This window comes from Streptosporangium sp. NPDC001559, from assembly GCF_042893955.1.
Classification (GTDB): domain Bacteria; phylum Actinomycetota; class Actinomycetes; order Streptosporangiales; family Streptosporangiaceae; genus Streptosporangium.
Map to the genome: position 1 here is coordinate 1 of NZ_JBIAVG010000021.1, position 113530 is coordinate 113530.

The following is a 113530-nucleotide window of genomic DNA, read 5'->3' on the forward strand; positions in this document are numbered from 1 at the left end:
CATTCCGAACCCGGAAGTTAAGCTCTTCAGCGCCGATGGTACTGCACCGGGGACGGTGTGGGAGAGTAGGTCGCCGCCGGACAATCTTTGGGGGGGTCACCTTTGGGTGGCCCCCCCTTTTTTTGTTTGGTAGGGGTGTGTGGGGGTGGCTGGGGGCTGCCCCCTTTTTTGTTTCAGGAGCGAGGAGGGAGGGCGTGTAGCTCGCCGGATAGGACGGTTACCGCTCGTCTGGCCGGCTCGGCCTGGTCTTCCGGGGGTGTTTGGGTGGGTGGGGTTGTGTTCCACGGGGTGTCTGGGGTGTGGGGTGGCGAGGGCCGCCCCCTTTTTTGTTTGTGCCTGGCCCCGGAAGGTGTCGACGACGGGTGAAAACTGACCCTGTGGCGACGGCCGAAAACTGACCCCCCTTCAGTCACTCTGGAGGGTGATCAAGGTGGAGGACTGGGCGGAGATCCGCCGGTTGCACCGAGCCGAAGCGATGCCAATCAAGGCCATCGCCCGGCGCATGGGCATCTCGAAGAACACCGTGAAAAGCGCACTGGCGGCCGATACACCGCCGAAGTACCGGCGGCCCGGCAAGGGCTCGATCGCAGACGCAGCCGAGCCGCAGATCCGAAAACTGCTGGCCGAGTTCCCGGACATGCCCGCGACAGTGATCGCTGAACGGATCGGCTGGCAGCGGTCGCTGACCGTGCTCAAAGACCGGGTGCGGCTGCTGCGACCGCACTACAAGCCCGTCGACCCGTCGTCCCGGACGACCTACCAGGCCGGGGAACTGGCCCAATGCGATCTATGGTTCCCGCCGGTGAAGATCCCCCTCGGCGCCGGGCACCGGGCCAGCCCACCGGTACTGGTCATGGTGTCGGGCTATTCACGCTGGCTGATGGCCCGGATGCTGCCCTCTCGCACGGCCGGGGACCTGTTCGCCGGGCACTGGGCGCTGCTGTCACAGCTGGGGGCGGTCCCCAAGACCCTCATCTGGGACAACGAGTCAGCGATCGGCCAGTGGAAGCAGGGCAAACCCCAGCTGAGTGCTGACGCCAACGCCTTCCGCGGCGCCCTGGGCATCCGGATCGCCCAGTGCAGACCCGGCGACCCTGAGGCCAAAGGGCTGGTGGAAAGAGCCAACGGCTATCTGGAGACCTCGTTTCTGCCCGGCCGCGGCTTCGTCTCCCCCCACGACTTCAACACCCAGCTCGCCGACTGGCTGGCCAAGGCCAACACCCGTCATCATCGGCGCATCGAGTGCCGGCCGGCCGACCGGCTGGGCGCGGACCTGGCGGCGATGGTGGCGCTGCCGCCCGTCGCTCCGGCAGTCGGGTGGCGCGCCTCGGTCCGGCTGCCGCGCGATCACTACGTCCGCATCGCCTCGTGTGACTACTCGGTGCATCCTTCGGTGATCGGCCGGCTGGTCGAGGTCGTCGCCGATCTGGGCCAGGTCGGCGTGACCTGCGCCGGGCAGACGGTCGCCCGGCACGAGCGATGCTGGGCGCCGCATCAGACCGTCACCGACCCGGTGCATGAACACGCCGCCGCCCTGTTGCGCGGCACACGTCTGCGCACGGCGGCCACCATGGCCACCGGCCCAGCCGATACCGACGACGTTGAGCAGCGTCGGCTCAGCGACTACGACACGGCGCTGGGCATCGAGGGGATCGAGGGAGTGGCGTGATGGCCGAGTCGGCGGCTTCGAGGCCGGGCGGCAAAGCGGCGGCGGGCAGTTCCCGCAGGTCCCGCGATATCGGTGCTGAGCTGGCCTATCTCACCCGGGTGCTCAAGGCGCCGTCGCTGGCGGCCGCGGTTGACCGGCTGGCTGAGCGGGCCCGGGCCGAATCCTGGAGTCATGAGGAGTTCCTGGCCGCCTGCCTGCAACGAGAGGTGTCGGCCCGTGAGTCCCACGGGGGTGAGGCACGGATCCGGTTCGCCCGGTTCCCGGCCCGCAAAGCGCTGGAGGACTTCGATTACGATCATCAGCGGTCCCTCAAGCGCGACCTCATCGCTCATCTGGGGACGTTGGACTTCGTCGCCGCCCGGGAGAACGTGGTCTTCCTGGGTCCGCCCGGCACCGGCAAAACCCACCTGTCCATCGGTTTGGGTATTCGTGCCTGCCAGGCCGGGCACCGGGTCGCGTTCGCCACCGCCGCTCAGTGGGTCGATCGCCTGGCCGAGGCTCATGCCGCCGGGAAGCTCCAAGACGAGCTGACGAAACTGTCGCGCGTCCCGGTCCTGGTCGTTGACGAGGTCGGCTACATCCCGTTCGAGCCCGAGGCGGCCAATCTGTTCTTCCAGCTGGTTTCCAGCCGCTACGAACGAGCGAGTTTGATCGTTACGAGCAACAAGCCGTTCGGCCGTTGGGGAGAGGTCTTCGGCGATGATGTGGTGGCCGCCGCGATGATCGATCGCCTTGTTCATCATGCCGAGGTCATCAGCCTCAAGGGAGACAGCTACCGTCTCAAGAATCGTGATCTCGGTCGTGTTCCTGCGGCGGGTCACAGCAGCGATCAGTAACGATCAAGCACATCAGGGGGTCAGAATTCAGGCGACGTCAGAGGGTCAAGATTCAGCCGTCGTTGACAGAAGGTGCGTGGGTGTTTGAGGGGCGGCGGGAGTCGTCCCTTTTTCTGTTTCGGGGTGGGTGTTGGGAGGGTTGGGTTGGTGCTGTGCGGGGTGTGTTCCGTTGCTTGAAGAACGGTGCCCGGCGAGAGCCGCCTTTTTTGTTTGTGGCATGAATAAGCCCGCCCCGTAGAGGAGGAGTCGGCCAACACCTTCCATGTCCAACCAGCTGGTCAACCGGATCAGCGAGGACCTGCCGAGTGGCACGACGCATCGTCAGCTGGCCGGGTGATCAAGGTGAGCATGCCGTTGAGGACGGCATAGGCCAGGTAAGAGGCCTTCAGCGAGGCGGTGTACGCGTGGCGCGGCCGGCTTTCATGTCTGTGTTGGTCGGTGCCGTCAGGTTGTGAAGTTTTCAAGGCCGCCGGTTTCCTCCGGGTGCGGGCCAGGTGCCTTCCGCGACCCATGTCCCCCACCGACGCACGTAGCGCCGAGCCCGGTCTCTGTCCGCGGCATGTCCAGCCACTCCTGGACCGCGAGTCTGAACCCGAGCATGGCCAGGGCATCGATGCCGGTCCCGTAAGCCGACGGGCCAGCCATCGAGGATGTCGTCGATCCCCATCCAGGCGCTGTAGTGCTCGCCTACTCCCGGCAAGTGCTCGAAGGTACGGCCTCTCCGTACAGTTCCACGCCGCTTCGAGGACGAAGACCACTCATCCGCTCCGCACCCCCTTGACGAGGACGCTCCGCATGAGCGGATCGATCTTCGCGGTGAATCCAGTGAGCAACTCCAGATCCACAGGCTCAAGATCGGTCATGACTTCAGCATCGCAAGAGCGCGAACTGCTTGCCGTAGGCACGGCCAGGGCCCCGATGGACGCTAGGCCGACCGGCTATGAGCTGCGATTTCGGGATAAAAAGGACACTGGAGAACGGTATGAGGGTACGGGCAGGTAGGGGCTGGGTAGTCCGTATCCCTGATCGCCCTTGATGCGACGGCATAGGCCTCCGGACTTTGAGTGGCTTGCTAGGCTGGAGGAGCCGGGCCGCCCCACCGAGGGTGGCCTTCGTTGCGCCAGACCACGATAGGACAGGGCAGCGATAGCGAACGGGATGTGTCCTGCGGCCGGAGATCGCCCGCACAGCGAATCGTCCCATTCATCTGAAGATCGGGACGCGCTCGCCGAGTGAGCAAACGAAATGGAACCAGAAGTGAACAGTGACAACGGGCGTGACGGCGCGGGCCGGCGCGAAGAAGGCGAAAACCGCGGATTCGGCGGTCAGGGGGGCTACCGCGACAACCGCGGAGCCGGTGGCAGGGGACGTCCAGGGGACGGTCCTCGATATGGCGAGCGTCGAGAAGGGCGTTCAGAAGGTTCGTACGGCTCCCGTGACCGGGGGGACCGTCCTTCGTATGGTCGTGACGACCGTCCCAGTGGTGAGCGTCGCTCCTACGGTGACCGTGACAACCGTGGCGGTGAGCGCCGCTCCTATGGCGACCGTGACCAGGCTCGTGGTCCCCGTCCTGGTGGTGAGCGTCGTCCCTACGGTGACCGTGATCAGTCGCGTGGTTCGTACGGTTCCCGTGATCAGGGTGATCGTCCCGGCGGTGGTTACCGCGACAATCGTGGTGGCGGTGAGCGCCGTCCCTACGGTGACCGTGACAACCGTGGCGGTGAGCGTCGCTCCTACGGTGATCGTGACCAGGCTCGTGGTCCGCGTCCTGGTGGGGATCGTCGTCCGTTCAACCGTGATGACCGTCCCGGCGGTGGTTACCGCGACGACCGTGGTGGTGAGCGTCGTCCCTACGGTGACCGTGATCAGTCGCGTGGTTCGTACGGTTCCCGTGATCAGGGTGATCGTCCCGGCGGTGGTTACCGCGACAATCGTGGTGGCGGTGAGCGCCGTCCCTACGGTGACCGTGACAACCGTGGCGGTGAGCGTCGCTCCTACGGTGATCGTGACCAGGCTCGTGGTCCGCGTCCTGGTGGGGATCGTCGTCCGTTCAACCGTGATGACCGTCCCGGCGGTGGTTACCGCGACGACCGTGGTGGTGAGCGTCGTCCCTACGGTGACCGTGATCAGTCGCGTGGTTCGTACGGTTCCCGTGATCAGGGTGATCGTCCCGGCGGTGGCTACCGCGACAACCGCGGCGGCGGAGAGCGCCGTCCCTACAGTGACCGTGACCAGTCGCGTGGTTCGTACGGCTCCCGTGACCGGGGAGACCGTCCTTCGTATGGTCGTGACGACCGTCCCGGCGGTGGTTACCGCGACAATCGTGGTGGCGGCGAGCGTCGTTCCTACGGTGACCGTGACCAGTCCCGTGGTTCGTACGGTGACCGTGACAACCGTGGCGGTGAGCGTCGCTCCTACGGTGATCGTGACCAGGCTCGTGGTCCGCGTCCTGGTGGGGAGCGTCGTCCGTTCAACCGTGACGACCGTCCCGGCGGTGGCTACCGCGACGACCGCGGCGGGGAGCGTCGTCCCTACGGCGACCGCGACCAGTCCCGTGGTTCGTACGATCGCGGCGGCGAGCGCCGTCCCTATGGTGACCGCGACCGTGACAGGCCTTCCTACGACCGAGGCGACCGGGGCGACCGGGGTGGCGCGTTCCGCGGCGAAGGTGAGGGTTCCCGTACGCGCTACAGCAGGAACCAAGAGTCCGGCGAGGCCCCGGCCAACGCGCGCGAGGAACTGCCTCCGATGGCTCCCGACATCACCGCCGAGGAGCTCGACAAGGAGGTCAGGGGAGAGCTGAGTTCCCTCCCGCTCGACCTTGCTGACCTGGTCTCCCGCCACCTCGTGGCGGCGGAGCGGGCCCTCGGGGAGGACGAGGCCGAGCAGGCCTACGAGCACACGAAGGTGGCTCGTCGTTTCGCGGCCCGTATCGGCGTGGTCCGCGAGGCCGTCGGCATCGCCGCCTACCGGGCGGGGCACTTCGCGGAGGCGCTCAGCGACCTGCGCGCCGCCCGCCGCATGACGGGTTCCGACTCCTTCCTGCCGGTCATGGCGGACTGCGAGCGGGGGCTCGGTCGTCCTGAGCGGGCGCTGGACCTGGCCCGCTCGAAGGAGGCGGAGCGTCTCGACAGGGTCGGCAAGATCGAGCTCGCCATCGTGGAGTCCGGTGCCCGTCGTGACCTTCACCAGAAGGACGCCGCGGTCATCACCCTCCAGCGCCTGCCCGAGCTGCGTGACACGCGTCCGCACCCCTGGTCGGCGAGGCTCGCCTTCGCCTACGCCGACGCGCTCGCCGACGCGGGGCACGAGGAGGCCGCCACCGAGTGGTTCGGCCGTGCCATGGCCTTCGACGAGGACGGCGAGACCGACGCGGCCGAGCGGTACGCGGAGCTGACCGGAACGATCATCGATGACATCGAGGACCTTGAGGACGACGAGGACTTCGACCTCGACGGGCTGGACGCCGACGAGGTGGCCGACCTTCCCGACGCGGAGGACGAGGGAATCGTCGTGGAGACCGTCATGATCGATGACGCCGCCGTCCTCGACGCGGAGATCGAGGCTGAGGACGACCTTCAGGATCTTGAGCCCGTGGGCGACCTCTCCGCTGGAGAGCCGCTCATCGGCGAGGCCGAGCTCAAGCCCGAGGGCGAGGAGGGCGAGACGGAGGACAAGCCTGAGGACAAGGCGACGGAGCGGATCGAGCCCGGCGTCGGTCCCGCCTTCATCGAGCCCGACTTCGGTGACACGCTCGGTGACTCTCCGGCCGACGACGATGATGACGACGTCGCCAAGGACGAGAAGAAGAAGTGACCCGTACCCGTCCCGGGCGAGGCGCCTGCCCGCCCGGGACGGGACGTCGTCTCACGGCTGGGCGCGGTCCAGCCAGTGGATGATCCCCGCCACGTTGGACGGGGCGCCGCTGAGCAGTTCGAACTGTTCGGCTGTCGCGTCGTCGGCCTGCAGCGCCGCGTATCTCTCCCGGGTACGGTCCCTGACCATCGCCACGGCGTGGTCCAGGTCCATACCGGCGGAGTGCGCCTGGCGGGTCAGATCCACCCAGACACGTAGTTCCTCGGCTGAACGCTCCAGGGTCTCCTGGACGTCGTCAACGGGCCCGTAGTGGCTGAACAGCAGCCGCTGCGGGCCCAACGCCTCGAACAGGGCGATCGAGTCCAGCGCGGTCCGCAGGTCGAAGTCCGGCGGGGGAGTGGCCGGCCGCAGGTCTCCGGTCTGCGGTAGGTAGACCCCGGCGGCGTCACCGACATACAGGTCGCCGGTCCCCGAGTCGATCAGTCCCACATGGTGTTTGGCGTGGCCCGGCGAGTAGTGGCTGCTGAGCGTACGGCCGTTGCCGAGGTCGACGCTTCCCGTGTCGCCGAGCGCACGGATTCTCGCAGCCTCGGTCGGGGACATCTCGCCGAACAGAACGTCCAGTTTGTCACCCCACACCATTCTCGCGCTGGCCATCAGCCGGGAGGGGTCGGCGAGGTGCCTGGCGCCTTTCTCATGAACCACGATCTCCGCCTCGGGATAGAACCCCGCCAGGTCCCCGACCCCACCGGCGTGGTCCAGATGGATGTGCGTCACCACGATTGTCGCGAGATCGCCGGGGCCGACGCCGAGGGAGGCGAGGGCGTCGCGGACCACGGGAGCGGAGGTCGCGGTTCCTGTCTCCACCAGACAGGGACGATCTCCCAGAATCAGGTATCCAGCCGTGATACCTGAGTATCCCGCCATCCTTGTGTCGATCTCATAGACCTCTCCGCCGAGGGCGGTGATGTTGTCCACAGGCCACCTCAGAACTGGAACGGTTATCCCCAGAACGGCGTTCTAGTCGTTCCGGCACAGCTCACATCGTAAAGAGTGGTCCTCGGTCGGCAGAGATCGAAGGAGGACTCGATGGACCGCAACGAGGTCACGCTTGTGGGTCGACTGCCCGAGGCGGTGCGCATCCGGTCGCTGCAGAGCGGCGGCACGCTCGGCACCTGGCGGATGATCGTCAGACGGCAGCGGCGTGGCAGAGGAAGCCAGGTGGACACCATTCCGTGCGCGTCGTTCGAGCCCGAGGTCACCGTGACCGTGGCCGAGTGGCTCGCCGACGACATGGTGGAGGTGGAGGGGGCGCTGCGCCGCCGTTGGTGGGGAAGTGAGGGTTCGAAGTCGTCGGGTTACGAGGTCGAGGTCCGCTCGGCCAGACGTCTCGGGCACCCGGGCGAGCCCGCCGGAAACGAGGGTGAGGCTCCCGGTCCGGAGCAGCCCACGCCGGTGATCCCGTCGCCGGCGGCTTCGGAGAAGGCATCCGAACGCGGGGCCGCTTTCACGAAGGGTGCTCACGAACCGGCCTCGCCTGGGCACCAACCGGAGGGCGAAGATCCGGTGTCCTTTCCCGGGGCCAGGAGAGCGGGGCGGGTCCGCCGACCGGTCACAGGCATGAGCCGATCGGACGGTGGCTGACCGGGAGTCTTCTTTCGTACGGCGCACTCAGCCGAGGGACAGCACGCGCAACACCAGTCCCGTGCGGGGTTTGGGGCCGAAGGAAGTGGACTTGCGCGGCACCCGCTCCGCCTGGGCCGCGACCGTGAGCACGTCGTCGACCGTCAAAGGGTTGAGCAGCACGGCCGTTCCCCCGCTCACCCGTGCGAGCCGTACGGCTGCCGCGGGGTCGTGGTGCACGATGCGTACCGACTGTTCGTCGTCCCGCAGTCCCCAGAGTCCGGGCAGGACGAACTCCGCGAGGACGGCGGTGTTCAGCGCGCGCCACCGAGCGGAGCGATGCCCGGGCATGGCGTTTTCGAGCCGTACGGGGTCGGGGTCGGTGAGCAGATACGTACTGTCCCCGTCCGACAGGAGAAAGGAGGGCTCCTCCGCTTGGGCCAGAGCCGCCAGCCCCTCCGTGAGGTCGGCGTGTCGGCGGACTTTCCAGGCCTGTCCGGCTCGGTCCACGGCCTCCCGAAGCGGCAGATCCGGGATGACCCGGTGGATGGCCCGCAGGTTCGGTGGATAGGAGTCGGAGTCCACCAGAAGGGCCAGGCCGAAGTCCCAGGGCCCCGGCTCGACGGGCTGGTTCTGTGTGCTCGCGCCCGGCGGGGAGCTGTTCATCGGGGAAGTGGTGCCCGCAGAAGAGGAAGGAGTAAAGCCGGAGGCGGCGTGGTGTTCGCGCTGAAGGGCGAGATAGGTGGCGTAACGGTGATGGCCGTCCGCGATGAGGGCCTGTCGGGAACGGAGGTCGGTGTTGATGCCGGAGAGCTCCTCCGGATCGGTGACGGCCCACAGCCGGTGCCTGACCCCGTCCTGGGTCCGTGCCTCGACCAGGGGCGGCCGGTCGGCGGCGATCCGGTCGACAAGACGGGTGGCGGTTCCTCCCGCGCCCTCGTAGAGAAGGAAGATCGGCTCCAGGTTCGCCTCGGTCACCCGCATGAGGGCCAGCCGGTCGGCGACCGGACCGGGCATCACGTCCTCGTGCGGCAGGACGACACCCTGTTCCGGCCCGGCCAGGCCGACGTCGCCGATGAGCCCGCGTTGCAGGACCCCGGGGCCTTCCTGCTCGTAGACGTAGACGGCCGGTGTCTCGTCGGCGGTCAGCACCCCGGAGGAGAGCCACGCGTCCAGGGTCTGCCGTGCCTCGGCGTACCGGTGGCGGTCGGCTCCGGGAAGGATGAGCCGCACCACGTTGTTGGGATGTGAGGTGAGCAGGTCCTGAACGCCGTTTTCCTCGATGAGGTCGTAGGGGGGAGAGGTCACCTCCGCGGGATTGTCGACCGCGAACCGTACGCCACGGAACGGGCGAAGCACGAGCCCGTCGTGTATCGGCAGTTCAGGATTCGCCATATAGGGCATGCTGCCATAAAGGCCTGAAACGTCCAGGGGCCGCCTCGGTGATGCGGCACCCGGGTCCGTCAGGGATCGGTCAGATCTGTCGTCTGTCGATGAAGGAGGCCTAACGCATGGTCCAAGGACGTAGCGGTCCGTCTGATTCCCCCAACCCCGAGACGGGCGCTCCGGTCGGGGACGTCTACGAATGGTTTCAACGAGGGATGAAGCTGCTGGGCGAGGGCAGCCCGGCCGCGGCCGCCGCGCTGCTGGAACGTGCCGCCGGCGCGGAGCCGGAGTCGCGAAGCATCCGTGAGGCACTCGCCCGTGCCCAGTTCAACTCCAGACAGTACGCCGACGCCGCCGACAGCTTCCGATGGATCATCGACGCGAACCCGGCCGAGGACTACGCCTATTTCGGGCTCGGGCTCGCTCTGTGGCGGACCGGTGACATGGAGGGGGCGCAGGAGCCCCTTGCCATCGCCGTCGCCATGCGTCCCGACCAGCGGCACTACGTGTCGGCCCTGAAGAGCGTCCGGGCGACGCTACGCGCCCGCCGGGCGTGATTCCCACGGGTGATGGAATGGGCGGGTGGACACGCAAACGTTGATCGACCCATATGACACGCTTCTCCTCGATCTCGATGGGGTGGTGTATCTCGGGCCCGACGCCGTGCCGGGGGCTCCCGAGGCGCTGCGTGAGGCGGTGGAACGCGGCGTACGGCTCGCGTACGTCACCAACAACGCCTCACGCACTCCTCGCGCGATCGCCCAGCACCTGAGCGCGCTCGGCGCCCCCGCCACGCCCGATGACGTGGTCACCTCGGCCCAGGCCGCCGCGAGACTGGTGGCCGAACGGGTCGAGCCGGGGGCCGCGGTGCTGGTCGTCGGCGGGATGGGTCTGCGTGACGCCGTACGCGCCCACGGACTGCGTCCGGTCAGCACCGCCCTGGAAGACCCGGCGGCGGTGTTACAGGGCATGGCCCACGGCATCTCCTACGGCCTGCTGGCCGAGGGGGCACTGGCCGTACGGCATGGAGCTCTGTTCGTGGCCGCGAACGCGGACTCGACCATGCCCACGGGACGCGGTGAGGTCCCGGGCAACGGCGCGATGATCCGGGTGATCGCCACGGCGACCGGGGTCGAGCCGATCGTCGCCGGAAAGCCGGAGCCGCCGCTGCACCGCGAGTCGATCCTGCGGACCGGTTCGAAGCGGCCCCTGGTGGTCGGCGACCGGCTCGACACCGACATCGAGGGGGCGACCAACGCCGGGGTCGACGGGCTGCTCGTGCTGACGGGCGTGACCACTCCGCTGGATCTGCTGACGGCGTCACCCGAGCACAGGCCCTCGTACGTCGCCGCGGACCTGTCGGCTCTGCACCTGCCCTACCCTCAGGTGCGGCGGGCCGGAGACGGCTGGTCCTGCCGCAGGTGGAACGCCCGCTGGCAGGAGGGCCGTCTCAGGCTGGAGGGGGAGGGGGACTCCGTCGACGGCCTCAGGGCGGCGTGCGCCGCGGCGTGGGAGGCGGCCGGTGCCGGCCGGGCGGACGAGGACGCCGTGAAGGCCGTCCTCGGCTCCCCGCTCTCCGGCCGGACGTCCTCACCCGGGTGAGACGTCCCGAGGCCGGAGGCCGTGACGGCTCACAGGAGCTTACGCAGGCGCATCAGGTCGCCGAAGCTGGCATCGATCTTGACACGGCCGCCGAACACCGCGCGTCCCATGTCGAGTTCGCCGTTGACCAGGGCGATCAGGTCGTCACTGCCTATGGTCAGTTTCACGTTCGCGGACCTGGCGTCGCCTGGAGGCAGGTCGTCGAAGGGGCCGAGCCCTCCGTGGTGGATGCGGCCGTAGAAAGTGACCCCCAGGTCGCTGATGTGACAGCTGATGCTGCGGTCGACCACGTGCCTGGCGCGGCTCTCCTGGTCGAGTTCGTCGAACTGCTCGCCGAGTTTGCGCAGTGCCACCCGGCACTCGTCGACGGTCGCCATCGGTTGGCGCTCCCTTCTGTCCGGGCGGCCCGAACTCCTTGTCGTCTCTACGGACGGTAGCGTTCCACATTGATGCGGCACGTGGTCCGGTGCGCGCGGGAAGGCTCTCGCCACGGTGTTCCTGGATGACGTGAGGGTACGCGCGGGCGGCCTTCCGTTCCATCAAGGTGACAACGAGCGAGACACGTACAGTAGTTCGCGGACCGCCCACTTCGGTCGGTGAGTGGCCGATGCGACGCGCGGCACGGCTTCCGATACGGTCAAGGCGACACGGGGCGGTGTGGATCCGTTCCCGTGCGACCACCGCGCCGGCCGCCGAGCCGGCGGAGAACGGCTTTCGATGGGGGGCGCATGACGGACCTGCCGGGGGAGACCGGAGAGGAGCGGGTCGACATGGCGCTGGGCGGGCTGGCCCGGCTGGGCACGACGCCTGTCTCCGCGCACGCGAGTGTGTTCGAAGAGGTGTTCGCCGGGCTCGAGCAGGCACTCGCCGCGGCGGACGGCACCGCGGACCAGCACCGGTGAGCCGCCGCACACGCCTCGACAGCGAACTGGTACGGCGCGGCCTGGCCAGGTCCCGTGAACAGGCGTCCCAGCTCATCGAGGCGGGCAGGGTCACCGTCGGCGGTCAGGTGGCCGCCAAACCGGCCACCCAGGTGGAGACCGCCTCCGCGATCGTGGTCGCCGAGGCCGCGGAGGGTCCCGACTACGTCTCGCGGGGAGCGCACAAGCTGCTCGGCGCCCTTGAGGCCTTCGGCCCCCGGGGGCTGACCGTCGAGGGACGCCACTGCCTGGACGCCGGGGCCTCGACCGGGGGCTTCACCGACGTGCTGCTGCGCAACGGCGCCGCGCACGTGCTGGCCGTCGACGTCGGTTACGGCCAGCTGGCCTGGTCGCTGCGGACCGACGAACGGGTCACGGTCATGGAGCGGGTCAACGTCAGGGACCTGACCCCCGAGATGGTCGGGCAGCCGCCCACGCTGATCGTCGGGGACCTGTCGTTCATCTCGCTGCGTCTGGTGCTGCCCGCCCTGGTCGCCTGCGCCGCGGAGCGGGCGGACTTCGCGATGCTGGTCAAACCCCAGTTCGAGGTCGGCAGGGAACGGGTCGGCGCCGGCGGGGTCGTCAGGGACCCGGAGCTGCGGGGCCAGGCCGTACAGGACGTCGCCGACAGCGCGCGGGCGCTCGGCCTGACCGTGCGGGGCGTCACCGCGAGCCCGCTGCCCGGCCCTTCGGGAAACGTCGAGTACGTCATCTGGCTGGGCCGGGGAGAAGGCCCGCCACAGGTAGCGGACGTCGCGGCCGAGATCGGTCGCGCGGTCGCGGAAGGTCCCCAGTAGTGCCCGCCCTCCGGGAGAGTGGAACATGACTGCCAAGCGCACCGTGCTGGTCACCGCCCACACCGGGCGGGGTGCGGCCGTTGACAGCGCCCGTCTGGTGATCGGCAGGCTGGTCAAGGCCGGACTGGCCGTCCGTGTCCTGCGAGCCGAGGCCGAGTCGATCGCGTGCGCGGGCGCCGAGGTGACGCCCGCGGGTGAGACGGCGGTGCACGGCGCCGAGATGATGATCGTTCTGGGCGGCGACGGCAGCCTGCTGCGGGCCGCCGAGCTGGCCCGCCCGGCGGGGGTGCCGCTGCTCGGCGTCAACCTCGGGCATGTCGGCTTCCTGGCCGAGGCGGAGGTCGAGAACCTCTCGGACGCGGTCGACTCCGTGGTGCGGGGCCGCTACGACGTCGAGGAGCGGATGACCGTCGAGGTCACCGCCCGCCTCAACGGGCAGCTGCTGGCCGACACGTGGGCGCTCAACGAGGCCACGGTGGAGAAACGCGAGCGGATGCTCGAAGTGGTCGCCGAGATCGACGGACGGCCGCTGTCGCGCTGGGGGTGCGACGGGGTCATCTGCGCCACGCCGACGGGTTCGACCGCCTACGCCTTCTCCGCGGGCGGCCCGGTGGTGTGGCCGGAGGTCGAGGCGATGCTGCTGGTGCCGATCAGTGCCCACGCGCTGTTCGCCAGGCCGCTGGTCGTATCGCCCCGCTCGACGCTGGCGCTGGAGGTCCAGCCCGCGACGGCCGGGGCGGTGCTGTGGTGCGACGGGCGCCGCCGGTTCGACCTGCCCGCCGGAGCGCGCGTCGAGGTCCGCAGAGCCGACCTCCCCGTACGACTGGCGCGTCTGCACGGGATCGAGGACACCGGGGCGCCTTTCACCGACAGGCTGGTCGCCAAGTTCGACCTTCCCGTCCAGGGGTGGCGCGGCCGGACGCGAGCCTAGATCGTCCGGGCGGTGGTCGTCCCGAACGCGTAGGATCGTGCCCGCGCACCGCACTGATGTTCGGTGAATTCGATGTGACGGGAGGGACCAGTGCGACCCAGGGTCGAGGAGGTCCGCATCCAAGGGCTCGGTGTGATCGACGAGGCCGTCCTGGTGCTCTCGCCGGGGTTCACCGTGCTCACGGGCGAGACGGGCGCGGGTAAGACCATGGTTGTGACCGGTCTCGGGCTGCTGTTCGGAGGCAGGGCGGACCCGGCCCGTGTCCGGCCCGGTTCGGACAGGGCGACGGTCGAGGGCACCCTCGTGGTCGATCCGGCGGGCCGGGTCGCCCAGCAGGTGCAGGACGTGGGCGGCCAGGTCGAGGACGGCGAGCTGATCATCTCCCGCACCGTCTCGGCGGAGGGCCGCAGCCGGGCCTGGCTCGGCGGGCGGAGCGTGCCCGTCGGCACCCTCACCTACCTGGCCGAGGACCTGGTCGCCGTGCACGGCCAGATGGACCAGCAGCGGCTGCTGCAGCCGGGACGCCAGCGCGCGGCCCTCGACCGCTACGTGGGCGAGGAACTGGTCAAGCCGCTGCGCTCCTACGAGCAGGCCTACAAACGGCACAGGCAGGTCGCCGAACAGCTGGCCGAGCTCACCGACAGGGCCAGGGAACGCGCCCAGGAGGCGGACCTGCTCAGGTTCGGGCTTCAGGAGGTCGAGCAGGCCGACCCCAGACGCGGGGAGGAGGCCGAGCTGCGTGAGGAGGGGGAAAGACTCGCCCACGCCGACTCCCTCAGGAGCGCGGCCGAGACCGCGCACGGCTCACTGCTCGGCGACCCCATGTCCGGCGAGGGGGAGATACAGGACGCCGTCACCCTGGTCGGACGGGCGCGAGCCGCCGTCGAGGCGGTCCGCGAATTCGACCCGGTGCTCGCCGGGATCGCCGACCGGCTCGCCGAGGCGGGTTACCTGATCTCGGACGTGGCCACCGAGCTGGCCTCCTACGCCGAGTCCGTCGAGGCGGACCCGGCGCGGCTGGCGGCCGTGCAGGAACGGCAGGCCGTGCTCAACCACCTGCTGCGCAAGTACGGCGAGGACACCGGCGTCGTGCTCACCTGGGCCGAGCAGGCCGCGGCGCGGGTCGCCGAGCTGGAGGGCGACGACGAGCGGATCGGTGAACTCGCCCGCGAACACGAGGAACTCACCGGCAGGCTGACCGAGCTGGCCGCCGAGCTGACCCGCGTCAGGACGGCCGCCGCCGAAAGGTTCGGACAGGCCGTCACCGAGGAGCTCACCGCTCTGGCCATGCCGCACGCCAGGGTGACCGTCGTCATCACCGCCGCGGCGGAGTTCGGGCCGCACGGGATCGACGAGGTGGAGCTGCGCATGGCCCCGCACCCCGCCTCACCGGCGCTGCCGCTGAACAAGGGCGCCTCCGGCGGCGAGTTGAGCCGGGTCATGCTCGCCATCGAGGTCGTCTTCGCCGGTGCCGACCCCGTCCCGACGTTCGTCTTCGACGAGGTCGACGCGGGAGTCGGCGGCAAGGCCGCGGTGGAGATCGGCCGCAGGCTGGCACGCCTGGCGCGCACCGCCCAGGTGATCGTCGTCACCCACCTGCCTCAGGTCGCGGCCTTCGCCGACCAGCACCTCGTGGTGGAGAAGGCGAGCGACGGCAGCGTGGTACGCAGCGGTGTGGTCGCCCTGGACAAGGACGGCCGGGCGCGAGAGCTCTCCAGGATGCTCGCCGGGCTTGAGAACTCCGAACTTGGCAGGGCGCACGCGGAGGAGCTCCTGTCGATCGCCGCCGCGGACAAGGCCTGAATCCGTCGCGTGAGGACCCGGCCACCGGCGGCGGCGAGGTAGGAATAACGGGAGGTCTTTCGGATAGCTCAGGGGGCAGGGGCCGCGTGGGGATCTTCAGTGACGAATCTGACACACCGTCAACCGCATGGCTCGGCCGGTCTTTCCCTCTGGCAGGATGGGCGTGATGAAGGTGCCGACGGACGAGCTTCAACGCAGGCTCAACGGTTACCTCCGCCGCAGGAAGGCCACGGACCTTCCCGGGGTGACGGCAGTGGCGAGAATCGATCGGCGGACCAAGAGGCTGACCAAGCGCCTCAAGGCCGGGGAAATCGCGATTATCGATCACGTTGACGTTGACCGGGTGAGCGCGGAGGCGCTTGTCGCGTGCGGTGCGGCGGCGGTGATCGACGTCGCGGCGGGCATCAGTGGCCGCTATCCCAACCTGGGTCCGCAGATCCTCGTCGAGGCGGGTGTGACGTTCGTCGACAACGCCACCGCCGAGATCTTCGACCGTGTCAAGGACGGCGACCTGGTCAGGGTGCACGAGGGCGTCGTCTACCTCGACGACGAGGTGGTCGCCAAGGGCGACGTGCAGTCAGCCGAGTCGATCGAGGCCGCGATGGTCGAGGCCAGGGCCGGGCTGACCGTCCAGATCGAGGCGTTCGCGGCCAACACCATGGAGTACGTCAGGCGCGAGCGCGACCTGCTCATCGACGGGGTCGGCGTCCCCGACATCGCGACCGTCATGGAGGGGCGGCACGTCCTCATCGTGGTGCGCGGCTACCACTACAAGGAGGACATCGCCGTCCTGCGCCCCTACATCCGGGAGTACCGCCCGATCATGATCGGGGTCGACGGCGGCGCGGACGCCCTCCTGGAGGCCGGTTACGTGCCGGACATCATCGTCGGCGACTTCGACTCCGTCTCCACCAAGGCCCTGACCTGCGGGGCCGAGCTGGTCGTGCACGCCTACCGGGACGGCAGGGCACCGGGCCTCGAACGGGTGCAGCAGCTCGGCTGCAGCGCCGTGGTCTTCCCCGCCATCGGCACCAGCGAGGACATCGCCATGCTGCTCGCCGACGACAAGGGCGCCGACCTGATCGTCGCGGTCGGCACCCACGCGACGCTGGTCGAGTTCCTCGACAAGGGCCGCTCCGGCATGGCCAGCACCTTCCTCACCCGGCTGCGGGTCGGGGGCAAGCTCATCGACGCAAAGGGCGTCAGCCGGCTCTACCGCAGCCGGATCTCCACTCCGTCTCTGCTCCTGCTCGTCGCCACCACGCTGATCACCATGGGGCTGGCCGTCATCGTCTCCCCGGTGGGCAAGATCTGGCTCGACAGCGTCCGCGACATCTGGAACGGCTTCATCTTCTGGTTGGTCGGACTCTTCTCGTGATCGATTTCCGCTATCACCTCGTCTCCATCGTCGCGATCTTCCTCGCGCTCTCCGTCGGCATCGTGCTGGGCACGACCCTGCTGAAGGAGCCCGCCATCGACACGGCGGAGACCCTGGCCAACCAGCTCAGGCTGAGCAACAACGAGTTGCGCGCCGAGCTGAAGACGGTGCAGGGCCAGAACGCCGCCAACGACGCGTTCGTCACGGCCGACACCCCCAGGCTCGTGCGGGACACGCTCGCCGGTGAGCGCGTCGTCATCGTCGAGGCTCCCGGCAGTTCGGTGAGCATGCGCGAGGCGGTGCAGCAGGTGGTCACCGAGTCCGGGGCGATCGTGAGCGGCCGGGTCACCCTCACCGACAAATACCTCGACGCGACCCAGTCGGACGTCGTCGACAGGCTGGCCACCGACGCCAAGCCGGTTGAGATGACATTCACCGCCGAGGACACGCCGTACGACAAGGCGGCCGCGGTGCTCGCCAACGCGATCGTGACCGGCGACCCCGCGCAGGTCGGCAAGGCGAACCCGGTCGCGGCCGGAGTCCTTGAGGCCTTCCAGCGCGGCGGTCTGATCAACGTCGCGGAGCAGCCCGCCAAACGCGCCGACCTGGCCCTGGTGGTCGGCCCGGCCGAGCCGTACGCCGGGGAGACCGCCGTCGCGCAGTCGGCCGCGGTGGTCTCGATGGCCACGGCGCTCGACGAGGCGGGCCGGGGGACGGTGCTGGCCGGTCCGCTGAACAGCAGCGCCGCAGGCGGCACCCTGGCCGCGCTGCGGGAGGACACCGTCGCCGCGGAGAAGGTCTCCACCGTGGACAACGTCGATATGCCCGCGGGCAGGGTCGTGGTGGTCTACGCTCTGCGGGAACAACTGTCAGGCTCTTCAGGCCAGTACGGCATGGGCCCCGGCGTCTCGGCCATCGAGCCCAGCGCGCCCGCCGTCCCCACGCCCACCTCCGGAGGATGAACCCCCATGGCTCGTCGCGCTCTTCTCGGCGCCCTGGCCGGCGCCCTCGCCGGAGCGGCCGCCGCCAGGCTCGCCTACGCGGCCTTCAGCCGTAGGCCACCGGTCGGTGACGCGGAGACCTGGGAGAGGACCAACCACAGAGGCGAGCCGATCACCCTGCTCGAAGGGCCCGCCTTCGCCGCCGGCGCCGCCGCGGCCGCCGCGACGCTTCCCGGGCTGCCCGTGAGGACCCGCGCGGCCGTGCTGCTCGCCGTGACGGGAAGCGGTGCTCTGGGCGCCTACGACGACCTGTACGGCGCGACCTCCTCGAAGGGCTTCAGAGGGCATCTGAACGCGCTGGCTAAGGGGGAGATCACCAGCGGCGCCGTGAAGCTGGTCGGCATCGGCGTGACGGGCCTGGCCGCCGCGGCCCTGACCACCCGCGGCCCGGTGGACGTCGTGGTCGACGGGGCGCTCGTCGCGGGCTCGGCCAATCTGGCCAACCTGTTCGACCTGAGGCCGGGACGCGCGATCAAGGTGGGCCTGCTGGCCGGACTGCCCTTGCTGGCGGCAGGACTGCGCCGTGGCGATCCGGTCTCGGCGACTCTGATCGCGCTGCCCATGGGTGCGGCGCTCGCGCTGCTGCCCGAGGACCTGGGCGAGCGGGCCATGCTGGGAGACGCGGGGGCGAACGCCCTGGGCGCGCTGGTGGGCCTGGCGGCGACCACGACTCTCCGCAGGCCTGGCCGCCTCGCCGTGCTCGGCACCGTGGTGGCGCTCACCGCGGCCTCGGAGCGGATCAGCTTCACCAGGGTCATCGCCGCCAACCCGGTGCTCAACCGCATCGACATGTTCGGCCGCCGTCCCGTGGAGCAGGCGCCCGCCGACTGATGATCAGGAAGATCGGGCAGGGGGTCGCGGGGGCGGCGCTCCTGATCGGGATCGTGACCGTCGTGGCTCGGGTGGCGGGGTTCGGCCGCTATCTCGTTCAGTCCCAGACCGTCGGCAACCTCTGCCTGAGCACCGCGTACAACACCGCCAACTACGTTCCCAACATCGTCTTCGAACTGGTCGCGGGGGGCGCGCTGGCCGGGACGGTGGTCCCGGTCCTGGCCTCGGCGGCCTCCAGGTCCGCCACCGATCCCGAGGCCAGGGCCGAGGTCGGCAGGACCACCTCGGCGCTGCTGACCTGGGTGTTGCTGGCACTGGTCCCGCTGACGTCGCTCATCGCCGCTTTCGCGGGGCCGGTCGTCACCCTGCTGGTCGGCGACGTCGGCGACTGTGACGTGAGTCAGGTCATCGGGGTGGGTACGGACATGCTCGTCGTCTTCGCTCCTCGAATGATCTTCTTCGGGCTCGCGGTCATCCTCTACGGCGTGCTCCAGGCCCACCGGCGCTTCATGGGGCCCGCCGTGGCGCCGCTGGTGTCCAGCCTGCTGATCATCGGTTCCTACCTGGTCTTCCAGCCGCTCGGCGGCGACGCCGCACACGACCTCTCCGCTCTCACCACGGCGGGGCAGCTGACACTCTCCCTCGGTGCGACCGTCGCCGCGGCGGCCATGGTGGTCACGGTGATCGGTCCGGTGGCCCGGCTGCGGTTGCGGTTGCGGCCCTCGCTGTCCTTCCCGCCCGGCGTCGCCGCCCGCGCCCGGCGGCTCGCGACCGCGGGCGTCGCGGTCCTCGTGGCGCAGCAGATCGCGTTGACCGTGGTCGTCCGCCTGGCCAACGACCTGGGCGGAGCGGGGGCGACAGGCGTCTACACATACGCCTGGGCGCTGTACCAGCTTCCCTTCGCGGTGCTCGTGGTGCCGGTCGCGACCAGCTCGTTCCCGGTGCTCGCCACGCGGGCGGGTGAGGGGGACCTGGCCGGGTTCGACGACCTCACCGCCTCGACCACCCGGGTCGTGCTGCTGGTCACGGGGCTGGCGGCCGGGGTGATGGCGGCGGTCGCCATGCCCGTGGCCCGGGTGTTCCTCCAGGGGACCCCGGGCGGTGACCCCGCGGAGATGGCACGGGCGGTCGTGCTGTTCGCGCCGGGCCTGGCGGGATACGCGCTGATGTTCCACCTCGCCCGGGTGCTGTACGCCTGTGGCCGGGGCAGGTCGGCCGCGATCGCCTCCGTCGCGGGGTGGATGGCGGCGCTGGTGGCGCAGATCCTGCTGGCCGGCGCCACGGGGGAGCGGACCGAGGTGGTCGGCGGCCTGGCGCTCGGCAGCACCGTCGGCATGACCGTGGGCGGGATCCTGCTGGTGTTCGCCGTGCTGCGGGCCAGGGGGACGGCGGCGCTGCACGGGGCCTGGCGGGGCCTGCTGGCCGCCGTGGCCGGTGGCGGGGCGGCCTGGGCGGTGGGACTGGCGGTCGTCACGGCCTTCCAGAACGTCTCCAAGTGGATGTGCGTCCCGGTCGGGCTGGGCGCCGCGGCGGCGGGTTGCGTGGCGTTCGCGGTCGTGGCCTCGGTGATCGACAGACCGGACGCCCGGATGCTGCTGGCGCGGCTCAGACGGGCGCCTTCCAGAGGCTCTCAGGACATTCAAGACTCTCAGGGCTCCCGGGACCCTCAGGAGTCACGGGAGAGGAACGGTGCCGATGAGTGAGCGGACGGCGCTGGTGCTGGGCACCAGCACGGGCGGTGTGGGGCGGCACGTGGCCATGCTGGCCGAGGGCCTGGCCCGCGAGGGACACCGGGTGGTCGTCGCCGGGCCACCGGGTACCCGGGAGATCTTCGCCTTCGAGCGGCTCGGCGCGGTCTTTCTACCCGTTCCGATCTCCGACAGGCCGCGCCCGCTGCACGACCTGCGGGCCGTACGGGTGCTGCGGGGGTTGCGGGGGGCGGACGTCGTGCACGCGCACGGGCTGCGGGCCGGGGCGCTGGCCGCGCTCGCCCTGGCCGGGACCGGGACAGGCCTGGTGGTGACCCTGCACAACGCCGCGACGGCGGGCGGGGCGGTCGGCACGGTTTACGCCCTGCTCGAACGGATCGTCGCCCGGCTGGCGGACCGGATCCTGGTGGTCTCCCCGGACCTGGGCGAGCGGATGACCGGGCTGGGCGCCCGGAACGTCGCGGCCGCCGTCGTCCCGGCGCCCGTCCTGACCCCCTCGGGGCGATCGGCCCGGGACGTCAGGGCGGAACTGGGCGTCGGTGGGCGGCCCGTCCTGCTGACGGTCGCCAGGCTCGCCCAGCAGAAGGGGCTGGAAACCCTCCTGGACGTCGCCTCGGCCTTCACCGGACGGGGGAGCGCTGAGGAACCGGTGTTCCTGGTCGCCGGGGACGGGCCGTTGCGCGGGCCGCTTGAGGAACGCGTCGCCCGGGAGGGTCTGCCCGTGAGGTTCCTCGGGAACCGGGACGACGTCGGGGACCTGCTCACCGTCGCCGGAGCCCTGGTGGTGCCCAGCCGCTGGGAGGGCCAGCCGCTCGTGGTGCAGGAGGCCCTGCGGGCGGGCACACCGGTGATCGCCACCGCGGTCGGCGGAATTCCGCCGATGGTCGGGGACGCCGGGCTGCTGGTGCCGTACGGCGACGCCGTCGCGCTGCGCGGGGCGGTCGGGAGGCTGCTCGCCGACGGAGACCTGGCCAAGGCCCTGAGAGAGGCGGCCGTACGGCGCGGCGGTGAGCTGCCGGGTGCGGTTGAGGCCCTTGAGGCGGTACAGGAGGTCTACGGCGATCTACGTGGGGATCGGGGAGGGATTACCTGAAGGATCCCATGGCAGGCGGCGATCCGCCGTGGGAACATCCTTGTGGAGCCCGCCACCGAATTGGGCACCGCCAAGCCCGGCATCTATACTGGTTTGGTTAGGGGGGGAGTATCCCTTCGTGACAGTCTCGTCATCACGGTGTTGCCTCGCTCCACGAGGCCCCCGGGGCTGTCGGTTCGTGCTTGGTTACGCACGGGCGGGAGAGACCTCCGGCTGTCAGTCATGCGCGCCGCCGGAGGTTTTGTTGTGACTATTCCCGTATGGGCTTGGATCGCCGTTATCGGTGGTTTGCTGGTTGTTCTTGCCTTTGACCTGTGGATCGTCGACCGGGGTGAGCCCCGGGAGTTCTCCCCGCGGCAGGCCGGCTTCTGGGTCGGTTTCTATGTGACGCTCGCGGTGATCTTCGGTGTGGTGTTGTGGATCTTCGCCGGGCCGACCTCGGCGGGCCAGTTCTTCGCGGGTTACCTGACCGAATACAGCTTGAGCGTCGACAACCTCTTCGTCTTCTACATCATCATGAGCCGCTTCGCGGTGCCGAAGATCTACCAGCACAAGGTGCTGCTGGTCGGCATCCTGATGGCCCTGGTCATGCGAGGCGGCTTCATCGCCGTCGGCGCGGCCGCGCTGTCCAGCTTCGGCTGGCTGTTCTACGTGTTCGGCCTGTTCCTCATCTACACCGCGGTGCAGCTGGTCCGCCAGCACGGCCAGGACGAGGAGGAAGAGGTCAAGGAGAACCTGGTGCTGCGCTGGGCCCGCAGGGCGCTGCCCCACACCGACGACTACGTCGGCTCCAAGGTCCTCGTCAAGGTGGACGGCAGGCGCATGGTCACCCCGCTGCTCATCGTGATGATCGCCATCGGCACCACCGACCTGCTCTTCGCGCTCGACTCGATTCCCGCCATCTTCGGCCTCACGACCGACGCCTTCATCGTCTTCACCGCCAACGCGTTCGCGCTGATGGGACTGCGTCAGCTCTACTTCCTGCTGGGCGATCTGCTGCAGCGTCTGGCCTACCTCAGCTACGGTCTCGCGTTCATCCTCGGCTTCATCGGGGTTAAGCTGATTGCCGAGGCGCTGCACTCCAGCGGCGTGTCCTGGGCACCCGAGGTGCCTATCTGGCTGTCATTGTCGGTCATCGGCGTCACCATGGTGATCACTACCGGAGCCAGCCTGATCAAGGCCCGCCGCGACGCACGCGAGGGCGAGCACATCACCACCGCCGCGAGCGCCGACCAGGGCTAGCGGATTGGCTTGTGACGCGCTTTGCTTGTCTCGTTACGCCGTACCAGGGCTGAGAGACAGGTAGCATCCTGCCGGAGAGCAGGCAGACAATACCGGTCTAATGCCGCAAGACATCAAAAGGTTTCCTGTGTCCCACGATTCAGCAAGCCATAAGCCGGGCCGTGTACGGCTGGCGCGTGGCGTCTCCCCGTGGTTGCTCCCAACCGTGGCCGCCACTGCAGCGACCTCGCTGCTCAGCCGCCGTGACCGGCGCTGGGCGCTGGCGGCGGCTCCGCTGGCCGTACTCACCGGTGGCATGCTCTGGTTCTTCCGGGACCCCGAGCGCACGCCGGGTACGGCGCGGATCCTGTCGCCCGCGGACGGCGTGGTGCAGAGCATCGACCCGTGGCCGGACGGCCGCACACGCGTGGCGATCTTCATGAGCCCGCTCGACGTGCACGTCAACCGTGCCCCGCTGGCCGGTACGGTGACCTCGATCGAGCACGTCACCGGAGGGTTCGTTCCCGCGTTCAACAAGGACAGCGACAAGAACGAGCGGGTGGTCTGGCACTTCGCGACCGAGGTCGGCGACGTGGAACTGGTCCAGATCGCCGGTGCCGTCGCGCGGCGCATCATCCCCTACCTGACCGTGGGAGCCAAGGTGGCCAGAGCGGAGCGCATCGGCCTCATCCGGCTCGGCTCACGGGTGGACGTCTACCTGCCCGAGGGGATCGAGCCCGCGGTCTCGGTCGGCCAACGGACTGTCGCGGGGGTGACCGGCCTTGACCACGGCTGACGCGAGCTGGCCTCTTGACGAGACGGACGAGGAGCCGAGGGGGCCGGTCGGCAAGGCCTTCCGGCTCTCCGCGGCCGACTCGCTGTCCCTCGGTAACGCGCTGTGCGGCTTCCTGTCGGTCTGCGTGCTCGCCTGGTCGGCGATCCGCGCGCTGCAGGAGCACAAGCCCTTCGCCGCAGACCCCCGATTCTTCGGCACCGCCGTGGTGCTGTTGCTGATCGGCGCGACCTGTGACCTGTTCGACGGTCTGGTCGCGCGCAAGTTCCGCGCCTCGGCGATGGGCGCCGAACTGGACAACCTGGCCGATGTGATCAGCTTCGGGTTCGCCCCGGCGTTCATGGTGGTCATCTGGGCCGGATTCACCCCCCAGGTGCCCTTCCCGCTGGTGATGACCGCCGCGGGGTCCGTGCTGCTGGCAGGGGTCATCCGGCTGGCCAGATTCGCCTGCGTGAAGACCAAGAGCGGTGACTTCATGGGGCTGCCCATCCCGATGGGCGCCATGACCGTGGTCTCGGTCGTGATGCTGTTCGCACCGTCGATCTGGACGGTGCTGCCGATCTTCGGGATCGCCTACCTCATGGTCAGCCGGATCGAGTACCCCAAGCCCAAGGGCAACCTGGCGGCCGCGGTCCTGGCCTGGATGATGATCAACGTGGCCTGCCTGACCATCTGGGCCGCGGGCCTGGCGGGCGGTGACACGCTCATCAAGGTCGGCGCGATCATGCAGATAGCGATGGTCTCGGCCATCCCGCTGCGCGTGCTCATGTTCAAGCGGGAGAAGCGCAGGGAGCAACGCAGGGAGTCCGAACTCTCCTCCCTGTGACGGCGACCGCCTGAGGGACGTTCCGTTCGCCCGGGGACCATCCGAGGTCCCCGGGCGAACGCGTTCCGGGGAGGCTCACCAGCCCCGTGCGCGCCACTCCGGCAGGGACGGGCGTTCGGCGCCCAGCGTGGTGTCCTTGCCGTGGCCCGGGTAGACCCAGGTCTCGTCGGGCAGCCGATCGAAGATCCGCTCGGAGACGTCGGTGAAGAGCCGGTCGAACCGCTCGGGGTCCTTCTCGGTGTTGCCGACACCGCCGGGGAAGAGCGAGTCACCGGTGAACACGTGGCCCGGGCGGTACAGGGCGATCGAGCCAGGCGTGTGCCCGCGCAGGTGGATCACCTCCAGAGTGACCACGCCGACGGTGACCCCGTCTCCGTGCTCGACCTTCAGGCCGACGGGAACCGGTAGCGCGGGCGCGTCGAGCGGGTGCGCCACGACGGTCGCGCCCGTCGCGGAGGCGACCTGCTCCAGGGCCTGCCAGTGGTCACCGTGCCGGTGGGTCGTGACGATCTTGCTGATCGGGCGGTCCCCGATGAGCGCCAGCAGCCGGTCGGCCTCGGCGGCGGCGTCGATGAGCACGCCGTCACCGGTCTCGTTGCACCGCAGCAGGTAGGCGTTGTTGTCGTAGGGGCCTACCGCCAGCTTCGAGATCGTCAGGTCGGGCAGCTCGCGCACGTCGGCTGGACCGCCGACCCGTACATCGCCGGTGTACGTCATGGATACTCCTCTGGCGGGTTCGAGGGAAGGCCGGTAGGAGCGGAGCGGGCGGGCCATCCGGGCGGTGCGGGCACTGCCTGCGCCTCCGCGGGCAGGTTGCCCGCCGTTCCCTCCGGCATCACCTTAAGCCCCGCACCCGACGCCCGGCCGGTCAGCCACCCGAGCAGGCTCCAGACGTCACCCTGGAGCGCCGGCCCCGTGCCGAGGTCCCGCCAGACCTGGTGGTGATTCTCCCCGTCCCTGAACTCCTCGACCACGATCTCGCTCACCACTGAGAGCTCCCGGGGCCAGCACAGCATCGCGTCGTGCAGTTCTCTGCGGGCGAACGCCTCCGGCCAGTCGGCGGGGCCGTACCCGGTGCCGAGGTCGGCGTGGTGCACCTCGACCTCGCGTGCCCGGCGCGCCAGCACGTACCAGGCGGGGTGGAGGACGGGGGCCGTGCCGATCAGTGCCGACCAGTTCGCGCCGGACAGGGCGGCGGCCGCCTCGGCGAAACGCGCCGTACTGGCCTCGAGGTCGGCGAACTGTTCCCGCGCGGGCCGTCCCGCGCCCGCCTCGATGTCAAGGTCGCGCCTGCCCGGATCGGGATACTGAGGGGTCTCCACGCCCGTCCTGGCCCATGTCAGCAGGTTGACGAGGCTGTCGGCGTTGCGGGCGAGGTGCGTCAGGACGTGCCCCCTGCTCCAGCCGGGCAGCCGTGAGCCGTCTGCCACGTCGGCGTCCGACAGTTCGGCGACACCGGCCAGCAGGCGGTCGTTCGAGGAGGAGAGCTCGGCTTGGAGAACGTCTGTGACATCCATCCCTCCACTCCACCACCGCGGCGGGTGATTGGGCCAGGGCATAAAGGGCGTGTCCCGGCGGTTGACATCGGAAGCGGCCCGAAGGGCCCCCGGGAAGGCCGTAACCTGGTGAGGGCGGGGAAGGACCACCAGGCGCATCGCCGCTTGCGGATTTTTGTCGGACCCCGTGGCTAGTCTTCCCGCGACCGCTTCTCAACCCTCTACATCGACGTCGGGATCGCAGTGGCTGACCGCCTCATCGTGCGTGGCGCACGTGAACACAACCTCAAGGACGTCTCGCTGGACCTGCCGCGGGACTCTCTGATCGTCTTCACCGGGCTGTCCGGCTCGGGCAAGTCGAGCCTGGCCTTCGACACCATCTTCGCCGAGGGCCAGCGCCGCTACGTGGAGTCACTGTCCGCATACGCCAGGCAGTTCCTCGGGCAGATGGACAAGCCGGACGTCGACTTCATCGAGGGGCTCTCGCCCGCGGTCTCGATCGACCAGAAGTCGACGAGCCGCAACCCCCGTTCGACCGTCGGCACGATCACCGAGGTCTACGACTACCTGAGGCTCCTGTGGGCCCGCATCGGCAAGCCGCACTGTCCGCAGTGCGCCCGCCCGATCGCCAGGCAGAGCCCCGAGCAGATCGTCGACCGGGTGATGGAACTGCAGGAGGGCACCCGCTTCCAGGTGCTCGCGCCGGTCATCCGCGGCCGCAAGGGGGAGTACGCCGAGCTGTTCGGCCAGCTCCAGGCCAAGGGCTTCGCCAGGGCACGTGTCGACGGCACCGTGGTCCGCCTCGATGAGCCGCCCACGCTGAAGAAGCAGGAGAAGCACGACATCGAGGTGATCGTCGACCGCCTCACGGTCAAGGAGAGCTCGCGCAGCCGCCTGACCGGGTCGGTCGAGACCGCCCTGCAGCTGTCCGGCGGCACGATCACACTGGAGTTCGTCGACCTTCCCGAGAAGGACCCGAACCGCGAGCGCTTCTACTCCGAGCACCTCTACTGCCCCTACGACGACGTGTCGTTCGAGGAGCTGGAGCCTCGCTCGTTCTCCTTCAACTCGCCCTTCGGCGCCTGTCCCGAGTGCACGGGCCTCGGGGTGCGCATGGAGGTCGACCCCGAGCTCGTCGTGCCCGACCCGGAGAAGACACTGGAGGACGGCGCGCTCTCCCCTTGGGCGGGCGGGCACACCAGCGACTACTTCGTCCGTCTCATCGAGGCGCTGGGCCTGGCCACCGGGTTCACACTGGGCACCCCGTGGGAGCGGCTGCCGAAGAAGGCCCAGAAGGCGTTGCTGTACGGCCACGACGAGCAGGTCCACGTCCGCTACAGCAACCGCTACGGCCGTCAGCGCTCCTACTACACCACCTTCGAGGGGGTCATCCCCTGGGTGCAGCGCCGTCATGCCGAGTCGGAGAGCGACGGCATGCGGGAGAAGTACGAGGGCTACATGCGGGAGATCCCCTGTCCCGCATGCCAGGGGGCCAGGCTCAAGCCCGTCTCGCTGGCCGTCACCGTCGAGGGGCGTTCGATCGCCGACGTCTCGGCGATGTCGATCGGCGACTGCGCCCGCTTCCTGGCCGGGCTCACGCTGTCGGACCGGGACATGCAGATCGCCGAGCGGGTGGTCAAGGAGATCAACGCCCGGATGGGCTTCCTGCTCGACGTGGGCCTGGACTATCTGACCATGGATCGCGCCGCGGGCACCCTCGCCGGTGGCGAGGCGCAGCGCATCCGCCTGGCCACCCAGATCGGCTCCGGCCTGGTCGGCGTCCTCTACGTGCTCGACGAGCCGTCCATCGGCCTGCACCAGCGTGACAACCAGCGGCTGCTGGAGACCCTGATCAGGCTGCGTGACATGGGCAACACGCTCATCGTGGTCGAGCACGACGAGGACACCATCGCCGCCGCGGACTGGGTGGTCGACATCGGCCCCGGCGCGGGCGAGCACGGCGGCCAGGTCGTCGTCTCCGGCACCGTGGCCGACCTGCTGTCCGCCGAGGACTCGCTGACCGGCGCCTACCTGTCGGGCCGCAGGACCATCGCCGTCCCCGCCGCCCGTCGTAAGCGGGACAGGAAGCGGCAGATCACCGTCAAGGGGGCCCGTGAGCACAACCTCAAGGGTGTCGACGTCGAGTTCCCCCTGGGCGTGTTCACCGCGGTCACCGGCGTCTCCGGGTCGGGCAAGTCCACGCTCGTCAACGACATCCTCTACAATTCCCTGGCCAAGGAGCTGAACGGCGCCCGCACCGTCCCCGGGCGTCACGCGCGGATCAACGGCATGGACCTGGTCGACAAGGTCGTGCACGTGGACCAGTCGCCGATCGGCCGCACCCCGCGCTCGAACCCGGCGACCTACACCGGGGTCTTCGACAAGGTACGCGACCTGTTCGCGCAGACCACGGAGGCCAAGGTCCGCGGATACGCCAAGGGCCGCTTCAGCTTCAACGTCAAGGGCGGTCGCTGTGAGGCCTGTTCCGGCGACGGGACCATCAAGATCGAGATGAACTTCCTGCCGGACGTCTACGTGCCGTGTGAGGTCTGTCACGGCGCGAGATACAACAGGGAGACCCTGGAGGTCCACTACAAGGGCAAGACCATCTCCGAGGTGCTCGACATGCCGATCGAGGAGGCCCTGGAGTTCTTCGACGCGATCCCGGCGATCAAGCGTTACCTCAAGACGCTCAACGACGTCGGTCTGGGCTATGTCCGTCTCGGCCAGCCCGCGACCACCCTGTCGGGAGGCGAGGCCCAGCGCGTCAAACTCGCCTCCGAACTGCAGCGCCGTTCGACGGGCCGGACCATCTACGTGCTGGACGAGCCGACCACCGGCCTGCACTTCGAGGACATCCGGCGACTGCTCGGCGTGCTGGGCAAGCTCGTCGACGGAGGCAACACCGTCATCGTCATCGAGCACAACCTCGACGTGATCAAGACCGCCGACTGGATCATCGACATGGGACCGGAGGGCGGTTCGAAGGGCGGCACCGTGCTGGCCACCGGTACGCCCGAGGACGTCGCCCTGGTCGAGGACAGTCACACGGGGCGTTTCCTGCGCAAGATCCTGGGTTCCTAGGCCTGTTCCGCGGGTGCCCGCCCGGGCGGTCGCAGAAGGTATGAAGATCTACAAAACGGGACCCAAGGGTCGATCCGGAGGGCGGCACTCCTCGCCAATATCCTTGACGAGGATGCCCGCCTCCCGGCCGGGCGACGTCGGGGGAGGTCCCAGTGAGCGGTAACGACGACTTCGCCGCGCCCACACGCAGGCATGTGATCGGCGCCACCGCCGTGGCGGTGTGCGGGGTGGCGCTCACCGGGTGCGCCGCCGCCGAGCCGGGCCCGGCCATCGTGCCCCCGGGCATCAAGGGGAAGGTCATCGTCAAGACCGCGGACGTCCCCGTGGGGGGCGGCAAGGTCGTCAGCAAGTGGAAGATCGTGATCACCCAGCCGCAGGCGGGGGTGTTCAAGGCGTTCAACGCGAGCTGCCCGCACCGGGGCTGTTCGGTCGGCCGGGTCGCGGACGGCGTCATCCACTGCCCCTGTCACGGCAGCGAGTTCGCGGCCGACTCCGGCAAATGCCTCAAGGGCCCGGCTGAGGCCCCGCTGGTGGAGTACACCCTGAGGGTCGACGGCGATGGCATCGTCATGGTCTGAGCCCCGGTGACCGTTATGGGAGAAGATTAAATCTTCCGCATGCGTAATTCTTCACAGTCTCCTGACGGCGGGTACGGCATGCTGAACCAGCGGCGATGCGCTGGTGTGCCGGCCGTACCCGCAGGAACAGGAAGACGAAAGGGACGACCATGACGGAGACGACGCGTCGCTCGGTGATGCTGGGCGCGGGAGGCATCGGGGTCGCGGCGCTGCTGACCGCGTGCGGCAGCGAGGGGGGCGGTGCAGGCGGCGGCGAGCCGGTCGCGGAGGCCCCGGCTTCGACGCCCTCGGGTTCGCCGGTTGCCGGGAAGAAGGAGGCCCTCGCGCAGACCGCCGACATCCCGGTGGGGGGTGGCACGGTCTTCAAGGACAAGAAGATCGTGGTCACCCAGCCGAAGGCGGGGGAGTTCAAGGCCTTCACCTCCGTGTGCACCCACCAGGGGTGTGACGTGGGGAGCGTTTCCGACGGTGTCATCGTGTGCCCCTGCCACGGCAGCAAGTTCGCCATCGCCGACGGCTCGGTCACCGACGGCCCGGCGAGCAGGCCCCTGGAGAAGAAGGAGATCAAGGTCGAGGGCGGCTCCATAGTCCTGGGCTGAGCGGCGGTTCGCGCGGCGCCGAGCAGGAGGGGGCGGCGCCGCGTGCCTCCGCCGTACCGGATGAGCGGGCTCGCCGGGCAGGGGTCCTGTCGGTGAGGGCCGATAGGCTTTCGGGCGTGGCGAGATCTATGGGCGGTCCGGTGAGTTTCCGGCCCGAGCCTGGCACGATTCCCGAGTCCCCCGGCGTCTACCGGTTCAGGGACGCCGGTGGCAGGGTCATCTACGTGGGCAAGGCCAAGAGCCTGCGCCAGCGACTCAACTCGTACTTCGCGGACTTCGCCGGACTGCATCCGCGCACCCAGACCATGCTCACGACGGCCGTCGGCGTCGACTGGACGGTCGTCGGCACCGAGGTCGAGGCGCTCCAGCTCGAATACTCCTGGATCAAGGAGTACGACCCCCGGTTCAACGTCAAATACCGCGACGACAAGTCCTACCCCTATCTCGCGGTCACCGTGGGGGAGGAGTTCCCCAGAGTCCAGGTGCTGCGCGGAGCCAAGCGCAAGGGCATCCGCTACTTCGGCCCCTACTCCCACGCCTGGGCCATCAGGGAGACGGTGGACCTCCTGCTGAGGGTCTTCCCGATCAGGAGCTGCTCGGCCGGGGTGTTCCGGCGCGCCGCCCAGATCGACCGCCCCTGCCTGCTGGGCTACATCGGGAAGTGCTCGGCTCCCTGCGTCGGCAGGGTCACCGCAGAGGAGCACCGGGCGCTGGCCGACGACTTCTGCGACTTCATGGCGGGCAACACGGGCCGCTTCACCAAACGCCTTGAGCGTGAGATGCGTCAGGCCGCCGCCGAGCAGGAGTACGAACGCGCGGCCAGGCTGCGCGACGACATCCAGGCGCTGCGGCAGGCGATGGAGAAGCAGGCGGTGGTGCTGGCCGACAACACCGACTGTGACGTGATCGCCCTGGTGGAGGACAATCTCGAGGCCGCGGTCCAGGTCTTCTACGTGCGCTCGGGGCGGATCAGGGGCCAGCGCGGGTGGGTGGTGGACAAGGTCGAGGACGCGGAGCCCGGCGAGCTCGTCGAGCAGTTCCTGCTCCAGATGTACGGCGAGGCCGCCCCCGAGGCGCTGCCCCGCGAGGTCCTGGTACCCGCCATGCCCCCCGACGCCGAGGCGGTCGCCGAACTGCTCGGCGAGCACCGCGGGGCCAGGGTGGAGATCCGCGTCCCGCAACGCGGCGACAAGAAGACGCTCATGGAGACCGTCGAGCGCAACGCCAAGGAGGCCCTCAAGCAGCACAAGCTCAAGAGGGCCAGCGACCTTAACACCCGCAGCAGGGCGCTGCAGGAGGTCGCCGACGCGCTCGGGCTCGACCAGGCGCCGCTGCGGATCGAGTGCTACGACGTCTCGCACACCCAGGGCACCAACGTGGTCGCCTCCATGGTGGTCTTCGAGGACGGCCTGGCTCGCAAGAGCGAGTACCGCAGGTTCGCCGTCAACTCCACCGAGGGTGACGTCGCCTCGATATACGAGGTGATCTCGCGCAGGTTCAGACGCTACCTGGAGGAACGTTCCGAGACCGGGGAGCTCGACGTCGAGACGGGTACGGCGGCGGACGCCGGTGGGAACGGCACCGGGGCGGCTCTCGACCCGGAGACCGGCAGGCCGCGCAAGTTCGCCTATCCCCCCAACCTCGTCGTCGTCGACGGCGGCCCCGCCCAGGCGGCCGCCGCCCAGCGGGCGCTGGACGAGCTGGGCGTCGACGACGTGGCGGTCTGTGGCCTGGCCAAGCGGCTGGAGGAGGTCTGGCTGCCCGGAGAGGACCTGCCGGCGATCCTCCCCCGGTCGAGTGAGGCCCTCTACCTCCTGCAGCGCGTACGCGACGAGGCCCACCGCTTCGCCATCACCTACCATCGGTCGAAGCGGTCGAAGAGCGTGAGGGAAAGCGCCCTGGACGAGGTTCCCGGCCTCGGCCCAGCCCGCAGACAGGCGCTGATCAAACACTTCGGATCCGTGAAGCGGCTGAGTGAGGCCACCGCCGAGCAGATCCGCGAGGTTCCCGGGATCGGCCCCGCCACGGCCGAGACGATTGTGTCGGCGTTGAAGGGGGAGCACCCATGAACGACAGAGAGACCGCGTTCGTCATCGTCACCGGCATGTCGGGCGCCGGACGCAGCACCGCGGCCAAGGCGCTCGAGGACCTGGGCTGGTTCGTCATCGACAACCTGCCCCCCGGCCTGCTGTTCGCCATGGCGGAGGAGGCCGGGCGGGTCAAGCTGGCCGCGGACAAGGTGGCCGCCGTGGTCGACGTGCGCAGCCTGGCCTTCACCACCGACCTCAACGCCGCGATCGAGGAACTCGACGGGCGCGGCGTCGCGGTGCGGGTGGTGTTCCTTGAGGCCAGCGACGAGGAGCTGGTCCGCAGGTTCGAGAACGTCCGCCGCCCGCACCCGCTGCAGGCGGAGGGCAGGCTGGTCGACGGCATCGCCAGGGAGCGCGGCATCCTGCGCGAGGTCCGCGCCAACGCCGACCTGGTCATCGACACCTCCAACCTCAACGTCCACGAGCTTCGCGGCAAGATCGTCGCCTTCTTCGGCGGGGAGGACCGCCCCGGGCTGCGGGTCAACGTGGTCTCCTTCGGCTACAAGTACGGCCTGCCCGTGGACGCCGACCTGGTCGTCGACTGCCGCTTCCTGCCCAACCCCCACTGGGTCCCCGAACTGCGCCCGATGAACGGTCTGGACGCCTCCGTGCGCGACTACGTCCTCAACCAGGCGGGCGCCAAGGAGCTTCTCGACGCCTACGAGGAGGTGTTCGGCATCATCGCCGCCGGTTACACCCGTGAGGGCAAGAGCTACGCCACGCTCGCCGTCGGCTGTACCGGCGGCAAACACCGCAGCGTCGCGATGGCCGAGCAGATCGGCGGCCGATTGCGAGATCGGGGAGGAATGGAGGTGCAGGTGAGCCACCGGGATGTGGGCCGCGAGTGAGCGAGGATCTCAAGGTCGTCGCGCTGGGCGGCGGACACGGACTGTACGCGTCTCTGTCGGCGCTGCGCAGGGTCACCTCCGAACTGACGGCCGTCGTCACCGTGGCCGACGACGGCGGGTCGAGCGGACGGCTTCGCCGTGAACTCGGCGTGCTGCCCCCCGGAGACCTCAGGATGGCCCTGGCCGCGCTGTGCGGCGACGACGAGTGGGGCCGCACCTGGAGCGAGGTCGTCCAGCACCGCTTCCGCAGTGAGGGCGACCTGCACGGGCACGCGGTCGGGAACCTGCTGATCGTCGCCCTGTGGGAGCGTCTCGGTGACACGGTCGCCGGGCTCGACTGGGTGGGGCGGCTGCTCGGCGCGCACGGGCGGGTCCTGCCGATGGCCTCGGTACCGCTCGACATCGCCGCCGAGGTCGAGCTGGACGGCCGGGTGAGCACCGTGTACGGCCAGGTGGCCTGTGCGCTCACCCCGGGCAGGGTCCGCGCGATCTCACTGCTGCCCACCGACCCGCCGGCCTGCCCCGAGGCGGTCCAGGCGGTGCTCGAAGCCGACTGGGTGGTCTTCGGGCCGGGGTCGTGGTTCACCAGCGTGCTGCCTCACCTCAAGGTGCCCGAGCTGGCCGACGCCCTGCTGCGCACCCGGGCGCGCAGGCTGGTCGCGCTCAACCTGGCCCCGCAGCCGGGTGAGACCGACGGGTTCTCACCGCAGAAGCACCTGGAGGTGCTGCGTCAGCACGCCCCCTCCCTGACGATCGACGTGGTTCTCGCCGACACCGGTGTCGCCGAGGACGGTGAGGAGCTGGAGAAGGCCGCCGCCGAGCTGGGCGGGCGGCTCGTCATGGCCCCGGTCGCCGACGAGGACGGCTCCGCGCGGCACGATGCGCAACGTCTTGCCTCCGTCCTGGACGAGATTTTCCGTGAGAAGCGTTGATCCTGGTCAGCGCCGCTCAGGAGTGCGAGAAACTTCTGTGAGCCTGGTTTCTCGGCCGCATGAGGTCTGTATGGGGGAGGACGAACGCGCATGGCGATGACAGGTGTGGTGAAAGACGAGCTGAGCCGCTTGCCGGTCCTGAAGCCTTGCTGTCGTAAGGCCGAGGTGTCGACGCTGCTGCGGTTCGCCAGCGGGCTGCACCTGGTGGGCGGGCGGATCGTGATCGAGGCGGAGCTGGACACCAACGTCACCGCGAGGAGGCTCATCAAGGACATCGGAGAGGTGTTCGGGCACAAGGCGGAGGTGCTCGTCCTGGCACCCGCCGGGTTGCGCAAGGGGTCACGCTACGTGGTCAGGGTCTACCGCGACGGCGAGGCCCTCGCCCGCCAGACGGGGCTGATCGACAACCACGGCCGTCCGGTCCGAGGCCTGCCGCGTCAGGTGGTCGCGGGGGCGACCTGCGACGCGGAGGCCGCCTGGCGGGGCGCCTTCCTGGCGCACGGCTCGCTCACCGAACCGGGCCGTTCCATGTCGCTGGAGGTGACCTGTCCCGGCCCGGAGGCGGCGCTGGCGCTGGTCGGCTCCGCACGGCGGCTGAAGATCCACGCCAAGGCGCGCGAGGTGCGGGGCGTCGACCGCGTGGTGGTCCGTGACGGTGACGCGATCAGCGCGTTGCTGACCCGGCTCGGTGCCCATGACAGCGTGCTGGCCTGGGAGGAACGGCGGATGCGCCGCGAGGTGCGGGCCACGGCCAACCGGCTGGCCAACTTCGACGACGCCAACCTGCGGCGCTCGGCCCGTGCCGCGGTCGCGGCGGGGGCCCGGGTGCAGCGGGCACTGGAGATCCTCGGGGAGGAGGCACCGGAGCATCTGGTGATCGCGGGCCGTCTGCGGGTCGAGCACAAGCAGGCCTCCCTGGAGGAGCTGGGTCAGCTCGCCGACCCGCCGTTGACCAAGGACGCCATCGCCGGGCGCATCCGCCGTCTGCTGGCCATGGCCGACAAGCGCGCCCAGGACATCGGCATCCCCAACACCGAGGCGAATCTCACGGTGGACATGCTGGCGCCGTAGTCCGGTCTCCTCGTCTCGCGGGCGGTCCCGGTTCCGGGACCGCCCGTTCGCGTGCCCGGCCATCGTTTTGAGATGTCTTTGCTGGTCACAGCAACGTTGTACGGATTTATCGTGACAAGCCGGGCACATCACTTGAATAGTGCGATACCTACGCATGGGGTGAAGGAGAAGAGACCTGCCCCCGCAAGTGGTCTAAACCAATTTGGGTCCGATAGTGTTCGTGCTTGAGGTATCAGCCCGCCCAAGTCGCCGGTCTTCTCGGCCGGCGCATGACGTACGAGGAGACCGGAACCGTGAGCATCCGCGTAGGCGTCAACGGATTCGGCCGTATCGGCCGCAACTTCTGGCGTGCGGCCGCTGCCAGCGGCAAGGACATCGAGATCGTCGCGGTCAACGACCTGACCGACAACGCCACGCTCGCCCACCTGCTCAAGTACGACAGCATCCTCGGCCGTCTGCCGTACGAGGTGAAGAGCACCGCCGACGAGATCATCGTGGACGGCAAGACGATCAAGGCCTTCGCCGAGCGCGACCCCGCCAAGCTGCCCTGGGGCGACCTGGGTGTGGACGTCGTGGTCGAGTCCACCGGTTTCTTCACCGACGCCAACAAGGCCAGGGTGCACGCCGAGAACGGCGCGAAGAAGGTCATCATCTCGGCCCCGGCCAAGAACGAGGACGTCACCGTCGTGATGGGCGTCAACCACGACAAGTACGACCCGGCCAGTCACACCGTCATCTCCAACGCCTCCTGCACCACCAACTGCCTGGCCCCCATGGCCAAGGTCATCAACGACACCTTCGGTATCGAGAAGGGTCTGATGACCACGATCCACGCCTACACGCAGGACCAGAACCTGCAGGACGGCCCGCACAGCGACCTGCGCCGTGCCCGCGCCGCCGCGCTGAACATCGTGCCGACCTCGACCGGCGCGGCCAAGGCCATCGGCCTGGTGCTGCCCGAGCTGAAGGGCAAGCTCGACGGCTTCGCGCTGCGCGTGCCGATCCCCACCGGCTCGGCCACCGACCTGACCGTCGACGTCAGCCGCGAGACCACCGTCGAGGAGGTCAACGCCGCGCTCAAGGCCGCCGCCGAGGGCGCGCTCAAGGGCTACCTGACCTACACCGAGGACCCGATCGTCTCCGCCGACATCGTCACCGACCCGTCCTCCTGCATCTTCGACGCGGGCCTGACCAAGGTGATCGGCAACCAGGTCAAGGTCGTCGGCTGGTACGACAACGAGTGGGGTTACTCCAACCGTCTCGTGGACCTCATCGAGCTGGTCGGCGCCGACCTCTGATGAAGGACCTCTCCGAGTTCGACGTGAAGGGTCGGCGCGTCCTGGTGCGCGTCGACCTCAACGTCCCCCTGGACGGGGACGTCATCACCGACGACGGCCGCATCCGGGCCTCGGTCCCGACGATCCAGGAGCTGGCGGGCAAGGGCGCGCGTGTGATCGCCTGCGCCCACCTGGGGCGTCCCAAGGGCGAGCCCAATCCGAAGTACTCCCTGGCGCCCGTCGCCAGGCGCCTGGGCGAGCTGCTCGGCGCCGAGGTCGCCTTCGCCTCCGACGTGGTCGGGCCGTCGGCCCAGGCCGTCGTCGCGGGTCTTGAGGACGGCCAGGTGGCGCTGCTGGAGAACCTGCGCTTCGAGCCGGGCGAGGAGTCCAAGGACGACGCGGTGCGCGCCGCCTTCGCCGAGAGGCTGGCCGCCCTGGCCGAGCTCTACGTCGGCGACGGCTTCGGCGCCGTCCACCGCAAGCACGCCAGCGTCTACGACGTGCCGCTGCTGCTGCCGCACGCGGCGGGCAGGCTCGTCCTGGCCGAGGTCGAGGTGCTCAAGAGGCTGACCGAGGAGCCCGCCAGGCCGTACGCCGTGGTGCTGGGCGGGGCCAAGGTCTCCGACAAGCTCGGCGTCATCGGCAACCTGCTCACCAAGGTCGACCGGCTGATCATCGGCGGCGGCATGGCCTACACGTTCCTGGCCGCCCAGGGCCACGAGGTCGGTCAGTCGCTGCTGCAGCGTGACCAGCTCGACCAGGTGCGCGACTTCCTCAACGAGGCGATCAAGCGCGGCGTGGAGATCGTCCTGCCCGTCGACGTGCTGGCCGCCACGCACTTCGCCGAGGACGCCGACCACGAGGTCGTGGACGCCACCGCGATCCCGGCCGACCGGCAGGGGCTGGACATCGGCCCGCGCAGCCGTGAGCTGTTCGCGACGAAGCTCGCCGACGCCCGGACGGTGTTCTGGAACGGCCCGATGGGTGTCTTCGAGTTCGAGGCGTTCTCCGGGGGAACCCGAGCCGTGGCTGAGGCGTTGATCCGTTCGGAGGCCTTCACGGTCGTCGGGGGTGGTGACTCCGCCGCCGCCGTACGACAGCTGGGCCTGCCGGAGGACGGTTTCTCGCACATCTCGACCGGTGGCGGCGCCAGCCTCGAATATCTTGAGGGCAAGACCCTGCCCGGCCTCGTCGCCCTGGAGGCGTAGGGGTGGACCGACGCGACGAGCGCCGTGCCGCCCGCCGTCCCCGGCACACGGGGGCGGCGGGTCCGGGACATGACCGAGACGAAGGCGGACGAGAGACGGTGAGCCACTGATGAGCACGACGCGCAAGCCGCTCATGGCCGGCAACTGGAAGATGAACCTCAACCACCTTGAGGCCATCGCCACCACCCAGAAGCTGGCCTTCGCCCTCAACGACAAGGACTTCGACAAGGTCGACGTGGCGGTGCTGCCGCCGTTCACGGACCTGCGCAGCGTGCAGACCCTGATCGACGGCGACAGGCTGCGCATCCTGTACGGCGCCCAGGACCTCTCCCTGCACGACGCGGGCGCCTACACCGGGGAGGTCTCCGGGGCGATGCTCGCCAAGCTCGGGTGCACCTTCGTCGTGATCGGGCACTCCGAGCGGCGGCAGTACCACCGCGAGGACGACGACGTGGTCAACGGCAAGGTGCAGGCGGCCTACCGCAACTCGCTCACGCCGATCCTGTGCGTGGGAGAGGGGCTGGAGGTCCGCAGGGCGGGTGACCAGGTCTCCCACAGCGTCTCGCAGCTCGACGGGGCGCTCAGGAAGGTCCCCGCGGAGCAGGTCAGGTCGATCGTGCTGGCCTACGAGCCGGTCTGGGCGATCGGTACCGGTGAGGTGGCGACCCCGGCCGACGCGCAGGAGGTCTGCGCGGCGCTGCGTTCCCGACTCGCCGAGCTGTATGACGGCGAGGTGGCCGCCGCCGTCCGTATCCTTTACGGAGGATCGGTCAAGTCTGACAACGTCGCCGGCATCATGGCTCAGCCCGATGTGGACGGCGCCCTGGTCGGCGGCGCGAGCCTCGACCCCGGAGAGTTCGCCAAAATCTGCCGCTTTAGCGAAATGTCCGGCTGACTGGGCCATTCGGAGGGTACGACTTGACAACAGGTCGTACCCTCTTAGAGCAAGTTTGAATCGTCACGCCACAGGCGTCATCCAGGGACACACCCGGACGCGGGTCGCACACAGGGACAGGTCACGGTGACAATCGGAATCTCCATCGCCCTCATTTTGTCGAGCATGCTGATGGTGCTGCTTGTTCTGCTCCACAAGGGCAAGGGCGGCGGCCTCTCGGACATGTTCGGCGGCGGCTTCTCGTCGTCGTTTGGTGGCTCCTCCGTGGTGGAGCGCAACCTCGACCGGCTCACCGTCATCACCGGTGTGGTCTGGTTCGTGTGCATCATCGCGTTGGGCCTCATTCTCAGGCCCTGATCCGGCTACGCAAGCGTGACAGTGGTTCAGCCCCCCGCATCCAACCGAGCGCAGGGGCCATCGAGCGAGGAGTTCATCCGTGGGTAGTGGCAACGCGATCCGTGGCAGTCGTGTCGGCGCGGGCCCGATGGGGGAGGCGGAGCGTGGCGAGGCGGCTCCCCGGGTAAGGGTTCCGTTCTGGTGCGCGAACATGCATGAGACGCGCCCAAGCTTCGCCAGCGACGCCGCCGTTCCTGAGTTCTGGGACTGCCCCCGGTGCGGCCTTCCCGCCGGTCAGGACGAGGCGAACCCGCCCGCTCCGCCGCGCAACGAGCCCTACAAGACGCACCTGGCCTACGTGAAGGAGCGTCGCAGCGACAAGGACGGCGCCCAGATCCTGGCCGAAGCCCTGGAGCGGCTGCGCTCCTCCTCGCGACCCATTTACTAGTACGGCATGCCGAGAGGCCCTCGTGGAACATCCGTGCGGGGGCCTCTCGGCATGACTACGGAATGATTACGGATCTTGTCATGCGGAGATTTCTCCGCTTATATGGGGGGTGATGGCTCCGGCTGGGGCCGATCTTCGAACTCGAAGTCCGGTTGCCCGAGAGTGCGCACCAGTTCGTCCAGACCGGCTTTCACCCGTTCGACGTCCATGCCCAGTGTCCTGCGCTGGTGCAGGTAAAGAGGAGCGGCCAGCGGGGCAAGCAGGGCGTCCGCCAGGTAGTGGACGTCAGTGTCGGGACGAAGGTTCAGCAGCAGCGTCGTCAGATGCAGGTGGTAGGCGGCGTAGGAGCCGCCGGTGTACCGCGCCTCCGGCGCGCTGGCTTCTGCGAAGAGCAGCAGGTCGGCCTGTTCCTCGGTGCGGTCGACCAACGCCTCCATGAAGGCGATGATCCGTTCGGAGGCCGGCGCCCCCGGCCCGAGTGGTGGCGGCCCGTGCAGGAACGCGGACTGCAAGGTGCGTTCTCGCTCGTCGATCAGCGCGTACGCCAGACCGGCCCGATCCCCGAATCGCCGGTAGACCGTGCCGACTCCGACACCTGCGACCTGAGCCACTTCGTCCATTGACAAGCTCTCCACACCGCCGGAGGCCGTGATGCGCCGGGCGGCGGAGAGAATCTTTCTCCGGTTCTCCGCCGCGTCGGCCCGCTCTCTGGGAGCGTCTCCGACGAGTGGTAGCTCCTTCCCCGTTACTGAGGGCTCCTTCCTGGTCGGCTCAGCCATCGAAGGCGGTTCCGGATGCGGCGCCCGTTTCCCCGGCCGCGCCCATGTCCTTCTTCATATTCATGATCGTATCTGTGTGGAGGCTTCCGCGTGTCTCGGTGGCGAAGATCCTTATGTCTTCCTTTCTGGACATAGGGAGGTATGGCAGACATATCCCTGTGCTTGCTGGGCTGTGCTGGTTTATCCGTTGGCTCGCGTCCCGGCCGGGACTGTAGGTTCCTGCCGTGACCGGCACAGGGGCGACGACGAGGATCAGGTCCGCGAACACGGCGGACGCGGCGGCGATAGCGCACATCCACATGACCTCCCGGGCGGTGGCCATGCCGTACCTGCCGCCGCAGAGACGCGACCACGCCCAGGTCACCCGATGGATCGAGGAGGTCGTGCTCACGTCGTGCCGGACCTGGGTCGCGGTGCGAGACGGAGAGATCGTCGGCTACGCCGCCCTTGAGGGGGACATGCTCGAACATCTCTACCTGAGACCGGACGTCCGCCGCCAAGGCGTCGGCACGCTCCTGCTCGACGAGGTCAGACGGCACAGCCCGGACGGCCTCTCCCTGCACGTCTTCCAGAGCAACGTCGAGGCCCGCGCCTTCTACGAGCGCCACGGTTTCACCGTCTTCGACACCGACGACGGCCGACGGAACATGGAGAAACTGCCCGACATGACCCTCCGCTGGACACCGTACGGCGCACACCACTGATTCAGCCGCGAGCCGTGCGGTCACGGCATCATGGGGAAAACGGGGATAAGCCCTCGGAAGGGGGTGGAACCAAATATCGTTTCCAGTGTCTCCGGGGGCAGGAAGGCCGGTTGTCACCCGTCGAGGCGGTGGCCGTACCCGGTGAATTGGATCTTCGTCGTGACTCCGGGTAGCGTGCGCGAGGCCGCCGGACGCTCCGGCGCGGCCCAGAGCCCGGATGACCGCAACGCTGGAAGGACACGAACATGAACGCCGGAAACCCCCGTCCCCTGCGGATGCTCGTCACCGGAGGCGGAACCGGCGGTCACACCTACCCCGCGCTGACCACGGTCGCGGCCGTCCGCGAGCAGGCCGCCGCCCGCGGCCTGGGCCTCGACGTCCTCTGGGTGGGTACGGCGAGCGGCCTTGAGGCCCGTGTCGCGGCCGAGCACGGCATCCCGTTCCGCGCGATCAAGGCGGGCAAGCTCCGGCGTTCCCCCAATCCGCGTGAACTGCTCACCAATCTCGCCGACATGTTCCGCATCCCCGTCGGCGTCCTGCAGGCCTTCGGCATCGCCGCCCGCTACCGTCCCGACGTGGTGCTGTCGACCGGGGGATACGTGTGCGTGCCGCTGGGACTGGCCTCCAGGCTGCTCGGCCGGCCGCTGGTGATGCACGAGCAGATCACCGCGCTCGGCCTGGCCAACCGCATCCTGGCGCGCTTCGCCACCCGCGTCGCGCTCACCCACCCCTCGTCGGTCGAACACCTGCCCGCCTCCGCGCGGGAACGTGCCGTGGTCACCGGCAATCCCGTCCGCCCCCACCTGCTGAACGGCAACGCCCCGTCGGGCCGCTGGCACTTCCGTCTCTCACCCGAACTGCCGCTGGTCTACGTGACCGGCGGAGCACAGGGCAGCAGGCAGATCAACACCATGATCGAGGCCGTCCTGCCGTCGCTGCTCACCAGGGCGCAGGTGCTCCACCAGTGCGGCGCGGGCTGGATCGACGGGCTCAGCCGGACCGCCGCGGCCCTGCCTCCCGAACTGGCGGGGCGCTACCAGCCGGTGGCCTATGTGGGGGAGGAACTGGCCCACGTGTTCGCGGCCGCCGACGTCGTCGTCTCCCGCAGCGGCGCCGGTACGATCGCCGAGCTGACCGCGATCGGAAAGCCGTCCGTCCTGATCCCGCTGATCCCGTCGGCGGGGGACGAACAGCGGCAGAATGCCCGCTACCTGGCCGAGGCGGGGGCGGCCAGGGCGCTCCTCGACGCGGGTCCCACCCCGGAGCACCTGCTCGCCGAACTCGGCCCGTTGCTGGCCGACCCCCACGCCCGCGCCACCATGGCCAAGGCCGCCAAGTCCCTCGGCCGTCTCGACGCCGCCGACGCCCTCGCCCGCGTCGTCCTCCAGGAGGCGGCCGTCGGCTGATCCCGCGCGCACGTGATCTCGTAGGGCGACCACGCACCGCCGAACTCCCGAGAGCGGGGGACGGACAGCCGGGTCTCGGGGTGCCGGGCCGGGCCGGTACGTGCTCCGGGCACAGTGCCCGGTACGGCCGCCGTGAGGCGTTCACGGCCGCGCTCGACCGGTGGGCCTGAGACGCGGCCCGCCCCGGTCACCAGTGCGCGACCTCGAACATCATGCCCGGCCGGATGTCCTGACGTGCGAGGCGGCCTGGGCCCGTCGCCCTGTCCGGCTCGGGCACGGTCTCGCCCGAGAGCAGCGCCTGCAGGATCGTCTCCCAGGTGCCGTCCGTCGACCAGCGCCGATGGCGGTTGTAGACGGTCTTCCACCGGCCGTAGACCTCGGGGACGGCACGCCACGAGCAGTCGGCCCGGCTGCGGAAGAACACCCCGTTGATGGTCGCCCGGTGATCGGCCCAGCGATGACCCCTGCGGGGATGCGAGGGTAAAAGCGGCGCCAGCCGTACCCACTCGTCCTCGGTCAGGTCGTGACGCTTCAACCGGTTGTCCACGACCTCATGATGTACACCATTTGTGCCTACTGATCTATCCGCCGCGTCTTCGCCCTGACGGGACGGCGTGTCGCCGTGGTGTATCGGGCGCCCGTTAGGTGGGCGCGCCCACCGAGTCCTCGCCGCTACGGGGCCGGGGAAGGGACGGCGCGGTCGTTACGGGACACCTCTCGTGGGACGCGCGTCGCGCCGCCGGTCGCCCGAAAAGCGCCGGACATTGCCGTGCCGCTGGCGAATTTGTATTTTCCAGGAGAAAACGACCCGGGCGACGGGCGTTCTCCACGTGTCGATTCTGACGAGGAACCCCCCAGAAGAAGGAGCCGTCAGATGACCTCCAAGATCGTGCTGGGCGCCGTCGTGGTCGTGACGACGCTGGCGCTGGCCACACCGGCGACGGCGTCCGAGCCGGAGAGCCCGGTCCAGCAGGGCGTGGGCCACAGCTACTACAACGGCGACCCGGTGTCCCTGCGGACCGCGGGAGGCCCCGACTACTACACCATGAGCGATCCCACCTACTCGGGACTGAGCTGCAACGTCGGGGCGTTCGGTGTGCCCCTCATCAAAAGGGGCAACGACTGGGGCGACAGGAGCCCGGTCAACCAGGAGACCGCCTGCGTCGACGGCATGTTCGCCGCGGAGCGGTACATGGACATGCTGCGCGACTGGTTCGGGCGCGACGGCACCGACGGGGAGGGCCGTACTCCACCGGTGTATCTCAGGCCGGACGTGGTCGGCTCCTATCTGAGCGGATGGGTCGCCCTGGGCCGGAACCAGGCGGGCACGAAGTGGGCCACCTCACTGGACACGGTCGGGCACGAGTACGGTCTGCGGACCTTCCTGGAGTCCGGCTCGGGGTGGAGCGGCTCCTCCGGCGGCGACGGCCAGGAGCATCAGGGGCTCAACGAGTCGTCGGGTGACGTCTTCGCCACGCTGCTCGAACACTACGTCGGCCACCCGGACACACTCGACGAGCCGGACTACCTGATCGGTGAGGAGTTCGACCTGAAGGGCGACGGGCCGGTCCGCAACATGTACAACCCCTCCCGGCTGGACGGCAAGAACTGCTACACCCGCTTCACCACCGACGCCGGCCCGCAGAACCACTGGTTCTACCTGCTGGCCGAGGGGACCAACCCGGCGGGCAAGCCCTCCAGCCCCGTCTGCTCCGGGCCCTCGGTGCTGAGGGGCATCGGCATCCGTAAGGCGGGGGAGATCTTCTACCGCGGCATCCAGCTCAAGACTGCCCCCTGGAACTACGCCAAGGCACGCGCGGCCACCGTACAGGCCGCCGCGACCCTCTACCCGGGAAGCTGCACCGAGGTGAACGCCGTCAGGGCCGCCTGGAGCGCGGTCGGGGTCGCCGCCAAGACCGGGGAACCGATCTGCGACTGAGATCCCGTCGCGGAGGCAACGCGCGGCGCCCCCGGACGGGTCCGGCCCCGGGGCGTCCGCGCCTTTCCCGGCGGTGAGGGCCTCACCGCCGGGAGCGTCGATCGCGTTGTCCGGCCGGGTGGGCGGTCCGAGACCTCCCCTCTGGGCGCCTTCGCCGGGACCCCGGCCGCCCAGGCGGAACGATCGAGGTCTTCCCCCGGCGGGGGCCGCCGTTCAGCGGTGGTAGACCTCCTCGCCGCCGACGAAGGTCATGGCGACCCCGGTCCGCCAGATGTCGGCCGCCGGTTCGGCGAACGGGTCGCGGTCGAGGACGACCAGGTCCGCCCGGTTGCCGGGGGTGATGACCCCGGCCTCGTCGTCTCCGTTGATCCAGGCCGAGCCCGCGGTGTAGGCGGTCAGCACGGTGGACAGGTCCAGGCGCTGACCCGGCAGGAACGGTGTCCGGGCGGTCGGGTAGTCCACGTGGACCGAGCCGCCGGGTTCGGTGCGGTTGACCCCGACGTGCATGCCCTGGAACGGGTCGGCGGTCGAGACGGGCCAGTCACTGCCCGCGCAGAACCGGGCGCCCGAGCGCAGCAGGTCGGCGAAGGGATACTGCCAGGCGGACCGCTCCTCGCCGAGGAAGGGGATCGTCAGCTCGTCCATCTGCGCGTGGTGGGTCGCCCACAGCGGCTGCAGGTTGGCGGCCACCCCGAGGGCGGCGAAGCGCGGCACGTCCGAGGGCTCGATGATCTGCAGGTGCGCGATGTGGTGCCGGTTGGCGGGGTCCGTCCCCTCGAAGCTGTCGAGGGCCTCGCGGACCGCGCGCTCGCCGATGGCGTGGAAGTGCACCTGGAAGCCGTGCCGGTCCAGCTCGGCGACGTGGCCCTTCAGCAGCGCCGGGTCCACGTAGGAGAGGCCGGTGCCGCCGCAGCGGCAGTAGGGCTCGATCACCGCGGCGGTGAAGTTCTCGGTGATGCCGTCCTGCATGATCTTCACCGAGGTGGCGCGGAAGCGCTCCAGGCCCTCGGCCGAGGCACGGCGTTCGATCAGTTCGGGGATCTGCTCGGCGCCACGGGTACGGTCCCACCACAGCGCGCCGACGACCCTGGCCCTCAGCCGTCCCGAGGCGGCGGCCGACAGGTAGACGGGCAGCTGGTCGTCCCAGCCCGCGTAGGAGCCGACGATGGCGTCCTGCCAGCCCGTGACGCCCAGGGAGAACAGGTGGTTCTGGGCCTCGACGAGCGCGTCGGCCATGTCGCCCGGCGTCGGGCTCGGTGTGAGCAGCCCGACCAGGTCCATCGCGCCCTCGTGCAGCACGCCGCTCGGCGTGCCGTCCGGGTCGCGCTCGATACGGCCGTCCGGCGGGTCGGGCGTCTCGCGGGTGATGCCCGCACGCCGCAGGGCGAGGGTGTTGACCCAGGCCGCGTGGTGGTCGCGCTGGAGCAGGTAGGCGGGCCGGTCGAGGAAGTCGATCTGCGAGCGGTGCGGCAGGCCGCCGGGGAAGGCCGCCATGTCCCAGCCGCCGCCGTCGATCCACTCGCGGGTGGTGTTCGCCTCCGCGTAGGAGATGATCCGCCCCAGGTACTCCGGCAGGCCGTAGACCTCGGACAGGTCGCATCTGGCCCGTTCGAGGCCCGCCTGCACCGGGTGGATGTGCGCGTCGGTGACGCCGGGGATCAGCAGGCCGCCGCCCAGGTCCACGGTCTCGTGGCCGGGGGCGGCCCGCCGTACGAGGTCGGCCTCGGGGCCGACGGCGGCGATCCTGCCGTCACGGACCAGCACGGCCTCGGCGAAGGCGTCCGCGGCCAGGAACGCCCGGCCGCCGCGGAACAGGATGTCGTTCACCGCTCCTCCGCGTACACGTGGGACGGGTGGGTCATGGCTCTCCTCTGTGTGCGGTGACGGTCATGGCTCAGCGTCCGGTGATGGAGTCGGCGACCCGCGCCAGGACGGAGGTACGGCCCAGCCCGGCCCGCTCCCTGGCGTCCGCCCTGCGGTACAGGTCGTACATGGCGTGTACCCCGATCCAGCGCAGCGGCTCGACCTCCCAGCCCCGTACCCTGCGGCCGACCCAGGGCAGCGAGGTCAGCTCGGTGTCCCGGCGCAGGATCAGGTCCCGCAGTGTACGGCCCGCCAGGTTGGTCGTGGTCACCCCGTGCCCGGTGTAGCCGCCCGCCCAGCCGACGCCGGTGGCGTGGTCGACGTGCACGCTCGCGCACCAGTCGCGGGGCACGCCGAGCACGCCGGACCAGGCGTGGGCCACCCTGGAGGCGCGCACGGCGGGGAACATGCCGGTCAGCAGCTCCCACAGCGCCTCGATCGTCCAGCTGTGCGTGTGCCCCCTGTCGTCGACGCGCGAGCCGTACAGGTAGGGCTTGCCGCGCCCGCCGAAGGCGATCCTGCCGTCCGCGGTGCGCTGGGCGTACATGTAGTAGTGCGCCATGTCGCCGAGCAGCTCGCAGCCCTCCCAGCCGATCTCGTCCCACAGCTCGCCGAGCGGTTCGGTGACGATCATCGAGCTGTTCATCGGCAGCCAGGCCCGGTGGTACTGCCGGAGTTCCGCGGTGAACCCCTCGGTCGCCCTGATGACGTAGCCGGCGCGGACGGTGCCGTACGGCGTGCGGGCCCGTCCCGGCGCGATCTCGGTGACGGGGGTGCGTTCGAAGATCTCCACCCCGAGATCCCGTACGGCCCGCGCCAGGCCACGGGCGAGCTTGGCCGGCTGGATGCGGGCGCAGTGCGGGCTCCAGATCGCGCTGACCGCTCCTTCGACCCGCAGGCGGGCCTCCCGTTCGGCCGGGTCGAGCAGCCTGACGTCCTCCTCGGTCCAGCCCCAGTGCCGTTCGTGCGCGAGCAGCTCGCGCAGCCGCCGGTCCTGGGCGGCGTTGGTCGCCACCGTGGTCACGCCGCCCTTGACGATGTCGGCGTCGACGCCCTCCTCCCCGGCGACGGTCACGACCTCGTCGACAGCCTCGAACATCACGCGCTGCAGCCGTCTGGCCGCCTCGACGCCGTGTGTCCTGGCGTAGCGTTCCGGGGTTCCGGCCAGCTCGCCGACGAGCCAGCCGCCGTTGCGTCCCGAGGCGCCGTATCCGGCGAACTCCTTCTCCAGTACGACGACCCGCAGTTCCGGTCGCGCCTTCTTCAGGTAGTAAGCCGTCCACAGACCGGTGTAGCCCGCGCCGACGATCGCCACGTCGGCGTCGCGGTCGCCACCGAGGGGGGCACCCGCCTCGGGAAGGCCGAGGGAGCGGTACCAGAAGGAGACGTCTCCGTTGACGAAGTCATCGGAGAGTGGAACACGCGTGCTCATGGCCATACATACTGCTATATCCGTCAATTAGTACGAACCTTCCAACGGAAACCGTTGTATAAACGCATCATGGGTGATATTTCATGACGTAACTGGGGTCTCACTCCCGTGTAGCGCTCCCGTAACGGAGACGCGGCAGGCTGTGCCTGACAGAGGGAGTGATCCGATGGGGTTTCTGAGGATTCGTACCACGGTTGACGAGCGTCCCGGGCGGCTGTCCTCGCTGGCCGCCGCACTGGCGGACAAGGGTGGCAACATCCTGGGCCTGAGCGTCCAGTCCGACACCGGGGGCACGGTGGACGAGTTCCTCGCCGACATCCCCTCGGGACCCGAGGTGGTGCGCCGGGTGCTTGAGGAGGCGGGCGGCCGCCAGGTCCAGGTCGTCACCGCGACCGCCCACGAGCTGACCGACGAGCCGACCCGCGTCCTGCTGCTCGCCGCCGGGCTGCGCGCGGAGCCCTGGCGCCTCCCCGAACTGCTGGCCGAGCTGCTGCGCGCCGAGGACGCCCGCTGGGTCGGCGGCGCGGAGCGGGACGACCTTCCGGACCCGACGCTGTTGACCGTCCCGGTGACTCCGCGCCGCTCCGTCCGGCTGCGCAGGGCCGGGCTGCCCTTCACCCTGACGGAGGCCGCCAGGGCCGCCTCCTTCGTACGGCTGGCCCAGCCCGCCCTGCGGCAGCGGCCCGGCGCCGAACGGGTCGTCACGCTGTCCGACGGCACCCAGGCGCGGGTCCGCCCGCTCACCGAGCTCTACCGCGAGGCGGTCCGCGACCTGCACGACCGCTGCTCGCCGGAGTCCCGCCGGTTCCGCTACCTCACCCCGGCGCCCGCGCTGCCGCCCCAGGCCTTCGACCGGCTCTGCGACCGCTCCCGGGGCCGGTCGCTGGTGGCCGGGCACGACGGGCAGGTCATCGCCGTGGCCACCCTCGCGCTCACCCCCGGACCGGGGACCGCAAGGATGGCCCTGCTGGTCGAGGACCGCTGGCAGGGCATGGGACTGGGCGCCGCGCTGGCCAGGATGATCCTCACCGTCGCCCGCGACCTGGGACTCGCCGAGGTCAGGGCCGCGATGCTCACGGACAACACGCGAATGCGCGCTCTGCTGACCTCACTGGGAGCGGCGGTCGCCCCGACCGACGACCCCGGCGTGGTCGAGGCCAGGCTCGCCGTCGGCACACTGGCCGGGACGTCCCCGGAGTGAGTCTCCAGCCGGGGGCGCGACGTCTCCGCCGACCCGCCGTCATACGGCGGGGGACGGGCTCAGGGGGAGGAGATCCGGCCGAGGGAGGCGGGGATCTTGGTGGCCGCGGCCCTGTCCAGCAGGAACAGCGTCCGCTGCCTGCCACGGGCGCCCGCCGCGGGGATCTGCACCGGCCCCGTGTCGGACAGCGCCAGCCGTACGGCGGAGGCCTTCTCCGCGCCGGCGGCGACCACCCACACCTCACGCGCCGCCTGGATGACCGGCAGCGTCAGTGAGATCCGGGTGGGCGGCGGCTTCGGCGAACCGTGCACCGCGACCACGGGACGGGTCTCGTAGAGCGCGGGCATGCCGGGGAACAGCGAGGCGACATGGCCGTCCGGGCCCATGCCCAGCAGGAGGATGTCGAACGACGGCGCGGGCCCGTGATCCTCGGGGAGCGCGGCGCGGTGCAGCTTCTCGGCGTAGGCGTCGGCGGACTCCTCGGCCGTCATCCCGGAGTCGGGGCCGCGCATCACGTGGACGCGGGCGGGGTCGAGGTCGACCTGGTCGAGCAGGGCGGCACGCGCGCCGGTCTCGTTGCGCTCGGGATCGCCGGACGGCAGGAAACGCTCGTCGCCCCACCAGATGTCCAGGTGCCGCCAGTCGATCGCGTCACGGGCGGGGCTGGCCGCGATCTCGGCCAGGGTCGCGATGCCGACGGTGCCACCGGTCAGCACCAGGGAGGCCGAGCCCCGGCTCGACTGGACGTCGACGAGGCCGGTGATCACCCGGGCGGCGACCGCCTTGGCGAGCATGTCGGCGTCGCGATGAATGATCACAGTTGGAACGCTCACGGGACTTCTCTCTCAAGAACTCTCGGCGGGTGCCACGGCCGGGCCTTCGGTACGGGAGCCCCGCCGTGAGGGCGTCCCGCGGCGGACCGCGGGACGCCTCACCCGGGTTTCAGGACTTGCGGCCGCGGGCGATCCGCCGGATCGCGGCCTCGTAGATCTCGTCCGGGTCGAGCCGGCGCATCTCCTCGGCGAGCAGCTCCGCGGTCGGCCTCCTGGTCAGCGCGACCTGGCGGTCGGGCCTGCCGGGACGAGACAGCGTGGCCAGCCGCCCGTCGCCACGGGTGATGACGACGTCGCCGTCGGCGGTGGTCAGCCTGACCGCGGTCAGGCCGGGCCCCTCCGAGTCGACGACCTTGACCGGCACGCCGAGGCGCTCGCTCAGCCAGGCCGCCAGCAGCAGCGCGCTCGCGTGCCCCGGCGCGGCCTCGACGACCCCCTTCTTGACCTTGCCGACCGGCTGGTCGAACACGGCGGCCAGCAGGCTCCGCCACGTCGTCAGCCGGGTCCAGGCCAGGTCGGTGTCGCCGGGCACGTACCCCTTCGACCGGCTCGTGATCGCCTCGACCGAGTCGGCGGCCGACCTGGCGTCGACGATGCGGCGCTGCGCGAGCAGGCCGATCGGGTCCTTCGCCGGGACGGAGGGGCAGGAGCCCGGCCACCAGACGACCACCGGGGTGTCGGTCAGCAGCAGCGGGCCGACCACCGAGTCGGCGTGCTCGGTGAGCTCGCCGTACAGGCGCAGCAGGATCACCTCGCCCGGCGTCGACTCGCCGAAGCGGATCTCAGCGTCGAGACGGTTGTGCTCCTTCGGGTCACGGGGGATGACGACCAGTATCCGGGAGGGGTGCTCCCTGGCCGCCTCGGTCGCCGCCCTGACCGCGTCGTACTGGTTGCCCTCGTCGCAGACCACCACCAGCGTCAGCACCATGCCGACCGCGGGGGTGCCCATCTGGTGCCGCAGCTGGGTGAGCTGGGAGGAGATCTTCGACGCCGTCGTGCCGGTGAGCATGAAGCTCGTCATCTACAACCTCCTCCACTCGCGTCCGTCGCGGGCCATCATCTCGTCGGCCGAGGCGGGGCCCCAGGTTCCGGAGGGGTATTCCTCCGGCGGGCCCTGGGTGGCCCAGAAGTCCTCGACAGGGTCGAGGATGGACCACGAAAGCTCGACCTCGCGCTGGTGCGGGAAGAGCGGCGGATCGCCGATCAGCACGTCCAGCAGAAGCCGCTCGTAGGCCTCGGGGGAGGACTCCATGAACGACTCGCCGTAGGCGAAGTCCATCGAGACGTCCCTGACCTCCATGGCGGTCCCCGGCACCTTCGAACCGAAGCGGACCGTGATGCCCTCGTCCGGCTGGACCCGGATGACCAGGGCGTTCTGCCCCAGGATCTCGGTGTCGTCCTTGCTGAACGGCAGGTGCGGCGCACGCTGGAAGATCACCGCGACCTCGGTCACCCTGCGGCTGAGGCGCTTGCCGGTGCGCAGGTAGAACGGCACCCCGGCCCAGCGGCGGTTGGCGATCTCCAGCTTGACCGCGGCGTAGGTCTCGGTGATGGAGTCCGGCGGGATGCCGTCCTCCTGGGTGTAGCCCGCCACCGGCTCCCCGCCCTGCCAGCCGGGCCCGTAACGGCCCCTGGCGGTGGACAGCTCCAGGTCCGGCGGCAGCTGCACCGCCTTGAGGACCTTCTCCTTCTCCCTGCGCAGCGAGTCGGCCCCGAACGACGTCGGGTCCTCCATCGCCACCAGCGCGAGCAACTGCAGCAGGTGGTTCTGGATGACGTCACGGGCCGCGCCGATGCCGTCGTAGTATCCGGCCCTGCCGCCGATGCCGATGTCCTCGGCCATCGTGATCTGGACGTGGTCGACGTAACCCCGGTTCCAGATCGGCTCGAACAGGTTGTTGGCGAAGCGCAGCGCCAGGATGTTCTGGACGGTCTCCTTGCCCAGGTAGTGGTCGATGCGGAACACCGAGCTCTCCGGGAAGACGGCGCTGGTGATCGCGTTGAGCTCCTGGGCGCTCCGCAGGTCGTGCCCGAAGGGCTTCTCGATCACCACGCGGCGCCAGGAGCCCTCCGGGGCGTTGGCCAGCCCCGTGCGCTTGAGCTGCTGGACCACCACCGGGAAGAACTTCGGCGGAACCGACAGGTAGAACCCGTAGTTGCCGCCCGTCCCCCTGGTCTGGTCGATCTCCTTGAGCATCATGGCCAGCGCGTCGAACGCCCCGTCGTCGGTGAACTCCCCGGGGCAGAAGAAGATGCCCTCGGAGAGCTGCTTCCAGACCTCCTCGCGGAAGGGCGTGCGCGCGTGCTCCTTGACGGCGTCGTGGGTGAGCTGCGCGAAGTCCTGGTCCTGCCAGTCGCGGCGGGCGAAACCGACCAGGGAGAAACCGGGGGGCAACAGCCCCCGGTTCGCCAGGTCGTAGATCGCCGGCAGCAGCTTCTTACGCGCCAGGTCGCCCGTCACGCCGAACAGGACCAGCACGCACGGGCCCGCGACCCGGGGCAGCCGCTTGTCGCGGGGGTCGCGCAGCGGATTGGACTCGATCAGGGCCTCGGTGGTGCTGACGGTCGCCGCCGCGGATGTCTCCGCCGCGGACCGCTCGCCCCCCACGGGGTCGACGTGCGCGTCCTCGCCGCGCACGTCCTCCGGCTCCGCCTCTGCCGGGCGGGCTCCGGACTGCTTGTCACTCATTCAGGCCTCCCGCGCAGCCTCAAGGAGGCGTGCGACACCGGCGGTGCGGTCGGTCAGGTGAAGTCGTACGGCGGGTCGTCCCCGCCCGGCCAGCGCGTCCTGGTCTCCCAGAGCCTGCGCCAGTTGCAGCCTGCCCAGCGTGTACGGCTTGCCGGGCACCTCGACGTCCTCCTCGACGGCCCCGGTGATCTGCAGGAACACACCGTTCTGCGGGCCGCCCTTGTGGTACTGGCCGGTCGAGTGCAGGAAACGGGGGCCCCACCCGAAGGTGACCGGCCGCTCGGTGCGCACCGCGAGGCGACCGCGCAGCGTCGCCGGGTCGGCGGCGCTCCAGGCGTCGGTCATCTCCTCGAAGGAGGCGTCCTCGGCGTGCGGGGCGTCGAAGGCCGCCTCCCTGTCGAGGTAGGCCATGATCGCGAGATAGCCGTCCTCGGGAACGGCCTCCAGCAGGCGGGTGAGCACCTCGGGCAGGTCCTTGGGGACCTCGCCGCCGGGCAGCTCGCCGTACACCTCGACCGGGCCGTCGACCAGGATCGGCGTGCCGGTGGGCAGTTCCTCCCGGTCGAGCAGCCTGCCGGTGTTCTCCTTCGACTCGGCCACGTTCGGCTGGTTGAAGGGGTCGATGCCCAGCAGGCGGCCCGCGACGGCCGTGGCGTACTCCCACACCAGGAACTGGGCTCCCAGCGGGCCGCCGACCGTGACCACCCCGTCGGAGTCGATCCCGGCGACCAGCTCGTCCGGAGCCTCACCGGGGTCGGCGCCGACGACGGGCAGGATGCCCCTGCCGGACTTGCCGGTCGACTCGGCGATCAGCTGCTCGATCCAGTCGGGCAGACCGTTGATCTCGGACAGGCCGTCCTCAAGCACGAGCTTGTCGCGCCCGGCGAGCGCGGCGGCGCCGAGGGCGGCGCCCAGCTCCAGGCCGGGATTGCCCTCGGACCGCGAGAGCAGCGGCCGTACCTCGGCGGCCTCGTCGAGCAACCGCTCGACGTCGGCGCCCGCCAGCGCGCTGGGCACCAGGCCGAAGGCCGTCAGGGCACTGTAGCGGCCGCCGACGTTCGGGTCCGCCAGGACGACCGGGTAACCGGCCTCGACGGCGGTCCGCTCAAGCGGCGAGCCGGGGTCGGTGACCACGACGATCCGCTCGGCCGGGTCGATGCCCGCCTCACGGAAGGCCTTCTCGTAGATGCGCCGGTGGCTGTCGGTCTCGACGGTGCCGCCGCTCTTGCTGGCGACGACCAGGATCGTGCGGTCGAGCCTGTCGCGCAGCGCGCGCAGCACCTGGCCGGGGTCGGTCGTGTCGAGCACGGTCAGCGGCACGTCGGCGGTCGTGGTGATGACCTCGGGGGCCAGGGAGGAGCCGCCCATGCCGGCCAGGACCACGTGGTCGAGGCCCCGCTCGCGGGCCCGCTCGACCAGCTCGCCGATCTGCGGCAGCAGCTGCCTGCTGCTCAGCGGGAGGTCGAGCCAGCCGAGACGGATCGCGGCCTCGGCCGCGGCGTCCGGGCCCCACAGGGCGGGGTCTCCGTCGGAGAGGGCCTCGGGAACGCCCTCTGAGGCGAGCCGGGCGGCCGCCTCGGCGGCCTGCTCGGCGAGCTTCTCCTCGGCGAACGTCACGGAAACCGACATGTGTTTCACGCCTTCCGGAGCTCGGCGGCGACGGTGGCCAGCAGTTCGTTCCAGGAGGCCTCGAACTTCTCGACGCCCTCCTCCTCCAGGACCCGCACGACGTCGTCGTAGTCGATGCCGGCCTCCTTGAGGGCGGCCATGGTGTTCCAGGCGTCCTCGTAGTGGGGGCGGACGGTGTCACCGGTGACGCGGCCGTGGTCGGCGACGGCGTCGAGGGTCTTCTCCGGCATCGTGTTGACCGTGTTCCGGGTGACCAGCTCGTCGACGTAGAGGGTGTCGGGGTAGCTGGGGTCCTTGGTGCCGGTCGAGGCCCACAGCGGACGCTGCGGGCGGGCCCCCGCGGCGCTCAGCGCCTGCCAGCGCGGAGAGTTGACCACGTCCTCGTAGGCGGCGTGGGCCAGGCGGGCGTTGGCGACCGCGGCCTTGCCCTTGAGGGCGCCGGCCTCGGGGGTGCCGATCTTGTCCAGGCGCTTGTCGATCTCGGTGTCGACCCGGCTGACGAAGAAGGAGGCGACCGACTCGATGCCCGCCAGGTTCAGGCCGTTGGCCTTGGCCCGTTCGAGGCCGGTCAGCCAGGCGTCCAGGACCGCGCGGTAGCGCTCGAGGGAGAAGATCAGCGTGACGTTGACGCTGATGCCCTCCGAGATCGCCTGCGTGATCGCGGGCAGGCCCTCGGCCGTCGCGGGGATCTTGATGAACAGGTTGGGACGGTCCACCATCCACCACAGCGCCCGCGCCTCGGCGACGGTCTCGTCCGTCTTCCTGGCCAGGCGGGGGTCGACCTCAATGGAGACCCTGCCGTCGACCCCGCCGGTGGCGTCGTAGACGGGCCTGAGCACGTCGGCGGCCCAGCGGATGTCGTAGGTGGTGATGGCGCGCACCGCCTCCTCGACCTCCACCCTCCGCACGGCGAGGTCGTGGAGCTGGGTGTCGTAGGCGTCGCCCTTGCTCAGCGCCGAGGCGAAGATCGTCGGGTTGGAGGTGACGCCGACCACGTGCTTGTCGCGGATCAGCGCCTCCAGGTTGCCGGTGCGCAGGCGCTCCCGGCTGATGTCGTCAAGCCAGATGGAGACGCCCTGGTCGGATAGGCTCTTGAGAATCTCACTCATGATCAATTTCCCGTCGTCTCGCCCTTGTCGGCCCCGGTCCTGGCGAGGCTTGCCTTGGCTGCGGCGGCCACGCGCTCGGCGGTGAGACCGAACTGCTCGTAAAGGGTCCTGTAGGGAGCCGAGGCTCCGAAGTGCTCCAGGCTGACCACTTCCCCCTCATCTCCCACGAACTCCCGCCAGCCCAGCCCGATTCCCGCCTCTACGGCGACCCTCGCGCGGACCGCCGGAGGCAGCACCGTCTGCCGGTAGGCGGCGTCCTGGGCGTTGAACCACTCGACGCACGGCATCGAGACGACCCGGGCGGAGATGCCCTGGGCCTCAAGGAGCTCACGGGCCCCGACGGCCAGCTCGACCTCCGAGCCGGTGCCGATCAGGATGACGTCGGGCTGCCCGTCGGAGGCGTCCTGGAGCACGTAGGCGCCCTTGGCGACCTTCTCCGCGTCGGCGGTGCCCTCGTAGACCGGCAGGTTCTGCCGGGTCAGCGCCAGCGCGGCCGGGCGGTCGGTGTGCTCGATCACGGTCCGCCAGGCGGCGACGGTCTCGTTGGCGTCGGCGGGACGCACCACGTCGAGGCCGGGAATGGCGCGCAGCGACCACAGGTGCTCGATCGGCTGGTGGGTCGGGCCGTCCTCGCCGAGGCCGATGGAGTCGTGCGTCCACACGTAGGTGACCGGCAGCCGCATCAACGCCGCCAGCCGTACGGCGGGGCGCATGTAGTCGCTGAAGACCAGGAACGTGCCACCGTAGGGCCGGGTGCCGCCGTGCAGCGCGATGCCGTTGAGGATGGCCCCCATGCCGTGCTCGCGGATGCCGAAGTGCAGCGTCCTGCCGTAGCGGTTCCCGGGGAACTCCTTGGTCTGGTACTCGTCGGGGATGAAGGACGGCTCGCCCTTCATCGTGGTGTTGTTCGACTCGGCGAGGTCGGCCGAGCCGCCCCACAGCTCGGGCAGCACCCGTGCCAGGCTGCCCAGCACCTCGCCGGAGGCCTTGCGGGTCGCCACGGAGGCGCCGGGCTCGAAGGTCGGCAGCGCCTCGGTCCAGCCGGCGGGCAGCAGCCTGGCGGAGATGCGGTCGAACTCCGCGGCCCGCTCGGGGTTGTCCTCCCGCCAGGTGGTGTAGCCCTTGTCCCACTCGGCGTGGGCGGCGCGGCCCCGCGCGACCACCTCGCGGGCGTGCTCCAGCACCTCGCCGGGGACGTCGAAGCTCTTGGCCGGGTCGAGACCCAGGATCTCCTTGGTGGCGGCGACCTCGTCGGCGCCCAGGGCCGAGCCGTGGACCTTGCCGGTGTTCTGCTTGTTGGGCGCGGGCCAGCCGATGATGGTGCGCAACCTGATGAAGGAGGGCTTTCCGGTCTCGGCGCGGGCGGCCTCGAGGGCCTGGTACAGCTCCGCGACGTTCTCCGAGTAGGTGTCGCCCGCCGTCCAGTCGACGGTCTGGACGTGCCAGCCGTAGGCCTCGTAGCGCTTGACGATGTCCTCGCTCAGCGCGATCTGGGTGTCGTCCTCGATGGAGATGTGGTTGCTGTCGAAGACGACGACCAGGTTGCCGAGCTTCTGGTGACCGGCCAGGGCGCTGACCTCGTGGCTGATGCCCTCCTCGATGTCGCCCTCGGAGGCGATGCACCAGATCGTGTGGTCGAAGGGGCTGGTGCCCTCGGCGGCGGCCGGGTCGAACAGGCCGCGCTCACGGCGGGCGGCCATGGCCATGCCGACGGCGTTGCCGATGCCCTGGCCCAGCGGGCCCGTGGTCGTCTCGACGCCGACGGTGTGGCCGTGCTCCGGGTGCCCCGGGGTGAGGCTGCCCCACTGGCGGAGGCTCTTCAGGTCGTCGAGGGACAGCCCGTAGCCGGACAGGAAGAGCTGGATGTAGAGGGTCAGGCTCGAGTGCCCGGCGGAGAGCACGAAACGGTCCCGGCCCACCCACGTGGGATCGGAGGGGTCATGGCGCATCAACCGCTGGAAAAGCAGGTAGGCGGCGGGCGCCAGGCTCATCGCGGTGCCCGGGTGACCGGACCCCGCCTTCTCTACCGCGTCCATCGCCAGGGCCCGTACGGCGTCGACCGCCCGGCGGTCAAGGTCGCTCCATTCAAGGGCTGGCACGAGTTCGCTGCTCAACTGCTCGATCTCCGGATCTATTCGTGTGATGGTGGCGCCGGTTTGGCTTTTCCCGCCCACACCGGACCCTAACGGTTCGGCATCACTACCGTTGCGTAGGCTGAGCCGGGGCGAGTCCGCAGGAGCTTCAACAGATGTGGACACAGCCCACCAAGGCATCACATCGTGCCGCTTCCCCACCCCATGCCGGAACCGGCCACCCCAACAACTACAGTTGATTGCTCAGGCTGGCTGGTGCCCGCATCCACGGATTCGCTCTAAATCAGAGGTTACGCGTTGACCCCGCACGTGCTGGAAGCGCCGTAAATGGTGCTGACCGACAAGCAATCGACGACCCCGCCCGCGACGGAGGCGGCCGCGTCCGACGCGCCGCGCTCGTTCGGCGACGTCGTGAAGGCCTATGTCGCCCTCACCAAGCCGCGGATCATCGAGCTGCTGCTGATCACGACGCTGCCGGTGATGTTCCTGGCGGCCAAGGGCCTGCCCCCGCTGTGGATCGCCGTCTGCACGCTGGTCTTCGGCACCCTGTCCGCGGGCAGTGCCAACGCGCTGAACTGCTACATCGACCGCGACATCGACGCGGCGATGCGCCGCACCCGGCGCCGCCCGCTGGCCCGTGACCAGGTTCCGCCGACGAACGCGTTGATCTTCGGTGTCGTCCTCGGCGTGCTGTCGACTCTTGGCCTGGGTTTGACGGTGAATTGGCTCGCCGCGCTGCTCTCGCTGGCGGCCAACCTCTTCTACGTGCTCGTCTACTCGATGATCCTCAAGCGCAGGACCCCGCAGAACGTGGTGTGGGGCGGCATCGCGGGCTGCATGCCGGTGCTGATCGGCTGGGCGGGCGTCACCGGGAGCCTCTCCTGGGCCCCGGTCGTGCTCTTCGGCGTGGTGTTCTTCTGGACGCCGCCGCACACCTGGACCCTGGCCATGCGCTACAAGGAGGACTACGCCGCGGCGAAGGTCCCCATGCTCCCCGTGGTCGCCACCGAGCGCCGGGTGGTGCTGGAGAGCCTGGCCTACACCTGGGCCACCGTGCTGTGCTCGCTGCTGCTGTGGCCGATCGCGGGGACGACGCTCCTGTACCCCGTCGTGGCCACCGTCCTCGGCGCGGCCTGCCTGTGGGAGGTCTACCGTCTCCTCGGCCGGGTCAACGCGGGCAAGACCGGTGTGGATCTGCGGCCGATGCGCTTCTTCCACTGGTCGAACGCCTACCTGGCGCTGCTCTTCCTCGCCGTCGCCGTCGACTCCCTGCTCGTCTGAGTCCGCCCGTTCCGAGGGGTCCCACCACCGTTTCGTGCCGCCCTGTCCGGCAATACCTCTTCGTGGCCGGTTACGGACCACCATGAGGCGAGAGGGGACACGTCGTGGCTGATCGGTTACGGTTGCCGCATGGCGAGCCGTGATCCCCGCTGGGTCTTGAGGGACCGCCCGTCCGTCGCGCTGATCGCGGGGCTCGTCGTGGCCGGCCTGTGCGCGCTGGCCTCCTTCTCCTTCGACCTGATCAACGGAGATCCGGTCTACTTCTTCATCGCCCTGGCGCTGGCGCTCGCGCCGGTCCCCGTGCTGCTGGCGGCGGTGCTGGCACTGGACCGGATGGAGCCCGAGCCCCGCAGCAACCTGATCTTCGCCTTCGCCTGGGGCGCCGGGGTCGCGGTCCTGGTGGCCGGCGTGGTCAACTCCCTCGGCCTGATCTACATCGAGAGCACCGTCCAGCTCGGCTACGACAGCGCGCGCAACATCGCCGCCACCTTCGGCGCCCCGGTGGTCGAGGAGACGATGAAGGGCCTGGTCCTGCTGGGCCTGCTCAGGTTCAGGCGGGCCGAGCTCGACGGGCCGACCGACGGCGTCATCTACGCCAGCATGGTCGGCCTCGGCTTCGCGATGAGCGAGAACGTCAGCTACTACGTGGCCGCCCTGCACGAGATGGGGGCCAGGGGACTGGCCGTGACGGTCGTGCTGCGGGGCATCCTGTCGCCGTTCGCCCACCCGCTGTTCACCTCGATGATCGGCGTCGCGGTCGCCTACGCCGCCCAGCGCCGGGGGCCGGGGCGCATCTGGGTGGTCGCGGCGGGCTGGGCCGGCGCCATGCTGCTGCACGGCATCTGGAACGGCCTGGCCTCCTACGTGGGCGTGGGCGGCCTGGCCGCCGCCTACCTGCTGCTGCTGGTCGTGCTGGTGGTGCTGATCTGGATCGTCTTCAGGGACCGCAAGCGGATCGTCGGGCTGATCACCACCTACCTGCCCGCCTACGGGGCGACGGGCCTGGTCGGGCCGTACGACGTGGTCATGCTCTCCTCACTGCCCGGGCGCCGCAACGCCAGGCAGTGGGCGAAGGAGAACGGTGGTGGCGCGGGACTGCGGGCGATGCGCGACTACCAGCTCGCCGCCACCGAGCTGGGCCTGCTGCACGAGCGGGCCAGACGGCACGTGATCGACGAGCGCACGTTCAACGAGGAGCAGCAGGCCCTGCTGCAGTGCATGGCCGACGCCCGCTCGGCGTTCCCGCCGCCGAGCGCCCCCGGCGGGGCCGGGCCGTACGGCGCGCAGGCGCAACCCTGGGGGCCCGCGCCGTACTCGCCGCGCCCCCAGCAGGCCCCTTACCCGCGTCCCGACTGAGCCGCCGCGTGGAGCGCGGTGTCCAGGGTGGTCTCGCGCGGCCCGGGGAAGACGGGGGAGGAGCGCAGCACGACCGCGTCCAGGAAGCCCTTCGCGGCGGCGCCGAACTCGCGGACGGCGCCGGCGTAGGTGGTCGCGGCCCATCGGGTGGCCGAGTCGTCGCCGACGCCGAACGTCTCCAGGCCCGCGGCGCGGCACAGCGTCACGGCCCTGGGCAGGTGGAAGAGCTGCGTCACCACGGTGACCTTGGTCGCCCCGAACACCTGGCGGGCCCGTACACACGAGTCCCAGGTGTCGAAGCCCGCGTAGTCGAGCACGAGGGCGCGCGGGGGGACGCCGCGGGCGACCAGGTAGTCGCGCATGGCGGTCGGCTCGTCGTAGTCCTTCCTGCTGTTGTCGCCGGACAGCAGCAGGGTCCGCACCCTGCCCGACCTGTACAGCTCGGCGGAGACGTCCAGCCGCCTGGCCAGTATCGGGGAGGGGCGGCCCCCGGGGGCGGCGGCGCCGAGGACCAGCGCCGTGGGGGCCGGGGGGACGTCAGTGGTCCAGGCGGGGGAGGAGTCGGCGACCGCCGTGTGCCCGGAGCTGGACAGCCGGGCCCAGGCCGGCGGGGCGAGCGTCAGCACGCTCAGCAGGACGAACCCCTGGTAGAGGCGTCGCATGGTGGGGCGTGACAGCGCCAATAAGCCGGTCATACGGCCATTTTTGCCGATATTTCCAGGCTATTTGTGATCTTCAGGTAGATCAGGAGGACGCGAGACGCTCGGTCCCGAGCGGCCCCCGGGAGCGCAGCGTGAACCCCACCCGCAGCGCGTAGATCCACACCAGCGTCGAGCCGAAGACGTGCAGGCCGACCAGGAAGGCGGGCAGGGCCAGGAAGTACTGGACGTACCCGATGACGCCCTGGGCCAGCTCCACGCCCAGCAGCGTCAGCGCCGCGCGCCGGGCGGCGGCGGGCGCCCCGGTGACGTACAGCGCGAACAGCAGGGCGAAGGTGAGCCCGACCACGACGTAGACCACGTCGGCGTGGATCCTGGCCACCGTCTCGATGTCGAAGGCGAAGCGGGAGGCGGCCTCGTCCCCCGAGTGCGGCCCGGTGCCGGTCACCACGACACCCGCGACGAGCAGGACGGCCACCGCGGGCACGAGTGCGAGGCCGAGGGTGCGGATGGCCGGATGCACCAGCGGTTCGGGCGCCGCGTCGCCCTCCTGGGAGCGGGCGAGGAAGACGACGGCGGCGGCGAGCATGCCGATGGAGAGCAGGAAGTGCACGCTCACGGTCACCGGGTTGAGCATGGTGCGCACGACCAGGCCGCCCCACAGCGCCTGCGCGGCCACCCCGGCCGGCTGGATCCAGGCCAGCGTCGTCAGGTCACGGCGCCGGGGGCGCAGCCGCGCGGCCGAGACCAGGCAGGCCAGCCCCACGATCAGGACCACGAAGCTCAGCAGCCGGTTGCCGAACTCCACGGCCATGTTGATCGGGGAGATGTCGGCGTGGGCGACCGGGATGAAGCTGTCGGCGGTGCACCGGGGCCAGGTGGGGCAGCCGAGGCCGGAGCCGGTGACCCGTACGACGGCACCGGTCACCACGATGCCCACGTTGACGACGACGGTCGCCAGTGCCCACCGGCGCAGGATCGCGGGCGTGGGGGACAACACCCCGGGCAGGAAGCCAAGGGCACGTGGACGTGCCTGGTCGAGGAGGTGGTTCACGGCTCACATGCTAGGTGGCGTGGGCGGTGGTCCCGCTTCTGCCCCACGGGCTCGGGCCGGGGCGCGGCAGGGCGGCTGGACCGCGCGGCGGAGAACGGCTGAACTGGAGGGTGGCGGCCGATTGATCCCTCCAAAAGCATGTGACATGTTACTGGTAGGCCGATCCGGGAACGAGGTGGATCATGCCGGACGTCGTGGTGATCGGCGCGGGAGCCGTCGGGGCCGCCTGCGCCTACTACGCGGCGCGCGCGGGCCTGGACACCCTCGTCGTCGACAGGGGGTCGGTCGCGGCGGGCACCACGGGGGCGGGGGAGGGAAACGTCCTCGTCTCGGACAAGACGCCGGGGCCGGAGCTCGCCCTGGCCCTGCTCTCCCGCGACCTCTGGCTCGGCCTGGCCGCCGAAGGCGGTGACGGGGGGTTCGAGTACGAGCCGAAGGGCGGCCTGGTGGTCGCCAGGACCTCCCGGGAGCTCACCGTCCTCATCGCCCTGGCCGCGGCGCAGGCGAGGCAGGGAACAGAGCACGTCGTCGTCCCCCCGGACGCGCTCGGAGACCACGAACCCCACCTGGCGGACGGCCTGGCCGGAGGCGTGCTTTATCCGCAGGACGCCCAGGTCCAGCCCGCGCTGGCGGCGGCCGACCAGTTCTTCAACGCCCGCGCCAGAGCATCCAGGCCGGTGTTGCAGGCCTCCTTGGAGTTGTCCGCCCACCACGGCGCGATCGTGTTCTTCGCCGCGTTCCATGCCCGGCGCAGGGCGTACAGGTTCCACGGCACCTCGGTCAACCGCCCGCCGGGGATGCCGTAGGACTTCTCCGCCTCCCGCTGCGACAGGGCGGCTTTGACCATCCCCAGGCCCCAGTTGAACGCGAACCGTGCCGCACCGCAGTGCGACGCCAGCGCGACCACCTGGTCAGGGGTGGGATCAAGCGCGTACCGGTATGCCTGGACGACCTTCACGAGCCGTCCCCGCCGGGGCCGGCTTTCGCGGCGGCAACCGCCCGCGCGTACAACGCGGCTCCACCCGAACCGGCGGTGGGACGGTCGTCCACAACGATCGTGCCGGTGGGCAGACGGCGGGCCGGGACAGGCATCTTGCCCTCCCTGAAACACCGGTAAGCGGTCTGCGGGTGAATGCCCTGCGACCTCGCCCACTCGGAAAACTTCACCCACCTAATGAAACATGCATTCGCTCACGCTTCAGCGAACAGCTCCGCACCCCATGGACCTGGCCGGGCTGCGGGGCGGGCCGTGCCGCCCGCCGAGGCTTCCGCTGTCACCGCAACAGGAGGCCGCGGTGCGCGAGGCGACCCTGCGGGCCCTTACGGTTACGGGGGAGGGAACCGAGAAGGAGGGCCGATGAGGACAAGACGGGTCTTCCACGCGGTCGACTCCCACACCGAGGGCATGCCGACCCGCGTGATCACCGGGGGAGTCGGCGTCGTTCCCGGCGCGACCATGGCCGAGCGCCGCCTGCGCTTCATGGCGGAGATGGACCACGTCAGAACCCTGCTCATGTACGAGCCGCGCGGCCACTCGGCGATGAGCGGGGCGATCCTGCAGCCGCCGACCCGTCCCGACGCCGACTTCGGGGTCCTCTACATCGAGGTCTCCGGCTGCCTGCCCATGTGCGGGCACGGCACCATCGGCGTGGCGACCGTCCTGGTCGAGACCGGGATGGTCGAGGTCGCCGAACCGGTGACGGTCGTGCGCCTGGACACCCCCGCCGGGCTGGTCGTCGCCGAGGTGCGAGTCGAGGACGGCGCGGCGACCTCGGTGACCATCACCAACGTGCCCTCCTTCGTGGTCGGCCTTGACCGTACGGTCCGGGTCGACGGGCTGGGCGAGGTCGTCTACGACCTGGCCTACGGCGGCAACCACTACGCGATCCTGCCGATCGAGTCCGTCGGCCTGCCGTTCGAGCGTTCGCACGGGCGGCGCATCCTCGACGCGGGCCTGGCGATCATGGAGGCGATCAACGAGCAGGACGAGCCGGCGCACCCGCTCGACCCCGCGATCAGGGGCTGCCACCACGTGCAGTTCACCGCCCCCGGTTCGGACGCCCGCCACTCGCGGCACGCGATGGCCATCCACCCCGGCTGGTTCGACCGCTCGCCGTGCGGCACGGGTACCAGCGCCAGGCTGGCCCAGCTGCACGCCAGGGGTGAGCTCGCCCCCGGTGCCGACTTCGTGAACGAGTCGTTCATCGGCACCCGCTTCGTCGGCAGGATCACCGGGGAGACGAGCGTGGCCGGGCTGCCCGCGGTGATCCCGGCCATCACCGGCAGGGCGTGGATCACCGGGACCGCGCAGTACTTCCTCGACCCCCGCGACCCCTTCCCCGAGGGCTTCCTGCTGTGAACCAGGGGGCGTCCCGGCGAGCACGCCGTACGCCCCCGGGATTCCCCTCCACGGGAGTAGGCTGACCCGCGACGGCCTACCGTGGTCACGGCCGCCCCCTCCCGAGCCGTTCGCCGGGTACGGCGGCGCGCACCGGACGTCGGAAGCCGTCGGAGCCCACGGAGTGGTCCACCGAGTGCGGAGGATCGGCCCATCCCTCTGTGGAGCGCTATGATCACCACCGGTCATCCGGCCGGGAACCCGGGAACCTGTCGCCGGTGCCTCACGGCACGGGACCCGGGCGTTCGAGAAAGTGGGCACGGAGCGGGGAGGCCTCGACGGCGTCCGCCGCCTGCAAGAGTCGACGAGTGCGAGACGAGAGGCACGGGAATGGCTCCTTCGGCGCAGGACCGGCTCGACCTGCCGGCCGTGGGCGAGCGGCAGAGCCTGCGCGAGCAGGTCGCCCACGCGTTACGGGCCGCTCTGATCACCGGTGAGATGCGGCCGGGCGTCGTCTACTCGGCGCCGGTGCTGGCCGCCCAGTTCGGGGTCTCCGCGACCCCGGTGCGAGAGGCGATGCTCGACCTGGCCAAGGAGGGCCTGGTCGAGGCGGTGCGCAACAAGGGCTTCCGGGTCACCGAGTTGTCGGAACGCGATCTGGACGAGATCACCGAGATCCGCAAGCTCATCGAGGTGCCCACGGTCGCGAGGCTGGCCGGCGCGGGCCTGGCCGAGAGTTTCGAGGCGCTGCGGCCCGTGGCCCAGGAGATCGTCGACGCGGCCGAGCGCGGTGACCTGCTCGCCTACGTGGACGCCGACGTCCGTTTCCACGTGGACCTGCTGGCGCTCGCGGGCAACGCCCACCTCGTGGACGTGGTGCGCGACCTGCGTAAACGCGCCCGCCTCTACGGTCTGTCCGCCCTGTCGGCCCGGGGCGCGCTGGTCGGTTCCGCCCGCGAGCACCTCCAGCTCCTGGACCTGCTCGCGGCCGGCGACAGCCAGGGCTCGGAACGGCTGATGGACGAGCACATCCGGCACGTCAGGGGCATCTGGGCCAAACCCGGGCCCGAGTAGGACGGCTCAGCCCGGCGTGCCCCTGGAGGTCCGGGTGGCGCCGACACTGGCGATGACCACGCAGCCGATGGCCGCCCACTCGCGCGCCTGGAGCACCTCACCGAGCACCAGCAGCCCGACCAGCGCGGCGACGGCGGGCTCCAGGCTCATCAGGATGCCGAAGACCCGCTTCGGCATCCTGCGCAACGCCTCCATCTCGATCGAGTACGGGATCACCGAGGACAGCAGGCCGACCCCGAGCCCGATCAGCAGTATCTCGGGACGCAGCAGGTCGGCGCCCCCTGCCGCGATCCCCGCGGGGGCGGCCAGCAGAACCGAGACGATCATCGCGAAGGACAGTCCGGTCGCGCCGGGGAAACGACGTCCCGCGGCGGCGGCCAGCAGGATGTAGCCCGCCCAGCAGACCGCCGCGATCAGGGCGAACCCGATGCCCGCCCAGCCGATGCGCGAGCCGGAGGCCCCCCACGGCGCCAGCAGCGCCACGCCGGAGCCCGCGAGGACGACCCACAGCAGGTCGAGACGGCGGCGCGAGGCGGCCACCGCGACCCCGAGCGGGCCGAGGAACTCGATCGCGACCGCGATGCCCATGGGCAGTTCGGCGAGAGCCTGGTAGAACGACAGGTTCATCACGCCCAGTGTCACGCCGAAGCCGATCCCGACCCCGAGGTCGGAGCGGCTGAGCCCCCGCAGCCTGGGCCGCGCGACCAGGCCGATGATCAGCGCGCCCGTCGCGATCCGCAGGAAGACCACCGCGCTCGGCGGGAGCTGGGCGAACAGGTTCTTGGCGAACCCGGCTCCCACCTGGACGGACAGGATCGCCAGCAGCACCAGCCCGGACGGCGGGATGGAGTCGGAGGCGGACCGCAGCAACATCCCCGGCCTGGGCATGCCGGACTTGTACGGCTCGGCGGGCCCCTGCAGGGCTTCGGCGGTCATGGAACTCCTCGTGTCACGAACCACATAGGCGTTCACACCTTACCTATCCGGTGGGTCACTCCCAGCGGAATGTCCGGGATGCGAGACCGAGGGTCAGCGCGGCCCACACGGCCAGGACGAGCACCGCTCCCAGCGGCAGCCCGGTGCCCGAGGTGAGGACCGAGCGGAGCCCGCCGGTCAGCGCGCTGATCGGCAGCAGCCGCAGCACGGGCTCGACCGAGTCGGGGAAGACCGACAGCGGGAAGACGACCCCGCCGCAGCCGAGCAGGACCAGATAGACCAGGTTGGCCCCGGCGAGCGTCGCCTCGGCGCGCAGCGTGCCCGCCATCAGCAGCCCGAGCCCGCTGAAGGCCGCGGTGCCCAGCAGGAGCAGCAGCAGCGCGGCGAACGGGGAGCCCGTCGGGCGCCAGCCGAGGGCGAGGGCCACCAGGCACAGGACCGTGATCTGGAGGGCCTCGACGGCGACGACGGAGAGCGTCTTGGCCAGCATCAGGCCGGTCCGCGACAGCGGGGTGGCACCCAGCCGCTTCAGCACGCCGTACCTGCGCTCGAAGCCGGTCGCGATGGCCTGCCCGGTGAAGGCCGTCGACATCACCGCCAGCGCGAGCACCCCGGGGGTGACGAAGTCGACCCGGGAGCCGCCGCCGACGTTCACCAGCGGGGCGGCGGAGAAGCCGACGAGCAGCAGCACCGGGATGACCAGCGTCAGCAGGAGCTGCTCCCCGTTGCGGAGCGTGGCTCTGATCTCCGCCCCGGTCTGCGCGAGCACCATCCGGCTCAGCGGCGCGGCGCCGGGGGCGGGGGTGAGGTCCAGGGTGGTCACTGCGTTCTCCTGCGGGTCCGACACGGGCCGTGCTCGGGAGGGGTCACCGCAGCTCACGTCCCGTCAGTTCGAGAAAGACGTCCTCCAGGGTGCGGCGCTCGATGCTCAGATCGTCCGCGGTGACCCCCTCCGCGGCGCACCAGGTCGTCACGGTCGCCAGCAGCTCGGGCACGACCTGCCCCTCGATGATGTAGTGCCCGGAGGGCGACTCCTTGGCCGCGCTGCCCGCGGGCAGCGCGGTGAGCAGCTCGTCCAGGGCGAGGCCGGGTCGGGCGCGGAAGCGCAGCTGCCGTTCGGCACCGGTGAGCGAGGCGGGGGTGCCGTCGGCCACGACCCGGCCGCGGTCGATGATCACGACCCGGTCGGAGAGCCTCTCCGCCTCGTCCATGTGGTGGGTGGTGAGCACCACGGAGACCCCGGCGGCGCGCAGGTCGCCGACCAGTTCCCAGCAGGCGTGCCGCGCCTGCGGGTCGAGGCCCGCGGTCGGTTCGTCGAGGAAGACCAGCTCGGGGCGGCCGATCACGGCCGCGGCCAGCGAGACGCGCTGCTGCTGGCCGCCCGACATCCTGCGGTACGGCGTGCGGACGTGTTCGGACAGGCCGAGCCGCTCCAGCAGCGCCGGGGGGTCCAGCGGACGGGCGTGGAAACGGGACATCAGGCGCAGCCACTCACCGCAGCGCGCCGCCGGGGGCACCCCTCCGGCCTGCGGCATCACCCCGACCCTGGCGCGCAGCTCCGGCCTGGACGGGTCGAGCCCGAGCACCCGGACCGTGCCGCCGTCGGCCTTGCGGAACCCCTCGCAGATCTCGATGGTCGAGGTCTTGCCCGCGCCGTTCGGGCCGAGGATCGCGGTCACCGCGCCACGGTCCGCGCTCAGCGTGAGACCGTCGATCGCGGTCGCGCGGCCGTATCTCTTGACCAGATCGCTGATCTCGACGGCTGGGGATTCCATGGGCACGAGTTTAGGGACTCACCGGGGCGGTCACGCTGGCGGACCTGAGACGGGGAGCACGGCGGTGCCCGCGGGGGCGTCACGGCCACGCCCGGTCAGAGGACCGGGGAGGGCCGCGCCGAAGCCCCGGACCCGTGACCTCGTACGTCACACGAAGTGACACGCCCTCCCGCCCGCCGGGGGACGGTCGTCCGGGCCGTCCTCGATCGGGTGTCAAGGACGCCGGACGCATGGCGCGCCGACGCGTGACGGTGCCGTACGGCGGCGCCGCCACGGCGTCACAGAGCCGGGTCCCGCGGAGAGGTTCGGCCGGGCAAAAACTTCTTTGCCGAGACTTTTCGTGACAGGGAATGGGGAGGTCCCGGCCCGGGTTGGGAGTCCCGGGCGTTCGAGAGGGCCGGGACGGTGGGCGCCGCCCCATGCCTCCTCGCCGACGCCCGCTGTGGGCGCGGGACCGGGCAAGCCACAGGATGACGTTTCCGCAGCTTAGGTAAGCCTTACCTGCGTGATAAATCGCATTCTTCGCAAGCCGGACGACGGTTTGTAAGCGGGGAAGCAATTACGGCACACTGATGTTGTGAAATACGTGACCAAGATGTCGGGCACGGAAGAGGCCGCCCCCGCGCGGCTCTCCGGCGTGTCCGCCGAGCGCAGCACGCGTGCGCGTGTCGCCCGGCTCATCCTGGAACGCGGACCGATCACCGCCCCCGCCCTCGGCGAACGGCTCGGGCTCACCCCCGCCGCCGTCCGCCGCCATCTGGACGCGCTGCTCGCCGACGGGATGATCGAACCCCGTACGGCGCGCCCCCGGGGCCAGCGCGGGCGAGGACGGCCGGCGAAACTGTTCGCCATAACCGACGCGGGCCGCAGCGCCTTCGAGCACGCCTACGACGGGCTCGCGGGAAACGCGCTGCGCTTCCTGGCCGAGCGGGCGGGCGAGGGCGCCGTCGCCGAGTTCGCCAGGTCACAGGTGGCGGGCCTGGTCCGGCGCCTGCGACACGAGCTGCGCGACGTCCCCGCCGACCAGCGGGTGCGCTTCCTGGCCGAGGCCCTGTCCGCGGACGGCTACGCCGCCTCGGCGAGCAAGGCGAGCCTCGGCGGCGAGCAGCTGTGTCAGCACCACTGCCCGGTGGCGCACGTCGCCGCCGAGTTCCCTCAGCTCTGCGAGGCGGAGACGGAGGCGTTCGCGCAGATCCTCGGCACCCCGGTGCAGAGGCTGGCGACCATCGCCCACGGCGACGGGGTGTGCACCACCCACGTGAGTCCCCACCGGGGGGACGGCAGGGCCCGGGACGGCCGCGTGGCAGGCGCGGCGACGGACCCGCGGGGCACCGCCCCGGCAACCCATGAAGTGATCGACGAAACGAGCAAGGAGACCGGAAGGTGACTGTCACCGACCGCCCGGAGCTGGAAGGCCTCGGGAATTACAAGTTCGGCTGGGCCGACTCCGATACCGCGGGGGCCGCGGCCCGCCGTGGGCTGTCCGAGGAGGTCGTCCGCAACATCTCCGCGCTCAAGAGCGAGCCGGAGTGGATGCTGGACCTCCGTCTGAAGGGCCTGCGGCTGTTCGACAGGAAGCCCATGCCCAACTGGGGCTCCGACCTCAGCGGAATCGACTTCGACAACATCAAGTACTTCGTGCGTTCGACCGAGAAGCAGGCCTCCTCCTGGGAGGAGCTTCCGGAGGACATCAAGAACACCTACGACAAGCTCGGCATCCCCGAGGCGGAGAAGCAGCGCCTGATCGCCGGCGTCGCCGCCCAGTACGAGTCCGAGGTCGTCTATCACAAGATCCGTGAGGACCTTGAGGAGAAGGGTGTCATCTTCGTCGACACCGACACCGCCCTCAAGGAGCACGAGGAGATCTTCAAGGAGTACTTCGGCACCGTGATCCCGGTGGGCGACAACAAGTTCGCCTCGCTGAACACGGCCGTGTGGAGCGGCGGCAGCTTCATCTACGTGCCGCCGAACGTCAACGTCGAGATCCCGCTGCAGGCCTACTTCCGGATCAACACCGAGAACATGGGCCAGTTCGAGCGGACCCTGATCGTCGTGGACGAGAACTCCTACGTCCACTACGTGGAAGGCTGTACCGCGCCGATCTACTCCTCCGACTCGCTGCACAGCGCGGTCGTGGAGATCATCGTGAAGAAGGGCGCCCGCTGCCGTTACACGACCATCCAGAACTGGTCGAACAACGTCTACAACCTGGTCACCAAGCGCGCCGTCGCCTACGAGGGCGCGACCATGGAGTGGATCGACGGCAACATCGGCTCCAAGGTCACGATGAAGTACCCCGCCGTCTACCTCATGGGCGAGCACGCCAAGGGCGAGACGCTGAGCGTCGCCTTCGCCGGTGAGGGCCAGCACCAGGACGCCGGGGCCAAGATGGTGCACCTGGCTCCCAACACCAGCTCGACGGTGATCTCCAAGTCCGTCGCCAGGGGTGGCGGCCGTACCTCCTACCGCGGCCTGGTGCAGATCGAGGAGGGCGCGCACGGCAGCGCCAGCACGGTCAAGTGCGACGCGCTGCTGGTCGACCAGATCAGCCGCTCCGACACCTACCCCTATGTGGACGTGCGCGAGGACGACGTCTCCATGGGACACGAGGCCACGGTCTCCAAGGTCTCCGACGACCAGCTCTTCTACCTCATGAGCCGCGGTCTGGACGAGGACGAGGCCATGGCGATGATCGTGCGCGGCTTCGTCGAGCCGATCGCGCGCGAGCTCCCCATGGAGTACGCCCTTGAGCTGAACCGCCTGATCGAGCTGCAGATGGAAGGAGCCGTCGGCTGATGGGTCTCGAAACCAAACCCCTGTCGACCCTCCACGAAAAGGCCTCCTACGACGTCGCGGACTTCCCGGTCCCGACGGGCCGCGAGGAGGAGTGGCGCTTCACCCCGCTGTCTCGCCTGAAGGGCCTGCACACCGGTGCCGCCGCCTCCGGCGGAGTCGTGGTCCGGATCGAGGCGGCACCCGAGGTCACGGTCGAGACCGTGGGCCGTGACGACGAGCGGCTCGGCAGGGCCTACGTGCCCGCCGACCGGGTCAGCGCCCAGGCCTACGCCGCCTTCGAGAAGGCGACCGTCATCACCGTGCCGCGCGAGGCGGTCGCCTCCGCCCCGACCGTCGTCACCGTGACCGGCTCGGGCGACGGCCCGGCCTACGGCCACACCCTGGTCAGGCTGGAGCCGATGGCCGAGGCCGTCGTCGTCATCGAGCACCAGGGCAGCGCGGTCTACGCCGACAACGTCGAGTTCGTCGTCGGGGAGGGCGCCACGCTCAAGGTCGTCAGCCTGCAGGAGTGGGACGACGACGCCGTCCACGTCGCGCACCACCACGCCCTGCTCGCCAAGGACGCGACCTTCCGCAGCTTCGTGGTCACCCTCGGCGGCGACCTGGTACGGCTTTCGCCCTCGGTCTCCTACGAGGGGCCCGGCGGCGACGCCGAACTGACCGGCCTGTACTTCGTGGACGCGGGCCAGCACCTCGAACACCGCCTGCTGGTCGACCACTCCAAGCCCAACTGCAGGAGCAACGTCGTCTACAAGGGCGCGCTGCAGGGTGAGGACGCGCACGCCGTCTGGATCGGCGACGTGATCATCCGGGTCGAGGCGGAGGGCACCGACACCTACGAGCTCAACCGCAACCTCCTGCTCACCGACGGCGCCCGCGCCGACTCGGTGCCGAACCTGGAGATCCTCACCGGAGAGGTCGCGGGGGCCGGTCACGCCAGCGCCTCAGGGCGTCTCGACGACGAGCACATCTTCTACCTCCAGGCCCGCGGCATCCCGTTCGAAGAGGCCCGCCGCCTGGTGATCAGGGGCTTCTTCGCGCAGCTCCTGGAGAAGATCGAGCTCGACGAGCTGCGCCGGCGGGTGTTCGCCAAGGTCGAGGCGGAGCTGGAGAAGTGACGTTCGAGAAGGTCTGCAAGATCACCGACATCCCCGACGACGGGGTGATCGGCATCGAGGTCGGGGAGACACCGGTCGCCCTGGTCCGCAGGGGAGCCGAGGTCTACGCCCTGCACGACGTGTGCTCCCACGCGGAGGTGAAGCTCAGCGAGGGCGAGGTCTACGACGGCACGCTCGAATGCTGGCTGCACGGCTCGTGCTTCGACCTGCGCTCAGGCAAGCCCACCGGCCCGCCCGCCTCAAAGCCCGTCCCCGTATACCAAGTGAAGATCGACGGCGATGACGTTCTCGTCTCGCTCTCGAAGGAGTCGTAACAGTGTCTGATTCGAGCCGAGTCCACCAGGGTTCCACCCTTGAGATCCGTGACCTGCAGGTCGCGGTCGAGGACAAGGAGATCCTGCGCGGGGTCAACCTCACCGTGCGGGCGGGCGAGACCCACGCCATCATGGGCCCCAACGGTTCGGGCAAGTCCACGCTCGCCTACGCGATCGCCGGTCACCCGAAGTACACCGTCACCGGCGGGCAGGTCCTGCTCGACGGCGCCGACCTGCTGGACATGACGGTCGACGAGCGCGCCCGCGCGGGCCTGTTCCTGGCCATGCAGTACCCCGTCGAGGTCCCCGGCGTCAGCGTCTCCAACTTCCTGCGCTCGGCGGTCACCTCCGTGCGCGGCGAGGCCCCCAAGCTCCGCGAGTTCGCCAAGGACCTCAAGGCCGGGATGGACGCGCTGTCCATCGACGCCGCCTTCGCCCAGCGCAACCTGAACGAGGGCTTCTCCGGCGGCGAGAAGAAGCGCCACGAGATCCTCCAGCTCGAACTGCTCAAGCCGAAGATCGCCGTCCTCGACGAGACCGACTCCGGGCTCGACGTCGACGCGCTGCGGGTGGTCTCCGAGGGCATCAACCGCTTCCGCTCCTCCGGTGAGACCGGCGTGCTGCTCATCACCCACTACACCCGCATCCTGCGCTACGTGAAGCCGGACTTCGTCCACGTCTTCGCGGGCGGCCGCATCGTCGAGCAGGGCGGTCCCGAGCTGGCCGAGAAGCTGGAGGCCGAGGGGTACGAGGCCTACGTGAAGGCCTCCGCCTGATGGAAACCGGATTCGACGTGGAGAGGGTGAGGAAGGACTTCCCCGCCCTCTCCCGCGAGCTGCCCGGCGGCAGGCCGCTGGTCTACCTCGACTCGGCCAACTCCTCGCAGAAGCCGACGCAGGTCATCGAGACCATGCGCGAGCACCTGGCCACGCACTACGCCAACGTCGGCCGTGCCATGCACGTGCTCGGCGCCGAGTCGACCGAGGCCTACGAGGGAGCCCGCGACAAGGTCGCCGCCTTCGTCGGCGCGCCGAGCCGTGACGAGATCGTCTTCACCAAGAACGCCTCCGAGGCGCTCAACCTGGTCGCCTACGCCTTCGGCAACCCCGCCGGCGACGACCCCAGGTTCCGGATCGGCCCCGGCGACGAGGTCGTCATCTCCGAGATGGAGCACCACTCCAACATCGTGCCCTGGCAGCTGCTCGCGCGGCGCACCGGTGTCACGCTGCGGTGGTTCTCCGTCACCGACGAGGGCCGTCTCGACCTGTCCAACCTGGACGAGCTCGTCAACGAGCGCACCAGGATCGTCTCCATCGCGCACCAGTCCAACGTGCTCGGCACGGTCAACCCGGTCGACCGGGTGGTCGCCAGGGCCCGTGAGGTCGGCGCGCTGACGATGCTCGACGCCTCCCAGTCGGTGCCCCACCGGCCGGTGGACGTCACCGAACTCGGCGTCGACTTCCTGGCCTTCACCGGGCACAAGGCCGTCGGCCCCTCGGGCATCGGCGTGCTGTGGGCGCGCGGTGAGCTGCTCGACGCCATGCCGCCGTTCCTGGGCGGCGGGGAGATGATCGAGGCGGTCTGGATGGACCACTCGACCTATGCCCCCGCGCCGCACAAGTTCGAGGCGGGCACCCCGCCCATCGTCGAGGCCATCGGCCTGGGCGCGGCGCTCGACTACCTGACGGCGATCGGGATGGACGCCGTGGCCCGGCATGAGCGCGAGCTCACCGGCTACGCGCTCGAGGCCCTGAAGGAGGTCGAGGGGCTGAGGGTGATCGGCCCGGGGAACCTCGACGAGCGCGGCGGGGTCGTCTCCTTCACCCTTGAGGGGATTCACCCGCACGACGTCGGGCAGATCCTCGATGACAACTTCGGGGTGGCCGTGCGGGTCGGGCACCACTGCGCCCGTCCGCTGCACCTGAGGTTCGGGATCCCCGCGACGACGCGGGCCTCCTTCTATCTTTACAACACCCCGGCCGAGATCGACGCCCTGGTCCGCGGCCTCCACCACGTGCGGAAGGTGTTCGCCTAGCCATGCCGGAGCAGCCCAGATGATCGCCGAGTCCATGTACCAGGAGCTGATCCTGGAGCACTACAAGCATCCCCAGGGGCGGGGACTTCGAGACCCGTACGACACCGAGGTCCACCATGTGAACCCGACGTGCGGCGACGAGATCACCATGCGCGTGAAACTGGGCGACGGCGGCAAGGTCGAGGACGTGTCCTACGACGGCCAGGGGTGTTCGATCAGCCAGGCGGCGGCCTCGGTGCTGTACGAGCTGGCCACCGGATCGACGGTCGAGGAAAGCCTCGCCGTCGTGGAGGAGTTCACCCGGCTCATGCAGAGCAGGGGTCAGGTCGAGGCAGACGAGGACGTCCTCGGCGACGCTGTCGCCTTCGCCGGGGTGGCCAAGTTCCCCGCGCGGGTCAAGTGCGCGCTCCTCGCCTGGATGGCCTACAAGGACGCGGTCGTGAGGAGTAGCGAATGAGCAAGCCTGTTGAGACGCCGACCTCGGCGTACGACGGGGAGACCACCCTTGACGAGGTCATGGAGGCCCTCAAGGACGTGGTCGACCCCGAGCTCGGCATCAACGTCGTCGATCTCGGCCTGATCTACGGGATCAACCTGGACGAGACCGAGGCCGGCGGACCGCCGATCGCCACCATCGACATGACGCTGACCAGCGCGGCCTGCCCGCTGACCGACGTCATCGAGGACCAGGCGCACTCCGCCCTGGACGGCATGGTCTCCGACGTGAAGATCAACTGGGTCTGGCTCCCGCCGTGGGGTCCCGACAAGATCACCGACGAGGGGCGCGAGCAGCTGCGCATGCTCGGTTTCAACGTCTGATCGGCGTTCCGGTACGGCCCGCACCCGGAAAAACGGGTGCGGGCCGTACCGGAATGTGTGAGAGAATGCCCGGGCCGGGAAGAAAGGCCCGGCGGCGGAGCGTTGACTTCGTAACGGACAAGCGTCGGCCCGTGCCGTACGCCCCGGCCGGACCCGGCACTGCGAACGCCGGGTATGCTTGATCGTGGTTTGACTGCGTGCGGGTAATATTCACCCGTCTCGTGCGGTGCGCCTCGACTTGCGCCGCACCACCGCCCTCACAGTGGGCGTAGATCGAGCGTGGCCTCAGGCCACGCGTTCCAGGCTCGTCCTTTCGCAGAAGTGACGTGCCCCCGTCCTTCTATCGAAAGGCACGAATCTTCGTGACCATGCTTGACGCTGCCCTGCCCGAAATCACCGAGGTCGCCGAGGTCTCCGCGACTCCCTCCGAGGTGTCCGAGTTCACGCTCCTCGGCCTGCCCAAGCCGCTGGTGAACGGGCTCTCCCGTCAGGGCATCGACAGCCCCTTCCCCATCCAGCGGGCCACCATCCCCGACATTCTCGCGGGCAACGACGTCCTCGGGCGCGGCCAGACCGGCTCGGGCAAGACGCTGGCCTTCGGCCTGCCCATGATGGCCCGCATCGCCGGAGGCAAGGCCCGTCCCGGCCGGCCGCTGGCGGTCGTCCTGGTGCCGACCCGCGAGCTGGCCATGCAGGTCACCGACGCGCTTGAGCCGCTGGGCCGCGGCCTGTCGCTGCGGATGAAGACCGTCGTCGGCGGCATGTCCATGGGCCGTCAGATCGAGGCGCTGCGCCGCGGCGTCGAGGTCGTCGTCGCGACCCCCGGACGCCTCACCGACCTGATCCAGCAGGGTGAGTGCACCCTGGACGAGGTCCAGGTGACCATCCTGGACGAGGCCGACCACATGTGCGACCTGGGCTTCTTCCCGGTCGTCAGCGCCATCCTGCAGCAGACGCCCCCCGACAGCCAGCGTCTGCTGTTCTCCGCCACCCTCGACGGTGACGTGGACAAGCTGGTGCGGCGCTTCCTCACCAACCCGATCACCCACTCGATGGCTCCGCCCGCCTCCTCGGTCGAGACCATGGAGCACCACGTGCTCGAGGTCCACCGCGACGACAAGTTCCCGGTGACCGCCGAGATCGCCAACCGTGAGGGCCGCACCATCATCTTCGTGCGTACCCAGCACGGGGTCGACCGCCTGTGCAAGCAGCTCGCCCAGGTCGGCGTCAAGGCCGGAGGCCTGCACGGGGGCAAGCGCCAGAACCAGCGGACCCGCATCCTCGCCGAGTTCAAGGAAGGCGAGATCAACGTCCTGGTCTGCACCGACGTCGCGGCCCGGGGCATCCACGTCGACAACATCAGCCTGGTGCTGCACGTGGACCCGCCGCAGGACCACAAGAGCTACCTGCACCGCGGTGGCCGTACGGCGCGCGCGGGGGAGAAGGGCACCGTCATGACGCTGGTGCTCCCCAACGAGCGCCGCTCGACCGACGCGATGACCCGCCGCGCGGGCATCAAGCCCTTCCGGCTCAAGGCCACCCCGGGGCACCCCCGCCTTGAGGAGGTCGCGGGGGCTCGCCAGCCCAGCGGCGAGTCGATCCCGGTCTGGGAGCCCGCGGCTCCGGTCGCCAAGCAGCGCGAGCGGCGCGGCGGCTTCGGTGGCGGACGCGGTCCGCGCCGTTTCCGTGACCGTCCCGGTCACGGCGGCGAGGGCTACCAGCCGCGCGAGCGTTCCGCGGGCGAAGGCGGGCGCGGCGAGCGTCCTTTCCGCTCCGAGCGTCCCGAGCACTCCGACTTCCGCTCCGAGCGTCCCGAGCGTCGTTCCGAGGGCCGCGGCACCGGCACCGGCACCGGCGGCGGCTACCGCGGTGGCGAGCGCAGGGAGCCGTTCCGCGGTGACCGTCCCCCCTTCCGCGGGGAGCGTCCCTTCAGGTCCTCCGAGCAGCGCCCCTCCGGCGACCGTGAGGGTTACCGCGGTGGCGAGCGCAGGGAGCAGCCGTTCCGCGGTGACCGCCAGGGCGGCTTCCGCAGCGGTGGCGGTGAGTTCCGCAGCGGTGGCGGTAACGGCGAGTTCCGGGGTGGGGAGTTCCGTTCGGGCGGCCGTCCCGAGAGCCGTGGCAGGCGCGGCGGCTACCACGGGCGCTGAGCGTCCCGCACCTTTCCACGACACCCCGACGGGGCCGGTACGGCACATGCCGTACCGGCCCCGTCCGGCGTTTCATGGCGATATGCCCGGGTGGGAGGGGGTGTGGCCGTGTCCAGAGCGTGGACGCCCATCCGTGGTGGTCCCCGGGGCCGTTAGGCTTGGCAACGACATCCCACGACGCCGAGAGAGACCATGAAGACCTTCGAAGAGCTGTACGCCGAGCTGTCAGACAAGGCGCGGACCCGCCCCGAGGGGTCGGGCACCGTGGCCGCGCTGGACGCCGGGGTCCATGCCATCGGCAAGAAGGTCGTCGAGGAGGCCGCGGAGAGCTGGATGGCCGCCGAACACGAGTCGAACGAGCGGGCCGCTGAGGAGATCTCCCAGCTGCTCTACCACGTGCAGGTCCTCATGCTCGCCAAGGGGATCGGGCTGGACGAGGTCTACAGGCATCTGTGAGCCGGTGCGCCCGGCTCACGTTCCCATGACCGCAGATCCGTCAAGGAAAGCCACCACCATGCTCCGTCTCGCCGTTCCCAACAAGGGCGCCCTCAACGAGGCCGCCCAGACCATCCTCAAGGAAGCCGGATACCGTCCCCGTAAGGACAGCAAGGAACTCGTGGTCGTCGACCCGGAGAACTCCTGTGAGCTGTTCTTCCTGCGTCCGAAGGACATCGCCGTCTACGTCGGCGAGGGAACCCTCGACGCCGGCATCACGGGCCGTGACATGCTCCACGACTCGGGCGCGCAGGTCGAGGAGATCATGCCGCTCGGCTTCGGCGCCTCGACCTTCCGCTTCGCGGCCAACCCGGGCGCCTTCGCCACGGTCATGGACCTCAAGGGCAAGCGCGTCGCGACCTCCTACTCCGGTCTGCTCGGCGCCTACCTGGCCGAACAGGGAGTGGACGCCCGGGTGATCAAGCTGGACGGCGCGGTCGAGACGGCGATCCGGCTGGGGGTCGCCGACGCGGTCGCCGACGTCGTCGAGACCGGCACCACACTGCGCAACATCGGCCTTGAGGTCTTCGGTGAGCCGATCGCCACCTCGGAGGCCGTGCTGATCAAGCGGATCGGCGCCGGGGAGAGCCCCGGGGTGCAGCAGCTCGTCCGCAGGCTGCAGGGCGTGCTGATGGCGCGCGACTACGTGATGATGGACTACGACATCAGGGTCGAGCGCATCGAGGAGGCCATCGCCCTGACCCCGGGCATGGAGGGGCCCACGGTCTCCCCGCTGCACCGGGAGGGCTGGGTCGCGGTCCGCGCCATGGTGCCGCGCAAGGGGCACCAGCAGGTGATGGACCAGCTCTGGGAGATCGGCGCCAAGGCCATCCTGGTCACCGCTATCTTCGCCTGCCGGGTCTGAACCGGTTCTTCTCGTCCTCGTCCGAGGGGCGGGCCTTCCGACAATGTCACCGTCAACGCCGGATCACCGGCACTGACGCCGTCGGCGGGCCCGCTCCTGGCGTTGCGCCCATGAACGCCATCGCCTTCACCGGTGTGAGCGGGTCCTACGGGAACGTGCTCGCCGTGACGGCCTGAACCTCACCGTGGAGACGGGCGGGACCGCCGCGCTCCTCGGCCCGAACGGAGCGGGTGGGTCGGCCTCCGTCAACGGGCCGCTCGGTCTGATCCGTCCGATCGGCGGCAGGATCGAGCTCTTCGGCCGTTCCCCGGAGCAGGCCGTGGCGACGTCCTGGCCACGGCGGCCGACGGCTCGACCATCGGTGACATCGCCCTGGGCCTGCACCTGTCAGAGGGGACGGTCCGCGACCACCTGTCCTCGGCCGTCCAGAGGGCCCGGGCCCGCAACCGCGTCGAGGCGGTACGGCGCGCCCAGGCGCAGGGGTGGCTCTGATCGGCCCGCCCACGTCAGGACGGCAGGGCCGCGGCCTCCTCTTCCTCGATCTGCCGGTTCCAGTCCTGCTTGACGGCGCGCCAGGTCTCGTCGTCGCGGCCGACGCGCCAGTAGCCGGAGATGGACAGCCGTGACAGCGGGATGCCGCGCTCGGCCCGCAGGTGACGGCGGAGCGTCCTGACGAAGCCGGCCTCGCCGTGGACGAAGGCGTGCGGGGTCCCCTCGGGGAAGTCCAGCTCGCGCACCGCGGTGACCAGCGTCTCGCCGACCGGAGCGTCGCCCCGGTGGAACCAGACGATCTTCGTGTCGCCGGGGGAGTCCAGCCGCTGCTCCTCCTGCGGGCCCGCGACCTCGACGAACACGTGGGCCAGGACGCCGGAGGGGAGCCGCTCCAGGGAGGCCGCGATGGCGGGCAGCGCGCTCTCGTCACCGACGAACAGGTGCCAGTCCGCCTCGGGGTCGGGGGCGTAGGCGCCGCCGGGACCGAAGAAGTGGATCTCCTCGCCGGGCTGTACGGCCGCCGCCCAGGGGCCGGCCAGGCCGCTGTCGCCGTGGTGGACGAAGTCGATGGCCAGTTCGAGGGCCTCGGGGTCCCACGAGCGCACGGTGTAGGTCCGGGTGGTCGGCCACTGCTCGCGGGGCAGTTCGCCCTGAATCCGCTCCAGATCGAACGGTGCGGAATAGGTTACCCCGTGTGGGGGGAACAGGAGTTTGACGTAGTGGTCGGTGAACGCGCCCGCGCCGAACCCCGCGAGTCCGTCGCCGCCGAGCACCACCCGGATCATGTGCGGGGTGATCCACTCAACCCGTTTCACCTGGCCACGGATGGTCTTACGCGCCGGTCTGCCCTCTGCCATGGTCGCTCTCCGATGGTCGTCAAGTTAGGTTGCCCTAAGTAGTAGCATACGGTGATTTAAGTGGCATAGCCGCTTGGCGGTTTCTCTAGATGGCTCTTGGTTATGTCGTCTTAAATCCCTTTTGTGGATCAATATCCCTATTTTGGGCTCGCGGCGAGTGTCTGGAGTCCGCTTCCCTGTCCTTTCTCGTCCGCGGGGTCTCTAGACTGCTATTCTAGATAGTGCTCTCTAGAACTATTGGAGGTTCAGGTGAACGCGGTCGACCGTCTGTATCAGGGGTTCGCCGCCCGCGACCCCGAGGCGATCCTGGGTGCGCTCCATCCGGAGTTCGTGGGCACCGTGAGCGCGGGCATGCCGTTGGGGGTCGGCGGCACGCACGTCGGCCCCGAGGCGATGCTCCGTGACTGCTGGGCGGTGGTCTTCTCGCACCTGGACAGCGTGCCCTACGCCGAGGAACAGGTCTGGCCGGAGTCGGAGAGGGCCGTGGTGTTCGGGTACTACCGGGGGGCCGCCCGTGCGACCGGCAGGGCACACGAGGCGGCCTTCGCCCATGACCTGCGCCTCAGGGACGGCCTGATCGCCGGGCTGGTCCAGATCACCGACACCGCTCGATGGGCCGAGGCCCTCGCCTGATGATCTACGATGTAAAGGTGTCAGCGCTGTGCGGCGACCTGGCGGATCAGGTCGGCCACCCGGACGATGCCCATGCATCGGCCGAACTCGTCCACGACGACCAGATCGTCGTAGACGCGCTCCGCGTCGCGTCCGGCAACCTGCATGGCGGCGATGACAGGGGTGGACTTCGGGGCGTTGCGAGGCGAGTCCGCCAGGCGCAGGGCGGGCTTCTTGCCGTACAGGGCGTGGCCGAAGCGGCTGGCGATGGACAGCAGGAACCGGCTGCGGTCGAGACTGCCCTTCGGCCGCTGGTACTCGTCCACCAGGATCACGCTGGTGATGGACGGGTCGGTGCCGAAGGCCTCGACGACGTCCTCCGCGGTCGCCTCGACGGGCAGGGTCATGGCGGGCAGCAGGAACTCCTGGACGCGGGGGCCCAGCAGCGCCTGTGACGGCTCCTGCCGCGGGGCCGCGATGGGCACGTGGACCCTTCCCGAAGGGCCGGGCACCAGCAGCGGGCCCTGCGCCAGCCGTACCCCCCAGGAACGCAGCGCGGTCAACTGGGCCTCCTCGGACACGCCGGGGGCCAGAACATGGGCGCCGATCCCGCGGGCGAACGTGGCCAGTGACTCGGTCAGGGCCGCGCGACGCGGGTCACGGGGCATCTTGGCGACCAGGTCGGGGGAGAGCACGGCGAGGTACGGCGCCGCGTCGGTGAGCAGGTCCAGCGGGATGTGGGCGGTGCCCAGGTCGCCGACCGCGATCAGGTAGCCGATGGCGCGCAGCCCGTCGAGCCCGGTGATCAGGGACTGGCGTTCGACCTGCGCGAAGTCCCCCCTGACCATCAGGATGACCTCGCGCGGCCTGCGGCCCGCGGTGCGCAGGGCCTCGTGGAGCGGGGCCAGCGCGGCCGATCCGCCGATCACCGCGGAGGAGGGGATCGGAAGCACCAGGGGGAGCAGCGCCTCACTCCTGGAGATCTGCAGGACCGTGCGGACGGCGGAGGAGAGGTTGCCGTGACCGTCGCCACGCGCCTGGAGGGCGATGACGCCTCCGGTGTCGAGGTCGACGATCGGGGTGGCGTCCATGGCGGACGCCGATGTGGGCCCCGCTGTGGCCGCTGTGGCGGCCGTAGCGGTGCCCGGCGGGAGGAGATGTGTTCTGCTCGACACGTACAGAGAATGGACCATCGTCAGCAACCGCATAAGCGACGTTCAATGATGTTCACCGATATTTCGCCGTTCGTTGAAGGCGGTTCGCCCGGAGAGGAGCCGGTAGTGTCCCGTCATATGACGTCACGACCGGCGAAGGGGGGCGGCCGCTGGGTCAGCGTCGGCCCGGCTCGTCTCGGCCGCTGGATCGACGGCTTCGTCGAGCGGCACGGGCCGCCCTCGGTGACGGCCGGGGAGCAGGTCGTGCGGCTGCTGGGAGCGGACGGCGCCGCGGCGGAGTGCCAGGTACCGTTCCCGCCGCTGACCCCCTCGGGCGGCGGCCCGCTGGCGCGCCTCATCACCCACGCGCGCGTCGAGCGCCGGGTCGGCGTCCTGCTGGTACGGCTCGGCGGCCACGCGGCGGGCATCTTCCAGGGCGACGAGCTGTTGTCCTCCAAGGTGGGGTCGCGGCAGGTCCACGGCCGCAGCGCGGCGGGCGGGTGGTCCCAGCAGAGGTTCGCCAGGCGCAGGGAGAAGCAGGTGGGCCAGGCGCACGAGGCGGCGGCCGAGGTGGCGCTGCGCGTCCTCGGGCCGCATGTGGCGGAGCTGGAGGCGGTGATCCTCGGTGGCGACAGGCGCGCGGTCGACGCGCTGCGGGCCGACCGCAGGCTCGCGCCGGTCTTCGCACTGGAGACGGGGCCGTTCCTGACGGTGCCCGACCCCCGGCTCGTGGTGCTCGCGGGGACCCCGGCGGAGTTCCGCGCCGTCAGGATAAGGGTCACCGATCCCGGCTGAACGATCCGGAAGGGGATCGCCGGGGCCGGTCGAGGCCGCCGGACCGGCGGCTTCGGGGAGACCAGGGCTGCTCGGGTGCGCCGTACACTGATCGGTATGCGCACTTCCGATTGACGCCGCCCCCGATGAGGCGAGACAGCCGGGCCGGAGCCGGGAGACACAGGGCGGCGGCGGGTTCGGCCAGTGAGGTGAGCCCGTGTACGTCCATTCTGGGAGTGTTCTCCAACCATGATCGTAGCTTCTGACATCGAACTCCGCGCCGGGGCCCGGCTGCTCATCGAGGGGGCCTCGTTCCGGGTCGGCCCCGGCGACAAGATCGGTCTGGTGGGCCGAAACGGCGCGGGCAAGACCACCCTGACCAGGGTGCTGGCCGGCGAGGGACTTCCCGCGGCGGGCACGGTCTCGACCTCGGGCTCCGTCGGCTACCTGCCACAGGATCCGCGCACCGGTGACCTGCAGGTGCTGGCCCGCGACCGGATCCTGTCGGCGCGGGGTCTCGACGAGGTCCTGCGCGAGCTGCGCGAGGCCGAGCAGGGCATGGCCTCGGAGGACCGGCGCACGAGGGACCGCGCGGTGCGCGCCTACGGGCGCCTTGAGGACCGGCTGCACGTCCTGGGGGGCTACTCCGCCGAGTCGGAGGCGGCCTCGATCGCCTCCAGCCTGGGATTGCCCGGCAGAGTGCTCGGACAGCCGCTGGAGACGCTGTCCGGAGGGCAGCGCAGGCGGGTCGAGCTGGCCCGCATCCTGTTCTCCGGAGCGGAGACTCTCCTCCTTGACGAGCCGACAAACCACCTCGATGCAGACTCAATCGGGTGGCTTCGTGATTTTTTGCGATCGCATCAAGGTGGTTTGATCATTATCAGCCACGACGTCGGGCTTCTTGAAGCGACGGTAAACCGGGTCCTGCACCTGGACGCCAACCGTGCGGTGATCGACACCTACAACGTCGGCTGGAAGGCCTATCTGACCCAGCGGGAGACCGACGAGAAGCGCAGGAGGCGCGAGCGGGCCAACGCGGAGAAGCAGGCCTCGGCGCTGATGTCGCAGGCCGACAAGATGCGGGCGAAGGCGACGAAGGCCAAGGCCGCGCAGGACATGCAGCGTCGCGCCGAGCGGCTGCTGTCCGGACTGGAGGCCGAGCGGCGCAGTGACAGGGTCGCCAAGCTGCGCTTCCCCGAACCCGCTCCCTGCGGCCGTACGCCGATCAGCGCGGAGGGCCTGTCGAAGTCCTACGGCTCGCTTGAGGTCTTCACCGACGTCGCCGCGGCCGTCGACAGGGGCAGCAGGGTCGTCATCCTGGGGCTGAACGGCGCGGGCAAGACCACCCTGCTGCGCATCCTGGGCGGTCTCGAGGAGCCGGACACCGGCGAGGTCAAGCCCGGCCACGGGCTCAAACTGGGCTACTACGCCCAGGAACACGAGACGATCGACCCGGGCAGGAGCGTGCTGGAGAACATGCGCTCGGCGGGCGGGGAACTCGCGGACTCCGACCTGCGCAAGGTCCTCGGCTCGTTCCTGTTCACCGGGGACGACGTGGACAAGCCCGCGGGGGTGCTCTCCGGCGGGGAGAAGACGCGGCTGGCCCTGGCCACGCTGGTGCTCTCCTCGGCCAACGTCCTGCTGCTCGACGAGCCTACGAACAACCTCGACCCCGCCAGCAGGGAGCAGGTTCTTTCTGCACTAAGATCCTATTCTGGGGCGATTGTCCTTGTTACGCATGATGAGGGGGCTGTAGAGGCTCTCCGACCCGATAGGGTGATCTTGCTACCAGACGGAGTTGAAGACGCTTGGAGCGAGGAATTTTCCGATCTTGTGGCACTTGCCTGATCTTAATTTGAGCGGGTACGGATCTTTTCCCATGGAGTAGGTAGCCGATCTCGCAGAAATGACTGATCATGGCGTGAGTAACGCTGCGGAAGTCTGGCACTACAGGAGGTACTCGTGGCCGAGACTCTCAAGAAGGGCACCCGGGTGACCGGGGCCGACCGTGAAAAACTGGCCGCCGATCTGAAGAAGCGCTACAGCGCGGGTGAGAGCATCCGGGCGCTGGCCGCTTCAACCGGCAGGTCATACGGCTTCATCCACCGCATCCTGAGCGAGTCCGGTGTGACTCTGCGTGGGCGCGGCGGCGCCACCCGAGGCAAGTCGAAGCGCTGACCCCGCCTCGGAAACGCGCGACCGCAGCCGCTCGTCCTCCGCTGACACGTCCCGCTCGGGCCTGTAGAACCTCCTTCTAGAGAGTCGATAGGCTCGGGCGAGACGTACGAACGACAGCTGGAGCGGGCGATGGCGGAAGCGGCGATCGGGGGGAGCGCGGAGAAGGTCTCTCACGAGGAGGCCGGTCTGCGCTTCGAGGTGGACGGCGAGATCGCGACGATCACGCTGGATCGGCCGGAGAGGCGTAACGCACAGACGTTCGCCACCTGGTCCGAGCTGGCTCGCATCGGTGACTCCCTGCCGCAGCAGGTGAGGATCGTCGTGGTCCGAGGTGAGGGGCCGTCCTTCTCGGCAGGCATCGACCTGCGTCTGCTCAGCCCCGAGGGCATCCCGGGTCAGGGCTCGCTCGCGACTCTCGCGGCGGCCGACGACTCGACCTTCGAACAACGGATAGCCCAGGCGCAGCGGGGATTCCTGTGGTTGCGCCGCCCGGACATCGTCTCCATCGCCGCCGTGAACGGCCACGCGATCGGAGCCGGGTTCCAGCTGGCCCTGGCCTGTGACCTGAGGATCCTGGCCGAAGACGCCACACTGTGCATGAGGGAGCCCGCCCTCGGGCTGGTCCCCGACCTGACGGGCACCAAGCCACTGGTCGACCTGGTCGGCCTGCCCAGAGCCCTTGAGATCTGTCTCACCGCCCGTGCCGTGGGGGCGCGGGAGGCGGCCGCCCTCGGCCTCGCCGAGCTGGTCGTCGCCGGGGAGGAGCTGACGCGGGCCGTACGGGATCTGGCCGCCGCGCTGCTGTCGGTCGACAGGGGCGCAGCGACCGCGACCAAACGCCTGCTCCAGGGAGCACGGGAGCGCACGCTCAAGGAGCAAGGCGCCGCCGAGCGCCGCGAGCAGATCGCCCGGGTCAGGGCGTTGTTCGCCGGAAGCTGACGCGGGAATGCCAGGGCCCGCCACGGTGCTCGCACCGGCGGAGGAGGCCACATGACGATGATGGGCGGGGGGTTCGGCCCCCAGGCGATGCGTTCCCTGCGGCGCGACAGCTCGGTGACCAAGGAGCGGCTCACGCCGGGCACGGTCAGACGCATCGCGGGCTACGCGCGCCCCTTCACCCGGCACATCCTCGCCTTCCTCACGCTGGTCGTGGCCGGGTCCGTCATCGTGATCGTCAACCCGCTGCTGATGAAGGCCATCATCGACGACGGCATCACCCCGGGCCGCTCCGGCGTCGTGGTCACCCTGGCGGGGGTCATCGCGGCGCTGGCCGTCGCCGACGCCGCGCTGACACTGGCGCAGCGCTGGTTCTCCGCCAGGATCGGTGAGGGCCTGATCTACAACCTGCGCACCGAGGTCTTCGACCACGTGCAGCGCATGCCCGTGGCCTTCTTCACCCGCACCCAGACCGGGGCCCTGGTCTCCAGGCTCAACAGCGACGTGATCGGCGCGCAGCGGGCGCTGACGAGCACGTTGTCCTCCGTCGTCTCGAACGTGGTCATGCTGGTGCTCGTCCTGGGCGCCATGCTGGTGCTGTCCTGGCAGATCACGCTCGTCGCGCTGGTGCTGCTGCCGCTCTTCCTCCTGCCCGCGAGGTGGGTCGGCAGGAAGATGTCCGGGCTCACCCGCGAGCAGATGCAGCTCGACGCCGAGATGAGCTCCATGATGACCGAGCGGTTCAACGTCGCGGGCGCCACCGTCGCCAAGCTGTACGGCAGGCCGCAGGAGGAGGCCGACGCCTTCGGAAGCCGGGCCGGCCGGGTGCGTGACGTCGGCGTCGTCGTCGGCATGTACGGGACGGTCTTCCGGGTCGCGCTCGGCCTGGTCGCCGCGCTGGCCACCGCCCTGGTCTACGGCGTGGGCGGCGTCCTGGCCGTCGGCGGCGCCTTCGAGCTGGGCACCCTCGTCGCGCTCACCGCCCTCCTGATGCGCCTGTACGGCCCGCTGACCAGCCTGTCCAACGTGCACGTCGACGTGATGACCGCCCTGGTCAGCTTCGACCGGGTCTTCGAGGTGCTCGACCTGAAGCCGATGGTCGCCGAACGGCCGGACGCGGTCGCCGTCCCGCCGGGGCCCGTGACCGTCGAGTTCGAGAACGTCCGCTTCCGCTATCCCGCGGCCTCGGAGGTCTCGCTCGCCTCGCTTGAGACGGTGGCCCGTCCCGAGACGTCCCCCGGCCAGGAGGTGCTGCGCGGGGTCTCCTTCACCGCGCGGGCCGGGGAGATGGTCGCGCTCGTCGGCCCCTCGGGGGCGGGCAAGACGACCGTCACCAGCCTGGTCTCCCGGCTCTACGACGCGGACGAGGGCACGGTCAGGATCAACGGCCTCGACGTCCGCGACGTCGGCTTCGCCTCCCTGCGCGAGAGCGTCGGCGTCGTCATGCAGGACGCCCACCTCTTCCACGACACCATCGGGGCCAACCTCGCCTACGCCAGGCCGGACGCGACGGAGGAGGAGATCTGGGAGGCCCTGCGCGCGGCGCAGATCGCCGACCTGGTCGAGGCGCTGCCCGAGGGCCTGGAGACCGTGGTCGGCGACCGGGGCTACCGGCTGTCCGGCGGGGAGAAACAGCGCCTGGCGCTGGCCAGGCTGCTGCTCAAGGCGCCCAGGGTGGTCGTCCTCGATGAGGCGACCGCGCATTTGGACTCCGAGTCCGAGGCCGCGGTGCAGCGTGCCCTGAAGACCGCGCTGGCCGGGCGGACCTCACTGGTCATCGCCCACCGGCTGTCCACCGTCCGGGAGGCCGACCAGATCCTGGTCGTCCAGGACGGCCGCGTCGTGGAACGGGGCCGACACGAGGAACTGCTGGCCGGGGGAGGGCTCTACGCGGAGCTCCACCGCACCCAGTTCAGCTCCCCCTCGGGGCCTCGGGAGTGACGGCTCAGCGATAACCGAGCCGGGTCAGCTCCTCACGGGCGACCTTTCCGACGAGCTCGGCGTCGGTACCGCGCAGCCGGGTGTGCCAGACGCCGACCTGCGGCGCGTGCCTGCCGTACAGGGCGACCTTGGAGACCCGGGTGCCCAGGAAGTCGGACAGTCCCTGGGCGGCCTCGGCGGGGGAGGCGGCCAGGTCCTCGTAGCGCAGGGTCAGCAGCTGCTCGCGGGGCAGCTCCCGGTGGAGCGTGGCCGACAGGCGTACGGCGCTGCGCCAGCGCAGCGCGCACTTGCCCGCCGTCGGCATGGCCTTCCAGCGCTCCCCGTGCTCGCCCGAGTTGACGCCGAGGAAGGGGTTGGGGAACTCGGTCTCCTCGCTCAGCATGGCGGGCCTGAACCACGAGAGCGCCGCGGGGTCGGCCATCATGTCGGCCGCCACGTCACGGCCGTCCCTGATGAGCTGGACGAACCTGGCGTCGGGGAACGCCTGCAGCAGCACCGAGGCGCTGTAGATCAGGTCGGGGCTGGCGTCGCCGAACCGGGCGACGGAGCCGGAGGTCACGCACGGGCCCTCCCCGGTCACCCCGCCCGCCTCCCGGCAGGGGACCGGGCACTCCCGGCAGGCGCCGGGGACGATCTGCCACGACTCGGCCAGGGCGTCGCGCAGCACCCGTGTCGCGCCCATGCCCCTGCGGGTGATGGAGGGCCGCCTGGCGAAGGCGTACACGACATGGGTCACCGAGGCGCGTCCCATGGTGACGTGGAAGCCGGGGGAGCGCTTGAGGGCCCGGGCAAGCAGATCCGAACCGGAGTGCGGGGCGGCGAGCACGAACACCGGCTGGCGGACCTTGATGCCGTTGACCACGAGGATGTGGGTCGGAGGTCGCATATGTGAGCCCAGTGTGGCACCGTTTGGGGGGTGAGCGAACCGGTCGCGCCCGATCCCGTGCCCGATTCAGTGCCCGATCCCGCGCGTGATCACGTGACCGTCCCGCGCCGTCTCCGCCCCGGTGACCTGGTCGCGGTCGTGGCGCCCTGCGGGCCTCCCGACCCCGAACGCCTGGCACGCGGGGTTCGGCTGTTGCGGGAGCTCGGTCTGGAGGTCGTCACCGGCGCCCACGTGCTCGACCGGGAGGGCTACCTCGCGGGGACGGACGCCGTGCGGGCGGCCGACCTGCAGGCGGCCTGGTGCGAGCCGGACGTGGCCGCGGTGTTCTGCGCCAGGGGCGGTTACGGGGCGACGAGGGTGCTCGACCTGCTCGACTGGGAGGCCATGCGGGCCGCGGGGCCGAAGGCGCTGGTCGGTTCGAGCGACGTCACCGCGCTGCACCGGGCCTTCGCCGTCATGCTGGGCGTCGCCTCGTGGTTCGGGCCGATGCCCGCCTGCGCGACCCTCAGTGACCCTGAGGGGCCGGAACCCCGTACGCTTGAACATCTCGCCGCTGCCCTGTTCGGCACGCCCGCGCCCGTCGAGGGGGATCGGGTGATCGTTCCGGGCCGGGTCGAGGCGCCGGTGACCGGCGGGAACCTCAGCCTGCTCGCGGCGTTGTGCGGCACGCCGTACGAGCTGCGGGCGCGGGGGAGGATCGTGTTGCTTGAGGACGTCACCGAGGCGCCCTACCGGATCGACAGGATGCTCACCCAGCTGCTCATGTCAGGTGCGCTGGACGGGGCCGCAGGCTTCGCCCTGGGCTCCTGGGAGCGCTGCGGCGATCCGTATCCGGTGCTGCGGGAGCGGCTCGCGCCGCTCGGGGTGCCGGTCATCGCGGGCCTTCCCGTGGGGCACGGCACACCACAGCTGAGTGTGCTGTTAGGGGCACTTGGTGCTATTGATGCAGAATCGTGCTCTCTGACCGGCTCAAACACCGCTCCCGTGGAGGCAGTCTAGGTGCGGACCTAGGAGGAGAGCGCAGAGGGGATGGGCGTGTGAGGCTGTTCCGGCGGCGTCGCGACCGGCAGGCCAGGAGAGCCGCGCGGCCGGTCGAGGACGTCGATCTCGACTCCCTGCTCGCCCTGGTCGCCGACACCCTCGGCTACTCCTGTGCCTTCTCCGCCGACGGCGGGACGCTGACCCTGTCGGACTCCGGCGAGCGGACGGTCAGGCACGTGGTGCGGCTGGCGGGGCTGCGGGCCGAGGCGCGCAGGCGCTCGCGTGAGGACTGGCCGGTGCTGGTCTCCGAGCACCTGTCCCACGTCCTGGCCACGGCCGGGGAGCCGTTCGACGCCTGCGACCTGGACCAGGTCCGCCCGCTGCTGCGCACCCGGCTCCAGCCCGCCGACGACCTGGCGGGCGCCGTCGTCGGCCGCCACCTCAGCGCCGACCTGATCGAGGTGCTGACCGTCGGGTACGGCGAGGCCGCCAGGCCGCTCCGTCCCGAGGAGGTCGGCTGCTGGCCGGTCACCGCCGCGCAGGCGCTGGAGGAGGCCGTGGGCAACGCGGCGAGCGACGGGCGCCTTTCGGCCGACGCCATCGACCTCGGCGGCGCCACCGCGCTGCGGCTGAGCGGCGCGACCGCCGGCGCCGCCGCCCACCTGCGCCGCCTGGGTGACTACCTTCGCGTGCCGGCCGACGGGGTGCTGGTCGCGCTGCCGAGCCGCTCGGAGATGATCGTCCATCCGGTCGAGGGCATCGAGGTCGTCCGCGCGATCGAACGGCTGAGGTTGTTCGCCCAGCGCGAGTGCGACCTGCGGGCCGACGGGCTCAGCCCCCAGGTCTACTGGTGGCACGACGGCAGGCTCACCCTCATCAGGGCCGACCTCGTCAGCCAGGACGGCCAGATCCGGCTGGTGGTGGCCCCGCCCAAGGCGTTCGCGCGGGTGCTCGCCTCCCTGGCCACCCGCCCGGAGGGCGGCCCCGGAGGCTGAGACGGCCCGGGAGGCCACCGCTGGACCGGCATGGGATCATCCAGGATCACCCAGGATCACCGTGAGAGCGCGGAGAACCGTAAGATGGTGCCCTCCCGCCCCGCACTCATCCCGAGGAGCCTCCCGCGCACCCCGGCCGCCCCCGGCGTGCCCGCCACGATCGGCCGCGGCCTGTGAACGTGGGACGACCGGGTCCGCATCTACGAGGAGTGGCAAATGGCGCAGTGGTGCCTCGGTGTCGATCTCGGGACGAGTTTCTCCGCCGGGGTCATAGCCGCCGAAGGGCGCTTCGACGTCCTGGAGGTCGAGGGGGAGCGGCGCATTCCCTCGGCCGTCATGCTCGACGAGCGTGGCACGCTGGTCGCGGGCAGGATCGCCCAGCGGGGCATCGCGCTCAATCCGGAACGCGTCGAGCGCAACCCCAAGCGCTACGTCGGCCGGGGCCGGATGCTGCTCGGCGGGGTGCCGGTCGCCGTCGCCGACGCCATGGCGGCGCTGCTCGAACTGTTCGTGAGTGAGGGCAGGCGGCGTTTCGACGGCGCCTCGCCCGACTGCATCGCGCTGACCCACCCCGTCGCCTGGGGCGAGGACCGCAAGGCCGTACTGCTAGAGGCGGCCAGGCAGGTCGTGCGCGGGGTGCGGATCGTGCTCGTCGACGAGCCCGTCGCCTCGGCCCGCTACTTCGCAACCGCCAAACGGGCCGACGGCTCCCACCTGGCCGTCTACGACCTCGGCGGCGGCACGTTCGACGCGGCCGTGCTCACCGCGGACGGCAGCGACTTCAAGGTCGTCGGCGAACCCGGCGGCAGCGACGAGATCGGCGGGGAGGTGTTCGACGAGCAGATCTTCGCCTTCCTCGGGGCGCAGATCGAGCGCCTGGACGCCGACTGGTGGCAGCAGGTGACCAGCAACCCGGAACGCCGCTACGTGAGCTACGCCGCCGACCTGCTCAAGATGGCCAGGGAGGCCAAGGAGGCGCTGTCGAAGTTCGACACCTCCTCCCACTACGTGGTCGGCATCAACGAGGACGTGCACATCGCCAGGAGCGACCTGGAGGACCTCATCGGGACCGAGATCGTCAAGACGGTCGACATCCTGGAGGAGACGATCCGCGGGGCCGGGATCACGCAGGACGAGCTGGCGGCGGTGTTCATGACCGGCGGCGCCAGCCGGATGCCGCTGGTCCAGGAGGCCGTGCGCGACAGGCTCGGCGACCGGGTGCGCACCTACGACGACCCGAAGATCGTCGTCGCGTACGGCGCCGCCCAGCTCGCCTGGAAGCTCAAGGTCGAGCAGCGGGACCCCGAACAGTCCCAGAGCGTCCCGGTGGCCCGTGCCGAGCCCGCCACGCCCGCCAAGCTCTCCGCGCGCCCCGGCGTCACCGGCGGCGGGCAGGTCTTCACCGGCCCGGAGAGCGGTCACACCGGCGGCCACAAGGTCGTCCCCGAGGGCGGCACGCAGGGGGCGCAGCGGGGCGGGCAGGGCGGGCCGGTCGTCCCGGGCGTGGCCAAGGTGCTCGACGGTGTGCTCGAGGCCCGCGCCGAGGCGGGCAGAGTCTTCGTCCACCAGGCCTTCGACAGCGGCCACCTGCTCCGCAGGCTCGACGGCGTCGAGGGCAGGCACGACCGTGAGCTGCGCTTCGGCAGGCTGGTCGAGTGGGACGTCTCACGTGAGGGCGTCGCCGCGGTCGAGCAGGTCGGTCCCGCGCAGACCCTGGTGCGCGTCCTCACCCCCGACCTGGCCATCCGCGGCACCCACCCGCTCCAGGTGTGGGGCAACCCGACCGTGATCGCGCACGGCCGTACCGCCTGGGTCTTCTTCCAGCCACGACAGCCGGTCCCGGTGGACAGCTCGGTCGGTCTGCCCTGGGGGGAGACGGGCCAGCTGTCGGTGGTCGAGTTCGACCTGGGCGGGGGCTTCATGTTCCAGGCGCCGCAGCCGCGCGACCTGGGGCCGTACACCCAGTGGTTCCTCAACGAGGACAACCGGTCGCGGCGGCTCGTCGACCAGGAGGGGCCCAGTGGCAACGACCCCGCGCCCTCCGTCGGAGCACCCGGCTGCACGGTGGTGCTCGGGCAGTTCAGCAGCAACAAGCCGATGTTCCAGAACAGGCACCACGACTTCAGGCCCTGGCAGGTGCTGTGCCTGATCGACCCCGGCGGTGTCGTGCGCCCGACGGTGCGGGAGCCCGGCCGTAGCTGGCTGCACCAGGTCGTCCTGCACAACGGCAGGTGGTTCACCTCGAGCTCGGCCGGTCTTGAGGCCGACACCGCCGACGGCAGGACCAAGCTCGTCATGCCCCGCCCCAGGGCGGGCGCCCTGCGCTGGGTCCCGGCGGGAGGCCAGATCTACGCGGTCGGCGCCGACCAGGTGAGTCCCGCCAGGGGCTGGTCGGTGGGGATCTTCAACCAGCGTTCGCACACGCTGGAGTTCCTGATGGGCAAGCAGTCGGCGACCCTGGCCGGTCACCTGACCTCCCGGAACCGCTGGGAGCGGCCGAGGCTGGTCGTGGACGGCGACTCGATCTGGATGACGATGCTGGACGCCGGTCGCAGCAGGCTCGTGCACGTCACCCCCTCAGGGGCGCGGGAGGTGCACCGCACGCCGGGGTTGTTCGAGCCGGTCGTACGGGTCTCCGGCGGCCTGCTGTGCCTGCACCGGCCGGGAGACGTCACCGGCGCCGCCCGTGACCAGCCGGCGACCCTGGTGCATCTGCCGCTGTGACGCCCGGAAGACGACCGTGCCCCCGGCGGACGTCGCCGGGGGCACGGGGCGGGAACGGGGACAGGACGGTCAGGGGGCCGATCCCAGGGCGGCGACCGCCGCGGCGAGCTCCTCTCGCAGCTCGTGGCCGCGCCTGGTGAGGGTGTTGATCGCGGCGATGCGGTCCTGGCCGGACTGCCGCGACCTCTGACGGTCGGCGGCCGAACGGGCCGAGGCGGACTTCAGCTCCGCCCGCCTGCCCTCAAGGTCCTTGCGCCTTCGCATCAGGTTGTCGTCGGCGGCCTGCTCGACGCCGACCCGCCAGGTGGCGACCATCCGCTCCAGGTCGAGGGTCATCTCCCTGGCGACGACGGAGAACTGGTCGCGCAGCGCCCCCCTGATCGCGGCCTGGTTGCGCTGCACCTTCTCCAGCGAGCGCCGCCCGAAGAAGATGGAGGCCCCGATGGCGGGGGCGACCAGGAGGAAGCCGATGGGGCCGAGCATGGCCGCGGCCAGGCCGCCGAACGAGGCGGCCATCGAGATCGAGGGCAGCACGTCCCGCACCATGTCCACGTCGACCGGCGCGTCCGCGGCCTGGTCCCCCTTGACCTGGACCTGCGACAGGTTGGGCATCGCGCGCCTGTCGGAGGTCAGCTCGACCGGGTCGAGGCCCAGGTCGCGGGCGAAGGCGTCCAGCGTGGTCCTGGCCAGGTTCTCCACGTCGTAGACGATCTGCGACCAGACGGCCTCAAGCGAGCGCTGGACGCTCTCCGGCAGCTCCGCCATGTACCTGTCGATCTGCTCCTGCTTCTTCAGCGTGGCGATCGCGTTCTCGTACGGCTGGCGGATCTCGGCCACCCGGGCGGCCACGATCCCGCCGACCTCACGCCCGAGGAAGGTGTTGGCGACGGCGCCCGCCCTGCGCTTGGCCGTCAGCTCCCCGAGGGCGGCCAGCTCCGCGTCCAGCTCGGCGAGCCGTGCGGTGACGTCCCCGGCGTCGTCGGAGCCCGCGGCGACGTCGTCCTGCGCCCCGGCCGCCAGCGCGTTCAGCGCGGAGAGCGCGGCGGCGACCACGGTCGCGCCGCGCGCGGACTCCCGGCCGCCGGCGAACCCGCGCAGGTACCGCTCCAGGACGTCCATGCCGCTGCGGGCCCGCAGCGCGTCGGCCCGTTCGGTGCGTCCCTCCCGCCGTTTCGCCTCGGCGGCCTCGGCGAGCTTCGAGCTCACCGGAATCCAGGGCGCCCGCAGCAGCGGGCTCAGCGTCGCCGTCCTGCCGGGGTCGGCGGCGATCGCCTCGGTGACGAAGGTCCTCAGCCGGGCCTTGTTCTCCTCCTGCAGGCTGTGCCAGTTGGTGGAGTCCTCGACCTTGGTCAGCACGAACACGATCGCCTGGACCCGCTCGGCGGCCTCGGCGAGGAACTCGAGCTCGTGCCTGAGCACCGGCTGGTCCTGCGCGCTGAGCGTGAACAGCAGGGCGTCGGCCCGCTGGAGCATGGCCACGGTCACCTGCCTGTGCCCGACCGTCAGGCTGTCCACCCCGGGGGTGTCGAGCAGCCGCAGGCCGTCCAGCAGCGGGTTGTCCAGGGTGACGTCCACGCTGACGACATCGCGCCGCTTGCCCGCGTCGCCGCGCATGGAGGCGTAGTCGGGGATCGACTCGACGGTGATCGGGGTCTCGACGAGCCCGGTGTCGGTGTTGCGGTGCACGACGGCGGTGAGGCGGGGGCCGCGCCGCAGGGAGAGGAAGCAGTTGGTCGCGACGTCGGCGTCGACGGGCAGCAGGTCGGGGTGGCCGACCAGGGTGTTGAGCAGGCGGCTCTTACCGCGTTTCTGCGCGCCCGCGACCACGATGTCGGTGCACTCGTCCTTCCACCTGGCCGCGCTCGCGGCCAGCACCTCGGCCAGGTCCGGCCTGCCGCACCGGCCTGCCAGGCCGTGGACCTCGTTGGCGTAACGCAGCAGCCGGGCCACCGGGCCCGCCTGGTCGGGGGTCGTCAACTGACGTTCTCCTGTCGGGATCGTGCCGGTGAGGGGGTGCCGGAAGGGCCGTCCGGCCGGTCGCACCACGCCCAGACGGCCTCGTAGGCCTCGCAGAGGGTCTCCGCCGCCCTGCGCTGCCTGATGGGGAGGGGCCTGTGGGTCAGCACGCGGAACCTGGCGGCCAGCGCGGCGGCGTAGCCGGCCAGTTCTGCGCGGGGGGCCGAGGGCGGTGCGCCGAGCTGGAGCGCCAGTTCGGTCCCGGTCAGCAGCAGTTCGACGGAGCGCCGCTCGTCCGCGGGGACCATCGGGGACGACCGCAGCGCCTCGGCCGCCGCCCGGTCCACGGAGACCGGGGGCAACGGGCCCGCCCCCGTGGGGGTGGCCGGTCCCCGGTCCTCGGTGAGCGCCGCGCCGACGACGTCCTCAAGGACGGTCAGCACGTCCCTGGCCCGGTGCCCGCCGGTGCGGCCCTCGCTCATCATGGCCAGGGTGCGCCAGCGCATCGAGGCGGCGGTGGCCGCGGCGGCGATCTCCGGCTTCGGCGCCCCGGCGGCCAGGCCGAGCTGTTCGGCGGGGTCGTCGTGGCGGGCCATGCGCAGCAGCTCCGCCGTCATCTCCTCGTTCAGGACGAGCGTGCCCCTGCCGAGCGCCTCGGCCGCGGCGAAGATCCGCAGGCCGCCGAGCGCGGTGGCGATCGGCTTGTTCTCGTCGAGCTGGGCCGCGAGCGCGTCCAGGGTGACGCGATCCGAGCCCAGCGCCGGGGTGCGGGCGAGGGCGCGCAGCCTGGTCAGGGCGTCGAGCGCCTTCAGGTGGTCGGCGCGGCGGGCGAAGTGGGCGATGCCCGCGGCGACCGAGCCGGTCGCGGCCTTCCCCGCGGAGGCGTATCCCGACCGTTCCAGCAGGTGCGCCGCGAGCCCCTCGGCGTCCCCGGCGACGCCCTCACGCAGCGCGCGCACCGCGGTCATGATGCCGTAGCGGTGCAGCTTCCCGACCAGGCGGTGCCGTACCTCGGCGGGGACGGGAAGGTCGGGAGCGGTGCGGAAGTCCTCCAGGTCGAGGAGGTAGTCCTCCAGGTCGTCCTCGTCCATCCGGGCCAGTTCGGACAGCGCCGCGAACTCCTGGGCGTCCGGCGGGCACGCCCGCGCGGTCTCGGCCAGCAGGCCGATCACCGGGACCACGTCGAAGACGGAGGTCCGCAGGTCCTGGTAGCCCTTGGCCGCCAGGCGGCGCGCGGTGGGCCAGGGGTCGTCCTCGTCGCCGCGCCGGTCGACCTGGCCCAGCACGGCCAGGGTGTTGACGCAGCTCATCCCGCAGGCGCCGGTGAGGCCGCGGAACTCGGCGAGGGTGGTGTCGTCGAACTTCTGGACGTAACGCAGCACGTAGATCATCGCCTGGGCACGGTCGTCCTCGTCCCCGGAGCCGAACAGCATGCTCCTTGCGGCCTGTTCGTTGGCCGCCGTCACCGTGTTCATGCCAGGGGTGTCGACGATGGTGACCGTGCGCAGGGAGGGCTGGTCCAGCGTGACGCGAAGGCGCCTGACGCGGGCGACCTCGACCCCCAGGTCCGAGGGCAGCCGGTGGCCGGGCAGCAGCCGCGAGTGGGCGACGCCCCCGTCCTTCAGCTCGATCGTGACGAGTCCGTCGTCCTCGCCGTACTCGTACTGGGTGACGACGAAGGTGCACTCGCCCGCGTCGACCGGGGCGACGGGCAGCCCGAGCAGGGCGTTGACCAGGGTCGACTTGCCGCTGCTGACCGCGCCCGCGACCGCGACCCGCAGCGGGGCGTCGAGGCTCGCGCGCACCTGGGCGATCCGCTCGCGCAGCTCGGGCCCGGCGAGCCTGGCCGAGGTGGAGTCGCAGAGGTCGCGCAGCAGGTCAGCGGGGCCCGCCGTCACGCGTCACCGCCGGATGCGGGCCGTAGGCGGGGGGCGGGCGGGAACGTCCGCGGCACCATGGGCAGGTTCTCCTCCTGTATCGGTTTCCCGGCCCTCCCTGAGGGAGTCGACGCAGGTCGGTCAGGCCGTCTGACTCGTGATGGGACGACCGGGAATGGGGATTATCACGGTCCAATATCATGGCGGACCACCACATACCGGGCGGTCGCGGAACGTGATGTCATTGGCTGATTTTCCGCTCCCGGACGATGGGTGACCGATGACGAGCGTGTCGCTGGGCGGGGCCGTCGAGGACAGGACCGAGGACGCCGCCGACGGCGAGAGCCTGCTCGTCGCGGCGGCCCGCGGGGGTGACGAGAGGGCCTTCGCCGAGCTGTGGTCGATGGCGCGGCGCCCGGCCTTCGGCGTCTGCTACCACCTGACCGGCAACCGCGCCGACGCGCTCGACGCGCTCCAGGACACGCACCTGGCGGCCTGGCGCGGTCTGCCGGCCTTTCAGGGCAGGTCGCCCTTCAGGGCCTGGGTGCTGGCCATCGCGCGCAACGCCTCCCACTCGGTGATCAGGCGCCGTCCTCCCCGGGACGCCCTCATGGCCGAGGTCGCCGAGGAACTCCTGGTCGCCGATCCCTTCGAGGACTCGGTCGCCAGGCTGGCCGACCTGCGCAGGGCGCTGACGGGGCTGCCCGCCTCCCACCGGGAGGCGTTGCTGCTGTGGGCGGGCGGCCTGACCTACGAGCAGGTCGCGCTCTCGCTCGGGGTGCCGCTGAACACGGTCCGGGCCTGGATCCACCGTGCCAGGAGGCGGCTGCAGACCGGTCTGGCCGACGGCTGAGCGCCTCACCCCGCACCCTCGCCTCCGGGTGCCCGGTGACGGTAGACGGCGACCTGCGGCACGCGGATCACCCGGCCGCCGTCGGCGTACCCCCTCTTGACGGTCTCCGCCACCGTGTCGTGCAGTTCGGGCCGGTCGGTCGGCTCGGAGCCGAACGCCTCGTGCAGGCGCGGGTCGAACCGCTGCCCGTCCGGGACGATCTCCCGCACCCCGGCCCGGTTCAGGCCGTCCCCCAGGGTGTCGGCCAGCCGGGGGTGGCGTTCGGCGATCTGGTCCCGGTAGCCGATGCAGGCCTCGACCAGGGTCTCCCTGCCCGGATGTCCTCCGGAGAACAGCCGATCGACCTGCTGGGTGAGCGCCTGGCTGATCCCGCTGCCCGCCACCTCGGTGAGCGCCTCGGCCAGCGGGTCACGCTCGGGTGCCCGCGGGTGCGGCGGCGCATCGGCGGCCATCGCCCCGGGGGGAGCCTGGGGGGTCAGGGGCGCCTGAGGGGCTTGAGGGGCCGTCTGCCACGGCGGCGCCGGGGACGGTGTGGTGGCGACCGTCCGCCTGCCGCGCGACCACAGGTAGAGCCCTCCCGCGCCCGCCACGGCGACCCCGCCGCCGATCGCGAGCATCAGGGGGAGGGGGAGCGGGAACGGTCCGCCCGGCGTCCCCGTTTCGCCGGGCGTCACTCCCCGCCCCTTGCGCAGGGGCCGTACGGCCTCTCCTTGGGAGACACCCGGCTCGCCGGGCTCCGATGACGTGGCGACGGTCCGCGTCTGCCCGCCCGTCTCCCCTCCCACGAGGCCGCAGGCGGTCAGTGCCGCGCAGGCCAGCAGGAGCATCAGGGGCAGGAGCGCGCGTCGATCTTCCATCGGTTGTCTTCCTCGTCATTCGCCCGTGTGGTCCGCGACGGGATCACACGTGAGGACACACGGGCTCACGCTGCTCGTGCGGTCAGGCGGTGGGGAAGGGGCCCGAGGTCTGGGTGTAGTCGGCGACGCCGTCGCCGTCGTAGTCGATCCGGGCCTCGTCGATGTAGCCGTCACCGTCGTTGTCGAGGTAGACGACGTCGGTCACCCCGTCACCGTCGGTGTCGTAGCGCTCCTCGTTGGCGTAGCCGTCGCCGTCGGTGTCGATCAGCTGGGCGTCGGCGCTGCCGTCGCCGTCGTAGTCGACCAGGTCGGAGGTAGCGAAGTCGCTCATGTTCGTTCCTTTCGGGTGGTGTTCAACAGGTGAGAGTGACCTTGGCCGTGTTTAGTTGCACCCGAAGGGGAAAATTTTTTCACGACTTTTCCGGCCTTCCGGATCCGCCGCATTTCGGCTCGTCAGCGCCTTCCAGGGGTCTTCCCGAGGAGTACGGCGGGCGGGGTCAGCTCAGCGCGCGGGCCGTGTGGATCAGCGGGACGTGGCTGAAGGCCTGCGGGAAGTTGCCGACCATGCGGCCGTAGCGGGGGTCGTACTCCTCGGAGAGCAGGCCGACGTCGTTGCGCAGCGCCAGCAGGCGCTCGAACAGCTCGACGGCCTCCTCCTTGCGCCCGATCATCGCCAGCGCCTCGGCCAGCCAGAAGCTGCACGCCAGGAACGCGCCCTCACGCCCCGGCAGGCCGTCCACGTCGTTGTCCTCGTCCAGCGGATAACGCAGCACGAAGCCGTCGACCATCAGCTCACACTGGATCGCCTCGACGGTGCCGACCACCCTGGGATCCTCGGGAGGCAGGAAACCCACCATGGGGATCAGCAGCAGGGAGGCGTCGAGCTCCGCCGAGCCGTACGACTGGGTGAAGGTGCCGCGCGCGGAGTCGAACGCCTTGTGGCACACCTCGGCGTGGATCCGGTCGCGCAGCTCCCGCCAGCGCGCCACCGGCCCCGTCCTGCCGAACTCCTCGACCTGCTTGACGGCCCGGTCGAGGGCGACCCAGCACATCACCTTGGAGTGGGTGAAGTGCCTGCGCGGCCCCCTGACCTCCCACAGTCCCTCGTCGGGCTCGTCCCAGTGGGCCTCCACGTATCCGAGCAGCTCGCGCTGGATGGTCCACGCCCGGTCGTCGGGCTCCATACCCGAGGTGCGCGACAGGTACAGGGCGTTCATCACCTCGCCGTACACGTCGAGCTGGAGCTGGGTGACGGCGTCGTTGCCGATCCTGACCGGGCGGGAGGCCTCGTAGCCGGGCAGCCAGGACAGCTCGAGCTCGGTCAGCCTGCGCTCTCCGGTCACGCTGTACATGATCTGCAGGTCCTGGGCGCGGCCCGCGATGGCGCGCAGCAGCCACGCCCGCCAGGAGCGGGCCTCCTCCAGGTAACCCGCGCCGATGAGGGCCTCAAGCGTCATGGTCGCGTCACGCAGCCAGCAGTAGCGGTAGTCCCAGTTGCGGACCCCGCCGAGGTCCTCGGGCAGCGAGGTGGTCGGGGCGGCGACGATGCCGCCGGTGGGGGCGTAGGTGAGGGCCTTGAGCGTGATGAGCGAGCGGACCACGGCGTCCCGCCACGGGCCCTGGTAGGCGCACTGACCGAGCCACTCCTCCCACAGCTGCTCGGTCTGCGCGAGCTGCTCGAAGGGGTCGATCTCGACGGGCCTGGTCTCGTGGGAGGGATGCCAGGTGAAGACGAAGGCCAGGCGCTCGCCCTCGGCGACCTGAAACCTCGCCTTGTGGGCGTAGTCGCCGCCCTGCAGCGGGATCGGGGAGTGCAGCCACACCGAGTCGGGACCGCCGACGGCCTGCAGCAGCCCGTCGGTACGGCGCACCCAGGGCACGATGCGGCCGTAGTCGAAGCGGACGCGGATCTCGGTGGCCATCTCGACGGTGCCGGAGACGCCCTCGACGATCCTGACCAGGTCGGGGTTGACGTGCCTGGTCGGCATGAAGTCCGTGACGCGGACCGTGCCGCCCGGGGTGTCCCACTCGCTCTCCAGCACCAGGGAGTCGCCCTTGTAACGGCGCCTGGTGGCGTCGGGCCGCCGGGCGCCTGCGGGACCGAGCCACCACTGCCCGTGGTGCTTGTCGCCGAGCAGCGCCGCGAAGCACGCGGGCGAGTCGAACTTGGGCAGGCAGAGCCAGTCGATGGAGCCGTTGCGGCCGACCAGTGCCGCCGACTGCATGTCGCCTATGAGGGCGTAGTCCTCGATCCGCATGTGCTCGACGCTAACGCCTCCGCGGCGTCCCGATCAGTCCTTGGGGCGCATCAGCGGCATGAAGAACTGGCTCAGCGGGCCGATCGCCAAGGCGAAGACCACGGTTCCCAGGCCCACGGTCCCGCCGAGCAGCCAGCCGACGGCCAGCACCGTCACCTCGATGAGGGTCCTGGCCGAGCCGATGGACATGCCCAGGCGGTTGAGGCCGGTCATCAGGCCGTCGCGCGGCCCGGGGCCCAGGCCCGCGCCGATGTAGAGCCCGGTGGCCGCGCCGGTCGCGACGACGCCGAGCAGCAGGTAGACCCACCGCAGGGCCAGCGGTCCCGGCTCGGGGGCCAGCCACATCGCGGCGTCGGCGAACAGCCCGAGGAACAGGACGTTGCTGAGGGTGCCGATGCCGGGCCGCTGCCTGAGAGGGATCCACAACAGCATCACCGCCGCGCCGACCACGATGATCCAGGTGCCGATGGACAGGCCGAGATGGATGGACAGGCCCTGATGGAAGACGTCCCACGGGCTGCCGCCGAGCCGTGACTCGATCTGCAGGCCGATGCCGACGCCGTAGAGCGCCAGTCCGGCGTACAGGCGCAGGAGGCGGCCGGGGAACGACCCGAGGGTGGGAAGTGTTGCCTCGCTCATAATGGCACTTATCGTCCATGCCATTACCGCCACCCAAAAGGGCCAATCACGAAAAGTGGCCTTATAGTGGGGTGGGTGGACCGCTATCTGAGTGGCGTCCAGCTCGCTCGCCTCCTGGCGATCGACCCCGGCGCCAAGCCGTACTACCGGACCCTGGCCGCGACCGTGCGGTCGCTGATCCTCGACGGGCGGCTGCCCGTGCGGGTGCGGGTCCCGGCGGAACGGCACCTCGCCGAGGCGCTGGGCGTCAGCCGTACGACCGTGACCTCCGCCTACGACCGGCTGCGCGAGCAGGGATACCTGGAGAGCAGGCAGGGGGCGGGGAGCTGGACGGCGCTGCCGGACGCGGGCTCGCTCGGCGCGGAGAACCCCTGGATCGCCGCCGAGGACGACGGGCTGCTGCCCCTGCACTGCGCGGCGCCGTCCGCGGCCAGGACGCTGCCCGCCGCGATCGCCGCCGCGGGGGAGGGCTATCCGCGCTACACCCTGGGCATGGGATACGACCCGGTCGGGATCGCGCCGCTGCGCCAGGCGGTCGCCGCCCGGTACTGCGCGCGCGGGCTGGCCACCAGGCCGGAGCAGATCCTCATCACCGCGGGCGCCCAGCACGGCCTCCACCTGCTGGCCATGGCGCTGCTCGCGCCGGGCGACCCGTTCCTGCTCGAGTCGCCGACCTACCCGCACGCCATCGACCTGGCCAGGGCGCGAAGCGCCAGGATCGTCCCGGTCGGCATCCCCGACGACGGCTGGCACCTGGACCTGCTCACCAGCGCGATGCGCCAGTCAGGGGCCCGCCTGGCCTACGTCATCCCCGACTTCCACAACCCCACCGGTCACCTGATGGACGACGCCACCCGGGCCGGGCTGGTGAGCGCGGCCAGGAGACACGACACCACGCTGATCGTGGACGAGACCTGGAGCGAGCTGGACATCGACGAGGTGCCCCGGGCCGCCCCGCTGGCCGCCTTCGACACCGACGGCAGGGTGATCAGCCTGGGGTCGGCCTCCAAACTGTGGTGGGGCGGGCTGCGCATCGGCTGGATCCGCGCGGGCGCGGCCATGGTACGCCGCCTGGCCGCCCTGCGCGCCTCGGTCGACATCGCGAGCTCCCTGTTCGAGCAGCTCGTCGTGGCCAGGCTCTTCGAGGACATCGAGGAGACCAGGGCCGAACGCCGCCGCAGCCTCGGCGCGTCACGGGCCGCCCTGACGACCGCGCTGGCCGAGCACATGCCGGACTGGGACTACACCGTGCCCAGGGGCGGCGGCTCGCTGTGGATCAGGCTGCCCGACCACTCGGGCAGCCTGCTGGCCGAGGCCGCCGCCTGCCAGGGCGTACGGCTCGCCCCCGGCACCTGGTTCGGCGTCGACGGCACGCTTGAGGGCCGGCTCCGGCTTCCCTTCACCCAGTCTCCGCAGGTCATCACCGAGGGGGTGGCCCGCATCGCGGAGGCCAGGATCAGGGGCCCGTACGGCGCCCGCCCGGCTCCGCCGCTCACCCCCGCCCTGTGATCGTCAGGCGGCCTCCGCCGCCTCTCCGGCCTCCTGCAGGAGGTGGGAGCGATGCTGCTCGGAGAGCAGGTGGCCGACCCCGACGACGATCGCGACGGGCCAGTCGATGACCTCAAGGGCGCCGAGCACCCCCAGCACCGCGTAGAAGGCCAGCCGCTCGGGTGGCGGCACCGCCACCGTCCCGACCAGCGGCAGACTGACGGTGCGGAGCCGTTGCCCGTGGCCCGCGGTCTTCTTCCCCTTGGCCATGGTGGCCTCCCGTGAGTTGGACGCCTACCGCCGCGATGCCCGGGCCGTACGCCGTGTAACACGACTTGACCAGGGTTTTCACCGGGCTACTCCGGTGCGACCCCCCTGGCGAGCGGGGCGCGCCAGCGCAGCCGCATCGCGGCGATGCGCAGCCCGAACCCGAGTATGGCGGCGGCCAGCGTGGCGGGCCAGCCGTGCAGGTCCAGGATGTAGAGCACGGCCATCACCGCCGAGCAGAACAGGGCGGGCACCGCGTAGAGCTGGCGGTCGTAGAGCAGGATGGGGATCTGCCCGGACAGGACGTCGCGCAGCACGCCGCCGCCGACACCGGTGGTGACCCCGAGCAGTGTCGCGTGCAGCGGGCTCAGGCCGTAGCTCAGCGCCTTCTCCGTGCCCACCACGGAGAACAGGCCCAGGCCGGCCGCGTCGAACACGTTGACGGCGGGCATCACCCGCTCCACGTGCGGGTGCCAGAAGAACACGATGGCCGTCGCGATCACCGGGGCGAGCACGTATCCGGTGCTGGAGAAGGCAGCGGGCCGGACGTTGAGGATCAGGTCACGCAGGATGCCGCCGCCGAGCGCGGTCATCTCCGCCAGTACGGCCATGCCGACCACGTCCAGTCGCCTGCGGACGCCCACGAGCGCGCCGGAGAGAGCGAAGACGAAGATTCCGACGAGGTCAAGCCATTGGTTCACTGATAAATCATCCCATGACCGGCTCTATGGGTCTTACGTCATATTTTCTGGGATCCGGAAGGCGCGTGGTCGTGCTCCCGCATCAGGACGCGCAGTCGCGGCACGAACAGGAACAGCAGCACGCCCGCCACGACCGCGATCGCCGCCAGCGTGAGGAAGTAGGCGGGATCGGACATGTGCTCCCTGAGCCTGCCCGTCTGCCCGCCGACCGCGTCGCCGACCGAGACGGCGATGAACCAGACGCCGAGCATCTGCCCCTTGAACGCCTGGGGGGCGAGCTTGGTGGTGACCGAGAGCCCGACCGGACTCAGCGCCAGTTCCCCGAAGACCTGGACGAGGTAGACCGCCACCAGCCACCACACCGAGACCCTTCCGTTCCCGGCCAGGGCGGCGGCCGCCGCCATGATCACGAAGCTCAGGCCGACCATGACCAGCGCGAAGGCGAACTTCTGCGGGGCCGTGACCCGATCGCCCAGCTTCACCCACAACGCCGCGAAGACCGGTACGAAGATCATGATGAACAGCGGGTTGAACGACTGCGTCGCCGCGGCGGTGATGCGCACCCCGGACAGTGAGAGGTCGGTGTGGTCCGCCGCGAAGAACAGCAGCACGGTCGGGGCCAGGTCGTAGATCATCCAGAAGACGGCCGCGGCGGCGAACAGCCAGATGTAGGCCCGCATCCCGGCGCGCTCCTCCGGCGTCAGGTTGTGGCTGCCCAGCAGGATGTAGCCGAAGTAGACCACAGGAACGATCACGATCACCACGGTCAGCGCCAGCGCGAAGGCGTCGAGGCTGAAGGTCCCGGAGAGCGCCCAGAGCGTCAGGGCCACGACGATCACGGCCGTCGAGCCGAGGGCGACGAGGGTGAAGTGCCGGTGCTCGGCGGGGGTCAGCCGGTGCCCGGGCTCGTCGCCGACGCCCCGGAGGCGGGAGCGGCCCGCCACGTACTGGACCAGGCCGAGGGCCATCCCGACGGCCGCCGCCCCGAAGCCCAGGTGCCAGCGGTCGCCGTCGGCGAGCCAGCCGACCACGATGGGGGCGACGAAGGCCCCCAGGTTGATGCCGAGGTAGAACAGGGAGAAGCCCGCGTCCCTGCGCGCGTCGGCGTCCTCCGGATAGAGCTTGCCGACCATCGCGGAGATGTTCGGCTTCAGCAGCCCGGTCCCGGCGATGATGAGCAGCAGGCCGAGGGCCACGAAGAGGCCCGTCCTGGCCGGTATCGCCATGCTGATGTGCCCGAACATGATGATCAGGCCACCCCACAGCACCGCCCTGCGGGCGCCGAGGACGCGGTCGGCGATCCAGCCGCCGGGCAGGGCCACCAGGTAGATCAGGGCGCCGTAGACGCCGACGAGCGCCTGCGCGGTCCCCTTGCCCATGCCCAGCCCGCCGACGGCGGGGGAGGCGGCCATGAAGGTGGCCAGGATCGCGCGCAGGCCGTACCAGCTGAAGCGCTCCCACATCTCGGTGCCGAACAGCGTGGCGAGGCCGCGTGGATGCCCGAAGAAGGAGTTCTCATCCGCCTTTGTCTCCGATGTCATAGCGCCCCCCGACCTCAGTGTGTGATCGAACTGTAACTCTGCGTGTTCATTACGGCGAGGGCGGACCGAAAGGTCGTGCGTCGTCGGTCCCTTAACGCCGAAGGTCTTGTCCCTCCGTATCCCGTGTGATGCGATGCATGCCTCACGAAGGCAAGTGAGCACTTCCAGGAGGCGCTTCGATGGCCGGTGTCCTTGAGGAACGGGCCGCGATCGAGCGGGAGATCGCGGGCCGTACCGTCTGCGCCCAGTTGAGGGAGGCGGCCGAACGGGACGCGGGAGCCCCCGCCTACTCCGACCCCTCGGGGCAGGGGTGGACGACCATGACCTACGGCGAGGCCAGGCGGAGGGTGCTGGAGATCGCCGCGGGCTTCGCCGCCCTCGGGCTGCGCAGGGGCGAGGCCGTCGCCCTGATGATGGTCAACCGCAGCGAGCACGTCCTGGCCGACCTGGGAGCGGTGCACGCGGGCGGCGTCTCGTGCTCGGTCTACGCCACCTTCGCCCCCGAGCAGGTCGCCTTCGTCGCGGCCGACGTGGGCGCGCGGATCGCGGTGCTCGGCGGCCCTGACGACCTGGCCAGGTGGGAGCCGATCCTCGGAGACCTGCCCGCGCTGCGCAGGATCGTCATGCTGGAGGGAGCCCCCCGGGACGACCGCTTCGTCTCCTGGGACGACCTGCTGGCCATGGGCCGCGAGCGGCTGGCCGCCGAACCCGGCGAGGTCGAGGCCCGCTGGCGCGCGGTGACCGCCGACGACGTCCTGACGGTGCTCTACACCTCCGGCACGACCGGTGACCCCAAGGGCGTGCCGCTCACCCACGCCAACGTGTTCTACGAGGTCGTGGCCACCGACCGGCTGGCGCGGGTGCCCGAACGCGGCACCCAGATCTCCTACCTGACCTACGCGCACATCGCCGAGCGGGTGCTCAGCCTCTACCTGCCGCTCTTCAAGCTCTCCCACACCTACTTCTGCACCGACATGTCCCAGCTCGGCGTGATCCTCGGCCAGGTCAGGCCGGTGCTCTTCTTCGGCGTGCCGCGCGTGTGGGAGAAGATGATGGCCAGGCTCCAGGCCCTGCTGTCCATGCAGCCGCAGGATCGGCGCGAGCAGGCGCGCCTGGCCATGGCCGCCGGTCTCGCCCACATCGAGGCCTGTCAGTACGGCCGCACGCCCTCACCCGGGGTCCGCGAGGCCTACGAGCGGGCCGACGCCGCGCTGCTGTCCGGCGTGCGCTCGCTGATCGGCCTGGACAACGCCGGCTGGCTCGCCACCGCCGCGGCGCCGATGCCGCGCGAGGTCCAGCGCTTCTTCGCCGGTCTCGGCCTGCGCGTCCTGGACGTGTACGGCATGACGGAGACGACGGGCGCGTTCACCGCCAACGCCCAGGACCGCTTCAAACTCGGCACCGTCGGGCAGGCCGGGCCCGGGGTGGAGATCCGCGTCGCCGAGGACGGGGAGATCCTCACACGCAGCCCGGCCAACGCCGTCGGCTACCTCAACCGGCCGGGGGAGACCGCGGAACTGCTGGACGAGGACGGCTGGCTGCACACCGGCGACGTCGGCGTGGTCGACGAGGACGGCTTCGTCAGCATCCTCGACCGCAAGAAGGAGCTCATCATCACCTCGGGGGGCGAGAACATCTCCCCGGCCAACATCGAGGGCCTCCTCAGGGAGCACCCCATCGTCGGCCAGGCCCTGGCCTACGGCGACGGCAGGCCGTACCCGGTGGCGCTCCTCACCCTCGACGGTGAGACGGCTCCCGGCTGGGCGAAGGAGCGGGGCATCGGGTTCACCTGCCTGGCCGACCTCGCCGAGCACCCCGAGGTCCTCCGGGAGGTCGCCGGGGCGGTCGCCGCGGCCAACGGGCGGCTCGCCCGGGTGCAGCAGGTCAAGCGCTGGCGGCTGCTGCCGGTCGAGTGGACACCGGAGAGCCGGGAGCTCACGCCGAGCCTGAAACTCAGACGCCAGATCATCCACACCAGGTACGCGGAGGTGATCGACGGCCTGTACGCGTCCTGACCCGTGCCGGTCCCTTTGCCCAACGGGCGCGTGTCCGTCCCCCGGCCATTACCGCGCCGTTCCTAGCGTCCTGGGTCATGAGATTCCTTTTCGCGTTGCTGGCGGCGGCGACCGTCGCCCCGCCTGTCCCGGCCGGGGCGGTCGTGGCCGAGGAACCGGTGATCCGCTCGGTGACCGTGATCCCGGGCGCGCCCGTCGTCGGGCCGTCCGGATCGGTGCGGGTGGTGATCGAGGTGGTCGCGGGCGGGGTCGCGGGGCCGGACGGGGTGACGATCGAGGTCGAGCCGGGAGCCCCGGACGCGGCGGGCGAGCCGTCCTCCCCGCCGATCCAGGAGGACGCCGAGGACACCGGCGCCACCGGGACCACCGACGGTCAGGGGGTGTCGGCGCCTCCTCCGGGACGGGAGTGGGAGATCTGGAGGTTCGTGCCCGACAAGGGTCTGAGCCGCTGGTACCCGACGGGGCGCTGGACCGTCACGGTGACCGCCAGGGGCGCCGGCGGGGAGGTCGTCACCGGGCACACCGTCTTCAGGCTGCGGAGGGAGACCAGGTTCAGCGCGGTGCGGGTGGCCGCGGGGGAGACGGGCGCGCGGGTTCGCGGAGTCCTGAACCGGGTCGATCCGCAGGGCTACCTGGACTACGCCCCCTTCCCCGGCCAGCCGGTGGGCATCCTGCACCGGAGCGAGCCCGGGGAGCCCTGGCAGAGCGTGGCCTCGGTGACCACCGACGCGCAGGGCCGCTTCATCAGGGACGTTCCGGGGATCAGGGACGGCCAGTGGCGCCTCCTGTTCGCCGGAACGGGACACTACGCGGGCAGACGCAGCATCATCCACCCGACCACCACATAAGTGCATTTAATAGGGCAAATCGCCATATCGTTATTCCATTTGGAGTGGCTAATTTCCTATTTACTGCGACTTTTCCTTATGTTGAAGCGTCTTTGACGGTAGGCGCGCCCCGCCGCGGGGCGCGTCCTTCAACGGGGAAGGAAGTTCCAGATGCTGCGACGCATCGCGACCGTCCTGGCCACGGCGGCGCTGAGCGCCTCCGCGCTCGCGGTCACCGCACCGGCGCAGGCCGCGACCACCCAGGTCGTGTCCGCGCAGGCCGGGAGCCGGGCCTACACCGAGACCAGGATCGCCGGCTTCAGCGCCGACCCCAACCCGGCCCGCAGGTTCCAGCGCATCACGCTGAGCGGCCAGCTCCAGGTCGGCGAGGACTGCAACCCGCACGAGCGCGGTCCCGGCCTGGCCACCCGCCACAACCCCTGCGACAACGGCAGGACCCAGTGGGCGGGCTCCGCCGGCTGGCAGAAGATCGTGGTGCTCTTCCGCGCGAGCGGCAGGAGCAAGTGGGAGTTCGTCGACGCGATCGAGACCGGCCGTGACGGGCGTTTCGCCACGGACGTCCGCGTCTACACCTCCGGCACCTGGCGCGTCGTCTTCGAGGGCGCCAGGGGCCTGGCGCCGTCCGAGGACAGCGACTGGGTCAGGGTCTTCCGCTGACCGACCGGTGAGCGAGCCCAGGACCGCCCCGCCCGCGCGGGGCGGTCCGCCGCCCGGGACGCGCCCGCCGAGACCCTCACGAGAGCGCGTGCACCGCGGCCCCGAACAGGACGGGCAGCCGCCGGGCGGCCGGGACGATCAGTCGCGCGGCCCCGCGGTACCGCCGGGTCCCCAGCAGCGCCCCGGTGAGCAGCCTGTGCCTGCGCGACAGACGCAGCCAGGCCTCCTCGTAGGAGTCCGGGTCCCCCGCCCGCAGGCAGCCGACGAGCGCCCGCGCGGACAACAGCGCCAGGGAGAGCCCCTCGCCGGTGAGGGCGTCGATGTAGCCCGCGGCGTCGCCGACCAGCAGCACCCGCCCCGAGACCCGATGACGCACCCGCTGGCGCAACGGCCCCGCCCCCCGCACGCTGGTCGCCGCCGGTCCGGTGAGCCTGGCCGCCAGCTCGGGGAAGTCCGCCAGATGTTCCTGGTATCCCCGCCGCCGTGAGCTGAGCACGGCCACGCCGACCAGGTCGTCGCCGACCGGCGTCACGTACGCCTCGGACTCGTCGGCCCAGTGCACCTCGACGAAGTCCGTCCAGGGGGCGACGAGATAGTGCCGCCGCAGGCCGTACCTGCGGGGGCGGGTGTCGGGAAGCCGGAGCCCGAGCATGGCGCGCAGCGGGGAGTGCAGGCCGTCGGCGGCCACCAGCCACCTGGCCCGCAGCCCCGCGGCCTCGACACGGTCGTGGTGCTGCCGTACCTCCTCGACCCTGCCCCGCACGACCCGCACGCCCACCTCGGCGGCGCGCCGCGACAGCGCGTCGTGCAGGGCGGTGCGGCGCACCCCGAGCCCGCTGCCCTTCCTGAACTCCGCCTGGACCCGGTCGCCGCCGTCCACGTAGCGGATTCCCGCCAGAGGCCTGCCCTCGGGCCGCACACCCAGCGCCAGCAGCGCCGCCGCGCCACTGGGCATCAACCCCTCGCCGCACGCCTTGTCGACAGGGCCCGGCCGGGGCTCGACCACGACGGCCTCCATCCCGGCCAGCGCCGCGTGGATGGCGGTGGCGAGACCGGCGGGCCCCCCGCCCGCGACCAGGACGTCGATCACGCGGGGGCCCGCCCGGCGGACGGCGCGGGGGAGAGCGTGGCCAGGGCGGCCTCCTCACAGCGGATCCGCACCACCATGAGCGCGGCGTTCAGCACCGTGAACGTCACCGCGGTGATCCAGGCGCCGTGCACCAGCGGAAGCGCCACTCCCTCGGCGGCGACCGCCACGTAGTTGGGGTGCCGCAGCCACCGCAGCCGGTACGGCCCGCCCGTCACCGGGGACAGGCCGGGGACCACGATCACCTCGGTGTTCCACTGCCTGCCCAGCGTGGTGACGCACCACCAGCGCAGCGCCTGCGCCGCGACGACCAGGGCGAGCATGGGCCAGCCGAGCGCGGGGACGAAGGGCCGTCCCGCCAGGCCGGCCTCCAGCGCGCACCCGGCCAGTAACCCGGTGTGCAGGACGACCATGAACGGATAGTGGCCGCGCCCGTGGACGATCCCCCCGCGCGCCAGGCTCCAGCGCGCGTTGCGCCGGGCGACCACCAGCTCCGCCAGCCGTTCCACGCCGACGAGCAGGACGAGCGACAGATACCAGGACACCGTTCCCCCCACGGGTCACCAGCGCAACAGGACGAGTTCGGAGCAGAAGCCGGGGCCCATCGCGATGAGCAACCCCGGAGTCCCCGCCGGAGGGGGGCGCAGCGCGAGGGTGTCCCGCAGCACGTGCAGCACCGAGGAGGAGGACAGGTTGCCGACCGAGGCCAGCGAGCGCCAGGTGAGTTCGAGCGCCTCCTGCGGCAGTCCGAGCGTCTCGGCGACGGCGTCGAGCACCTTCGGGCCGCCCGGGTGGCACACCCAGGCCGTGATGTCGTCCCTGGTCAGCCCGTGGTCGGCGAGGAAGCCGTCCACGTCGTCGGCCAGGTAGGTCCGCACCACGTCGGGGACGCCGGCGTCGAGAACCACCTGGAACCCGGTGTCGCCGACCTCCCAGCCCATGACGTGCTCCGAGTCGGGATACAGGTGGCCACGGGTCGCCACGACCGTGGGCCCCCCTCCCGGCAGGGCGGCGGCCCGTTCGGCGCCGCAGGCGACCACGGCCGCCGCGCCGTCGCCGAACAACGCGCCCGCGACCAGGTTGGCGACCGAGGAGTCGCCGCGCTGCAGGGTCAGCGAGCACAGCTCGACCGAGAGCAGCACCGCCACGTGCCCGGGCCAGCCGCGCAGGTAGTCGTGCAGCCGGGCGATCCCCGCCGCCCCCGCCACACAGCCGAGCCCGAAGATCGGCACCCGTTTGACGTCGGGACGCAACCCCAACCGGCCCGCCAGCCTGGCGTCGACCGAGGGCGCGGCCAGGCCGGTCACCGAGGTGAACATGATCATGTCCACGTCCCCCGGGGTGAGCCCCGCGGCGTCGAGCGCGGCGCCGACCGCCTCCGCGCCCAGTTCCACGGCGCACTCGACGAAGGCGTCGTTGGCCGCCCCGAACCCGTCGAGCTTGGCGTAGCGGTGCAGGGGCAGCGCCAGGTGGCGGAAGCCGACCCTGGCACTCGCGTGCAGCCGGTCGAGCACCCGCCGGTCGGCGCCCTCGGGCAGGCACATCCGCGCGATGGCGTCGGTGATCTCGGCCTGGGGGTGGCGGTTCGGCGGAAGCGCGCCGCGGACGGCGGCGATTCGCGTCATGAAAGGGTCACTCCCGGGCCTCGTGGGAAAGGGGGATGCGGACATCTGGCTTCTGCCCGTCCGTGTCCGTGGCAAGCCTGCTTCCCGCCGCGGGTGTGCCTACCATCGACTCTGTGACGAGCCGGTGGGCGGGGCGGGTGCGGACGGCCAGCGGGCCGGTGGTCGGGTTCACGACGGTCGTCGCGCTGGCGCGCGCCTGCCATCCCGGGCCGACGGCGGCCGTCACCGTCCTGGTGGGCGCGCTGGCCCTGACCTGCGGGCACGACGCGCTCGGATGCGCCCTGGTGGCCGCCGCCGTGCTGACCGGCCAGCTGTCGATCGGCTGGTGCAACGACGCGGCGGACGCGGCCAGGGACACCGCCGCGGGCCGTACGGGAAAGCCGGTCGCCGAGGGCCTGCTCGCCGCGCGCACGGTGTGGGCCGCGGCGTGGACGGCCCTGGCGCTCTGCGTGCCGCTCTCCCTGGCCTTCGGCCCCGTCGCGGGGGGCGTCCACCTCACAGGCGTCGCCGCGGCCTGGGCGTACGACCTGGGGCTCAAGGCGACGGTGTTCTCGTGGCTGCCGTACGCGGTCGGGTTCGGCTCCCTGCCGCCGTTCGTGACGCTGGGGCTGCCCGGCGCGCCGTGGCCCGCGTGGTGGGCGGTCCTCGCCGCGGCCCTGCTGGGCTGCGGGGCGCACCTGGCGAACGTGCTGCCCGACATCGAGGACGACCTGGCGACCGGGGTCAGGGGCTGGCCGCAGCGGCTCGGTGCCGCGCGGGTGCGCGCGCTTGTCCCCGTCCCCCTGCTGCTGGCGACCGTGACGCTGGTCCTGGGGCCGCCGGGGGCGCCCGGGCCCGGGGAATGGGCCGCGCTCGCCGTCGCTGTGGCGCTCGCCTGTGCCGGGCCGCTGGCGGCGAACCGGTCGCCGAAGGCCCCCTTCGCAGGAGCCGTGGCCGTCGCGGCGCTCGACGTCCTGCTCCTGCTCGCCACGACCACCACGATCACCGTGTCCTGAACCGCGTCCCGCCGGAGGCAACCGCGCATACTGCGATCTTGCAGAAGAACGGCGGGCGGGGCAAGATCCCGCCCGCCGTACGATCAGCCCTTGTAGTTGAAGATCTGGCGCAGGGTGTGCCGGACCTCGACGAGGTCCTTCTGGTCGGCCATGACCTGGTCGATGGGCTTGTACGCCTCAGGGTGCTCGTCGACCAGCGAGGCGGCCCTGTCGGAGTTCCACGTACGGCCCCGCATCGCCTGGGTGAGCGAGTCGGCCGAGAGCTCCCGCTTGGCCTTCGTCCGTGACATCCGGCGTCCCGCCCCGTGCGAGCAGGAGGTGTAGGACTCCGGGTTCCCCAGGCCGCGGACGATGTACGAACGGGTGCCCATCGAGCCCGGGATCACGCCCTCGTCGCCGGTGTCGGCCTTGATGGCGCCCTTACGGGTGATCCACAGGGACTTCCCGTAGTGGGTCTCCCGCTGGGTGAAGTTGTGGTGGCAGTTGATCGTGCGGACCCGCTGCCCGCCGCCGACGATCCGGAACAGGGCGTTGACCAGCACCCGGTCCATCCGGGCCCGCGAGGCCATCGCGTAGCGCTGGGACCACAGCATGTCCTCGATGTAGGCGGTGAACTCCGGGGTGTCCTGGACGAGGTAGGCCAGGTCCGGGTCCTCAAGGCCGACGGCCTGCTTCCTCATCATCCGCTTGGCGCCCGTGATGTGCATCGTGGCCAGCTGGTTGCCGATGCCGCGCGACCCCGAGTGGAGCACCGTCCAGACCCGGTCGCGCTCGTCGAGGCAGACCTCGACGAAGTGGTTGCCCGAGCCGAGGGTGCCGAACTGCTCGGCGACCTTCTTCTCCTGCCTGGGGTTCAGGTCCGTGTACGGCAGGCCGAGGTCGTCGAGCGCCCGGTCGATGGACGGGTCGCTGTGCCCCTTGCCGACCCCGGCCGGGATGCGGCGCTCGACCATCGGCATCAGCGCGGCGAGGGTGTCCGGCAGGTCGGCGGCGGTGAGAGTCGTCTCGGTCGCCACCATGCCGCAGCCGATGTCCACTCCGACGGCGGCGGGAATGATGGCGTTCTCGGTGGGGATGACCGAGCCGACCGTCGCCCCGATGCCGACGTGCGCGTCTGGCATGAGAGCGACGTGGCCGGAGACGAACGGCAGGCGGGCGGTGCGTGCGGCCTGCGTGATCGCGCCTTCGTCGATCTCGCTGGCCCACGACAGCAGGTTCGGTGCGGGCTGGTTCGGCATCGTGTGAATCTCCTTGGACCGGCTGTCGATCAGTGTGACGAGCCCAGAAAGGAAATCCCACTTATTTTACCGTTCGCCGGATTCACCCGCCGGGACGCGGAGCCCGGGACCGGCGGCTCACGCGGGGGAGCCGGGCTCCGGCTCCGGGCCGCGCTCCTCCTGGGGAACGGCCCGGCGCCTCGAACGTTCCAGGCGGGACCTCCGGTTCCGCTCCGCGCGCAGGTCGGCTCGCAACGTTCCCCGGAAGAGCAGGGCGACGGCC

At 70.6% G+C, this 113530-nt stretch carries 104 protein-coding genes, 1 rRNA gene and 2 pseudogenes (1 of these 107 cut by a window edge); 68 read left to right on the plus strand and 39 right to left on the minus strand.

Going from position 1 to position 113530, the window contains the following annotated elements; genetic code table 11:
• The 3 genes from rrf to istB all read left to right on the plus strand — a co-directional run.
• Positions 1-82: ribosomal RNA gene (gene rrf, locus ACFYY8_RS35705) — 5S ribosomal RNA — on the plus strand; the annotation flags it as partial.
• Between the two features lie 339 nt (positions 83-421).
• Positions 422-1669, plus strand: a complete 1248-nt coding sequence (istA, locus tag ACFYY8_RS35710; protein WP_390048826.1) for an IS21 family transposase — start codon at positions 422-424, stop codon at positions 1667-1669.
• The gene (gene istB, locus ACFYY8_RS35715; protein WP_362785734.1) at positions 1669-2505 is read left to right on the plus strand and encodes an IS21-like element helper ATPase IstB; all 837 of its coding nucleotides are present in this window, start codon (positions 1669-1671) and stop codon (positions 2503-2505) included. The genes istA and istB overlap by 1 nt, the downstream gene beginning before the upstream one ends.
• A gap of 1413 nt (positions 2506-3918) precedes the next feature.
• On the opposite strand, the gene ACFYY8_RS35720 is transcribed toward istB, so the two are convergent.
• Positions 3919-5208 carry a hypothetical protein gene (locus ACFYY8_RS35720; protein ID WP_390048828.1) on the minus strand — a complete coding sequence of 430 codons (1290 nt, stop codon included), beginning with the start codon at positions 5206-5208 and terminating at the stop codon, positions 3919-3921.
• Positions 5209-5253: 45 nt separating this feature from the next.
• Here ACFYY8_RS35720 and ACFYY8_RS35725 point away from each other — a divergent pair, with 45 nt between their 5' ends.
• Positions 5254-6321: a hypothetical protein gene (locus tag ACFYY8_RS35725; protein ID WP_390048830.1), complete on the plus strand. Its 1068-nt coding sequence runs from the start codon at positions 5254-5256 to the stop codon at positions 6319-6321.
• Between the two features lie 51 nt (positions 6322-6372).
• On the opposite strand, the gene ACFYY8_RS35730 is transcribed toward ACFYY8_RS35725, so the two are convergent.
• Positions 6373-7248 carry an MBL fold metallo-hydrolase gene (locus ACFYY8_RS35730; RefSeq protein WP_390049069.1) on the minus strand — a complete coding sequence of 292 codons (876 nt, stop codon included), beginning with the start codon at positions 7246-7248 and terminating at the stop codon, positions 6373-6375.
• 162 nt (positions 7249-7410) lie between these two features.
• On the opposite strand from ACFYY8_RS35730, the gene ACFYY8_RS35735 reads away from it, so the two are divergent.
• A complete protein-coding gene (locus ACFYY8_RS35735) occupies positions 7411-7965 on the plus strand; it encodes a single-stranded DNA-binding protein (RefSeq protein WP_390048832.1) in 555 nt (184 codons plus the stop codon).
• 27 nt (positions 7966-7992) lie between these two features.
• On the opposite strand, the gene ACFYY8_RS35740 is transcribed toward ACFYY8_RS35735, so the two are convergent.
• Positions 7993-9339, minus strand: a complete 1347-nt coding sequence (locus ACFYY8_RS35740; protein WP_390048833.1) for a DUF1015 family protein — start codon at positions 9337-9339, stop codon at positions 7993-7995.
• Positions 9340-9455: 116 nt separating this feature from the next.
• Here ACFYY8_RS35740 and ACFYY8_RS35745 point away from each other — a divergent pair, with 116 nt between their 5' ends.
• Complete coding sequence (locus ACFYY8_RS35745) at positions 9456-9887, plus strand: M48 family metallopeptidase (protein WP_184721692.1); 432 nt, start codon at positions 9456-9458, stop codon at positions 9885-9887.
• Between the two features lie 40 nt (positions 9888-9927).
• Positions 9928-10932, plus strand: coding sequence for an HAD-IIA family hydrolase (locus ACFYY8_RS35750; protein ID WP_390048835.1), 1005 nt, complete (start codon positions 9928-9930; stop codon positions 10930-10932).
• 29 nt (positions 10933-10961) lie between these two features.
• On the opposite strand, the gene ACFYY8_RS35755 is transcribed toward ACFYY8_RS35750, so the two are convergent.
• On the minus strand, positions 10962-11309 hold the full coding sequence (locus ACFYY8_RS35755; protein WP_352013222.1) for an SCP2 sterol-binding domain-containing protein: 348 nt from the start codon (positions 11307-11309) through the stop codon (positions 10962-10964).
• 351 nt (positions 11310-11660) lie between these two features.
• Here ACFYY8_RS35755 and ACFYY8_RS35760 point away from each other — a divergent pair, with 351 nt between their 5' ends.
• The 12 genes from ACFYY8_RS35760 to pssA all read left to right on the plus strand — a co-directional run bounded on the left by ACFYY8_RS35760 (position 11661) and on the right by pssA (position 24235).
• The gene (locus ACFYY8_RS35760) at positions 11661-11834 is read left to right on the plus strand and encodes a hypothetical protein (protein ID WP_390048837.1); all 174 of its coding nucleotides are present in this window, start codon (positions 11661-11663) and stop codon (positions 11832-11834) included.
• Entirely contained in the window at positions 11831-12649 is an 819-nt protein-coding gene (locus ACFYY8_RS35765) for a TlyA family RNA methyltransferase (protein WP_390048839.1), read from the plus strand. The genes ACFYY8_RS35760 and ACFYY8_RS35765 overlap by 4 nt, the downstream gene beginning before the upstream one ends.
• Before the next feature lie 25 nt (positions 12650-12674).
• On the plus strand, positions 12675-13580 hold the full coding sequence (locus ACFYY8_RS35770) for an NAD kinase (RefSeq protein ID WP_390048841.1): 906 nt from the start codon (positions 12675-12677) through the stop codon (positions 13578-13580).
• Positions 13581-13670: 90 nt separating this feature from the next.
• Complete coding sequence (recN, locus tag ACFYY8_RS35775; protein WP_390048843.1) at positions 13671-15383, plus strand: DNA repair protein RecN; 1713 nt, start codon at positions 13671-13673, stop codon at positions 15381-15383.
• 166 nt (positions 15384-15549) lie between these two features.
• Positions 15550-16761, plus strand: a complete 1212-nt coding sequence (gene steA / locus ACFYY8_RS35780; protein ID WP_352013217.1) for a putative cytokinetic ring protein SteA — start codon at positions 15550-15552, stop codon at positions 16759-16761.
• Positions 16758-17723, plus strand: coding sequence for a copper transporter (locus ACFYY8_RS35785; protein WP_390048846.1), 966 nt, complete (start codon positions 16758-16760; stop codon positions 17721-17723). The genes steA and ACFYY8_RS35785 overlap by 4 nt, the downstream gene beginning before the upstream one ends.
• Positions 17724-17729: 6 nt before the next feature.
• Positions 17730-18593 carry a hypothetical protein gene (locus ACFYY8_RS35790; RefSeq protein ID WP_390048848.1) on the plus strand — a complete coding sequence of 288 codons (864 nt, stop codon included), beginning with the start codon at positions 17730-17732 and terminating at the stop codon, positions 18591-18593.
• Entirely contained in the window at positions 18593-20296 is a 1704-nt protein-coding gene (gene murJ / locus ACFYY8_RS35795; protein ID WP_390048850.1) for a murein biosynthesis integral membrane protein MurJ, read from the plus strand. The genes ACFYY8_RS35790 and murJ overlap by 1 nt, the downstream gene beginning before the upstream one ends.
• Positions 20289-21395, plus strand: coding sequence for a glycosyltransferase family 4 protein (locus ACFYY8_RS35800; protein ID WP_390048852.1), 1107 nt, complete (start codon positions 20289-20291; stop codon positions 21393-21395). Before murJ ends, ACFYY8_RS35800 begins: the two co-directional genes overlap by 8 nt.
• 222 nt (positions 21396-21617) lie before the next feature.
• Positions 21618-22637, plus strand: coding sequence for a TerC family protein (locus tag ACFYY8_RS35805; RefSeq protein ID WP_390048854.1), 1020 nt, complete (start codon positions 21618-21620; stop codon positions 22635-22637).
• Between the two features lie 100 nt (positions 22638-22737).
• Positions 22738-23412 (plus strand): phosphatidylserine decarboxylase, encoded by a 675-nt coding sequence (locus tag ACFYY8_RS35810; protein WP_352013211.1) that lies wholly within the window; start codon positions 22738-22740, stop codon positions 23410-23412.
• Positions 23399-24235: a CDP-diacylglycerol--serine O-phosphatidyltransferase gene (gene pssA, locus ACFYY8_RS35815; RefSeq protein WP_352013210.1), complete on the plus strand. Its 837-nt coding sequence runs from the start codon at positions 23399-23401 to the stop codon at positions 24233-24235. Before ACFYY8_RS35810 ends, pssA begins: the two co-directional genes overlap by 14 nt.
• 75 nt (positions 24236-24310) lie before the next feature.
• Here pssA and ACFYY8_RS35820 read toward each other — a convergent pair whose 3' ends face one another.
• Both ACFYY8_RS35820 and ACFYY8_RS35825 read right to left on the minus strand, forming a co-directional pair.
• Positions 24311-24952 carry an MBL fold metallo-hydrolase gene (locus tag ACFYY8_RS35820; protein ID WP_390048857.1) on the minus strand — a complete coding sequence of 214 codons (642 nt, stop codon included), beginning with the start codon at positions 24950-24952 and terminating at the stop codon, positions 24311-24313.
• Positions 24949-25752, minus strand: coding sequence for a maleylpyruvate isomerase family mycothiol-dependent enzyme (locus ACFYY8_RS35825; protein WP_390048859.1), 804 nt, complete (start codon positions 25750-25752; stop codon positions 24949-24951). Before ACFYY8_RS35825 ends, ACFYY8_RS35820 begins: the two co-directional genes overlap by 4 nt.
• Positions 25753-25974: 222 nt before the next feature.
• Here ACFYY8_RS35825 and uvrA point away from each other — a divergent pair, with 222 nt between their 5' ends.
• The 12 genes from uvrA to ACFYY8_RS35885 all read left to right on the plus strand — a co-directional run bounded on the left by uvrA (position 25975) and on the right by ACFYY8_RS35885 (position 39097).
• On the plus strand, positions 25975-28815 hold the full coding sequence (gene uvrA / locus ACFYY8_RS35830) for an excinuclease ABC subunit UvrA (RefSeq protein ID WP_390048861.1): 2841 nt from the start codon (positions 25975-25977) through the stop codon (positions 28813-28815).
• A 152-nt stretch (positions 28816-28967) separates the two neighbouring features.
• Positions 28968-29393 (plus strand): Rieske (2Fe-2S) protein, encoded by a 426-nt coding sequence (locus ACFYY8_RS35835; protein WP_390048863.1) that lies wholly within the window; start codon positions 28968-28970, stop codon positions 29391-29393.
• A 149-nt stretch (positions 29394-29542) separates the two neighbouring features.
• On the plus strand, positions 29543-29992 hold the full coding sequence (locus ACFYY8_RS35840) for a Rieske (2Fe-2S) protein (protein ID WP_390048865.1): 450 nt from the start codon (positions 29543-29545) through the stop codon (positions 29990-29992).
• 128 nt (positions 29993-30120) lie between these two features.
• The gene (gene uvrC / locus ACFYY8_RS35845) at positions 30121-32061 is read left to right on the plus strand and encodes an excinuclease ABC subunit UvrC (RefSeq protein ID WP_390049071.1); all 1941 of its coding nucleotides are present in this window, start codon (positions 30121-30123) and stop codon (positions 32059-32061) included.
• Entirely contained in the window at positions 32058-32930 is an 873-nt protein-coding gene (rapZ, locus tag ACFYY8_RS35850) for an RNase adapter RapZ (protein ID WP_390048867.1), read from the plus strand. The genes uvrC and rapZ overlap by 4 nt, the downstream gene beginning before the upstream one ends.
• Positions 32927-33862 (plus strand): uridine diphosphate-N-acetylglucosamine-binding protein YvcK, encoded by a 936-nt coding sequence (gene yvcK / locus ACFYY8_RS35855; protein WP_390048868.1) that lies wholly within the window; start codon positions 32927-32929, stop codon positions 33860-33862. Before rapZ ends, yvcK begins: the two co-directional genes overlap by 4 nt.
• A gap of 90 nt (positions 33863-33952) precedes the next feature.
• On the plus strand, positions 33953-34933 hold the full coding sequence (gene whiA / locus ACFYY8_RS35860) for a DNA-binding protein WhiA (RefSeq protein WP_012892507.1): 981 nt from the start codon (positions 33953-33955) through the stop codon (positions 34931-34933).
• A gap of 293 nt (positions 34934-35226) precedes the next feature.
• Positions 35227-36231 carry a type I glyceraldehyde-3-phosphate dehydrogenase gene (gene gap, locus ACFYY8_RS35865; RefSeq protein ID WP_352013202.1) on the plus strand — a complete coding sequence of 335 codons (1005 nt, stop codon included), beginning with the start codon at positions 35227-35229 and terminating at the stop codon, positions 36229-36231.
• Positions 36231-37418: a phosphoglycerate kinase gene (locus ACFYY8_RS35870; RefSeq protein ID WP_390048871.1), complete on the plus strand. Its 1188-nt coding sequence runs from the start codon at positions 36231-36233 to the stop codon at positions 37416-37418. The genes gap and ACFYY8_RS35870 overlap by 1 nt, the downstream gene beginning before the upstream one ends.
• Positions 37419-37527: 109 nt before the next feature.
• Positions 37528-38313 carry a triose-phosphate isomerase gene (gene tpiA, locus ACFYY8_RS35875; protein WP_390048873.1) on the plus strand — a complete coding sequence of 262 codons (786 nt, stop codon included), beginning with the start codon at positions 37528-37530 and terminating at the stop codon, positions 38311-38313.
• A 126-nt stretch (positions 38314-38439) separates the two neighbouring features.
• Positions 38440-38670, plus strand: a complete 231-nt coding sequence (secG, locus tag ACFYY8_RS35880) for a preprotein translocase subunit SecG (RefSeq protein ID WP_352013199.1) — start codon at positions 38440-38442, stop codon at positions 38668-38670.
• Between the two features lie 79 nt (positions 38671-38749).
• Positions 38750-39097 carry an RNA polymerase-binding protein RbpA gene (locus tag ACFYY8_RS35885; protein WP_012892502.1) on the plus strand — a complete coding sequence of 116 codons (348 nt, stop codon included), beginning with the start codon at positions 38750-38752 and terminating at the stop codon, positions 39095-39097.
• Between the two features lie 98 nt (positions 39098-39195).
• Here the strand turns inward: ACFYY8_RS35885 and ACFYY8_RS35890 are convergent, their stop codons facing one another.
• A complete protein-coding gene (locus ACFYY8_RS35890) occupies positions 39196-39876 on the minus strand; it encodes a TetR/AcrR family transcriptional regulator (protein ID WP_390048878.1) in 681 nt (226 codons plus the stop codon).
• Between the two features lie 224 nt (positions 39877-40100).
• Here ACFYY8_RS35890 and ACFYY8_RS35895 point away from each other — a divergent pair, with 224 nt between their 5' ends.
• Together ACFYY8_RS35895 and ACFYY8_RS35900 are read left to right on the plus strand one after the other, a co-directional pair.
• Positions 40101-40580 (plus strand): GNAT family N-acetyltransferase, encoded by a 480-nt coding sequence (locus ACFYY8_RS35895; protein WP_390048880.1) that lies wholly within the window; start codon positions 40101-40103, stop codon positions 40578-40580.
• A gap of 245 nt (positions 40581-40825) precedes the next feature.
• Positions 40826-41986 carry a glycosyltransferase gene (locus tag ACFYY8_RS35900; RefSeq protein WP_390048882.1) on the plus strand — a complete coding sequence of 387 codons (1161 nt, stop codon included), beginning with the start codon at positions 40826-40828 and terminating at the stop codon, positions 41984-41986.
• 187 nt (positions 41987-42173) lie between these two features.
• On the opposite strand, the gene ACFYY8_RS35905 is transcribed toward ACFYY8_RS35900, so the two are convergent.
• Positions 42174-42533, minus strand: a complete 360-nt coding sequence (locus ACFYY8_RS35905) for a transposase (protein WP_390048884.1) — start codon at positions 42531-42533, stop codon at positions 42174-42176.
• 327 nt (positions 42534-42860) lie between these two features.
• Here ACFYY8_RS35905 and ACFYY8_RS35910 point away from each other — a divergent pair, with 327 nt between their 5' ends.
• The gene (locus ACFYY8_RS35910; protein WP_390048886.1) at positions 42861-43925 is read left to right on the plus strand and encodes a M4 family metallopeptidase; all 1065 of its coding nucleotides are present in this window, start codon (positions 42861-42863) and stop codon (positions 43923-43925) included.
• Positions 43926-44138: 213 nt separating this feature from the next.
• Here ACFYY8_RS35910 and ACFYY8_RS35915 read toward each other — a convergent pair whose 3' ends face one another.
• A complete protein-coding gene (locus ACFYY8_RS35915) occupies positions 44139-45752 on the minus strand; it encodes an amidohydrolase (protein WP_390048888.1) in 1614 nt (537 codons plus the stop codon).
• A 67-nt stretch (positions 45753-45819) separates the two neighbouring features.
• On the minus strand, positions 45820-47220 hold the full coding sequence (locus tag ACFYY8_RS35920) for an NAD(P)/FAD-dependent oxidoreductase (protein WP_390048890.1): 1401 nt from the start codon (positions 47218-47220) through the stop codon (positions 45820-45822).
• Positions 47221-47386: 166 nt separating this feature from the next.
• Between ACFYY8_RS35920 and ACFYY8_RS35925 the strand changes: the two genes are divergently transcribed.
• Positions 47387-48421 (plus strand): GNAT family N-acetyltransferase, encoded by a 1035-nt coding sequence (locus ACFYY8_RS35925; RefSeq protein ID WP_390048892.1) that lies wholly within the window; start codon positions 47387-47389, stop codon positions 48419-48421.
• 59 nt (positions 48422-48480) lie between these two features.
• On the opposite strand, the gene pgl is transcribed toward ACFYY8_RS35925, so the two are convergent.
• The 6 genes from pgl to tkt form a co-directional block, all read right to left on the minus strand.
• On the minus strand, positions 48481-49254 hold the full coding sequence (pgl, locus tag ACFYY8_RS35930) for a 6-phosphogluconolactonase (RefSeq protein WP_390048894.1): 774 nt from the start codon (positions 49252-49254) through the stop codon (positions 48481-48483).
• Positions 49255-49363: 109 nt separating this feature from the next.
• Positions 49364-50275 carry a glucose-6-phosphate dehydrogenase assembly protein OpcA gene (locus ACFYY8_RS35935; RefSeq protein ID WP_390048896.1) on the minus strand — a complete coding sequence of 304 codons (912 nt, stop codon included), beginning with the start codon at positions 50273-50275 and terminating at the stop codon, positions 49364-49366.
• Complete coding sequence (gene zwf / locus ACFYY8_RS35940) at positions 50276-51943, minus strand: glucose-6-phosphate dehydrogenase (RefSeq protein WP_390048898.1); 1668 nt, start codon at positions 51941-51943, stop codon at positions 50276-50278.
• On the minus strand, positions 51944-53572 hold the full coding sequence (locus ACFYY8_RS35945) for a glucose-6-phosphate isomerase (protein WP_390048900.1): 1629 nt from the start codon (positions 53570-53572) through the stop codon (positions 51944-51946).
• Positions 53573-53577: 5 nt separating this feature from the next.
• Positions 53578-54681 (minus strand): transaldolase, encoded by a 1104-nt coding sequence (gene tal, locus ACFYY8_RS35950; RefSeq protein WP_390048902.1) that lies wholly within the window; start codon positions 54679-54681, stop codon positions 53578-53580.
• Positions 54682-54683: 2 nt separating this feature from the next.
• Positions 54684-56780 (minus strand): transketolase, encoded by a 2097-nt coding sequence (tkt, locus tag ACFYY8_RS35955; protein ID WP_390048904.1) that lies wholly within the window; start codon positions 56778-56780, stop codon positions 54684-54686.
• A 321-nt stretch (positions 56781-57101) separates the two neighbouring features.
• Between tkt and ACFYY8_RS35960 the strand changes: the two genes are divergently transcribed.
• Positions 57102-58055: a heme o synthase gene (locus tag ACFYY8_RS35960; protein ID WP_352013184.1), complete on the plus strand. Its 954-nt coding sequence runs from the start codon at positions 57102-57104 to the stop codon at positions 58053-58055.
• A gap of 129 nt (positions 58056-58184) precedes the next feature.
• The gene (locus tag ACFYY8_RS35965; protein ID WP_390048907.1) at positions 58185-59411 is read left to right on the plus strand and encodes a PrsW family intramembrane metalloprotease; all 1227 of its coding nucleotides are present in this window, start codon (positions 58185-58187) and stop codon (positions 59409-59411) included.
• Here ACFYY8_RS35965 and ACFYY8_RS35970 read toward each other — a convergent pair.
• Both ACFYY8_RS35970 and ACFYY8_RS35975 read right to left on the minus strand, forming a co-directional pair.
• The gene (locus ACFYY8_RS35970; protein WP_390048909.1) at positions 59393-60106 is read right to left on the minus strand and encodes a vancomycin high temperature exclusion protein; all 714 of its coding nucleotides are present in this window, start codon (positions 60104-60106) and stop codon (positions 59393-59395) included. The two genes, ACFYY8_RS35965 and ACFYY8_RS35970, sit on opposite strands and share 19 nt — an antisense overlap.
• A gap of 49 nt (positions 60107-60155) precedes the next feature.
• Positions 60156-61124 carry a heme A synthase gene (locus ACFYY8_RS35975; protein ID WP_390048911.1) on the minus strand — a complete coding sequence of 323 codons (969 nt, stop codon included), beginning with the start codon at positions 61122-61124 and terminating at the stop codon, positions 60156-60158.
• A gap of 182 nt (positions 61125-61306) precedes the next feature.
• Between ACFYY8_RS35975 and ACFYY8_RS35980 the strand changes: the two genes are divergently transcribed.
• Positions 61307-61930 carry an FAD-dependent oxidoreductase gene (locus ACFYY8_RS35980; protein ID WP_390048913.1) on the plus strand — a complete coding sequence of 208 codons (624 nt, stop codon included), beginning with the start codon at positions 61307-61309 and terminating at the stop codon, positions 61928-61930.
• Between the two features lie 26 nt (positions 61931-61956).
• On the opposite strand, the pseudogene ACFYY8_RS35985 reads toward ACFYY8_RS35980, so the two are convergent.
• Positions 61957-62295: pseudogene (locus ACFYY8_RS35985) on the minus strand (helix-turn-helix domain-containing protein); the annotation flags it as partial.
• A 186-nt stretch (positions 62296-62481) separates the two neighbouring features.
• Between ACFYY8_RS35985 and ACFYY8_RS35990 the strand changes: the two are divergent.
• Positions 62482-63483 carry a proline racemase family protein gene (locus ACFYY8_RS35990; RefSeq protein WP_390048915.1) on the plus strand — a complete coding sequence of 334 codons (1002 nt, stop codon included), beginning with the start codon at positions 62482-62484 and terminating at the stop codon, positions 63481-63483.
• Between the two features lie 369 nt (positions 63484-63852).
• Positions 63853-64536, plus strand: coding sequence for a GntR family transcriptional regulator (locus ACFYY8_RS35995; protein WP_390048917.1), 684 nt, complete (start codon positions 63853-63855; stop codon positions 64534-64536).
• Positions 64537-64542: 6 nt separating this feature from the next.
• Here ACFYY8_RS35995 and ACFYY8_RS36000 read toward each other — a convergent pair whose 3' ends face one another.
• Genes ACFYY8_RS36000 through ACFYY8_RS36010 form a run of 3 tightly spaced genes read right to left on the minus strand, consistent with a single transcriptional unit; the run spans position 64543 to position 67247 of the window.
• A complete protein-coding gene (locus ACFYY8_RS36000) occupies positions 64543-65472 on the minus strand; it encodes a DMT family transporter (RefSeq protein WP_390048919.1) in 930 nt (309 codons plus the stop codon).
• Positions 65473-65527: 55 nt separating this feature from the next.
• On the minus strand, positions 65528-66295 hold the full coding sequence (locus tag ACFYY8_RS36005) for an ABC transporter permease (RefSeq protein ID WP_390048921.1): 768 nt from the start codon (positions 66293-66295) through the stop codon (positions 65528-65530).
• Positions 66296-66338: 43 nt separating this feature from the next.
• Positions 66339-67247 carry an ABC transporter ATP-binding protein gene (locus tag ACFYY8_RS36010; RefSeq protein WP_390048923.1) on the minus strand — a complete coding sequence of 303 codons (909 nt, stop codon included), beginning with the start codon at positions 67245-67247 and terminating at the stop codon, positions 66339-66341.
• Positions 67248-67842: 595 nt separating this feature from the next.
• Between ACFYY8_RS36010 and ACFYY8_RS36015 the strand changes: the two genes are divergently transcribed.
• From ACFYY8_RS36015 to ACFYY8_RS36075, 13 genes and pseudogenes are all read left to right on the plus strand, one after another.
• Positions 67843-68634, plus strand: coding sequence for a helix-turn-helix transcriptional regulator (locus ACFYY8_RS36015; RefSeq protein WP_390049074.1), 792 nt, complete (start codon positions 67843-67845; stop codon positions 68632-68634).
• Positions 68631-70043 carry a Fe-S cluster assembly protein SufB gene (sufB, locus tag ACFYY8_RS36020; RefSeq protein WP_352013172.1) on the plus strand — a complete coding sequence of 471 codons (1413 nt, stop codon included), beginning with the start codon at positions 68631-68633 and terminating at the stop codon, positions 70041-70043. Before ACFYY8_RS36015 ends, sufB begins: the two co-directional genes overlap by 4 nt.
• On the plus strand, positions 70043-71161 hold the full coding sequence (sufD, locus tag ACFYY8_RS36025) for a Fe-S cluster assembly protein SufD (RefSeq protein ID WP_390048925.1): 1119 nt from the start codon (positions 70043-70045) through the stop codon (positions 71159-71161). The genes sufB and sufD overlap by 1 nt, the downstream gene beginning before the upstream one ends.
• Positions 71158-71475, plus strand: a complete 318-nt coding sequence (locus ACFYY8_RS36030) for a non-heme iron oxygenase ferredoxin subunit (RefSeq protein WP_352013170.1) — start codon at positions 71158-71160, stop codon at positions 71473-71475. The genes sufD and ACFYY8_RS36030 overlap by 4 nt, the downstream gene beginning before the upstream one ends.
• Before the next feature lie 44 nt (positions 71476-71519).
• Positions 71520-72251, plus strand: a complete 732-nt coding sequence (gene sufC / locus ACFYY8_RS36035) for a Fe-S cluster assembly ATPase SufC (protein WP_352013237.1) — start codon at positions 71520-71522, stop codon at positions 72249-72251.
• Positions 72251-73510, plus strand: a complete 1260-nt coding sequence (locus tag ACFYY8_RS36040) for a cysteine desulfurase (RefSeq protein ID WP_390048927.1) — start codon at positions 72251-72253, stop codon at positions 73508-73510. Before sufC ends, ACFYY8_RS36040 begins: the two co-directional genes overlap by 1 nt.
• A 19-nt stretch (positions 73511-73529) precedes the next feature.
• Positions 73530-73967 (plus strand): Fe-S cluster assembly sulfur transfer protein SufU, encoded by a 438-nt coding sequence (sufU, locus tag ACFYY8_RS36045; RefSeq protein ID WP_390048929.1) that lies wholly within the window; start codon positions 73530-73532, stop codon positions 73965-73967.
• Positions 73964-74329, plus strand: a complete 366-nt coding sequence (locus ACFYY8_RS36050) for a metal-sulfur cluster assembly factor (protein ID WP_352013167.1) — start codon at positions 73964-73966, stop codon at positions 74327-74329. Before sufU ends, ACFYY8_RS36050 begins: the two co-directional genes overlap by 4 nt.
• A 368-nt stretch (positions 74330-74697) precedes the next feature.
• Positions 74698-76476, plus strand: coding sequence for a DEAD/DEAH box helicase (locus tag ACFYY8_RS36055; RefSeq protein WP_390048932.1), 1779 nt, complete (start codon positions 74698-74700; stop codon positions 76474-76476).
• Between the two features lie 192 nt (positions 76477-76668).
• On the plus strand, positions 76669-76932 hold the full coding sequence (locus ACFYY8_RS36060) for a phosphoribosyl-ATP diphosphatase (RefSeq protein WP_352013165.1): 264 nt from the start codon (positions 76669-76671) through the stop codon (positions 76930-76932).
• A gap of 58 nt (positions 76933-76990) precedes the next feature.
• Positions 76991-77836 (plus strand): ATP phosphoribosyltransferase, encoded by an 846-nt coding sequence (hisG, locus tag ACFYY8_RS36065; protein WP_390048934.1) that lies wholly within the window; start codon positions 76991-76993, stop codon positions 77834-77836.
• A 184-nt stretch (positions 77837-78020) separates the two neighbouring features.
• Positions 78021-78113, plus strand: a pseudogene (locus tag ACFYY8_RS36070) (ABC transporter ATP-binding protein); the annotation flags it as partial.
• Positions 78114-78166: 53 nt separating this feature from the next.
• Entirely contained in the window at positions 78167-78328 is a 162-nt protein-coding gene (locus tag ACFYY8_RS36075) for a LuxR C-terminal-related transcriptional regulator (protein WP_390049078.1), read from the plus strand.
• A gap of 14 nt (positions 78329-78342) precedes the next feature.
• On the opposite strand, the gene ACFYY8_RS36080 is transcribed toward ACFYY8_RS36075, so the two are convergent.
• Positions 78343-79185 (minus strand): siderophore-interacting protein, encoded by an 843-nt coding sequence (locus tag ACFYY8_RS36080; protein WP_390048936.1) that lies wholly within the window; start codon positions 79183-79185, stop codon positions 78343-78345.
• 249 nt (positions 79186-79434) lie between these two features.
• Between ACFYY8_RS36080 and ACFYY8_RS36085 the strand changes: the two genes are divergently transcribed.
• Positions 79435-79818, plus strand: coding sequence for a nuclear transport factor 2 family protein (locus tag ACFYY8_RS36085; protein WP_390048938.1), 384 nt, complete (start codon positions 79435-79437; stop codon positions 79816-79818).
• A 20-nt stretch (positions 79819-79838) separates the two neighbouring features.
• On the opposite strand, the gene ACFYY8_RS36090 is transcribed toward ACFYY8_RS36085, so the two are convergent.
• Positions 79839-80888 (minus strand): EAL domain-containing protein, encoded by a 1050-nt coding sequence (locus ACFYY8_RS36090; RefSeq protein ID WP_390048940.1) that lies wholly within the window; start codon positions 80886-80888, stop codon positions 79839-79841.
• A 201-nt stretch (positions 80889-81089) separates the two neighbouring features.
• On the opposite strand from ACFYY8_RS36090, the gene ACFYY8_RS36095 reads away from it, so the two are divergent.
• From ACFYY8_RS36095 to ACFYY8_RS36115, 5 genes are all read left to right on the plus strand, one after another.
• Positions 81090-81746, plus strand: a complete 657-nt coding sequence (locus ACFYY8_RS36095) for an acVLRF1 family peptidyl-tRNA hydrolase (protein ID WP_390048942.1) — start codon at positions 81090-81092, stop codon at positions 81744-81746.
• A gap of 228 nt (positions 81747-81974) precedes the next feature.
• Positions 81975-83573, plus strand: coding sequence for an ABC-F family ATP-binding cassette domain-containing protein (locus ACFYY8_RS36100; protein ID WP_390048944.1), 1599 nt, complete (start codon positions 81975-81977; stop codon positions 83571-83573).
• Between the two features lie 114 nt (positions 83574-83687).
• On the plus strand, positions 83688-83903 hold the full coding sequence (locus ACFYY8_RS36105; protein WP_030507271.1) for a helix-turn-helix domain-containing protein: 216 nt from the start codon (positions 83688-83690) through the stop codon (positions 83901-83903).
• Between the two features lie 129 nt (positions 83904-84032).
• The gene (locus ACFYY8_RS36110; protein WP_390048946.1) at positions 84033-84842 is read left to right on the plus strand and encodes an enoyl-CoA hydratase/isomerase family protein; all 810 of its coding nucleotides are present in this window, start codon (positions 84033-84035) and stop codon (positions 84840-84842) included.
• Positions 84843-84893: 51 nt separating this feature from the next.
• The gene (locus ACFYY8_RS36115; protein WP_390048948.1) at positions 84894-86780 is read left to right on the plus strand and encodes an ABC transporter ATP-binding protein; all 1887 of its coding nucleotides are present in this window, start codon (positions 84894-84896) and stop codon (positions 86778-86780) included.
• A gap of 4 nt (positions 86781-86784) precedes the next feature.
• Here ACFYY8_RS36115 and ACFYY8_RS36120 read toward each other — a convergent pair whose 3' ends face one another.
• Positions 86785-87666, minus strand: coding sequence for a sulfotransferase family protein (locus ACFYY8_RS36120; RefSeq protein WP_390048950.1), 882 nt, complete (start codon positions 87664-87666; stop codon positions 86785-86787).
• Positions 87667-87696: 30 nt separating this feature from the next.
• Between ACFYY8_RS36120 and ACFYY8_RS36125 the strand changes: the two genes are divergently transcribed.
• The 3 genes from ACFYY8_RS36125 (at position 87697) to ACFYY8_RS36135 (ending at position 92366) form a co-directional block, all read left to right on the plus strand.
• Positions 87697-88665 (plus strand): LD-carboxypeptidase, encoded by a 969-nt coding sequence (locus ACFYY8_RS36125; protein ID WP_390048952.1) that lies wholly within the window; start codon positions 87697-87699, stop codon positions 88663-88665.
• 38 nt (positions 88666-88703) lie between these two features.
• Positions 88704-89642 (plus strand): hypothetical protein, encoded by a 939-nt coding sequence (locus ACFYY8_RS36130; protein ID WP_390048954.1) that lies wholly within the window; start codon positions 88704-88706, stop codon positions 89640-89642.
• Positions 89643-89858: 216 nt separating this feature from the next.
• Positions 89859-92366, plus strand: coding sequence for an Hsp70 family protein (locus ACFYY8_RS36135; protein ID WP_390048956.1), 2508 nt, complete (start codon positions 89859-89861; stop codon positions 92364-92366).
• A 69-nt stretch (positions 92367-92435) separates the two neighbouring features.
• Here the strand turns inward: ACFYY8_RS36135 and ACFYY8_RS36140 are convergent, their stop codons facing one another.
• Entirely contained in the window at positions 92436-94343 is a 1908-nt protein-coding gene (locus ACFYY8_RS36140; protein WP_390048958.1) for a dynamin family protein, read from the minus strand.
• On the minus strand, positions 94340-96220 hold the full coding sequence (locus ACFYY8_RS36145; RefSeq protein WP_390048962.1) for a dynamin family protein: 1881 nt from the start codon (positions 96218-96220) through the stop codon (positions 94340-94342). Before ACFYY8_RS36145 ends, ACFYY8_RS36140 begins: the two co-directional genes overlap by 4 nt.
• A 259-nt stretch (positions 96221-96479) precedes the next feature.
• On the opposite strand from ACFYY8_RS36145, the gene ACFYY8_RS36150 reads away from it, so the two are divergent.
• Positions 96480-97052, plus strand: a complete 573-nt coding sequence (locus tag ACFYY8_RS36150) for a sigma-70 family RNA polymerase sigma factor (protein WP_352013149.1) — start codon at positions 96480-96482, stop codon at positions 97050-97052.
• Positions 97053-97057: 5 nt separating this feature from the next.
• Here the strand turns inward: ACFYY8_RS36150 and grpE are convergent, their stop codons facing one another.
• The 4 genes from grpE to ACFYY8_RS36170 form a co-directional block, all read right to left on the minus strand.
• Positions 97058-97909 (minus strand): nucleotide exchange factor GrpE, encoded by an 852-nt coding sequence (gene grpE / locus ACFYY8_RS36155; protein ID WP_390048964.1) that lies wholly within the window; start codon positions 97907-97909, stop codon positions 97058-97060.
• A gap of 82 nt (positions 97910-97991) precedes the next feature.
• Positions 97992-98240, minus strand: coding sequence for a hypothetical protein (locus tag ACFYY8_RS36160; protein ID WP_184721867.1), 249 nt, complete (start codon positions 98238-98240; stop codon positions 97992-97994).
• Positions 98241-98406: 166 nt separating this feature from the next.
• Positions 98407-100167 (minus strand): glycoside hydrolase family 15 protein, encoded by a 1761-nt coding sequence (locus tag ACFYY8_RS36165; protein ID WP_390048966.1) that lies wholly within the window; start codon positions 100165-100167, stop codon positions 98407-98409.
• A 33-nt stretch (positions 100168-100200) separates the two neighbouring features.
• Positions 100201-100806, minus strand: coding sequence for a YitT family protein (locus tag ACFYY8_RS36170; RefSeq protein ID WP_390048968.1), 606 nt, complete (start codon positions 100804-100806; stop codon positions 100201-100203).
• Positions 100807-100881: 75 nt separating this feature from the next.
• Here ACFYY8_RS36170 and ACFYY8_RS36175 point away from each other — a divergent pair, with 75 nt between their 5' ends.
• Positions 100882-102315, plus strand: coding sequence for a PLP-dependent aminotransferase family protein (locus tag ACFYY8_RS36175; protein WP_390048970.1), 1434 nt, complete (start codon positions 100882-100884; stop codon positions 102313-102315).
• Between the two features lie 3 nt (positions 102316-102318).
• Here ACFYY8_RS36175 and ACFYY8_RS36180 read toward each other — a convergent pair whose 3' ends face one another.
• The 3 genes from ACFYY8_RS36180 to ACFYY8_RS36190 all read right to left on the minus strand — a co-directional run bounded on the left by ACFYY8_RS36180 (position 102319) and on the right by ACFYY8_RS36190 (position 104803).
• Positions 102319-102564, minus strand: coding sequence for a hypothetical protein (locus tag ACFYY8_RS36180; RefSeq protein ID WP_390048972.1), 246 nt, complete (start codon positions 102562-102564; stop codon positions 102319-102321).
• 86 nt (positions 102565-102650) lie between these two features.
• Positions 102651-103262 carry a trimeric intracellular cation channel family protein gene (locus tag ACFYY8_RS36185; protein WP_390048974.1) on the minus strand — a complete coding sequence of 204 codons (612 nt, stop codon included), beginning with the start codon at positions 103260-103262 and terminating at the stop codon, positions 102651-102653.
• 38 nt (positions 103263-103300) lie between these two features.
• Entirely contained in the window at positions 103301-104803 is a 1503-nt protein-coding gene (locus ACFYY8_RS36190; RefSeq protein WP_390048976.1) for a peptide MFS transporter, read from the minus strand.
• A gap of 179 nt (positions 104804-104982) precedes the next feature.
• Between ACFYY8_RS36190 and ACFYY8_RS36195 the strand changes: the two genes are divergently transcribed.
• The 3 genes from ACFYY8_RS36195 (at position 104983) to ACFYY8_RS36205 (ending at position 108323) form a co-directional block, all read left to right on the plus strand.
• Entirely contained in the window at positions 104983-106818 is a 1836-nt protein-coding gene (locus ACFYY8_RS36195; protein ID WP_390048978.1) for an AMP-dependent synthetase/ligase, read from the plus strand.
• Positions 106819-106895: 77 nt separating this feature from the next.
• Positions 106896-107666: a hypothetical protein gene (locus ACFYY8_RS36200; protein WP_390048980.1), complete on the plus strand. Its 771-nt coding sequence runs from the start codon at positions 106896-106898 to the stop codon at positions 107664-107666.
• 150 nt (positions 107667-107816) lie between these two features.
• Positions 107817-108323: a hypothetical protein gene (locus ACFYY8_RS36205; RefSeq protein WP_390048982.1), complete on the plus strand. Its 507-nt coding sequence runs from the start codon at positions 107817-107819 to the stop codon at positions 108321-108323.
• A gap of 76 nt (positions 108324-108399) precedes the next feature.
• Here ACFYY8_RS36205 and ACFYY8_RS36210 read toward each other — a convergent pair whose 3' ends face one another.
• Genes ACFYY8_RS36210 through ACFYY8_RS36220 form a run of 3 tightly spaced genes read right to left on the minus strand, consistent with a single transcriptional unit; the run spans position 108400 to position 111035 of the window.
• Positions 108400-109413, minus strand: a complete 1014-nt coding sequence (locus tag ACFYY8_RS36210; RefSeq protein ID WP_390048984.1) for an NAD(P)/FAD-dependent oxidoreductase — start codon at positions 109411-109413, stop codon at positions 108400-108402.
• On the minus strand, positions 109410-109955 hold the full coding sequence (locus ACFYY8_RS36215; protein WP_390048986.1) for an isoprenylcysteine carboxyl methyltransferase family protein: 546 nt from the start codon (positions 109953-109955) through the stop codon (positions 109410-109412). Before ACFYY8_RS36215 ends, ACFYY8_RS36210 begins: the two co-directional genes overlap by 4 nt.
• A gap of 15 nt (positions 109956-109970) precedes the next feature.
• Positions 109971-111035: a type III polyketide synthase gene (locus ACFYY8_RS36220; RefSeq protein ID WP_390048988.1), complete on the minus strand. Its 1065-nt coding sequence runs from the start codon at positions 111033-111035 to the stop codon at positions 109971-109973.
• A gap of 113 nt (positions 111036-111148) precedes the next feature.
• Here ACFYY8_RS36220 and ACFYY8_RS36225 point away from each other — a divergent pair, with 113 nt between their 5' ends.
• On the plus strand, positions 111149-112030 hold the full coding sequence (locus tag ACFYY8_RS36225) for a UbiA family prenyltransferase (protein WP_390048990.1): 882 nt from the start codon (positions 111149-111151) through the stop codon (positions 112028-112030).
• Between the two features lie 83 nt (positions 112031-112113).
• Here ACFYY8_RS36225 and ACFYY8_RS36230 read toward each other — a convergent pair whose 3' ends face one another.
• Both ACFYY8_RS36230 and ACFYY8_RS36235 read right to left on the minus strand, forming a co-directional pair.
• Entirely contained in the window at positions 112114-113268 is a 1155-nt protein-coding gene (locus ACFYY8_RS36230) for an RtcB family protein (RefSeq protein ID WP_390048992.1), read from the minus strand.
• Positions 113269-113385: 117 nt separating this feature from the next.
• Positions 113386-113530, minus strand: the 3' portion of a protein-coding gene (locus tag ACFYY8_RS36235) for a hypothetical protein (RefSeq protein ID WP_390048994.1). The gene runs 104 nt beyond the window's last position; only the last 145 of its 249 coding nucleotides appear in the window; its start codon lies off the right edge, out of view — the gene reads right to left on this strand; the stop codon is at positions 113386-113388.

What these genes read in the sequence shown, in the direction of transcription:
- sufU (WP_390048929.1), top strand. Translation starts at nt 73,530, where the DNA reads ATGATCGCCGAGTCCATGTACCAGGAGCTGATCCTGGAGCACTACAAG.
- ACFYY8_RS36110 (WP_390048946.1), top strand. Translation starts at nt 84,033, where the DNA reads ATGGCGGAAGCGGCGATCGGGGGGAGCGCGGAGAAGGTCTCTCACGAG.
- ACFYY8_RS36230 (WP_390048992.1), bottom strand. Translation starts at nt 113,268, where the DNA reads ATGCCGAACCAGCCCGCACCGAACCTGCTGTCGTGGGCCAGCGAGATC.
- ACFYY8_RS35730 (WP_390049069.1), bottom strand. Translation starts at nt 7,248, where the DNA reads ATGGCGGGATACTCAGGTATCACGGCTGGATACCTGATTCTGGGAGAT.
- ACFYY8_RS36090 (WP_390048940.1), bottom strand. Translation starts at nt 80,888, where the DNA reads ATGGACGCCACCCCGATCGTCGACCTCGACACCGGAGGCGTCATCGCC.
- ACFYY8_RS35735 (WP_390048832.1), top strand. Translation starts at nt 7,411, where the DNA reads ATGGACCGCAACGAGGTCACGCTTGTGGGTCGACTGCCCGAGGCGGTG.
- ACFYY8_RS36165 (WP_390048966.1), bottom strand. Translation starts at nt 100,167, where the DNA reads ATGCGGATCGAGGACTACGCCCTCATAGGCGACATGCAGTCGGCGGCA.
- ACFYY8_RS35965 (WP_390048907.1), top strand. Translation starts at nt 58,185, where the DNA reads ATGGCGAGCCGTGATCCCCGCTGGGTCTTGAGGGACCGCCCGTCCGTC.
- ACFYY8_RS35920 (WP_390048890.1), bottom strand. Translation starts at nt 47,220, where the DNA reads ATGAGCACGCGTGTTCCACTCTCCGATGACTTCGTCAACGGAGACGTC.
- ACFYY8_RS36120 (WP_390048950.1), bottom strand. Translation starts at nt 87,666, where the DNA reads ATGCGACCTCCGACCCACATCCTCGTGGTCAACGGCATCAAGGTCCGC.
- ACFYY8_RS36015 (WP_390049074.1), top strand. Translation starts at nt 67,843, where the DNA reads ATGTCGGGCACGGAAGAGGCCGCCCCCGCGCGGCTCTCCGGCGTGTCC.
- ACFYY8_RS36160 (WP_184721867.1), bottom strand. Translation starts at nt 98,240, where the DNA reads ATGAGCGACTTCGCTACCTCCGACCTGGTCGACTACGACGGCGACGGC.
- rapZ (WP_390048867.1), top strand. Translation starts at nt 32,058, where the DNA reads ATGAACGACAGAGAGACCGCGTTCGTCATCGTCACCGGCATGTCGGGC.
- ACFYY8_RS36010 (WP_390048923.1), bottom strand. Translation starts at nt 67,247, where the DNA reads ATGGAATCCCCAGCCGTCGAGATCAGCGATCTGGTCAAGAGATACGGC.
- ACFYY8_RS36220 (WP_390048988.1), bottom strand. Translation starts at nt 111,035, where the DNA reads ATGACGCGAATCGCCGCCGTCCGCGGCGCGCTTCCGCCGAACCGCCAC.
- tal (WP_390048902.1), bottom strand. Translation starts at nt 54,681, where the DNA reads ATGAGTGAGATTCTCAAGAGCCTATCCGACCAGGGCGTCTCCATCTGG.
- ACFYY8_RS36040 (WP_390048927.1), top strand. Translation starts at nt 72,251, where the DNA reads ATGGAAACCGGATTCGACGTGGAGAGGGTGAGGAAGGACTTCCCCGCC.
- ACFYY8_RS36170 (WP_390048968.1), bottom strand. Translation starts at nt 100,806, where the DNA reads ATGAGCGAGGCAACACTTCCCACCCTCGGGTCGTTCCCCGGCCGCCTC.
- hisG (WP_390048934.1), top strand. Translation starts at nt 76,991, where the DNA reads ATGCTCCGTCTCGCCGTTCCCAACAAGGGCGCCCTCAACGAGGCCGCC.
- ACFYY8_RS36080 (WP_390048936.1), bottom strand. Translation starts at nt 79,185, where the DNA reads ATGGCAGAGGGCAGACCGGCGCGTAAGACCATCCGTGGCCAGGTGAAA.
- tpiA (WP_390048873.1), top strand. Translation starts at nt 37,528, where the DNA reads ATGAGCACGACGCGCAAGCCGCTCATGGCCGGCAACTGGAAGATGAAC.
- ACFYY8_RS35725 (WP_390048830.1), top strand. Translation starts at nt 5,254, where the DNA reads ATGGCTCCCGACATCACCGCCGAGGAGCTCGACAAGGAGGTCAGGGGA.
- ACFYY8_RS36095 (WP_390048942.1), top strand. Translation starts at nt 81,090, where the DNA reads ATGACGTCACGACCGGCGAAGGGGGGCGGCCGCTGGGTCAGCGTCGGC.
- grpE (WP_390048964.1), bottom strand. Translation starts at nt 97,909, where the DNA reads ATGGAAGATCGACGCGCGCTCCTGCCCCTGATGCTCCTGCTGGCCTGC.
- ACFYY8_RS35825 (WP_390048859.1), bottom strand. Translation starts at nt 25,752, where the DNA reads ATGGATGTCACAGACGTTCTCCAAGCCGAGCTCTCCTCCTCGAACGAC.
- ACFYY8_RS35935 (WP_390048896.1), bottom strand. Translation starts at nt 50,275, where the DNA reads ATGACGAGCTTCATGCTCACCGGCACGACGGCGTCGAAGATCTCCTCC.
- ACFYY8_RS36200 (WP_390048980.1), top strand. Translation starts at nt 106,896, where the DNA reads ATGAGATTCCTTTTCGCGTTGCTGGCGGCGGCGACCGTCGCCCCGCCT.
- ACFYY8_RS35820 (WP_390048857.1), bottom strand. Translation starts at nt 24,952, where the DNA reads ATGACGTACACCGGCGATGTACGGGTCGGCGGTCCAGCCGACGTGCGC.
- ACFYY8_RS36135 (WP_390048956.1), top strand. Translation starts at nt 89,859, where the DNA reads ATGGCGCAGTGGTGCCTCGGTGTCGATCTCGGGACGAGTTTCTCCGCC.
- ACFYY8_RS36180 (WP_390048972.1), bottom strand. Translation starts at nt 102,564, where the DNA reads ATGGCCAAGGGGAAGAAGACCGCGGGCCACGGGCAACGGCTCCGCACC.
- ACFYY8_RS36150 (WP_352013149.1), top strand. Translation starts at nt 96,480, where the DNA reads ATGACGAGCGTGTCGCTGGGCGGGGCCGTCGAGGACAGGACCGAGGAC.
- ACFYY8_RS35755 (WP_352013222.1), bottom strand. Translation starts at nt 11,309, where the DNA reads ATGGCGACCGTCGACGAGTGCCGGGTGGCACTGCGCAAACTCGGCGAG.
- ACFYY8_RS35840 (WP_390048865.1), top strand. Translation starts at nt 29,543, where the DNA reads ATGACGGAGACGACGCGTCGCTCGGTGATGCTGGGCGCGGGAGGCATC.
- ACFYY8_RS35745 (WP_184721692.1), top strand. Translation starts at nt 9,456, where the DNA reads ATGGTCCAAGGACGTAGCGGTCCGTCTGATTCCCCCAACCCCGAGACG.
- ACFYY8_RS35810 (WP_352013211.1), top strand. Translation starts at nt 22,738, where the DNA reads ATGCCGCAAGACATCAAAAGGTTTCCTGTGTCCCACGATTCAGCAAGC.
- sufD (WP_390048925.1), top strand. Translation starts at nt 70,043, where the DNA reads ATGGGTCTCGAAACCAAACCCCTGTCGACCCTCCACGAAAAGGCCTCC.
- ACFYY8_RS35960 (WP_352013184.1), top strand. Translation starts at nt 57,102, where the DNA reads ATGGTGCTGACCGACAAGCAATCGACGACCCCGCCCGCGACGGAGGCG.
- ACFYY8_RS35980 (WP_390048913.1), top strand. Translation starts at nt 61,307, where the DNA reads ATGCCGGACGTCGTGGTGATCGGCGCGGGAGCCGTCGGGGCCGCCTGC.
- ACFYY8_RS35990 (WP_390048915.1), top strand. Translation starts at nt 62,482, where the DNA reads ATGAGGACAAGACGGGTCTTCCACGCGGTCGACTCCCACACCGAGGGC.
- whiA (WP_012892507.1), top strand. Translation starts at nt 33,953, where the DNA reads ATGGCGATGACAGGTGTGGTGAAAGACGAGCTGAGCCGCTTGCCGGTC.
- murJ (WP_390048850.1), top strand. Translation starts at nt 18,593, where the DNA reads ATGATCAGGAAGATCGGGCAGGGGGTCGCGGGGGCGGCGCTCCTGATC.
- ACFYY8_RS35925 (WP_390048892.1), top strand. Translation starts at nt 47,387, where the DNA reads ATGGGGTTTCTGAGGATTCGTACCACGGTTGACGAGCGTCCCGGGCGG.
- ACFYY8_RS35995 (WP_390048917.1), top strand. Translation starts at nt 63,853, where the DNA reads ATGGCTCCTTCGGCGCAGGACCGGCTCGACCTGCCGGCCGTGGGCGAG.
- uvrC (WP_390049071.1), top strand. Translation starts at nt 30,121, where the DNA reads ATGGGCGGTCCGGTGAGTTTCCGGCCCGAGCCTGGCACGATTCCCGAG.
- ACFYY8_RS35800 (WP_390048852.1), top strand. Translation starts at nt 20,289, where the DNA reads ATGAGTGAGCGGACGGCGCTGGTGCTGGGCACCAGCACGGGCGGTGTG.
- ACFYY8_RS35740 (WP_390048833.1), bottom strand. Translation starts at nt 9,339, where the DNA reads ATGGCGAATCCTGAACTGCCGATACACGACGGGCTCGTGCTTCGCCCG.
- ACFYY8_RS36050 (WP_352013167.1), top strand. Translation starts at nt 73,964, where the DNA reads ATGAGCAAGCCTGTTGAGACGCCGACCTCGGCGTACGACGGGGAGACC.
- ACFYY8_RS36000 (WP_390048919.1), bottom strand. Translation starts at nt 65,472, where the DNA reads ATGACCGCCGAAGCCCTGCAGGGGCCCGCCGAGCCGTACAAGTCCGGC.
- ACFYY8_RS35900 (WP_390048882.1), top strand. Translation starts at nt 40,826, where the DNA reads ATGAACGCCGGAAACCCCCGTCCCCTGCGGATGCTCGTCACCGGAGGC.
- istB (WP_362785734.1), top strand. Translation starts at nt 1,669, where the DNA reads ATGGCCGAGTCGGCGGCTTCGAGGCCGGGCGGCAAAGCGGCGGCGGGC.
- ACFYY8_RS35770 (WP_390048841.1), top strand. Translation starts at nt 12,675, where the DNA reads ATGACTGCCAAGCGCACCGTGCTGGTCACCGCCCACACCGGGCGGGGT.
- ACFYY8_RS35760 (WP_390048837.1), top strand. Translation starts at nt 11,661, where the DNA reads ATGACGGACCTGCCGGGGGAGACCGGAGAGGAGCGGGTCGACATGGCG.
- ACFYY8_RS35790 (WP_390048848.1), top strand. Translation starts at nt 17,730, where the DNA reads ATGGCTCGTCGCGCTCTTCTCGGCGCCCTGGCCGGCGCCCTCGCCGGA.
- ACFYY8_RS35870 (WP_390048871.1), top strand. Translation starts at nt 36,231, where the DNA reads ATGAAGGACCTCTCCGAGTTCGACGTGAAGGGTCGGCGCGTCCTGGTG.
- ACFYY8_RS35890 (WP_390048878.1), bottom strand. Translation starts at nt 39,876, where the DNA reads ATGGCTGAGCCGACCAGGAAGGAGCCCTCAGTAACGGGGAAGGAGCTA.
- ACFYY8_RS35805 (WP_390048854.1), top strand. Translation starts at nt 21,618, where the DNA reads ATGCGCGCCGCCGGAGGTTTTGTTGTGACTATTCCCGTATGGGCTTGG.
- ACFYY8_RS36060 (WP_352013165.1), top strand. Translation starts at nt 76,669, where the DNA reads ATGAAGACCTTCGAAGAGCTGTACGCCGAGCTGTCAGACAAGGCGCGG.
- ACFYY8_RS36115 (WP_390048948.1), top strand. Translation starts at nt 84,894, where the DNA reads ATGACGATGATGGGCGGGGGGTTCGGCCCCCAGGCGATGCGTTCCCTG.
- ACFYY8_RS35970 (WP_390048909.1), bottom strand. Translation starts at nt 60,106, where the DNA reads ATGACCGGCTTATTGGCGCTGTCACGCCCCACCATGCGACGCCTCTAC.
- ACFYY8_RS36205 (WP_390048982.1), top strand. Translation starts at nt 107,817, where the DNA reads ATGCTGCGACGCATCGCGACCGTCCTGGCCACGGCGGCGCTGAGCGCC.
- ACFYY8_RS36100 (WP_390048944.1), top strand. Translation starts at nt 81,975, where the DNA reads ATGATCGTAGCTTCTGACATCGAACTCCGCGCCGGGGCCCGGCTGCTC.
- ACFYY8_RS36190 (WP_390048976.1), bottom strand. Translation starts at nt 104,803, where the DNA reads ATGACATCGGAGACAAAGGCGGATGAGAACTCCTTCTTCGGGCATCCA.
- zwf (WP_390048898.1), bottom strand. Translation starts at nt 51,943, where the DNA reads ATGAGTGACAAGCAGTCCGGAGCCCGCCCGGCAGAGGCGGAGCCGGAG.
- ACFYY8_RS35910 (WP_390048886.1), top strand. Translation starts at nt 42,861, where the DNA reads ATGACCTCCAAGATCGTGCTGGGCGCCGTCGTGGTCGTGACGACGCTG.
- steA (WP_352013217.1), top strand. Translation starts at nt 15,550, where the DNA reads ATGAAGGTGCCGACGGACGAGCTTCAACGCAGGCTCAACGGTTACCTC.
- ACFYY8_RS35945 (WP_390048900.1), bottom strand. Translation starts at nt 53,572, where the DNA reads ATGTCGGTTTCCGTGACGTTCGCCGAGGAGAAGCTCGCCGAGCAGGCC.
- ACFYY8_RS36195 (WP_390048978.1), top strand. Translation starts at nt 104,983, where the DNA reads ATGGCCGGTGTCCTTGAGGAACGGGCCGCGATCGAGCGGGAGATCGCG.
- ACFYY8_RS36055 (WP_390048932.1), top strand. Translation starts at nt 74,698, where the DNA reads ATGCTTGACGCTGCCCTGCCCGAAATCACCGAGGTCGCCGAGGTCTCC.